This is a genomic window from Streptomyces sp. NPDC033216 (assembly GCF_055577115.1).
The window spans coordinates 220,011-332,524 of the sequence record NZ_JBVIQK010000002.1; the positions used below are offsets into that span (position 1 = coordinate 220,011).

The following is a 112,514-nucleotide window of genomic DNA, read 5'->3' on the forward strand; positions in this document are numbered from 1 at the left end:
CCCGCCGGGTGGGCCCGCGGGGCGCGGGAGGGGAGGTGCGGGAGGGGAGGCGCGGGGGGGGGGGGGGGGGGGGGGGGGGGGGAACCCCCCCCCCCCCCCCCCCCCCCCGCCCCACACCTCTCACCAGGACACGACGACCTTGTCGCCGTTCCGCACCTGAGTGAACAGCTCCGCGATCGCCGCCTTGTCCCGTACGTTGACGCAGCCGTGCGAGGTGCCCGCGTACCCGCGGGCCGCGAAGTCCGACGAGTAGTGCACCGCCTGCCCGCCGCTGAAGAACATCGCGTACGGCATCGACGAGTCGTAGAGCGTGGACACGTGGTGGCGGGACTTCCAGTAGACATGGAACACACCCTCGCGGGTGGGGGTGTAGCGCGAGCCGAACCGGACCGGCACCGTCGACAGGGTCCGCCCGTCGATCATCCAGCGCAGGGTGCGGCTCGTCTTGTCCACGCACAGCACCCGCCCGGTCAGACACCGGGGGTCGGGCTCGGCGGCCGGCTGACCGCCCATCAGATACAGCTCCCACCGGCCGGGTTCGTGCGTCATCCTCAGCAGCCGCTGCCACGTGACGGTGTCCGTCCGACCGGTCCCGGGCAGGCCGCGCTTGCGCTGGAACCCCTTCACGGCCTCCTCGGTGCCGGCGTCGTAGCTCCCGGTGGGCCCCTCGAACAACCAGGACACCTGCCTCAGCCGGGCCTGGAGTTCGCGGATGTCCCGCCCCGAGTCGCCGGGTGACCAGAGGACCGGCGGCGGGGGAGCGGAGGTGGCGGCGGAGGCCGTCGGGGTCGGGGTGCCACCCGCCGGACGCGCGGGCGCCGTACCGGCCGCCTTGTCGTCGGCGGGCCCGCCGACGGCCGTGGGGCCGACGTCGACGCGCACGGGCGGGCGGGCCGCGCCGCCGTCCGCGCCGGCCGTCTCCACCGTGCAGGCGCCCACCGTCACCAGGGTCGCCGCGCCCGCCAGCACGGCGAGTGATCTCCGCGCGATGGGTGATCTGCGTGCGGGGAGCGATCCGCGTCCGACCGTCCCGCTCCCGGTGCCCGTCATACGCATGCGTGACCCCCGTCGTCTCCACCGGCGCGCTGTCCCATCCCGGATGTCTCCCCGCGGATGACGCCGCGTGAACGGTCCGGCAGGGTGGTGACGGGGACCGCAGCGTCTCTGTGAGCAAGGTCCCAGCGTGCTCCACTCCACCGGGTGCAGGCGCACCGCTACAGTCCGTCGAAGGGTCGGACCGTACCAGCTGGTAACTGGCGAGTAACGTTCAGCGGGAGGCAACACACCATGGCGCGCGAGTCTGAGTCCGGACTGCCCATCGAACCGGTCTACGGACCGGACGTCCTCGAGGGCTGGGATCCGGCGGAGAAGCTGGGCGAGCCGGGCGCCTACCCCTACACGCGGGGCGTGTACCCGTCGATGTACACCGGCCGGCCGTGGACGATGCGCCAGTACGCCGGTTTCGGCACGGCGACGGAGTCCAACGCCCGCTACAAGCAGCTCATCGCGAACGGCACGATGGGCCTGTCGGTCGCCTTCGACCTGCCGACCCAGATGGGCCACGACTCGGACGCCCCGATCTCCTCCGGCGAGGTCGGCAAGGTCGGGGTCGCCATCGACTCCATCGACGACATGCGGGTGCTGTTCGGCGGGATCCCGCTGGACAAGGTGTCCACCTCGATGACGATCAACGCGCCCGCCGCCCTGCTGCTGCTCCTGTACCAACTCGTCGCGGAGGAGCAGGGCGTCCCCGCCGACAAGCTCACCGGCACGATCCAGAACGACGTGCTGAAGGAGTACATCGCGCGCGGGACGTACATCTTCCCGCCGAAGCCGTCGCTCCGCCTGATCGCCGACATCTTCAAGTACTGCAAGGCCGAGATCCCGAAGTGGAACACGATCTCGATCTCCGGCTACCACATGGCCGAGGCGGGTGCCTCGCCCGCGCAGGAGATCGCGTTCACCCTCGCCGACGGCATCGAGTACGTGCGTACGGCGGTCGCGGCCGGCATGGATGTCGACGACTTCGCCCCCCGCCTGTCCTTCTTCTTCGTCGCCCGTACGACGATCCTGGAGGAGGTCGCCAAGTTCCGCGCCGCGCGCCGCATCTGGGCACGCGTGATGCGGGACGAGTTCGGCGCCAGGAACCCCAAGTCGCTGATGCTGCGGTTCCACACGCAGACCGCCGGGGTGCAGCTGACCGCCCAGCAGCCCGAGGTGAACCTGGTCCGGGTCGCCGTCCAGGGTCTGGCGGCCGTCCTCGGCGGCACGCAGTCGCTGCACACCAACTCCTTCGACGAGGCGATCGCGCTCCCCACGGACAAGTCGGCCCGGCTGGCGCTGCGCACGCAGCAGGTCCTCGCCTACGAGACGGACGTGACGGCGACGGTCGACCCCTTCGCCGGGTCGTACGTCATCGAGAAGATGACCGATGACGTCGAGGCCGCCGCGCTGGAGCTGATGACCAAGGTCGAGGACCTCGGCGGCGCGGTGTCCGCGATCGAGCACGGCTTCCAGAAGGGCGAGATCGAGCGCAGCGCCTACCGCATCGCCCAGGAGACCGACTCCGGTGAGCGGGTCGTGGTCGGCGTCAACCGCTACCAGCTCGACGCGGAGGAGCCGTACGAGCCGCTCCGCGTGGACCCGGCGATCGAGGCCCAGCAGGCGGCCCGCCTGGCGAAGCTGCGCGCCGAGCGCGACCAGTCGGCGGTCGACGCGGCCCTCGCCGAGCTGAAGAAGGCCGCAGAGGGCGAGGACAACGTCCTCTACCCGATGAAGGACGCGCTGAAGGCCCGCGCGACGGTCGGCGAGGTGTGCAACGCCCTGCGCGAGATCTGGGGCACCTACGTGCCGAGCGACGCGTTCTGACCGTGGAGAAGCGGCCCGGGTGGTCCGTCCTCGAGTCCGGCTGCCTGGCCGCCGCCCCGTCCCACGTGGCCGTCCGGCCGCACGGGGAACAGGGCGCGGCCGTACGACTCCTGCGCGTCGGCCCGGACCTTCCGAGCCCGATCCCGGGGCGTGGATGCCACCAGCGTCCGGCGCGGACCCGGAGGACGTCGAGGAGCCGCACTTCCTCCCGCTCACAGGGGCCTGGACAGCACGCCCCGCAGCCGTGGGGTCAGCGGCTTCTCGACGAAGCGGTTCATCAGCCAGGCCAGTGCCAGCATCGAGGTCACCGTCAGCGCGAAGGTCACCCCGGCCGGCAGGCCCAGGGTGCGGTGCAGGACGCGGATGACCACCCAGCCGAGATGCTCGTGGACCAGATAGAAGGGGTAGGTCAGCGCCCCGGCCACCGTCAGCCAGCGCCAGTTCGCCCGGTTCGGCCGGCCCAGCGCGATCGCCGCCACGGCGACGAAGCCGAAGGCGACCACGCCGACGATGCCGGTGGTGGTGCGGTGGGCGAAGGCGTTCGGGTCCGACGCGTTCCACAGCTCGTTCACGGCGTGGTGCTGGCCGACCAGGAAGCTGATGGCCACGATGCCCCAGGCGTAGGCGTCCCGCCGGTCGCGGTGGAGGAGGTGGAGGCCGATTCCGCCGATGAAGAACGGCGCGTACCGCGGCATCAGGACCAGGTCCAGCAGCGGCTGGTGCGCGGCCTGCGCGATGGCGGCGGCGAGCGTCCAGCCCGCGCAGAACATGATGACCCGGCGGCGGTTCGCCCCCGGCAGGACGACGCACAGCGCGAACAGGGCGTAGAAGCGGATCTCCACCCACAGCGTCCAGCACACGCCGAGCACCCGGTCGGCGCCCAGCGGCTGCTGTAGCAGGGTCAGGTTCAGCAGGGCGTCGCTCGGCGACACGGCCGCGTAGACGACCGGGGGCAGGGCGAACACCGCCGTCACCAGCAGGACGGCCACCCAGTATGCGGGCATCAGCCGGGACGCGCGGGAGGCGAAGAACGACGTGAGGGTCCGGCCCCAGCCACTCATGCAGATCACGAACCCGCTGATGACGAAGAACACCTCGACGCCGAGGCAGCCGTAGGCGGCGAACGAGTGCAGGGTGGGGAACTGGTGCTTCGGTGTGGTGCCCCAGGCCTCGGTGACCTGGCCGCCGCGGCCGGCGTAGTGGTACACGGCCACCATCAGCGCGGCGACCAGCCGGAGCCCGTCCAGCGCGCGGAGTCTGCCGCCGTCCCGGCGGTCCGGTGACGGCGAGGGCGGGAGGGGAGCACTCGGATGCTGGACGGACGCAGCCGCGGCGGGCTGCGACTTCGATGTGCTCACGACCGTTTCGGTCACGCTGGTATCCCTCGCAGTGCCCCGTGGGTTCTTTTTGCGCACACTCCTGACCGGAGGCGATCGGATCATCGGAGAGTCGCCAACGGGGATCCTAGGGCCTGATCCGGGGGCCTTTTGTTCGGCGGAACGGCCTTTGTCCATCCGTCGCCGCGTGTTCACCACGACGTCGGTTCCACTTCAGCGGCCGGGCCGAACGGCTGTGGGGCCGGACGCGGGCCGATGCCCCGCGAGCCGAGCAGGGGATCGGCCCGCAGGGGATCGGCCCCCGTCCCGCACACCGCGCGGACCCGCGATCCGCGCGATCTCCGTCCGGGCCCTGACCAGGTCGGCGGCGGTCGGCGCGGCCGGCCACCGCGATCGCCGCCGCTGACAGCCGCCGGCACGCCTCGCCCGCCTGGCCTCGCCCCGATCTCCGCCATGCCGACGAGGACGTCCACCGGCTGCCGGTGCGCAGGCGTTCACACCCGCCGTACCGGCTCGCTCGAACCGGGCGTTCACACCCGCCGTACCGGCTTGCCCGACGCACTCGTCCGGCGCACCGTCTTGCGGAGCGCTCTGGCCCGCCGCACCACCCGGCGCGCGGTGGAGTTGCGCGGAATGAACGACAGCCGCTCCGGGATACCGCCCGGCAGGCCGAGCGCGGTGAGCCGCCTGCGCTTGAAGTACCGCTTGGTGCGGGGCCCGAGACGGGTGCGAAGGTACTCCTCGGCGACCGGCCGCAGCCCCTGATGGATCTGGGACTGCATCACATAGCCCACCGCCCTGACCAGGTCGGCCAGCGACTCCTGGGGAATGCGCGTCTCGCCCTCGCCGTCCTCCAGGTCCGGCAGCAGCGCGTCCGCCAGCACGACCGGCACCCGGTTGCTGTTCTGGTACGGGGCGAGCCGGTCCATCAGCCGCGCGGTGCCGATCCGGGCGACGGGCAGCTCGTAGAACGTCGACGCCGTGAACAGGGCGGTGGAGAAGCAGCCCACCACCAGCGCCGGCCGTGCCCTGGCGAACAGCACCTCGGCGAGGACCGGTGTGTCCAGCACGGTGAGGTCGACGCCCAGCTTCGCGGCCTCGGCCTCCAGGACCCGGCTGTAGCGGGCCGGCGCGGTCGGGTGCGGCTTGAACACCACGGCCCGGTGCCCGCGGGCGACCGCACCCCGCATCATCCGCACGTGCAGGTCCTCTTCCTCCTCCACGGTGAGGATGTCCAGCGCGGACAGGTACTGGCCCAGCAGCAGCGCGCAGTCGTCGGGCAGCGGGGGCAGTTCCGCCACGGCCTCGCCGATCTCGCCGAGCACCTTCAGGAAGCCGCTCACCGGCACGGTCCGCGCGGGCACCCCGAACTCGGTGAGCAGCAGCGGCACCAGTCCCGGTACCAGGTCGAGGTGGAGCAGCCGGCGCACGCGCGTGCCGATCAGCGGGTCGACCTTGTTGCGGGTCGGCCCGTAACTCATCAGCCCGTCGGCGTACACGTCGACGGGCGCTCCGGGGAACACCTGGGCGATGGCCTGCGCGGGGTTGACCTGGATCGACTCCAGGACGATCTCCACCCGGTCCTCGCCCAGCCCCCACAGCAGTCGCAGCCAGCGCTCCAGGAGCGGCACGTCGTCGGGGCGCGGTGCCCACGCGCCCGGATGGAAGGGACTGATCGCCTCGTTCCAGGACACCACCGCGTCGAAGCGGTCCCGCAGCGGCGCGAAGCCCGGCATCTCGTCGACGGCCGGGGTGGTCTCCGGGGTCGTCGTGTTGTTGCACACCAGCAGCAGCCGCCGGTCCGCCGCGGGGAACGAGTCGGCGTCCAGCGCGGCGGCCAGCGTGGCGACGCCGTACAGGGTGGAGGCGCAGAAGATCTGAGTCGTGCGAGGCATCAGGCGGCCGCCTTCGGGGTGCCGGTCTTCGAAGAGGTGATCCTGCGGCGCAGCCGGCGCAGTGTCGACGAGCGTTCCAGGTCCATCGTGTCCAGGACCTCGGCGAGCAGGTCCTGCGGCAGGCGCTTGACGGCCGCCGCGCTCATCGTGCGCAACTGCCTGGCCACCGGCGGCTCGAACTTCTCGATCTCGCCGAGGTGGTGGGCGATGATCGCGCAGTAGGTGCGCACCGCCTTGGGGAGCAGCCGGTCTGCCTCGCGGTCCCGCGCGGTCTCCTCGACGACCTGGTCGAACGCCCGGATGAAGTCCAGTTGGCGGGCGTCGCCGATCTGGGTGAGGGAGGAGGCGATCCCGCGCCGGTAGAAGACGCCGAGCAGATTCAGCACGGCGAACGACTCCGCCTCCCGGTGCAGCTTCCAGATCCACGGCCGGTCCTCGGCGGTGCGCAGACCGTGGGTGAAGTGCAGCAGCCCGCGGTCGACGAGGCGGCGGTGGTAGGCGCCGGCCCAGGCGTAGGGATAGTCCACCGACGTCGAGCGGTCGGCGGGCAGGATCGCCTCGCGCGGGTCCAGCACCTCACCGCGCAGCCCGTGCGGATGCCGGACCAGACTGCGGGCGCGCGCGGTCGCCTGCACATGGTCGACCCGGACGAAGTCGCAGCCCAGCTCCTCGATCGCGGTGACCAGATCGGTCAGATATCCGCGCGCGAGCCAGTCGTCGCCGTCCAGGAACGTCAGGTACTCGCCCCGCGCGGCGTCCAGTCCGGTATTGCGCGCGGTCGCGAGCCCTCCGTTTTCCTCATGACGGATCAGGCGCACCTGAGCGACCTTCGAGAGATCTTCGGCGGCCCGTTCGAGAATGGCGGGCGTTTCGTCCTTCGAACGGTCGTCGACCAGCACGAACTCGAAGTCGGGGCGGGCGTTCAGATGAAGGCTTCTGAGGGTGTCCGGGGCGTATTGCTGGACGTTGTAGAACGGCACGATCACGGAAAGCTTGGGCACGCCGAAATATTAGGAGTGAGTCCGGCAGTCAAAATTTCCGCCAAGGATACGGGCGATGAACTCGATGTGTCGGATCAGTGCATCCCGTGTATTTCCCCGGAGTTGACGAGCCGGTTCGGAAACCGGTGGCGCGCTGTTAACTTCCCGTTGAGTCGAGGTTGGGCAAAGCCTGGGTTTCGCTTTCTAGCGTCTTCGGCGTGCCACCACGTACTTCGAAATCCCCGCGGATCGCCGTGATCGCGGACTCCGACACCCGCTGGAAATGGGGTGCGGCGACCGCGGGCCGGATCGCGCCGGCCGGGCGGCCGGGCCCGTCCATGGAAGGCGGACCGCAGGACGACGCGCACGTCGCCCCCGTCCTCGACGGCTACCTCCTGCGCGGACGGGCGACCCCCACCCCCCGCCAACTCGCCGAAGTCGGCGTGCGCGCCGACTCCCTGCGCGAGGTGACGGCCGTCGAGTTCCTGCGCTGCATGGCCGTCGAGAAGTACGACATCCTCGTCCTCGCCCTGGTCGGCGGCGGCGTCCAGGCCGTCCTGCACGGCCTCAAGCGGATCTGGGAGGACGGCGGCGAGCGGCCCGTCGTCGTCACCGGTTACGTCGGCATCGTCTACGAGAAACTCGCCGACGGTCTGCTGCTGCGGCACGGCGCCGACCTCGTCCTCGCCAACTCCCGCCAGGACGCGGAGCGTTTCCGCGCCGTGTACGACGGTGTCGGCGCCGATGCCTCCTCGGTGACCGAGGTCGCCCTGCCCTTCCTCGGCGGCGCCCCCTACACCGGTGAGCACGACCGGGCCGGGAAGCCAGGGCGCAGGCCCTACACCGTGGTCTTCGCCGCGCAGCCCTCCGTGCCGGAGAACCGCAAGGACCGCACCTACCTGCTCGAACGGCTCGTCCAGCACGCCCGGTCGCACCCCGAGCGCGAGGTGCTGCTCAAGCTGCGCTCCAAGCCCGGCGAACACACCACCCACATCGAGGAGCTGCCGTACCAGAAGCTGTCGCAGCGGCTCGACGTGCCCGACAACTTCCGTCTGGTGTACGGCAACATGGGCGAGGTCCTCGACCGCACCGACCTCCTGGTCACGGTCAGCTCCACGGCGGCCCTCGAATCCCTGCACCGCCGCATCCCGACCGTGGTCCTCACGGACCTCGGGGTGCGCGAGGCGCTCGGCAACCACCACTTCGTCGGCTCCGGCTGCCTCGCCTCCTGGGACCAGCTCGACGCCGGGCACCGGCCCGCCCCGGAGGAGGAATGGGTGGCCCGGCAGGGTGTCGCCGCCGGGGGAGGCTCGTACGAACGGGCCTTCGACACCGCCCGCGAACGCATCGCCGAGCTGCTCGACCGCCCCGGCGGCCTGCCGCCGCTCACCCCGTACTACACACCCGCCACCGCCCCCGGTTACCTCCCCGGCATCCTCGCCCGCCACCACCTCGGCCCCGACGGCAGCCCGCTGCCCGGCGCCCCGGCCTCGGACAGGGAACCCGGCCCGGTCCGTCAGATCGTCCGCCGCGCCGCCCGCGGCGCCTACCGGCACGGCGTCCAGCGCGTCGCCCCCGTCATCCGCCGGATGGGCGACCTGTGAACGCCGGTCACGCGGCCCGGCGCCGTGCGGTGGCATGCCGCCCGGCGGGGAACCGCGTCCTGCCGCCGGCGACCGCCCGCCTCACCGACGGCGGCGGCCCGGCCCCGGCCCGCCGCCCGACCGCCTCCGGCAGGACGCCCGCCCACCTCCCGGCCGCCCCCGACAGGGCAGTCGCCGCGGCCGTCCGCCGGTCGCGCCCACGACGTGCGGCGGTCGTCCACCGGTCGCGTCCGGTGTGCGCGGCGGTGGTCCGCCCGTCCCGTCCGGTGCGCGCCGCGGTCGTTCGCGGTTCCCGTCCGGTGGGTCGGGCGGTGGTGCGCAGGTCCGGCCCGCTGTGCGCCGTGGCCGTCCGCCGGCACCGCTGCTCGCTGTGCGGCGCGGTCGGCCCGCGACCGGGTGGAGCAGCGCGGTCGGTGCGGTCCGGTGGCATCGCCCCGCGCGGTGCCGTACGCCGTCGGCGCGCCGCGCAGGGGGCGTCGTGAGCGCCCCTCCTCCCCGATCACCCCGTCAAGGAGCCCCACCCATGTCCCCTTCCCAGGCGGGCGTACGCCGCGTCCTCGCCGTGATCCCCGCGCGCGGTGGCTCCAAGGGCGTCCCCGCGAAGAACCTCGCGCCCGTCGGCGGCGTGCCCCTGGTGGCGCGGGCCGTGCGGGAGTGCCGGGCCAGCCGGCTGGTCACCGACGTCGTGGTGTCCACCGACGACCAGACCATCGCCGTGGCCGCCCGCGAGGCCGGTGCCGAGGTCGTGCTGCGCCCGGCCGCCATCGCGGGTGACACCGCCACCTCCGAGGCCGCCGTCCTGCACGCCATGGACACCCACGAGGCCCTGCACGGCACGGCCGTCGACGCGGTGCTCCTGGTGCAGTGCACCAGCCCGTTCATCGTCCGGGAGGACATCGACGGCGTCGCCGCCGCGGTCGTCGAGAACGGCGCCGACACCGCCGTCACCGTCGCCCCCTTCCACGGCTTCGTCTGGCGCGACGGCGACGCCGACAGCGAGGACGGCGGCTTCGGCGTCAACCACGACAAGTCGTACCGCCCACGCCGCCAGGACCGCCCGCAGGACCTCCTGGAGACCGGCGCCGCCTACGCCATGGACGCGGCCGGCTTCCGCGAGCACGGCCACCGCTTCTTCGGCCGCACCGACCTCGTGCGCACCGACCCTGCGCGTGTGCTGGAGGTCGACGACCCGCACGACCTGGCCCGCGCCCGCGCCCTCGCGCCCCTCTTCGACGCCGACCTCCCCGATTCCCGGCCCCACTCGAGCGGGGGGAGCCCCGTCGCCTCGCACCCGGCCGCCGCCGACATCGACGCGGTCGTCCTCGACTTCGACGGCACCCAGACCGACGACCGGGTGCTGATCGACTCCGACGGACGGGAGTTCGTCTCCGTGCACCGCGGCGACGGCCTCGGCATCGCCGCCCTGCGCAGGAGCGGACTGAGGCTGCTGATCCTGTCCACGGAACAGAACCCGGTGGTCGCCGCCCGTGCCCGGAAGCTCAAGCTCCCGGTCCTGCACGGCATCGACCGCAAGGACCTCGCACTGAAGCAGTGGTGCGAGGAACAGGGCATCGCGCCGGAGCGCGTGCTCTACGTCGGCAACGACGTCAACGACCTCCCGTGCTTCGGCCTCGTGGGCTGGCCCGTGGCGGTCGCGAGCGCCCACGACGTCGTACGCGACGCCGCACGCGCGGTCACCACCCTCCCCGGCGGCGACGGCGCGATCCGGGAGATCGCCGGCTGGATCCTCGGACCCTCTCTCGACTCCCCCGCCCCCCTCACCAAGTAAGGAACCTCTCCCATGAGCACCAACTCCCGCCTCCGCCAGTTCGGTTCGCGTACGGCCGGTCCGGGGCAGCCCGTCTACATCTGCGGCGAGATCGGCATCAACCACAACGGCGAGCTGGAGAACGCCTTCAAGCTCATCGACGCCGCCGCCGAGGCCGGCTGCGACGCCGTCAAGTTCCAGAAGCGCACCCCGGAGATCTGCACCCCGCGCGACCAGTGGGACATCGAGCGCGACACCCCCTGGGGCCGGATGACGTACATCGACTACCGCCACCGCGTGGAGTTCGGCGAGGACGAGTACCGCCGGATCGACGAGTACTGCAAGGAGAAGGGCATCGCCTGGTTCGCCTCCCCGTGGGACACCGAGGCCGTCGCCTTCCTGGAGAAGTTCGACGTCCCCGCCCACAAGGTGGCCTCCGCGTCCCTCACCGACGACGAGCTGCTCCGCGCCCTGCGCTCGACGGGCCGCACGGTCATCCTCTCCACCGGCATGTCCACCCCGAAGCAGATCCGCCACGCCGTCGAGGTCCTGGGCAGCGACAACATCCTGCTGTGCCACGCCACTTCGACGTACCCGGCGAAGGCCGAGGAGCTGAACCTCCGCGTCATCAACACCCTCCAGGCCGAGTACCCCAACGTCCCGATCGGCTACTCCGGCCACGAGACGGGTCTGCAGACCACCCTCGCCGCGGTCGCCCTCGGCGCCACGTTCGTGGAGCGCCACATCACTCTCGACCGCGCCATGTGGGGTTCCGACCAGGCCGCCTCCGTGGAACCGCAGGGCCTCTCCCGACTGGTCCGCGACATCCGCACCATCGAGGCCTCCCTCGGCGACGGCGTCAAGAAGGTCTACCAGTCCGAGCTGGGCCCGATGAAGAAGCTGCGCCGCGTCTCCGGGGTCGTCGCCGAGGCGGAGATCGCCGCGGCGGCCGGCGAGCCCGTCGGCGTCTGACCCCGGAACCTCCCCGACCACCGCTACCAGTGCCCTACGGGACGGTCGTACGACGATGAGCCCTCGCGCCGGGAACCCCGGCACCACCCCCCACACCCTCGCGTTCGTCGAGAGTCCGGTGCAGCTCCTGAACGTCCTGGAGTGGGCCCACTCCCAGGGACCCCGTCCCCAGGAGCAGCCCGGCGCGGGGTTCGCCCTCGTCGTCCTGTCCCCGACCGACCCCATGACCCGCGGCCAACTGCGCCGCATGGCCGAACTCGCCCGCCAGGACGGCCACGACGTCCGCTGGGAGGAGGCCCGCGGCGGTCCCTCGGCCCCCTTCCGGACCATCGGCGGCCTGACCCGCGAACTGCGCCGGGCCGACCGGATCGTCATGGGAGACCCCTTCTCCCGGTACGTCCAGCTCCTGCTGACCATCACCCGCGCCGACGACCTGGTCGTCGTCGACGACGGCACGGCCACCATGGAGTTCGTCGGCCAGCTCGCCCGCGGCGAACGCCTGGTGCGCTGGCACCGCAAGGGCGGCCGCCCCGGCCCCCGCGACCTGCTGTTCGCCCCGGTGTCCACCGCGGCCCGCCGCCGCCTCCTCCCCGGCCCGGCCCGCCGCGTGGAGGTCTTCTCCTCCATGCCGATACAGGACGCGCCGGACGGCGTGTCCGTCACGTCCCACACCTTCGCCTGGACCCGCGAGCGCTTCGGCCCGCCCCGCGTGACGAAGGGCGCCGACCTGGTCGGTACGTCGCTCGTGGAGACCGGCGTCGTCGACGGCGACCGCTATCTGCACGCCGTGGACGTCCTCGCCAGGGCCCACGGCGCCGCCCGCTACTTCGCCCACCGCCGCGAGAGCGCCGAGAAGCTGCACCGCCTCGCCGTGCAGACGGGCCTGGAGGTCGTCCGCCCCGACCTTCCCCTCGAACTCATCGCCCGCAGAGGCCCGATCGGCAGAACCGTCCTCAGCTTCCCTTCCACGGTCGTCCACACCCTGCCCCTGGCCCTCGCCGGTACGGAGGTCCGTGTCACGGTCTGCGACATCGACCCTGCCTGGCTCACCCGGAACGCCTCCCCCCGCGCCCAGGCCTTCCTCTCCGGCGTCACGGGAACAGCCCGCGGGGTGGATCGCCTGGCGAGAGTCGCCACGGCCTGACCACCGGGTGGCGGGCCCTCTTGGCCCGCGCCCCGGAGGGAACGCCTTGGGCCGGGGCGCATCACCCGGCCACGGTCACGGCTGTCCGACCCGGCGGTGCGCGGGCGACAGGCCGCCCGGCAGCCCAGCCCGGAGGGAGCCGGGGGAGCGGCGGGGGGCCGGGGAGGGCCGGGAACGAGCCGAAGGGGGGCGGGAAGGGCCGGCGAACGAGCCGGAGAGGGCTGGGGGAGGGTCGGGAGCCGGAGGGGGGCCGGGAAGGGCCGGTGAACGAGCCGGGCCGGGTCGGGAGAGGGCCGGCGCTTGTCCACCGATGGTCCGCTCCGTGGACAGTCGGGCGGGCATCGGGCAGGCCGTGATAACGGTGGAGGAGGAAGATATAGGGATGGGCCGGAAAGCCATGATCCACTCGACTCGAAGCCGGCCGAGTTTACCCAGCCCGAATGCCAGCCATGCGCCGCACGGCCAACTTTTCTGCCCCTAACGGGTTGAAGTTTTGTTGATCGTGGGTCAGCCGACCACCCCGGCGTCCTACCCTTCAAAGGGTGAAGCAACTGATGTCCCGAGAGTCCGAGGCAGATCCTTCAGGGGAAGCCGTGCTCCCCGGCACCTTGTCGGAGGCCCTGCGTGCCGAGCTGGTCGCCTTCCGCCGCGACATGCACATGCACCCCGAGCTGGGCAACCAGGAGTTCCGTACGACGGCGGCGATCAAGGAGCGCCTGGAGCAGGCGGGCCTCAAGCCCCGTGTACTCGCCGCCGGCACCGGGCTCATCTGCGACATCGGCGACTGGGCCGACGGCACGCCGGTCCTCGCGATGCGTGCCGACATCGACGCGCTGCCCATCCCGGACACCAAGACCGACTGCGGCTACCGCTCCACCGTCCCCGACCGAGCCCACGCCTGCGGTCACGACGTGCACACCACCGTCGTCCTCGGCGCCGGCCTCGTCCTCGCCGACCTGCACCGCGAGGGCCGGCTCCCGCGCCCGGTGCGGCTGATCTTCCAGCCCGCCGAGGAGGTGCTGCCCGGTGGCGCCGCCGACGCCATCGAGGACGGCGCCCTGGAGGGCGTCGGCCGGATCATCGCCGTCCACTGCGACCCGCGCGTGGACGCCGGTCTCATCGGTCTGCGCGAGGGTCCCATCACCTCCGCCTGCGACCGCCTGGAGATCTCCCTGGACGGGCCCGGCGGTCACACCGCCCGCCCGCACCTGACCACCGACCTCGTCACCGCCGCCGCCCGCGTCGTCACGGACGTGCCCGCGCTGGTCGGCCGCCGCGTCGACACCCGGGCCGGTCTCGCGGTGACCTGGGGCCGGATCGACTGCGGCCACGCCCCGAACGTCATCCCGCAGCACGCCGAGCTGTCCGGCACCGTGCGCTGCCTGGACATCGAGGCGTGGCGGCAGGCGCCGGACCTCGTCGTCGCCGCGATCGACGAGGTCGCCAACCTGCACCGGGCCAAGTCGGAGATCAACTACGTCCGCGGCGTCCCCCCGGTCGTCAACGACGCCGACGTCACCGGTCTGCTCCGGGACGCCATGGCCGCCAGGCGAGGCGAGGAGGCGGTGGAGGGCACCGAGCAGAGCCTCGGCGGCGAGGACTTCTCCTGGTACCTGGAGCGCGTCCCCGGAGCCATGGCCCGCCTCGGCGTCCGTACGCCGGGCGAGCGCACGGTCCGCGATCTGCACCAGGGCGACTTCGACGCCGACGAGCACGCCATCACCGTAGGGGTGGAACTGTTCACGGCGGCCGCGCTGCTGGACGCGGCGGCCCGGACGGCGTGAGCGCGCGACGCCCGTGACGGCTTCGGCGAAGGGGTGCCCGAAAGGCGCCTCTTCGTCCGCCTGTGTCACCCGGCCGTAACCCGTGGGGCCCGGTCGCGTCCCGGGGGCGGCACGAATCGATAACGGCCACGAGAAACCCCGCCCTCTCCCCGTCTACGCGCGTTACTGTGCGCCGAAATCGCCCCTCGGAACGGCCTGTTGGGGAGCCGCGCCGGAGGCGTCACATTGGGGAATGCGGGCCGGTGACGGCGCCGTGGGGATGAAGGGTGCTCGCTGTGCGTCTCATATCTCGAAGGACCAGGTTCACCCGGGCGGCGGCGGCCGCCGCGGTCGTGGCGCTCGCGGCCGCCGGCTGCGGCGAGTCGAGCACCGGCTCCAAGGCCGGTGAGAAGGAGTCCGGCAAGTACTCCGGGAAGGGCATCGGCCTGGCGTACGACATCGGCGGCAAGGGCGACCAGTCCTTCAACGACGCCGCGTACGCCGGTTTCCAGAAGGCCGACAAGGAGTTCGGCATCGGCGGTCGGGACGTCGAGCCGCAGGACGGGGAGTCGGACGCGGACAAGGTCCAGCGCCTGACCCAGCTCGCCCAGTCGGGCTACAACCCCGTGATCGGCGTCGGCTACATCTACGCGCCGGCCGTCAAGGAGGTCGCCGCGAAGTTCCCGAACATCACGTTCGGCATCATCGACGACGAGACCGTGGCGGCGAAGAACGTCGCCGACCTGGTCTTCCACGAGGAGCAGGCCTCCTACCTGGCCGGCGTCGCCGCGGCGAAGGCCTCCAAGAAGGCGCACATCGGCTTCATCGGCGGCGTGGACATCCCGCTCATCCACAAGTTCGAGGCCGGCTACGTCCAGGGCGCCAAGTCGGTAGACCCGGCCATCAAGATCGAGTCGCAGTACCTGACCGAGACGCCCCAGGAGGGCGGCTTCTCCAGCCCCGACAAGGGCAAGGCGGGGGCGAGCGGCCAGATCGAGGCCGGCGCGGACGTCATCTACCACGCGGCCGGTCTCTCCGGCCAGGGCGTGATCTCCGAGGCCGCCGGCAAGAAGGCGTGGGCCATCGGCGTCGACTCCGACCAGTACTCCCAGACCTCGCTGGCCGCCTACAAGGACCACATCCTCGGCTCGGCCCTGAAGAACGTCGGCGGCGCGGTCTACGACCTGGCCAAGTCCGTCTACGAGGGCAAGCCCCTGTCGGGCGTGGTCCGCGGCAGCCTCTCCAACGACGGCGTCGGTTTCGCCGACACCAACCCGAAGTACAAGGCCATGACGGACGTCGTCGACGCCGTGGACAAGGCCAAGAAGGACATCATCGACGGCAAGGTCACCGTCAGCACGAAGTAAGCCGCCCAGAACCGTCTCCCGGCCGTGGCGACGCCGGCCGGCCCCGGCCCTGACCGGGTGACGTCGCCCCGCCGGCCCGGCCGCGACCGGGGGCGTCGACCGGTGATCCGCCCCTGGACCGCTGACGCCGGCGGGCCGGCCCGCCCCTCGACCGGGGGACGCCGGTCGCCGCCCGGTCCTTGACGGGGGCACGCCGGTCGGCCGGCCCGGTCCTTGGCGGGGACGTCGGCCGGTGGGCCGGCCCGGCCCTGACCGGACGATCCCGGCCGTCGGACACGTCCCTCAGCCGGCCGAACCGCCCGCCCAGCCCTCAGCACCGCCCTGCCCGCAGTACCGGCCCTGCCCGCCCGCCCCTCACTCCAGGGCGAGCGAGCGGGGCCGCCCGCGTCCGCACGGTTCGCAGGGCCTCGCCCGCCGCCCCCGCCGTCCCCACTCCGCTTCCCCCACCCCGACACGGCGCGATCCCGCCCGTCGGCGTGCTCCGCCCCCCCCGCCTACGTCCATTAAGGGCGTCCTCGCAGACCAGCGGCCCTGGCCTCCCGCAAGCGGCGCCCCCGGTCCGTAGGCTGGAGCGCAAACTGTGGCCACAGCTCGATAACGGACCGGACAGAAGGGTTTTTCCGTCTGGTCTACGCGCGTTACGCTGCGGCGGAACCAGCGCCTGGTATGGGCGCTTGCACAAAGGAGTCTCGTTCCATGCGCCGGGTGTCCCGTATCGCGGTTGCTGGTGTTGCTACCGCAGCCTTCGCCGTCACCGTTTCCGCTTGCGGAAGCTCGTCCACGTCCTCCTCCTCCAGCGACGACAAGAACCTGGGCCTCGCGCTCGCGTACGACGTCGGCGGCAAGGGCGACCAGTCCTTCAACGACGCCGCCACCGCGGGCATGGAGAAGGCCGACAAGGAGTTCGGCTACAAGTCGACCGCCGTCGAGCCGCAGGACGGAGAGTCCGACGCCGACAAGGTCCAGCGCCTGGAGAACCTCGCCAAGCAGGGCTACAACCCGGTGATCGGCGTCGGCTTCGCCTACGCGCCCGCCGTCAAGGAGGCCGCGGCCAAGTACCCGAAGACGACCTTCGGCATCGTGGACGACGAGCAGACCAAGGCCGACAACGTGGCCGACCTCGTGTTCTCCGAGGAGCAGGCCTCCTACCTGGCCGGCGTCGCCGCCGCCAAGGCGACCAAGTCCAACGTGGTCGGCTTCATCGGCGGTGTGGACGTCCCTCTGATCCACAAGTTCGAGGCCGGCTACAAGCAGGGCGTCACGGACACCAAGAAGGGCGTCACGGTCAAGTCGCAGTACCTCACCGAGACCGCGGCCGAGGGCGGCTTCTCCAGCCCCGACAAGGGTGAGAGCGCCGCCGAGGGCCAGATCGACGCCCGTGCCGACGTGGTCTACGCCGCGGCCGGCCTCTCCGGCCAGGGCGTCATCAAGGCCGCCAACGCCAACAAGGTGTGGGCGATCGGCGTCGACTCGGACCAGTACAAGCAGGACGCGCTCAAGGCGTACAAGGACTCGATCCTGACCTCGGCCATGAAGAACGTCGAGGGCGCCGTCTACACGCTGGCCAAGTCGGTCGAGGACGGCAAGCCCGCCACCGGTGTGGTCCGTGGTGACCTCGCCAACGGCGGCGTGAGCCTGGCGAACTCCAACCCGACCTTCGCCGGGAACAAGGAGATCCAGGACGCCGTCAAGAAGGCCCAGGAGGGCATCAAGAACGGCACCATCAAGGTGAAGACCTCCTGACCGACCTCCACGACCGTGTCGTAGGCCTGTCGATCCCGGCGAGAACTGTCGAAGGCATGGCCGAAGAAGCGCTGTAATGACAGCGTGACGACCTCGGAACGGGATGCGGGGACGATGACTCCCCGCGTCCCGTTCGCGCGGCAGAATGCTCGGAACGGATTGAGGATCGATCGAGAGATCGATCAAGATCGATCAGGTCCGGGCACTATTTAAAGCAGGGGCGCTACGCGCGTAGAGTGGCCCCTTTCCCGAGGAGAGTGCGCCATCGACGCGTCCAGCAGCCCTCCGCTCACCGCCCCGTCGACCGTCGCGGTAGAGCTCGCGGGCATCACCAAGCGATTCCCCGGTGTCGTCGCCAACCACGACATCCACCTGAGTGTCGGCAAGGGCACCGTGCACGCCCTCGTCGGCGAGAACGGTGCCGGCAAGTCGACCCTGATGAAGATCCTCTACGGCATGCAGAAGCCGGACGAGGGCACCATCGCGGTCGACGGCGAGCAGGTGAGCTTCTCCAGCCCCGCGGACGCCATCGCGCGCGGGATCGGCATGGTCCACCAGCACTTCATGCTCGCGGACAACCTGACCGTCCTGGAGAACGTGGTGCTCGGCAGCGAGAAGCTGCACGGCATCGGCGGCGGCGCCCGCCGGAAGATCAAGGAGATCTCCGACCGCTACGGCCTCGGCGTACGCCCCGACGCCCTGGTCGAGGACCTGGGTGTCGCCGACCGCCAGCGCGTGGAGATCCTCAAGGTCCTCTACCGCGGCGCCCGCACCCTCATCCTCGACGAGCCCACCGCCGTCCTGGTCCCGCAGGAGGTCGACGCCCTCTTCGCCAACCTGCGCGAGCTGAAGTCCGAGGGCCTCTCCGTCATCTTCATCTCCCACAAGCTGGGCGAGGTCCTGTCGGTCGCCGACGAGATCACGGTCATCCGGCGCGGTACGACGGTCGGCACGGCCGTTCCCGCCGAGACCACCCCCCGCCAGCTCGCCGAGATGATGGTCGGCAGCGAACTGCCCACCCCGGAGACCGCCGAGTCCACGGTCACCGACAAGCCCGTCATCCGGGTCGAGAACCTCACCGTCTACGCCGGCGGCGGCGCCTCCCTGGGCGTGGAGTCCGAGCCCGTGGGCCCCGGCTCCCTCGTCGAGGCGTCCGGCGTGGTCAAGAAGGTCCTCGACGACGTCACCTTCACCATCCACGCCGGCGAGGTCATGGGCATCGCCGGCGTCGAGGGCAACGGCCAGACGGAACTCATCGACGCCCTGATCGGCACCAAGGACGCCGACTCCGGCACCATCGCCTTCCTCGGCGAGGACATCACGCCCTGGCCGACCCGTAGGCGCCGCGAGTCCGGCGTCGGCTATATTCCCGAGGACCGCCACCGCCAGGGCCTGCTCCTGGAGGCCCCCCTCTGGGAGAACCGCATCCTCGGCCATGTCACCGAGGCCCCCAACGCCAAGGGCTTCTGGCTCAACCCCAAGGGCGCGCAGGCCGACACCCGCCGGATCGTCGAGGAGTACGACGTCCGCACCCCCGGCATCGACGTCACCGCCGCCTCCCTCTCCGGCGGCAACCAGCAGAAGCTGATCGTCGGCCGTGAGATGAGCCACAACCCCAAGTTCCTGATCGCCGCCCACCCCACCCGCGGTGTGGACGTCGGCGCGCAGGCCCAGATCTGGGACCGCATCCGCGAGGCTCGCCGCGAGGGCCTGGCCGTGCTGCTGATCTCCGCCGACCTGGACGAGCTGATCGGCCTGTCGGACACCCTCCGGGTGATCTACGACGGCAGGCTGGTCGCCGACGCCGACCCGGCGACCGTCACCCCCGAGGAACTCGGCTCGGCCATGACCGGCGCCGCGTCCGGGCACCTCGAGCACGTCGAAGAAGAAGCCGCCCCGGAGGACGAGGCCCGATGAAGAAGTTCGACAAGGAGCGCCTGCTCCTCGCGGTGGCCGGCCCGGTCATCGCGCTGGTCTCGGCGATCCTGCTGACGTCGATCGTGCTGATCGCCTCCGGCAAGAACCCGTTCGAGCCGTACCGGCTGATGCTGGAGCAGGCAGGTTTCTCCGACGTCCAGGTCCTGATCGTCAACCAGGCCTCGCTGTACTACATCGCCGCCCTCGCGGTCGCCCTCGGCTTCCGCATGAACCTGTTCAACATCGGCGTCGACGGCCAGTACCGGCTGGGCGCCATGATGACCGCGGTGGTCGGCGCGCACGTGGCGCTGCCGTCCTTCCTCCAGGTTCCGCTGCTGCTGCTGGTCGGCGCGCTCACCGGCGCCATGTGGGCGGGCATCGCGGGCATCCTCAAGGTCACCCGCGGTGTCAGCGAGGTGGTCGCGACGATCATGCTCAACGCGATCGCCACCAGCCTCATCGGCTACCTCACCCTCCGCGAGAACTTCGGCGTCCTGGTCGGCGACAACGTCACCACCGGCGTCATGAAGGACTCCGGCTGGGTGCCCGGCATCAGCCTCGGCCAGGACGTCGGCGAGATCTACGGCCTGGTCTTCCTCGCCATCGCGCTCGGCGTCGGCTACTGGATCGTCCTCAACCGCACCCGCTTCGGCTTCGACCTGCGTGCCACCGGCGAGTCCGAGACCGCCGCCGCCGCCTCGGGTGTCAACGCCAAGCGCATGGTCCTCACCGCGATGCTGATCTCCGGCGCCGTCGCCGGCATCTCCGGCCTGCCGCTGCTGCTCGGCGACGCCCACACCTACAGCCTGAGCTTCCCGGCAGGCCTCGGCTTCACCGCCATCGGCATCGCCCTGCTCGGCCGCAACAACCCGGGCGGCATCGCGCTGGCGGCCCTCCTGTGGGCCTTCCTCGACAAGACGTCCCCCGCCCTCGACTACGCCACCCCGGTGGCGTACGAGAAGGAGATCGCCACGATCATGCAGGGCCTGATCGTCTTCGCGGTCGTCATCTCCTACGAGGCCGTACGCCAGTGGGGTCTGCGCCGCCAGCAGAAGCTGGTCGGCGCCGAGCTGGCCGCGGCCGCCAACAACAACGCCAAGAAGGAGGTGGCGGCCTGATGTCCACCGCGACCATCGCCAAGCCGCAGGCGAAGCAGCCCGGCAAGGGCGGCCGCCGCATGTCTCTCCCGGTACTCCTGCTGATCATCGCGGGCGTGCTGGTCCTCACCTCGATCGTCCGCCTGATCTCCGGCGCGGACGGCATCACCTCGACCGGCCAGATGTCCACCGCGCTGCGCCTGGCCGTGCCGATCGGTCTCGCCGGCCTCGGCGGCCTGTGGGCCGAGCGGGCGGGCGTCGTCAACATCGGCCTCGAGGGCATGATGATCCTCGGCACCTGGTTCGGCGCTTGGGCCGGCTACCAGTGGGGCCCGTGGACCGGCGTCGCCTTCGGCATCATCGGCGGCGCACTCGGCGCCGTTCTGCACGCCGTCGCCACCGTGACCTTCAACGTCAACCACATCGTCTCCGGCGTGGCGCTGAACATCCTGGCCCTGGGAACGACCCGCTACCTGTCGAAGTTCACCTTCGAGGACGCCCCGCAGGGCTCCTCCAAGCAGTCCCCGCCGATCGAGTCGCTGGGCACCTTCGACATCCCTGGCCTGTCCGGCTGGCTGGAGACCCTCAACGGCAAGCACTGGTTCCTGGTCTCCGACATCGCCGGCCTGGTCGGCGGGCTGGTCACCAACCTCTCCCCGCTGACCGTCGTCGCGGTCGCGCTCGTCCCCGCGACCTGGTGGGTGCTCTGGCGGACCGCCTTCGGCCTGCGCCTGCGCTCCTGCGGTGAGAACCCGGTGGCCGCGGAGTCCCTGGGCGTCAACGTCTACAAGTACAAGTACATCGCCGTGATCATCTCGGGCGGTTTCGCCGGCCTCGGCGGCGCCTTCCTGTCGATCGTCGCCTCCAACGTGTACCTCGACGGCCAGACCGCGGGCCGCGGCTACATCGGCCTCGCCGCGATGATCTTCGGCAACTGGATGCCGGGCGGCCTCGCCCTCGGCGCGGGTCTGTTCGGCTACACCGACAGCCTCAACCTGCGCGGCGGCACCACCAACGTGCACGCCCTGATCCTGCTCCTTGCGATCCTGCTGGTGTTCGGAGCGGCCTACCTGGCCTGGAGGAAGAAGTACGTCCCCGCCGTCGCCACCCTCGTGATCTCGGCCCTGATGTTCTTCTGGTACACCAGCGTGGACGAGGTCCCGCGCCAGGTCGTCTCCGCGGCCCCGTACCTCGTCACCCTGCTGGTGCTGTCGCTCTCCGCGCAACGCCTGCGCATGCCGAAGGCCGACGGTCTGCCCTACCGCAAGGGACAGGGCAAGTGACCCCGGCCGCCGCCACCGTCGACTGGGACGCCCTGCGCGAGCTGGCCCGCGAGGCCATGCGCCACGCGTACGCCCCCTACTCGGGTTACCCCGTCGGCGTGGCGGCCCTGGTCGACGACGGCCGTACCGTCTCGGGCTGCAACGTCGAGAACGCCTCCTACGGCATCGGCCTGTGCGCCGAGTGCGGCCTCGTCTCGGAGCTACAGCGCACCGGCGGCGGCCGTCTCACACACTTCACCTGCGTCGACGGCCGGGGCGAGATCCTCGTCCCGTGCGGCCGCTGCCGCCAGCTGCTGTACGAGTTCGGCGGCCCGGAGCTGCTGCTGGAGACGCCGGCCGGGATCCTGCCGCTGGCGGAGATGCTCCCCCAGGCCTTCGGCCCGGACCACCTCACCAAGTGACTCCCGTGCGGCCCCTCTGACTCGCGTGAACCGGGCAGAGGGGCCGCACACTTTCGCGCACCATCTTCTGCACCTCGGAAGGAAAGCCATGGCCATGGACGCCATCTCCGTCATCCGCACCAAGCGGGACCGCGGCGAACTCAGCGACGGACAGATCGACTGGGTCATCGACGCGTACACCCGTGGCGAGGTCGCCGACGAGCAGATGTCCTCGCTCGCGATGGCGATCCTGCTCAACGGCATGAACCGCCGCGAGATCGCCCGCTGGACGGCCGCGATGATCGCCTCCGGCGAGCGGATGGACTTCTCGTCCCTGTCCCGCCCGACCGCCGACAAGCACTCCACGGGCGGCGTCGGCGACAAGATCACCCTGCCGCTGGCCCCCCTGGTGGCGGCCTGCGGCGCGGCGGTCCCGCAGCTCTCGGGCCGCGGCCTCGGCCACACCGGCGGCACCCTGGACAAGCTGGAGTCCATCCCCGGCTGGCGCGCCCTTCTCTCCAACGAGGAGATGCTGGACGTCCTCGACACCACCGGCGCCGTGATCTGCGCGGCGGGCGACGGTCTGGCCCCCGCCGACAAGAAGCTCTACGCCCTGCGCGACGTCACCGGCACGGTCGAGGCCATCCCCCTGATCGCCTCCTCGATCATGTCGAAGAAGATCGCAGAGGGTACGGGCTCCCTGGTCCTGGACGTGAAGGTCGGCACCGGCGCCTTCATGAAGACCATCGAGGACGCGCGCGAACTGGCCTCGACGATGGTGGGCCTCGGCACCGACCACGGCGTCAGGACCGTCGCCCTGCTCACGGACATGTCCACCCCCCTGGGCCTCACCGCGGGCAACGCCCTGGAGGTCCGCGAGTCGGTGGAGGTCCTCGCGGGCGGCGGCCCGGCGGACGTCGTCGAACTGACCCTCGCCCTGGCCCGCGAAATGCTGGACGCGGCGGGCGTGAAGGACGCCGACCCGGCGAAGGCCCTCGCCGACGGCTCCGCGATGGACGTCTGGCGCCGCATGATCACCGCGCAGGGCGGCGACCCGGACGCCCCCCTCCCCACCGCGCGCGAACAGCACGTCATCAAGGCCCCGGCCACCGGCGTCCTCACCCGCCTCGACGCCTACGGCATCGGAGTCGCCGCCTGGCGCCTGGGCGCAGGCCGCGCCCGCAAGGAGGACCCGGTGCAGGCGGGCGCCGGCATCGAACTCCACGCCAAGCCCGGCGACAGGATCACCGAGGGTCAGCCCCTGCTCACCCTGCACACCGACACCCCGGACCGCTTCCCCTACGCCCTGGAATCGGTGGAGGGCTCCTACGACATCGCGGCCCCGGGCACGAGCTACGAGGCGGCCCCGGTGGTACGGGAGCGCATCGCCTGACGGTCTCCTTTCCCGCCGGCGCCGACTGCGTCCGGCCCGGCCGGCGATCCCCCCTTCCGAGGAGCTGGAGGGCGGGGCCGTGACGGGCGAGCGGGGTCCGGGGGCGGCAGCCCCGCGGGGACGATGGGGGTTCCCCCTCTCGGGCGGAGCCGAGAGGGGGAAGGGAAGAAAGGGGCGGCGGGGGCGGGGAAACGGCGTTCTGCCCGTCCCTCGCGGCGAGGGGGGGCGAGGTGACCACTGATCCCCCACTCCTCACGCGAACGGGCCCCCCTCGCCGAAGGCAACCGCCGCGAACCGCTCACCCATCCGCCGATGAGTCACCGCGTCCGGATGCAACTGATCAGGCAGCGGCAACTCCTCGACGTCCCCCTCCCCGTACAGCTCGCGCCCGTCGAGGTAGTACAGCTCCGGATCATCGGCACTCCGCTCCCCGACGATCCGCGCCAGCTCCTCCCGGATGATCCGCAGGGTCAGCTTCCCGCCCGCCACCTCCGCGGGATCTCCCATGGGCACGAACCGCAGCACCCCCTTCTCCAACCCTTCGAGATCCGGTGCACTGGGCCCGGGCGTCTCCTCGTGCATGGGGCACAGGACGGGCGAGACGACGAGCAGCGGCGTATCGGGGTGGCCTTCCCGGACGGTGTCGAGGAACCCGTGCACGGCGGGCCCGAAGGCCCGCAGCCGCATCAGATCCGCGTTGACGAGGTTGATCCCGATCTTGACGCTGATCAGATCGGCCGGGGTGTCCCGCAGTACGCGCGCGACGAAGGGGTCGAGCAGAGCGCTCCCGCCGAGCCCCAGATTGACCAGCTCCACCCCGCCTGTCCCGGCGGCGACCGCGGGCCAGATGCCGGTCGGGCCGGCCGCGTCCGTCCCGTGACTGATGGAGCTGCCGTGGTGCACCCAGACCCGACGCCCCGGGGCGCCCGCCGGTTCCACGGGCGCGTCGGTACGCAGCGCGACCAGCTCGGTGGTCTCGTTGTGCGGCAGCCAGATCTCGACGTCCTTGGCCCCCTCGGGCAGGTCGGTGAACCGGAGTGTGCCGGGTCGACCGGGCCGGCGTTCGGACGTCCCCGCGACCATGTCGACGGTCAGGACGTGTCCCGCCGCGACGGTGCCCTGCCCGGCCGGCCGGCCGTCGACGAGCAGGTCGTAGAGCCCGTCCGGCCGGGCAGGGGCGCCCACGTAGTGCCGCTTGGTGGGCAGGGTGTCCAGCTCGATGGCGGTGGCCCGGGTACGGAACGCCAACCGGACGCCGGACGGCTGGGACTCGGCCATGGCCAGCTGCTCGTCGGCGCCCTGGGCGCGGGCCCAGGCGGGCAGCCGGTGCGGCAGCAGACCGTGCTCGGTGCGTTCGGTCTCAAGGGCCCCGCGCAGGAGTTCGGCGGTGAGGGGGGTGGTGGTCCAGTGGATCTCGGGAGACATCGCTTCACCCTGCGTTTCGACGGTTCGTGACGGTGGTCGAGCCCTGGTCCCTGCCCGCCCCCGGTGCCGTGACGGGCCAGTTCCGCAGAAGCGCGTCGAGGGCGTCGAGGACGCGGGACCAGGACTCCTGGGAGTCGGGGGCGCTGTGACTGAAGCCGCCGGCCTGTTCGAGGCTGACGTACCCGTGGAAGACGCTGCCGAGCAGCCGCACGGCGTGGGTCTGGTCCGGTTCGGCGAGGTCGTAGCCCCGCAGGATGGCCCGGGTCATCTGGGAGTGGCGTGCCCCGGCGCCGGCCGCGGCCGCTTCCGGGGTGAGCCGGAACTGGGCGGCGGCGTAGCGGCCGGGATGATCGTGGGCATAGTCGCGGTAGACGTCGGCGAGGGCGATGAGGGCGTCCTTGCCGGAGCGGCCGGCCAGCGCGGCGGAGCCCCGGTCGGCCAGCTCCTCCAGGGCGAGCAGCGCGATCCGCGTCTTCAGGTCGTGCGAGTTCTTCACATGCGAGTACAGGCTCGCGACCTTGACGTCGAACCGGCGGGCCAGCGCCGAGACGGTCACCTGGTCGAAGCCGACCTCGTCGGCCATTTCCGCGCCCGCCCGGGTCAGCCGCTCCGGAGTCAGGCCTACGCGCCCCATGACATCGCTCCACGTCCTCTCGCCAGACAGGAAGGGTCAGTCTGCATCTGGCTAAAGGTTTTAGGCAAACGGGTACATGGCATAGCGCAACGGCGACGATGAGTTACCCGGACCCGCCCGGTCTACCCCCCGTGGATGCGACGACACCCCCCGTACTCAGCCTGGCCGCTCCCCTCTCCCGGAGCCGCGTGGCGGGACTCTGCGACGAGGTGCGGACCCTGCTGAAGGGCGCTGGGGGCGCGGTGGTCGTGTGCGACGCGGCCGGGCTCGGGGCGTCGGGGCTGACGGCCGTCGATGTGCTGGCGCGGCTCCAGCTGGCCGCCCGCCGGGCCGGGGGGCGCATACGCCTGCGCGCCCCCGACCCGGCGCTACTCGCCCTGCTCGACCTGGCCGGGCTCCGCTTCGAGGTGGAGGGGAACCCCGAACAGCGGGAACCACCGCTCGGTGTCGAGGAAGAAGTGGAATCCGGTGAGGCGGCCGTCTGAGATCTCCAGCACCTGCACCGCCCAGGGCGTGTAACCGCCCTTCTCCGGATCAGGCTTGTACTGCGCGAAGCCCGGCAGACCGTTGACCTGGACCGGCAGCAGACGTGACCCCTCGCAGGCCGAGCCCATCGTGGTCATGAAGCCCGCGATGTCGTCGTGGCCGGTCAGCCACAGGTCGAACGGCGGCATCGTCATGATGGCGTCCTCGTGGAGGAGCGCCGTCAGCGCCGACATGTCGTACCCCTCGAAGGCCGCCACATAGCGCTCCAGGAGCTTGCGCTGCTCCTCGTCCAGCGGATCGGAGACGGCCGCCTGCGCTCCGGAGTCGGCGCGCTCGGCGAGCGTCGCGCGGGCCCGCTGGAGAGCGCTGTTCACCGAGGCGACCGAGGTCTCCAGCAGTTCGGCGACCTCGCTCGCCCGCCACGCCAGCACCTCGCGAAGAATCAGCACGGCCCGCTGCTTCGGCGGCAGTTGCTGGAGCGCGGCCATGAACGCCAGCCGCACCGACTCCTTGGCGACGGCCGCCTCCGCCGGGTCCTCCACCGTGGGCAGCACGCGCGCGTCGGGCATGGGCTCCAGCCAGGTGTTGTCCGGGCGGGGGGAGAGCGCCGCCCTGGCGAGCGGGGTGGACTCGGAGAGGTCCATCGGGCGGGCCCGCTTGTTGCCCGCGTTCAGCATGTCCAGGCAGACGTTCGTCGCGATGCGGTAGAGCCAGGACCGCAGGCTGGAACGGCCCTCGAACCTGTCGTAGCTCCGCCAGGCACGCACCAGGGTGTCCTGCACCGCGTCCTCGGCCTCGAAGGAGGAACCGAGCATGCGGTAGCAGTAGCCCGTCAGCTCGACCCGGTGCCTCTCCAGCCTGACGTCGAGGTCGTCCACCGTCGCCGTACTGTCACTCATCGTCGTCCACCCACCCCTGTGGCCGTTCTGTCACGCGCCTGTGCGCCCCAGTACTTCGGAAGCTACCGCAGCCCACTGACAATGGCGCTCCGAGACGACAGGGCAGCAGGTCAGGAAGGGTGGTGAGGTGGTGGGTCGCTCCGGGGAGGGGCGTCCGGGACGGGGGAGACCTCAGTGCGCGGCGGCGGCCGGCGGCTGCGGCTTCCGGCGCGCCGCCCGCGTCCCGAACACCGTGACCGTCACGACGCCGAGCACCGCCAGGACGCCCACGCCGACCGTCCCGGCCCAGCCACCCGCGTGGAACGCCGTCGCGCCGACCGTGCTGCCCGCGCTGGAGCCGATGTAGTACGCCGACTGGTAGAGCGCCGAGGCCTGGGCGCGGCCGGTCGTCGCCGTCCTGCCGACCGCCGAGGACGCCACCGCGTGCCCCGCGAAGAAGCCCGCCGTGATCAGCACCAGACCCAGCAGGACCAGAGGCAGCGAGTCGGCGAGGGAGACCAGCAGACCCGTGGCCGTGGTGCCGGCCGCCAGGTACAGGGCCCCGCGCCGGCCCAGACGGCCGACCAGCCGGCCCGCCGTCGACGCGGACACCGTGCCCACCAGGTAGACCAGGAAGATCGAGCCGACGATGCCCTGCGGCAGCGAGAACGGCGCCTCGGTCAGCCGGTAGCCGATGACCGTGTACACCCCGCCGAAGACGGTCATGAACAGCGCGCCGATCGCGTACAGGCGGCACAGCAGCGGGTCGGCCAGGTGATCGCGGACCGTACGGGCCAGCACGCGCGGGCGCAGCGAACCGGGCGTGAAGTGCCGCGGCGTCGGCAGCAGCAGACGGAACGCGATCGCACAGGCCACCGCGACCGCGCCGATCACACCGACCGCCGCCCGCCAGCCCCACTCCTGCGCCACCCAGCCGGTGATGACCCGGCCGCTCATCCCGCCGACGCTGTTGCCCGCCACGAACAGGCCGATCGCGGTGACCAGCGCCCGTGGACGGACCTCCTCCGCGAGATAGGCGGTGGCGGACGCCGGCAGACCGGCCAGCGCCGCCCCTTGCAGGCCCCGCAGCACCACCAGGGTGTCCAGCGACGGCGCGAAGGGGACCAGCAGTCCCACGCCCACCGCGACCGCCAACGAGCCGGTCATCACCGTACGGCGGCCGTAGCGCTCCGACAGGGCGCTCATCGGCAGGACGAACAGGGCCAGCCCACCCGTGGCCGCCGCCACCGTCCAGCTCGCGTCGCTCGCCGCGACCCCGAACTCACCGGAGATCAAGGGCAGGAGCGCCTGCGTGGAGTACAGCAGGGCGAAGGTCGCCACCCCGGCCAGGAACAGGGCGAGACTCATCCGGCGGTAGCCGGGACCGCCCGGAGCCATCCGGGAGTCGGAGAAGGAAGAGGGGGCGGAGGGGGCGGGGGCGGAGGAGGCGGCGGAAGCGGACGGGCCGGCGCCCACGGTGGTGGACGCCCCGGTACTGGCGGGAGACATGCCTCGAACCTAGGGACCGCCCCGCTCATCCGTCCAATGCACGGAATCGCCATAATCGTTCCCATGGCGCATCAGCTGAGGTCACAGGGCCAGCTGTCACCGTCCGGTGACACAGAAGGCATCGTCACACTGCTCGCCCCGCGGCTCGCGTACTTCGCGGGTGTAGCCCGCACCGAGCACGTCACGCGAGCCGCGCAGGAGATGCAGGTCCCACAGTCGACCCTGTCGCGGGCCATGGTCCGCCTCGAACAGGACCTGGGCGTCGACCTCTTCGCCCGCCGCGGCCGCACGGTCTCCCTCACCCCCGCCGGACGCACCTTCCTCACCTCCGTCGAACGCGCCCTCGCCGAGGTCGAGCGCGCGGCCGACGAGGTGCGCGCCGACGCCGACGCGGCCACCGGCAAGGTCGCCTTCGGCTTCCTGCACACCATGGGCGCCGAGACCGTCCCCGGCCTGATCCAGGCCTTCCGCGCCGACCACCCCCGCGTCCGCTTCAGCCTCGTCCAGAACTACGGCGAGGCCATGCTCGAGCGGTTGCGCGCGGGCGAACTGGACCTGTGTCTGACCTCGCCGGTCCCGGACGCCCCCGACCTCGTCGGCCGCCGCCTGGACGAACAGAAACTGCGCCTCGTCGTGCCTGCCGACCACCGCCTGGCCGCCCGCCGGCGCGTCCGCCTCGCCGAGGCCGCCGACGAGACCTTCGTGACCCTGGAACCCGGCTACGGTCTGCGCCGCATCACCGACGACCTCTGCCAGGAGGCCGGCTTCCGCCCGCGGATCGCCTTCGAGGGCGAGGAGGCGGAAACCCTGCGCGGCCTGGTGGCCGCGGGCCTCGGCGTGGCCCTGCTGCCACCCCCCGCCGTCCCCCGTCCCGGCGTGGTCGAACTGACGGTCACGGCCCCGCGAGCGGCCCGCGAGATCGGCGTGGCCTGGCTGGACGGCCACCCGGACACGCCCCCGGTGGCAGCCTTCAAGAAGTTCCTGCTGTCCAGAAGGGGCCACCTGCTGCCGTAGCGGGCGCGCGCTCCCCGCCGGGACAGGAGCCGGCGCCGCGGCGAACCGCGCGACCGGGCACAACGCACCCGCACCCCGCGGCGACGCGGGCAGGCTCCACTGCCTACCGCCGCAACGACCGCCCGAATCCGGAAGCCAACGGCATCCGCAACCCCAGGGGCGGCGGAGCGGCCAACGCGTCCTGGACCGGCCGCGAGAAGCCCTTCCCGAACAACGCGCCCATCACGAAATCCTCGCAGAGACAGAGCACTTCTGCCCGATGCTGGTGCAACCCGTGGCCGTCGGAATGCACTTCGAACCGGCACACGTCCCGATTGGCCTTCTTGGCCCGTGCCGCCAGCCGGAACGACAGCTCCGGATCGGTCCGTTCGTCATTGGTGCCGTGCACCAGCAGCACCCGCCGCCCCACCAGCTGCTTCACCGGTTCGGGTGGCACCGCCACATCCTCCTCCGGCAGCCAGGGAGCCACCGCCAGCACGGAGTTGACGGCCTCGTGACCGCCCGCGCGCAGCGCGGCCCGCCCGCCCATGTCGACGCCGGTCAGACACACGGGGACGTCCCCGTAGCGCCGCACGATCTCGTCGGCGGCCCAGGAGGCGTCGGCGGCCAGGTGGGCCGCGCTGCCGTTCCAGCCGCGGTACCGGTACTGCACGACATGCACGGCCAGGCCCTCCTCCCGCCCCGCGCGCGCGAGCCTGCGCCCGAGAGCACGGACGGAGGCGCTCGGCCACAGGGGGGAGGGTCTGCGGGCGGAGACCTCCTCGCCGCCGGGGAGCAGCAGCACCGCCCCGCCCACCTCCCGCGGCTCCGGACCGATGACCCTCCCCAGCCTGGCCGACCGAAGCGGCGTCGCTTGCTGTCCCATGACAGAACAGTGTCAGAAGCGCCGGTGTACTCCACCCGGCCGTGCGGTCACCGTTGCGTATCGACCGAGATGTCCGCAGGCGATCTACGCGCGTAGGAGTTAGGGTGCGGAGATGACGAGCCAGAGCATCCAGAAAGGCGCCGCCCCGGGCCCGGAGCAGATCCGCCGGGCGCCCAAGGTTCTGCTGCACGACCATCTCGACGGCGGGCTGCGGCCCGGCACGATCGTCGACCTCGCCCGGGACACCGGGTACACCCGTCTCCCCGAGAGCGACCCCGGCAAGCTCGGGCTCTGGTTCCGGGAGGCCGCCGACTCCGGTTCCCTGGAACGGTACTTGGAGACCTTCTCGCACACCGTCGCCGTCATGCAGACCCGCGAGGCGCTGGTGCGGGTCGCCCGTGAGTGCGCCGAGGACCTCGCCGAGGACGGCGTCGTCTACGCCGAGGTGCGGTACGCGCCCGAGCAGCACGTCGACGGCGGTCTCACCCTCGAAGAGGTCGTCGAGGCCGTCGACGAGGGCTTCCGGGACGGCGAGCGGCTCGCCCGCGCGCACGGCCACCGGATCCGCGTAGGCGCCCTGCTCACCGCGATGCGGCACGCCGCCCGCGCGCTGGAGATCGCCGAACTCGCCAACCGCTACCGCGACCTGGGCGTGGTGGGCTTCGACATCGCCGGCGCCGAGGCGGGCTACCCGCCCACCCGGCATCTCGACGCCTTCGAGTATCTGAAGCGCGAGAACAACCACTTCACCATCCACGCCGGCGAGGCCTTCGGGCTGCCGTCCATCTGGCAGGCCCTCCAGTGGTGCGGGGCCGACCGCCTCGGGCACGGCGTCCGCATCATCGACGACATCGAGATCGCCGAGGACGGCTCGGTGAAGCTCGGTCGGCTCGCCTCGTACGTCCGCGACAAGCGCGTCCCGTTGGAACTGTGCCCCAGCTCCAACCTCCAGACGGGGGCCGCCTCGTCGTACGCCGAGCATCCGATCGGGCTGCTGCGGCGGCTGCACTTCCGGGCCACGGTGAACACCGACAACCGGCTGATGTCCGGCACCAGCATGAGCCGGGAATTCGAGCACCTTGTCGACGCGTTCGGTTATACGCTCGACGATCTCCAGTGGTTCTCGGTCAATGCTATGAAGTCAGCATTCATCCCTTTCGATGAAAGACTGGCCATGATCAATGACGTGATCAAGCCTGGTTACGCGGAATTGAAGTCCGAATGGCTGTTCCAGTAAACCGCTTCCATCAGCGGTTCTTTCGGTGAAAAGGGTTGAACTCCCGGTTGTTCGGGGCTCTGGAATCGGACGGCTCTTCACGATCCGTCCGCATTTCGATGTTTGCCGTGAGCGGCATCCCGTGTTTACGGTCGTGGACCGCTCAGTTCCCCGTATTCGAGGACGCATTCATCATGAAGCAGTCTGCTGTCAAGACCCTCGGTGTCGCCGCCCTCGGCGCCGCCTTCGCCGCCGCCGGTGCGGGCGCCGCCAACGCCGCCCCGACCGTCCCGGACGCCACCCAGGCACTCGACGGTGTCACCAGGACGCTGCCGGCGGAGAACGTCGCCCAGGCCCTGCCGGGCGCCGGGGACGCCCTGGCGCAGGCCCAGCCGCCGGTCGGCGCGGATCTGAGCGGCGTCCAGCCCGTCGCCCAGAAGCTGATCGCCGACAGCCCCACCGACTCCGTGGCGGGTCTGCTCGGCGGCCTGCCGCTTCAGGGCCTGCCCACGCACGGGCTGCCGGTGAACGGCGTCCCGCTGGGCTGAACCAAGCCCCCGAACGCCGTTGGGGCGCCCCCGGTTTCTCCGGGGGCGCCCCAACGGCGTTCTCGCTCACCAGGCCGTGCGGGCTTTGTCCTCGGAGGGAAGGAAGATCCACAGCGCTATGTACAGCAGGAACTGCGGGCCCGGCAGGAGGCAGGACAGCAGGAAGATCACGCGCATGGTCGTGGCGGACGTACCGAAGCGGCGGGCCAGCGCGGCGCACACTCCGCCGATCATGCGGCCGTGGGTGGGGCGGGCGAGGCTGCTGGACATCTGCGGCTCCTTCGCGAGCGTCGGTCCGGGACGGGCCCTGGTCGGCCGCCCCCTCTGACAACAACGCTACGAGAACGAAGCGGATGAAACGTCGCTCTACGGGGCGATCCCGACCCTGGGAATCGTCGGGGTCAGACCCTGAGCCGGCTCCTCCAGGCCCCCTGTGCGGCGCTCCCGCCGCACACCGCGGTGGCGCAGCCAGGCCCGTACCGCCGGAACCAGTGCGGTATGGGCGAGGGCCACGCCCGCCGTGTTCAGCAGCACCGAGTCGATGTCGACCACGCGGCCGGGGACGTCCGTCTGGAGCAGGGCGATCGCCAGGGACAGCAGGGCGCCCGCGGTGACCGTGCGGACCAGGGAGGCCAGCGGGGAGACGCGTGATCTGCCGTGGGCCAGGGGGAGGAGGAAGCCCAGCGGGGCCAGCAGGGCGAGGTCCTCGCCGATGCGGCGGGCCGCCTCGGACCAGCCCAGTCTCAGGTCCGCCTGGATGCCTGCGAAGGGGTGCAGGTTGGTGGGCATCACCCACGGCACGTCCAGTGGGCGCAGCGTGAGCCAGGCTACGAACAGGAGATGTGCGACCAGGAGGACACTCCCGGCCGCACGGATGCGGATCACGGCGCTGCCGCCGATGCCTTGACGCTGCACGCTCCCCTAGACGCGGGGGGTGGCGGGATCGGTTCCGGTACGAGGGGGGAGGCGTGCGTCACGCCTCCCGGCGTCAGTTGTCCGTGACTTCCGCCGACGGGGGTTCGGCCGAACCCGGCCGGGAGCGGACCTCGTCGGTGCACTCGTAGCGGCGGGGGCGTTCCGGCGCGGGGCCGCCCAGGACCACCGAGCCGTCACCCTCCGCAGCCGCCGAGTCGGAGAAGGTGCAGACCAGTTGGGCCAGGGCGTACGACGTGAGGTCGCCGGGGGAGGTGCTCAGGCGCAGGGTGTCGTCCGGGTCCTTGGGGGCCGGGCCGCTCACCTGCATGCCGCCGTGCACGTCCGTGGTGTAGCCGGCCTCCTTCTCGGCGACCGACGGGGACTCGGCCAGTTCGTCCAGCAGGCTCTGGGCCACCAGGACGCGGCGTGCGAGGTCGGCCGTACCGTCGGGGACCCGTACGGTGCGGTCCACGGCCACCAGGGACGAGCCGCACAGGAGGAACACCTGGACCGGTACCCCCTTCGCGGTCTGGGTGCTCGCCTCGGGTTCGGCGAGGGAGCAGCGCACGCGGGACGGCGCCGGTCCGAAGTCGGTCGGTACCTCCGTGGCGCGGATTCCGCATCCGGTGAGCAGCCCGGCCAGCAGGGGGAGGACGAGCAGACGGCGTACACGGCCCCTCTTCATGAGGCGCTCCCCTTGTCCTTCTCGGACTGTTCCGCCAGTTCCGACGCGTCCCGTGGCAGGTACAGGGTGAACACCGCACCGCCGTCGGGGGAGTTGGCGGCCGTGATCCTGCCGCCGTGGATGTGGGCGTTCTCCAGGGCGATGGAGAGACCCAGGCCGCTGCCCTCGGAGCGGGGGCGGGAGGCGCTCGCCTTGTAGAAGCGGTCGAAGACGTGCGGGAGGACGTCCTCGGGGATGCCGGGCCCGTGGTCACGGACGGCGATCACCACCTCGTCGGTCGACTCGCGGATCGAGACGCGTACCGGCGAGCCGCCGTGCTTGAGGGCGTTGCCGATCAGGTTGGCCATGATCACGTCCAGGCGGCGTGGGTCGAGGCGGGCGTGGATGCCGCGGTCGGAGTCCAGCTCGACGGCGTCGAGCCAGGCGCGCGCGTCGATGCAGTGGGTGATCTGGTCGGCGACGTCGACGTCGTCCAGCACCAGGCGGGCCGTTCCGGCGTCGAAGCGGGTGACTTCCATCAGGTTCTCGACCAGGTCGCCCAGCCGCCGGGTCTCGCTGACGACGAGGCGGACCGCCGGTTCGATCATCGGGTCGATGCTGCCCGACTCCGCGTCCAGTTCCTCCTCCAGCACCTCCGTGACGGCGGTGATCGCGGTGAGGGGGGTGCGCAGTTCGTGACTCATGTCCGCCACGAAGCGGCGGGACGCGTCGTCGCGGGCCGCCATGTCCGCGACCCGCTTCTCCAGGGCCTCGGCCGTCCTGTTGAACGTGCGGGACAGATCGGCCAGTTCGTCCGTCCCCGACACCCGCAGCCGCGTGTCCAGCTTGCCCTCGCCGAGGCGCCGGGCGGCCACCCCCAGGCGGTGCACCGGCTTCAGTACGGTCGTGGCGGCGGCCTGCGCGAGCAGCGCGGCGCCGATCAGCGCGAGACCGGTGGCGATCCCCAGCGACCAGGCGAGGGAGTTGAGGTCCTTGGCCTCCGGTTCGAGCGACTTGCGCATGTATCCGGTCGGGCCGCCGCCGATCACCTTCGTGCCGGCCACCAGGTACGGCGTGCCGTGGTCGACGACCCGCTGCCAGTACAGGTGGTACGGCGACTTGTTGCCGGAGGTGATGTCCTGCTCCTTGTCGACGGCCGTGCGCAGGGACGTGGGCACGTCGTCCAGGGAGAAGCCGTTGAGGCCACCGGAGTTGCCGTACACGGTCTGGCCGGCGGAGTCCGCGCCGACGAGCAGCACGCTGAAGCGCTGGCTGCTGTTGGCCATCTGACCGGCCGTGTGCTGGAGTTCGTCCTGCGAGGGATGCTCGGGCAGCGAGCCCGCCCGGTTCTGCATCTCCTGCTCGAAGTCCCGCAGCACCGCGCCCTGGGTACGTGTGAGCACGGCTTCGCGGTTGAGCCAGTACGCGATGCCCGACGCGGACACGGCGGCGGTCAGCGCCACCGCCCCGAACACCACGACCAGCCGCAGCCGCAGGCTGGTGAGACGAAGCCGTGAAACGTGTCCCTTGCGCGCCGCGGACCAGCCGCGGAACCCCCCTTCCCCTCTTGTCACTGAGGGGCGTCCAGGCGGTAGCCGACTCCGCGCACGGTACGGATGAGCGTGGGGGAGGACGGGATGTCCTCGACCTTGGCGCGCAGGCGCTGGACACAGGCGTCCACGAGCCGCGAGTCACCCAGGTAGTCGTGCTCCCAGACCAGCCGCAGCAACTGCTGCCGGGACAGCGCCTGACCCGGGCGCCGGCTCAGCTCCAGCAGCAGCCGCAGCTCGGTCGGCGTGAGCTGGAGATCCTCGCCGTTCTTCGTCACGGTCATCGCCGCGCGGTCGATGACGAGGCTGCCGAAGGTCGCGGCGTCGTTCGACTCGCGCTCCCCGCGCCGCAGCACGGCCCTGATCCGGGCGTCCAGCACCCGCCCCTGCACCGGTTTGACGACATAGTCGTCGGCGCCGGACTCCAGCCCGACGACCACGTCGATGTCGTCGTTGCGCGCGGTGAGGAGAATGATCGGCAGCTGGTCGGTGCGCCGGATACGACGGCACACCTCGAATCCGTCGATGCCGGGCAGCATCACGTCCAGCACGATCAGATCCGGCCGCTGCTCGCGCAGCAGCTTCAGACCGTCCTCACCGCTCGCAGCGGTCGCCACACGGTGTCCCTGGCGCGTCAGTGAGAGCTCCAGGGCCGTACGGATGGCGTCGTCGTCCTCGATCAGCAACAGGGAAGGCACGGGCTCATTCTGGCCCATGGAGGGGCTGTCGTTCGACCCGTGGGTCCGGGGCCGGGCACCAGAGGTGTGGGGTTTCCGCGGCGCGCGCGGCGTGCGGAGGGGCGGAGGCGTCCCGTGAGCGCCGGTGCGAAGGCCGGGGCCCGGTGCGGCCGGCACCCCGCGGGGCCGGCTGTTCGATCAGTTCCGGCCGCTCGTCGCGGGTGCACGGACCGAGGTGTTCGGCCAGGTCAGGTCGGAGAGGCACCGGTCCTCACCCCCCGGCCGCGACGGGGGCGGCGAGAACACGATGGACATCACGGAGCATCGCGCTCCCCTCGTCATGGCCGCCCGGTCGCGGGGGCCGCGGGCCGGACGGCCATGGAGTCGCGCGGACGACGAGGCCGGCCCGGCCCGACGGGCGGGGATCCCTCACCTCGAACGCGGGCGGTCTCGGCGGGTTCCTGGCCTCCTTCGGCGCCCAGGTCGCCGGCACGCGCGGCTCCGGCGCCGGCTTCTCCCGCCCTTGGCGGGCGGCCCCGGTCACGGACGCCGGCAAGCTCCACGTCGGTCCGGTCACCGTCCCGGCGCGAGTCGGCAGGCGTCGCCTCGCGCGCCGGGGGGGCGGGGCGGCGTCGCCCTCCCCACGATTCGCCCGACGCCTCCTGGGGGAGCCGGGCGGGCGGCACGGCCGCGTGCACCCCGGTTCCGGCGCGCGGGTCGGCCGCGACGCCCCGACCGGGGTACACGCGGCCGTGCCGTGCGGCGGCGCCCGCGCGACGAGGCCGAGGTACTTCCCCGAGGGTCGGCGCCGACATGCCGTGACGAGGATCGGGGCGGACGAGGGCCCGGGGAGTGGACCCCTCGGCGCCCTTCGGGCGTCGCCGGTGGGTGCCGAGGGTGGACCCCTCGGCGCCCTTCAGGCGTCGCCGGCGGGTGCCGACGGCTTTCCCGCGCCGAGCTGCGCGAAGTCGGACCCCACGGCTACCGGCAACGCCGGCGGACCATCGGAGGTGTCGCCGTGACGGGCCCCTGTGACAGGTCTGTGACAGTCGACGGACACGGCGATGAAGTGGCGTGGGCAAGCTTCTCGGCACGGGCGAGGGAGCAGGACGCCGAGCCGGGAGCGACAGACCGATACACCGCAAGTCCACGACGGGGGGCGCGAGATGAGCACGCTGCACAGCCTGAACACCAGCGCAGTGATCACGCGCCTGCACGATGTGAACCGGGGTTCGGACAAGTCCGGTGCCGACGGGGGCCCTTCCCGGTCGAGCGCATGCGAGCGTGGGGGAGCGCGGGGATGCGCTCGCGGCGCCGGTCGTCAGCACACCGGGTTCATGACGGTGGTCGACGCGAAGACGGGGGAAGTGCCCGCGGCGGCGATCGCCATGGGCGCGGCCGGGGGAGCCGCGTACAGGGAGGACTCGGGGGAGCGCCGCTCGCTGTCGGAGGCGGAGTTCACCGCCTACGTCCAGGAGCGCCGCGCCTCCCTGTACGCCACCGCCTACCACCTCACCGGCGACCGCTTCGAGGCCGAGGACCTGCTGCAGAGCGCGCTGTTCTCGACCTACCGGGCCTGGGACCGGATCAGTGACAAGGCGGCCGTCGGCGGATACCTCCGACGGACCATGACGAACCTGCACATCAGCGCGTGGCGCCGCCGCAAGCTGAACGAGTACCCGACCGAGGAACTGCCGGAGACGGCCGGCGACACGGACGCGATGCGCGGCACCGAACTGCGCACGGTCCTGTGGCAGGCGTTGACCCGGCTGCCCGAACCCCAGCGGACGATGCTGGTCCTGCGGTACTACGAGGGCCGCACCGACCCGGAGATCGCGGACATCCTCGGCATCAGTGTCGGCACGGTGAAGTCCAGCATCTGGCGGACGCTCCGCCGGCTGCGTGAGGACGAGGTCCTCAGCTTCGGCCGTGACGAGGAGGACGCCTTCGGCGAGTTGGTCGCCTGAGGCGAACGGGGGATCCGGCTTCTGTTCAGGGGAGCCGGTGCACGGGGGAACACGGGGGAAGCGGTACCGGGGGGACCCGACGGGGGACGTTGGGGAGCGAGCGGTACCGCGCACGTGCACGGGGGAAGCACCACCGGGGGGCACGGGGGAGCACCAGAAGGACGCGGGGCTGGAGGGCCGGGGGGCCCGTCCAGTCCCGCTTCCGCGTGTGCCCGGGCGAGCGCCGGTGCCCGGCCGCTACGCCGCCGTACGGGCCGTCGGGGCGCCGTGTCCGGCCGCCGCGGACGCCAGGCGGCCCAATGCCTCGTCCCGGTCGCAGGCGTGCGCGCCGAGCCCGGTCTGCCGGGCCACGATGGAACGCTCGGTGCGCATCAGGCGCCAGCCGCGGCGCAGCAGGAACGGCACCGACTTGCGGCCCTCCTTCAGGTCGCGCAGGAAACGGCGGCGGAACGTCTTCACCGGGCCGCGGCTCAGGCACAGGGCGTCGGCCAGGACGCCCAGCTCCCGGCAGCGGCCGACGATCTCGGCGGCGAAGATGCCCTCCGCGATGAACAGCGGGGTCCGCCCGATCTCGACGCCCTCCTCGCCGGTGCGGGCGCTCAGCGAGATGTCGTACACGGGCACCTTGGTACGGCCCGTGCGGCACAGGTCCACGATGGCGGCGACCGCCGTGTCCGCGTCCCAGGATCCGGGGTCGTCCCAGTCGATGTCCGAGCTTCCCGCGACCAGTGGCAGCGTCGGGTCGTCGCCCTCCTTGTAGAAGTCGTCGAGGCGCAGCACCGGAAGGCCGGAGCGGGCCGCGAGGAGGGACTTGCCGGAGCCGGAAGGGCCGCAGAGCAGCACGACTCGCGTGGGGACGGGCGGATGGGGACTCACGGGACACCAGTGTGAGGCATCGGTCGGGCCGGTTACGACCCCGCAGGCCGGCTTTGCAGCGCGTGTCACATCCCGACCACCCTTAGTTCCGACCCGATAACCCTGTGCGACGGAAGGTGGCAGCGACCACGGCCCGACACGGTTCCTCCTCCACCCCGACCGGCCGACGGACGCTGGCGGTCCTCGCGACGGTCGGCGCGGCCCTGGGGGTGGGTGCGTCGGTCGCCGCCGCGGCCGACGCCCGCCCGTCGTCGACGGGGCGCGCACGAGCCCCACGTCCCTCGGCCGGGTCGACCCGGGGTCGGGCGCCCGCGGCGCGCTCGCCTCGCTGCCGTACGTCACGGAGGCCGTCTCCGGCCTCAAGCCCAACCCGCTCGCCGAAACCGGCGTCGATCCGCTCGACAACGGCGTCGGCACCCGGCTCGCCGACTTCCGGCCGCTCGCCTCGCGGGACCTGACGGGCCCGGTGGCGCAGGCGAAGTCGATCGGGTCCGTCCCGGTGGCGGTGCCCCTGCTGGGCGGCCGGTGAGGGGCATGACAGAGGGCCGCGGCCGCCCCGGACGGGGGGAGGCCGCGACCCTCCGGCTCGTCGGGACGGCTCAGTAGGACGAGCCGGACGCGCCCAGCGAACCCGTCGGGTGCCAGACCGTCTTGGTCTCCAGGAACGCCGTCAAGCGGTCGATGCCGGGCATCGCCCGCCAGTCGTCCACAGGCTGTGGACGAAGAACGCGCTTGAGGTTGTCGGCCGCCGCGATCTCCAGTTCCTTCGCCAGCACCTCGTCGGCGCCGGCCAGGTCGATGGCGTTGACGTCCTGGTGGGCGGCCAGGGGCGCCGCGATCTCCGCGGTGCGGCCCGACAGGACGTTCACCACGCCGCCGGGCAGGTCGGAGGTGGCCAGGACCTCACCCAGGGACAGGGCCGGGAGCGGGGACTTCTCGCTCGCGATCACGATCGCCGTGTTGCCCGTGGCGATCACGGGGGCGACCACCGAGACCAGGCCCAGGAACGACGACTCCTGCGGGGCGAGGATCGTGACGACGCCCGTCGGCTCCGGAGAGGACAGGTTGAAGTAAGGGCCCGCCACCGGGTTGCCGCCGCCCACGACCTGGGCGATCTTGTCGGTCCAGCCCGCGTACCAGACCCAGCGGTCGATCGTGGCCTCGACCAGCTCGTTGGCCTTCGACTTCGACAGGCCCTCGGCGTCCGCGACCTCGTGGACGAACTGGCTCCTGCGGCCCTCCAGCATCTCGGCGACGCGGTAGAGGATCTGGCCCCGGTTGTAGGCCGTCGCGCCGGACCACGCGCCGAACGCCTTGCGCGCGGCCACGACCGCGTCACGGGCGTCCTTGCGGGAGGAGAGCGGCGCGTTCGCCAGCCACTTGCCCTTCGAGTCGGTCACCTCGTACACCCGGCCGCTCTCGGAACGCGGGAACTTCCCGCCGACGTACAGCTTGTAGGTCTTGAAGACGCTCAGACGCTGCTGCTCGGACTTCTCAGACATCGAGGTACGCCTCCAGGCCGTGGCGGCCGCCCTCGCGGCCGAAGCCCGACTCCTTGTAACCGCCGAAGGGCGAGGTCGGGTCGAACTTGTTGAACGTGTTGGACCAGACGACACCGGCCCGGAGCTTGTTCGCCACCGCGAGGATGCGGGAGCCCTTCTCCGTCCAGATGCCCGCCGACAGGCCGTACGGCGTGTTGTTGGCCTTGGCGACGGCCTCGTCCGGGGTACGGAAGGTGAGGACCGACAGGACCGGACCGAAGATCTCGTCGCGGGCCACGGTGTGCGCCTGGGTGACGTTGGTGAACAGCGTCGGGGCGAACCAGTAGCCGGAGGCGGGGAGCTCGCACTCCGGGGACCACCGGTCGGCGCCCTCCGCCTCGCCCCGCTCCACCAGTGAGGAGATGCGCGCGAGCTGCTCGGCGGAGTTGATCGCGCCGATGTCGGTGTTCTTGTCCAGCGGATCGCCCAGGCGCAGGGTGGAGAGCCGGCGCTTCAGGGAGTCCAGCAGCTCGTCGTGGATCGACTCCTGCACGAGCAGGCGCGAGCCCGCGCAGCAGACCTGGCCCTGATTGAAGAAGATGCCGTTGACGATGCCCTCGACGGCCTGGTCGATCGGGGCGTCGTCGAAGACGATGTTCGCGCCCTTGCCGCCCAGTTCGAGCGTGAGCTTCTTCCGGGTGCCCGCGACCGTCCTCGCGATCTCCTTGCCGACGGCCGTGGAGCCGGTGAAGGCGACCTTGTTCACGTCCGGGTGCGCGACCAGCGCGGCGCCCGCCTCGCCATAGCCGGGAAGGATGTTGACGACGCCCCTGGGCAGGCCCGCCTGGCGGCAGATGTCCGCGAAGAAGAGAGCCGACAGGGGGGTCGTCTCGGCGGGCTTGAGGACCACCGTGTTGCCCGTCGCCAGTGCCGGGGCGATCTTCCACGCGAGCATCAGCAGGGGGAAGTTCCAGGGGATGACCTGGCCGGCCACGCCGAGAGGCCTGGGGTTCGCGCCGAAGCCGGCGTGGTCGAGCTTGTCGGCCCAGCCCGCGTAGTAGAAGAAGTGCGCGGCGACCAGGGGGAGGTCCGCGTCGCGGGTCTCCCTGATGGGCTTGCCGTTGTCCAGCGTCTCCAGAACGGCCAGCTCGCGGCTGCGCTCCTGGATGATCCGGGCGATGCGGAACAGGTACTTCGCGCGTTCCGAGCCGGGCAGCGCCGACCACTTCTCGAACGCCTTGCGGGCCGCCCGTACGGCGCGGTCGACGTCCTCGACGCCGGCCCGGGCGATCTCCGACAGGACCTCCTCGGTCGACGGGGACACCGTCTTGAAGACCTTGCCCTCGGCGGCCTCGGCGAACTCGCCGTCGATGAACAGGCCGTAGGAGGGCGCGATGTCGACGACCGAGCGGGACTCGGGCGCCGGTGCGTACTCGAACAGAGAAGCCATGGTGATCAGTCCACCGTCACGTAGTCGGGGCCGGAGTAGCGGCCGGTGGCCAGCTTCTGACGCTGCATCAGCAGGTCGTTCAGCAGCGAGGAGGCGCCGAAGCGGAACCAGTGGTTGTCCAGCCAGTCCTCGCCCGCGGTCTCGTTGACCAGGACCAGGAACTTGATGGCGTCCTTCGTCGTGCGGATGCCGCCGGCCGGCTTCACACCGACCTGTACGCCGGTCTGCGCGCGGAAGTCGCGGACGGCCTCCAGCATCAGAAGGGTGTTCGCGGGCGTCGCGTTCACCGCGACCTTGCCGGTGGACGTCTTGATGAAGTCGGCACCGGCGAGCATGCCGAGCCAGCTGGCCCGGCGGATGTTGTCGTACGTCGACAGCTCGCCCGTCTCGAAGATGACCTTCAGGCGGGCGCTCGTGCCGCAGGCCTCCTTCACGGCGGTGATCTCGTCGTACACCTTCAGGTACTTGCCCGCGAGGAACGCCCCGCGGTCGATGACCATGTCGATCTCGTCGGCGCCGGCGGCGACGGCGTCACGCACGTCCGCCAGCTTCACGCCGAGGGCGGCGCGCCCCGCCGGGAACGCGGTGGCGACCGAGGCGACCTTGACGGACGAGCCGGCTACGGCCGCCTTCGCGGTGGCGACCATGTCCGGGTACACGCAGACCGCGGCGGTCGACGGGGTTTCGCGGTCGGTCGGGTCGGGGTGGACCGCCTTCACGCCGAGCGCCCGGACCTTGCCCGGGGTGTCCGCGCCTTCCAGCGTCGTCAGGTCGACCATCGAGATGGCGAGGTCGATGGCGTACGCCTTCGCGGTCGTCTTGATGGAACGGGTGCCGAGGGCTGCGGCGCGCGCCTCCAGGCCGACCGTGTCGACGCCGGGGAGCCCGTGGAGGAAGCGGCGCAGCGTGGTGTCGGACGTGGCGACGTCCGGGAGGGGGGTTGCTGCGGTGGGTGCGTTGGTGGGCATGCTCACCAGACGAGCATATCTACGCGCGTAGCGGGTGTACAGCCCTCGGTCGGGGTTCCGAGGAGGGAGCGGTGGGCCAGAGGCTGTGCGGGGCGGCCGGAGCCGTCCGCGGTCGGCGGCTGGGGCTCGGGGGCACTAGCTGGAGGTTCCCCCTCCGGGCTCCGGTCGGGAGCGGAGGCCCAGCGCCCCCCGGGGCCGCCCCAGGCGGCACACGGGGCTCGCGGACGGCGGCGGGGCAGTGGGGCGAAGGCCGGGCGCACGCCCGCCCGTGGACGGCGGCGGGTGGGGCGTGGCGGCGGACCCGCGGCGGCCGGGCGTGGCCGCAGGTCGGGCGGTACGGGTGCCCGTGGACGGCGGCGGACGGGCGCGAGCGGGGGCGTCGGCGGAGGGGGTCTCGGGGGTCGGGCAGAATCGGGGGTATGACGAGTTCGGATGAGCAGGGGTCTGTGCCGGGGGCCGGGATCAAGGACCGGGTGTACCGGTCGCCCGCGGGGATGGCCGGTGGGGTGCTGCTGCTCGGCCTGGTCGGCTGGCTGGGGATCGACGCCATCGTGGCGGGAGAGGGGCGGACGCCCTGGCTGGCGCTCGCCGCGCTGATCCTGCTGGTGCCGTTGGTCGTCGCCTTCACACTGCGGCCGGCCGTGTTCGCCGGTGACGACCGGCTGCGGGTCCGCAACCCGTTCCGGGTGGTCGTGCTGCCCTGGGGGCAGGTCGCCTCGCTGCGGTCGGCGTACTCCAACGAGGTCGTCGCCGAGTCCGGACAGAAGTTCCAGCTGTGGTCGATCCCGGTCTCGCTGCGAGCGCGCAAGCGGGCCGCCCGGCAGCAGGACCGCCTCGCCGCGGACCAGGCCGCCGAGCGCGACGGGCGGCCGCGCCGCAGGCGCGGTGGCTTCGGGGGGCCCGCCGGTTTCGGGGGCGGCCTGTCCTCGCACGGGGGTGTGGACGTCCCCGGAGGGCCCGCGCGGGCCGAGTCCGACAGGACCATGGACGAGCTGCGGAATCTGTGGGAGGTACGGCAGAAGGAGGAGGCCGCGCAGGGTGAGGTGACCGTGCGGTGGGCCTGGGAGGTCATCGGGCCGGCCGCCGCGGGAGCGCTGCTGCTGGCGATCCTGGTGGCCGTGGGGTGACCTCCGGTACTCCGCGTGGCTGAGGGCGTCGGGCGGGTGGTCCGGTGTCGGGCGGCGGGGGCGGTGCGGTGGCTCACCGTGGCCGGCCTGCGGGGTCGGTGTGTGGTGTTCGGATGGGCCGGGGCCATGCAGGGGGCGAGGGTGTGGCGGCGGTCCGCGTGATCGCCCGAAGGGGTGCCACCGCCCGGTGGCACCCCTTCCGTACGGGTCAGATGCCGGCCGCCGCCGACAGGTCCCGCTTCACGGCCGCGAGCAGTTCGGCCGCGCGGGCGCGGGCCGCCGGGAGACCGTCGGACGAGCCGACCGGCACCACGACCTCCAGGTAGCACTTCAGCTTCGGCTCGGTGCCGCTGGGCCGCACCACCACGCGGGCGCCGTCGAGCGTGTAGCGCAGCCCGTCGGTCGGCGGCAGCTTGTCCGTGCCCAGGGTGAGGTCCTCGGCGCGCGTGATCGCCAGCCCGGCCAGCTCGGTCGGGGGCTTCTCGCGCAGCCGCTGCATCGCACGGGCGATGACCGTCAGGTCCTCCACCCGCACCGACAACTGGTCGGTGGCGTGCAACCCGTGCTCGACGGCGAGGTCGTCGAGCAGGTCGAGGAGCGTGCGGCCCCGCTCCTTCAGCTCCGACGCCAGCTCGGTCACGAGCAGGGCGGCGGTGATGCCGTCCTTGTCGCGCACACCCTCGGGATCGACGCAGTAGCCGAGGGCCTCCTCGTAGCCGTAGCGCAGGCCGTCGACCCGGGCGATCCACTTGAAGCCGGTGAGGGTCTCCTCGTACGGCAGTCCGGCCTTCTCGGCGATCCGGCCGAGGAGGGAGGAGGACACGATCGACTCGGCGAACGTCCCGCGCGCTCCACGGCTGACCAGATGCGCGGCGAGCAGGGCGCCGACCTCGTCGCCGCGCAGCATCCGCCACCCCTCGCCGTCCCTGACGGCCACGGCACACCGGTCGGCGTCCGGGTCGTTGGCGATGACCAGGTCCGGGTCCGTCTCGCGGGCCTTGGCGAACGCGAGGTCCATCGCGCCGGGCTCCTCCGGGTTGGGGAACGCGACGGTCGGGAACTCCGGGTCCGGCTCGGCCTGCTCGGTGACCAGGACCGGCTCGGGGAACCCCGCGCGGGCGAAGGCGGCCAGCAGCACGTCCTTGCCGACGCCGTGCATCGCCGTGTAGACGGTGCGGGCGGTGCGGGGGGAGCCGGCGGCGAGGACCGCGTCCGTACGGGCCAGGTAGGCGTCGAGGACGGAGTCGTCCAGGACCTCCCAGCCGCTGTCCGGGCGGGGCACGTCGGCCAGCGAGCGGATCGCGTCGATCTCGGCGGCGATCTCCGCGTCGGCGGGCGGGACGATCTGCGAACCGTCGCCCAGGTAGACCTTGTAGCCGTTGTCGCGGGGCGGGTTGTGGCTGGCGGTGACCTCCACGCCGGCCACCGCGCCCAGATGCCTTATGGCGTACGCCAGGACCGGCGTCGGCAGGGGGCGGGGGAGGACCGCCGCGCGCAGGCCCGCGCCCGTCATCACAGCCGCCGTGTCACGGGCGAAGGCCTCCGACTTGTGGCGGGCGTCGTAGCCGATGACGACGAGTCCGTCGTGGCTGCCCTGCCCGCGGAGGTACGCGGCGAGACCGGCGGCGGCGCGGATCACGACGGCGCGGTTCATGCGCATCGGGCCGGCGCCGAGTTCGCCTCTCAGGCCGGCGGTGCCGAACTGGAGGGTGCCGGCGAACCGGGCGGTGAGTTCGGTGACGTCCCCGGCGGTGAGGAGCGCCGCGAGTTCCTCGCGGGTCTCGGGGTCGGGGTCCTCGGCGAGCCAGGTGCGGGCGCGAGCGGTCAGGTCGTCGTGCACGGGTGGTCAACCTCTCGAGTCGTACGTGAGTTGTCTCGCCCCCGCCGCCCCTTCCCGACCCGGCCCTGGGGCTGGGCCTCCGGCCCCAGGGCCGGACCTGCACGGGGCTCGTCCTCGCGCTCCCCCGGAGGGCGGGGGAGCGCGAGGACGGGCTGAGACGTCCGCACGGCGCTTCTCGGCTCGCCCGGTCGGGACGGGGCGGGGGCGTAGGAGGGGGGCCAGGGGGCGGACCCCCTGGCGGGGTCCTACAGGCGGTCGAGGACCTGGGTCAGCAGGGCGCCCATGCGGGTCGCGGAGTCGCGGCCGGCCTGGAGGACCTCCTCGTGGTTCAGCGGCTCGCCGGTCATGCCCGCGGCGAGGTTGGTCACGAGGGAGATGCCGAGCACCTCGGCCCCGGCCTCCCGCGCCGCGATGGCCTCCAGCACCGTCGACATGCCGACGAGGTCCGCCCCGATCACCCGGGCCATCCGGATCTCGGCCGGCGTCTCGTAGTGCGGGCCGGGGAACTGGGCGTAGACGCCTTCCTCCAGCGTGGCGTCGATCTCCTTGCACAGCGCCCGCAGGCGCGGCGAGTACAGGTCCGTCAGGTCGACGAAGTTCGCGCCGATGATCGGGGAGGTGGCCGTGAGGTTGATGTGGTCGCTGATCAGTACCGGCTGACCGGGCCGCATACCCTCGCGCAGCCCCCCGCAGCCGTTGGTCAGCACGATCGTCTTGCTGCCGGCCGCCACCGCCGTACGGACGCCGTGGGCGACGGCGGCCACGCCGCGGCCCTCGTAGTAGTGCGTGCGGCCCAGGAACACCAGGGCGCGCTTCTCGCCGACCCGGTACGAGCGGATCTTGCCACCGTGGCCCTCGACCGCCGGCGGCGGGAATCCGGGCAGCTCGGTGACCTCGAACTCGGCGTCGGGAGCGCCCAGGGCGTCCACGGCCGGTGCCCAGCCGGAGCCCATCACGAGGGCGACGTCGTGGGTCTCGGCGCCCGTCAGTTCGCGCAGGCGCGCGGCTGCGGCGTCGGCGGCGGCGTGGGGGTCGCCCTGGATGTCGTCCGGGAGAAGAGATGCGTTCACGCGACGAGGGTATCCGGTCTCGGCCTACGCGCGTAGATGACAGAGCCCACGGGATGGCGATCGTTGTCTTGTCGTTTCCGACAGGGAGGGGACGAAAGGGACCGAGGCCTCAGCAGGGGCGTTTGCGCAGCTCCATCACGTAGTCGTGCGGTGCGCCGGCCGACTCCGCCGCGTCGGCGACCTCGCCCAGGTAACGGGCGGAGGGCAGCCCGCCCTCGTAGCCGTTGAGGATGTACACCCAGCCCTGCTCCTCGCCCTCCAGGGTGTGCACCCGCACCCGCATCCGGCGGTAGATGCCGAGGCCCACGCCCTCCCACCGGTCCAGCGACTCCTCGTCCGGCGGCGCCAGGTCGTACAGCGCGACGAAGACCTGGGAGAGGGGATCCTCCACGAGGGTCGCGAGCGCGCCCTCCCAGCCCAGCTGCTCGCCCCCGAACGTCAGCCGCCACCCGTTCAGCCAGCCGGTGGCGCGCAACGGCGAGTGCGGAGCGCGGCGGGACATCAGCCGCGCGTCGAGGTTGCCGGCGTACGCGGCGTAGAGCGACATGGGACGAGACTACGGCAGCCGGTCCGCACGCCACCGCCGTCGCGCGGCGTCCCTCCCGCAACAGGCGTAGCTTCCGCCCGCCCCCCGGGGAAGTAGCACCCCGGCCCGTGCGGGACAATGGAGTACGTGACTCGGATCGTGATCATCGGTGGCGGACCCGGCGGATACGAGGCGGCCCTGGTGGCCGCCCAGCTCGGCGCGGAGGTGACCGTCGTCGACTGCGACGGTCTGGGCGGGGCGTCGGTGCTGACCGACTGCGTGCCGTCGAAGACCCTGATCGCCACGGCGGAGGTGATGACGACCTTCGACTCCTCCTACGAGGAACTGGGCATCATCGTCGCCGACGACACCCCGCCGCTGGAGCAGTCGGCCCGGGTGGTCGGCGTGGACCTCGACAAGGTCAACCGGCGTGTCAAGCGGCTCGCGCTCGCCCAGTCCCACGACATCACCGCCTCCGTCACCCGGGCCGGCGCCCGCGTCCTGCGCGGCCGAGGCCGGCTCAAGGGCATGCAGGCCCTCGACGGCTCCCGCCAGGTCGTCGTCACCGCCGCCGACGGCACCGAGGAGACCCTCACCGCCGACGCCGTCCTCCTCGCCACCGGCGGACACCCCCGCGAGCTGCCCGACGCCCAGCCCGACGGCGAGCGCATCCTCAACTGGACCCAGGTCTACGACCTGCGCGAACTGCCCGAAGAACTCATCGTGGTCGGCTCGGGTGTCACCGGCGCCGAGTTCGCCGGCGCCTACCAGGCCCTGGGCTCCAAGGTCACCCTCGTCTCCTCCCGCGACCGCGTGCTGCCGGGTGAGGACCCCGACGCCGCCGCCGTCCTGGAGGACGTCTTCCGCCGCCGCGGCATGAACGTGATGGCCCGCTCGCGCGCCCAGTCCGCCAAGCGCGTCGGCGACCGCGTCGAGGTCACCCTCGCCGACGGCCGGGTCATCACCGGCTCGCACTGTCTGATGGCCGTGGGCGCCGTCCCCAACAGCGCGGGACTCGGCCTGGAGGAGGCGGGCGTCAGGGTCCGCGAGTCCGGCCACATCTGGACCGACAGGGTCTCCCGCACCACCGCCCCCGGCGTGTACGCCGCCGGTGACGTGACCGGCGTCTTCGCCCTCGCCTCCGTCGCCGCCATGCAGGGCCGTATCGCCATGTACCACTTCCTCGGCGACGCGGTGGCCCCGCTCAACCTGAAGACCGTCTCCTCCAACGTCTTCACCGACCCCGAGATCGCCACCGTCGGCTACACCCAGGCCGACGTCGACGGCGGCAAGATCGACGCCCGCGTGCTGAAGCTGCCGTTGCTGCGCAACCCGCGCGCCAAGATGCAGGGCATCCGCGACGGCTTCGTCAAGATCTTCTGCCGGCCGGGTACGGAGATCGTCGTCGGCGGTGTCGTCGTGGCGCCGCGCGCCTCGGAACTCATCCACCCCATCTCGATCGCCGTCGACAACAATCTGACGGTCGAACAGATCGCGAACGCCTTCACGGTGTACCCGTCCCTTTCGGGCTCGATCGCCGAAGTGGCACGGCAGTTGCACACCCGGAAGACGGGCGGCGACGCGTAGTCCCGTCCGGGCGGCCGAGGCGAACTCCCCGCTGGTGACGGGGAGTCCCGGCCGTACGGGGGGGCATACGCGGGGTGATGAGGGTCCTATACCACTTCGTGTGCTGCTGTGCGAACAACTTCTGTTATTCGGCGCAAAGAGCTGAAAGCAGACGGTCGCCCGCGTTACTGTCAGTTTCGTGTTCGCTGCAGAACGTCGCCAATTGATCCTCGAAATGGTGCGAGCCAACGGAGCCGTGTCGCTCCGCGAACTCGCCCGCGTCGTCCAGACCTCCGAAGTGACCGTACGACGGGACGTGCGGGCACTGGAGGCAGAAGGACTCCTCGACCGCCGGCACGGCGGTGCGGTACTGCCGGGCGGTTTCACCCGCGAGTCCGGCTTCCCGCAGAAATCCCATCTCGCGACCGCCGAGAAGACCGCCATCGCCGACCTCGCCGCCACCTTCGTCGAAGAGGGTGAGGCCATCGTGGTCGGAGCGGGAACCACCACCCAGGAACTGGCGCGTCGGCTCGCCCGGATCCCCGGCCTCACCGTCGTCACCAACTCCCTGCTGGTGGCCCAGGCGTTGGCGCACGCCAACCGCGTGGAGGTCGTGATGACCGGTGGCACCCTGCGCGGTTCCAACTACGCCCTCGTGGGCAGCGGGGCCGAACAGTCCCTCCAGGGACTGCGGGTCTCCCGCGCCTTCCTGTCCGGAAGCGGACTCACCGCCGAGCGCGGTCTGTCCACGTCCAACATGCTCTCGGCGTCGGTCGACCGGGCCCTCGTCCAGGCCGCCGCCGAGGTCGTCGTCCTCGCCGACCACACCAAACTCGGCACCGACACCATGTTCCAGACCGTGCCGACGGACGTCATCACCCGCCTGGTGACCGACGAGCCGCCGACGCACGACGACCGGGCCGGCACCGAACTCCAGGCCCTCGCCGACCAGGGGGTGCAGATCGCCGTGGCGGGGGCGGCCGGGAGTCCGGGGGGTGAGCCGGTCCCGGCGCGGCGGCAGCAGCGTCGGGACGTTCCCTTGCCGGCACCACGGCGGGGGCAGGTGCCCACGCCCGGCGTGGCGGGGTTGCGGGCGGCCCCGGTCCTCGGTGAGCAGGTGCCGGGGGCGGAGCGGGCGCGGGTCGCGGACATGCGGCGTCGGTAGGACGCCACGTCGGCGCCGGCGGCGACGCCCGTGCCCGCGCCGGAACGACAGGTGCCTGGCCAGGCGCCTTGTCGCAGTCGCCGACAGGCGGTGGGGGTGCGTGCGCGGGTGCCGGTCCGCCGGGGCCGGCCGCGCAGTGCCCCACGCCCCTGGTGGGCAGGGGTGCCGTGGGGCGATCGGCGAGGGCGTCCAGCTGCCGGGCCGGCCCGTGCGGCGGAGCCGCGGATCGATGCACGCTCCGCGCCCCTCGTTCCAGCGGGCTGCGTGCCCCTTTGGGCAGCTCACGAGCCCCGTGCCCGCGCCTGGCGTGCTCCCCCGCTGTCCCGTACGACGACAGAACCCCGCGCCCGTCTCGCGGGCGCGGGGAACCTGAGCGTGCTGTTCGGGTCAGTCCTTGATCTCGCAGATGGGGGCGCCCGAGGTGATCGAGGCGCCGACCTCTGCGGAGAGGCCCTTGATGGTGCCGGAGCGGTGGGCGTTGAGGGGCTGTTCCATCTTCATGGCTTCCAGGACGACGATCAGGTCGCCCTCCTTGACCTCCTGGCCCTCCTCGACCGCGATCTTGACGATCGTGCCCTGCATCGGCGAGGTGAGGGTGTCGCCGGAGGCGACGGGGCCGGACTTCTTGGCGGCGCGGCGCTTGGGCTTGGCGCCGGCCGCGAGGCCGGTTCGGGCCAGGGACATGCCGAGCGAGACCGGGAGGGAGACCTCCAGGCGCTTGCCGCCGACCTCGACGACGACGGTCTCGCGGCCCGCTTCCTCGTCGGCCTCGGTGTCCGCGGGCGCGGCGAAGGGCTTGATGTCGTTGACGAACTCGGTCTCGATCCAGCGGGTGTGGACCGTGAACGGGTCGGTGGAGCCGGTCAGCTCCGGGGCGAACGCCGGGTCCTTCACCACCGCGCGGTGGAAGGGGATGGCGGTGGCCATGCCCTCGACCTGGAACTCCGCCAGGGCGCGGGCGGCCCGCTGGAGGGCCTCCTTGCGGGTGCGGCCGGTGACGATCAGCTTGGCCAGCAGGGAGTCCCAGGCCGGACCGATCACGCTGCCGGACTCCACGCCCGCGTCCAGACGCACACCCGGTCCGGACGGCGCGTCGAACGTGGTGACGGTGCCGGGGGCGGGGAGGAAGTTGCGGCCCGGGTCCTCGCCGTTGATGCGGAACTCGAAGGAGTGACCGCGCAACGGCGGGTCGTCGTAGCCGAGTTCCTCGCCGTCGGCGATGCGGAACATCTCGCGCACCAGGTCGATGCCGGAGACCTCCTCGGTGACCGGGTGCTCGACCTGGAGGCGGGTGTTGACCTCCAGGAAGGAGATCGTGCCGTCGACGCCGACGAGGAACTCGACAGTGCCGGCGCCGACGTAGCCGGCCTCCTTGAGGATGGCCTTCGAGGAGGAGTACAGCTCGGCGACCTGCTCCTCGGAGAGGAACGGCGCCGGGGCCTCCTCGACCAGCTTCTGGTGCCGGCGCTGGAGGGAGCAGTCGCGGGTGGAGACGACGACCACGTTGCCGTGCCGGTCGGCCAGGCACTGGGTCTCGACGTGCCGCGGCTTGTCGAGGTAGCGCTCGACGAAGCACTCGCCGCGGCCGAAGGCGGCGACGGCCTCGCGGACCGCGGAGTCGTACAGCTCGGGCACCTCTTCGAGGGTGCGGGCCACCTTCAGGCCGCGTCCGCCGCCACCGAAGGCGGCCTTGATCGCGATGGGCAGGCCGTGCTCCTCGGCGAAGGCGACGACCTCGTCGGCGCCCGACACCGGGTCCGGCGTGCCCGCCACCAGCGGCGCGCCGGCGCGCTGCGCGATGTGCCGGGCGGCGACCTTGTCGCCGAGGTCGCGGATGGCCTGCGGCGGCGGGCCGATCCAGATGAGGCCCGCGTCCAGGACGGCCTGGGCGAACTCGGCGTTCTCCGAGAGGAAGCCGTATCCGGGATGGATCGCGTCCGCCCCCGACTCGCGGGCGGCGTTCAACACCTTCTCGATGTCGAGGTAGCTGGTGCCCGGAGTGTCACCGCCCAGGGCGAACGCCTCATCCGCGGCGCGGACATGCAGAGCGTCCCGGTCCGGTTCGGCGTACACGGCGACGCTTGCGATACCGGCATCCCGGCAGGCCCGGGCCACGCGGACTGCGATTTCGCCACGGTTGGCGATGAGCACCTTGCGCACGATTGAGGCTCCCTCCTTGAAACAAGCCGAGTTTAGGGACTGCCGACACGACTCATCGACCCGTCCCCAGAGGTGAGCTTGCCCACACACAGCGTGATGCCAGGCTCACTCGACAGCGAAATTCCCTTGCAGTACCGCCGTACGCAGCACTCCTCCGCGAAACCCTAGTCCTCCACTGTGGCCAAGGTCTCTGTGAGCACGTGCTGCGGCCCACTCCGTTTCTTTGTGGAGTCCCTACGAATGGCCCAATGATTCTTTGCCCTCGACAGAACCCTTGTCCCCGGGTTTACCCGTTAGTAGCGTTCGTGGCGTCTCGAACGTACTTGGGGTAACAGTGGTCCCGTGCGGGCCGGGTCGAAAGTGGGTGGACCGGTGGTGCGCAGACCGGTGGCAGTGGTCGTGGCGGTCGTGCTGCTCCTCGAGGCGCTCGGTGTCGCCGCGCTGAACTGGTTCCTCGGGATCGTCGTCGACCGACAGGACATGTCCCTCGCGGGTCTGGACCCCGACATGATGTCGACGTCGTCGAAGGTCGGCGGGATCGTCTTCGGCCTCTACTTCGCCTTCTGCGGGCTGGTCGCCGTGCTGGTGGCGGTCCGCGACCGACCGCCGGCCGGCGTCGGCCGCGTCCTGCTGATCAGCGCCGCCGTCGTGCACGGGCTGCTGGGTGCCGCCGCGTGGGGGCTGGTGGGCTGGCCCGCGTTCCTGTTCATGGTCGTCGTGCTCGCGCTCATCGTGCTGCTGCTGATGACGTACGACCGTCACGAGGGGCCCGCCGCCGAACCCGGCGACCCGGGGCCCAGGGGCGAGGGGCCCGCCCCGGTCAGCGGTCCGCCGGCGCCCACAACTGGGTGATACCCACGCCCAGTCGGGCCAGCAGGCGGCGTACGAGCGGCAGGCTGAGGCCGATCACGTTGCCATGGTCGCCGTCGATGCCGTCGATGAACGGCGCCGAGCGGCCGTCCAGGGTGAACGCCCCGGCGACGTGGAGCGGTTCGCCGGAGGCGACGTACACCGCGATCTCCTCGTCGGTGGGCTCGCCGAAGCGGACCACGGTGGAGCCCACGCCGGAGGTGTAGCGCCCCGTGGCGGTGTCGTAGACGCAGTGCCCGGTCTGGAGGGTGCCCGCGCGGCCGCGCATCGACTTCCAGCGGGCGGTGGCCTCCTCGGCGTCCGCGGGCTTTCCGAGGGCCTGGCCGTCCAGGTCGAGGACGGAGTCGCAGCCGATCACCAGCGCGCCCTTGACCTCGGGTTTCGCGGCCACGACGGAGGCCTTGGCCTCGGCCAGGGCGAGCGCCAGTTCGGCGGGGGTGGGGGCGGTCACGGCGTCCTCGTCGACTCCGCTGACGATCACCTCCGGGTCGAGTCCTGCCTGGCGCAGCAGGCCCAGCCGGGCGGGGGACTGGGAGGCGAGCACGAGACGACGGCGCGGCTGATCGGTCATGCGGTCAGCGTATCGGCGTGCCGCGCCGCGTTCATCCGGGTCGCCCCGGGGTCACTTCACCTCACGCCGATGACGATCATCGCGAGCACCATGGCCAGCGCCATGAGGAGCCCGAGCCGCCGCAACATCTCCTGCGTGTCCCGCATTTCCTCGGGCGGCTCGTTCTCGGGGTCGGACCACAGCATGCGATCCAGCCTGCGGCGAGGCGGTGGCGGCCGCCTGAGTACGCGTACTCAACTTGCATAAACGGGACTGTGGTTTCATTAAGGTGTTCGCTGTGTCGGCCGCCGAAAGGACCTGTCCGTGTTCACCCCGCACGTCTTCACCACCGCCTGGACCGCCCCGCCCCAGTCGCCCAGCGAGGGCTTCACCCCCAACTGGTCCCGCGAAGGCTTCTGGCGCCAGTCCGTGCGCCAGACCGTCCGGCTGACGGCCGGCGGTGGCCGGGTGCGGATCCGGCTGTCGAACGCCTACGGCACCTCCCCGGTCCGTATCGCCGCCGCCACCCTGGCCCGCCCGGCCGGGGGCCCCGCCGTCGAGGCGGACTCCGTCACCCGCCTCACCTTCGGGGGCTCGGGGCGCACGGCGATCCCGGCCCGCGGCCACCTGCTCAGCGACCCGGCCCCGCTCGACGTGGCCGCTGGACAGGCGCTGACGCTGACCCTGCACTTCGACACCGTCACCGGCCCCGCCACCTTCCACGCGCAGGCCTTCACGACCAGCTACCGAGGGGAGGGCGACCTCTCGGTGGACGTGGACGGGGAGGCCTTCGACGCGAGCAGCCAGTCCTGGTACTTCCTCACCGCCGTCGAGACCGACGACGGCCGGGCGGACGGCATCGCCCTCATCGGCGACTCCCTCACCGACGGCTTCGGCTCGACACCCGGCGCCGACCGGCGCTGGTCCGACCAACTGGCCCGGCGCACCGGACGCCCCGTCCTCAACGCGGGGATCGGCGGGAACCTGCTGCTCAACGACTCCGCCTGGTACGGAGAGAAGGCCCTGCACCGGCTGCGCCGCGACGTGCTGGAGCAGTCGGGCGTGGACACCCTCGTGGTGCTCCTCGGCCTCAACGACATCGGCTTCGGCGAGACGGACGAGCAGCCGACGTACAAGCCCGCACCGGTGGTGGAGGCGGACGAGCTGATCGCCGGGCACCGGGAGCTGATACGGCAGGCACGCGGGCGGGGCCTGCGGGTGATCGGGGCGACCCTGCTGCCGTTCGGGGGCTCGGACCACTGGGGCGGGCACGCGGCCGAGGTGAGCCACGAGGTGGACGAATGGGTGCGCTGCTCCGGCGCGTACGACGCGGTCGTGGACCTGCGCCGAGCGCTGGCCGATCCGGCGGACCCGGACCGGCTGCACCCCGCGTACGACTCCGGCGACCACCTGCACCCCGACGACGCGGGGTACGCGGTGATGGCCGAAGCCGTGGCCGCCCTTCTGTGACGGGCGGGTGGCCGGGCTAGCCCGGCCAGTACGTGCGGCTCCAGGTCGCCGGGCCCGGTGAGGGCAGCCGACGGTCGGCGATGCGGGACGGGTCCGACCAGGAGTCCCTGGCGCCCTGCGCGCCGGGCGGCTCGGCTGTCGCCGTCGCGGCGCGGGCGCGAACCACCGCCAGTGCGGCGGCCAGCTCCTCCGGGGTCGGGTTGCCCCGTACGACCTTGATCACAGCGGCTCCTTACAGGGGGATATTGCCGTGCTTCTTCGGGGGCAGGGATTCCCGCTTCGTCCGCAGTTGACGCAGGCCCCGCACGATGTGCCGACGGGTGTCCGACGGCATGATCACCGCGTCGACGTAACCCCGCTCGGCGGCGATGTAGGGGTTGAGGAGGGCGTCCTCGTACTCCCGGATCAGCCGGGCGCGGGTCGCCTCCAGGTCCCCGGCGGACTCCGCCTCGGCGATCGTGCGGCGGTGCAGGATGTTGACCGCGCCCTGCGCGCCCATCACCGCGATCTGCGCCGTCGGCCACGCCAGGTTGAGGTCGGCGCCCAGGTGCTTTGAGCCCATGACGTCGTACGCCCCGCCGAAGGCCTTGCGGGTGATGACCGTGATCAGCGGGACGGTCGCCTCCGCGTAGGCGTAGATCAGCTTGGCGCCGCGGCGGATGATGCCGTCGTGCTCCTGGTCGACGCCGGGCAGGAAGCCGGGGACGTCCACGAAGGTGACGACCGGGATGTTGAACGCGTCGCAGGTCCGCACGAAGCGGGCCGCCTTCTCGGAGGCCTTGATGTCCAGACAGCCCGCGAACTGCATCGGCTGGTTGGCGACGATGCCGACCGGATGGCCCTCCACCCGGCCGAAGCCGGTCAGGATGTTCGGCGCGTACAGCGGCTGGGTCTCGAAGAACTCGGCGTCGTCCAGCACGTGCTCGATCACCGTGTGCATGTCGTACGGCTGGTTCGCGCTGTCCGGGACGAGCGTGTCCAGCTCCAGGTCCTCGTCGGTGACGGCGAGGTCCGCCTCCTCCGGGAACGCCGGCGCCTCCGAGAGGTTGTTCGACGGCAGGTACGACAGCAGCTGCTTGACGTACTCGATGGCATCCTTCTCGTCGCCCGCCATGTGGTGCGCCACGCCCGAGGTGGAGTTGTGGGTGCGCGCGCCGCCGAGTTCCTCGAAGCCGACGTCCTCGCCGGTGACCGTCTTGATGACGTCCGGGCCGGTGATGAACATGTGCGAGGTCTGGTCGACCATGACGGTGAAGTCGGTGATCGCGGGCGAGTACACCGCGCCACCCGCGCACGGTCCGACGACCAGGCTGATCTGCGGGATCACGCCGGACGCGTGGGTGTTGCGGCGGAAGATCTCGCCGTACGCCCCCAGCGAGGCCACGCCTTCCTGGATGCGGGCGCCGCCGGAGTCGTTGATGCCGATGACCGGGCAGCCGGTCTTCAGCGCGAAGTCCATGACCTTGACGATCTTCTGGCCGTACACCTCGCCGAGAGCACCGCCGAAAACCGTGAAGTCCTGCGAGAACACGGCGACGGGCCGGCCGTCGACGGTCCCGTACCCGGTCACGACGCCGTCACCGTACGGGCGGTTCTGGTCGAGGCCGAAGTTGGTGGAGCGGTGGCGGGCGAACTCGTCCAGCTCGACGAACGAACCCTCGTCGAGGAGGAGTTCGATGCGTTCACGGGCCGTCAGCTTGCCCTTCGCGTGCTGCTTCTCGACGGCGCGTTCGGAGCCGGCGTGCGTCGCCTCCGTGACACGACGCTGGAGATCCGCGAGCTTTCCCGCGGTCGTGTGGATGTCGATCTCTTCCGACTCGGACATCGGGATGCGGCTCCCTGCCTGCTCAAAGGGGGGGACGGTTACTCATCCGTAGAGTAGTGGCGGGCCTACCGATCGGCAGTGCGGCGTTTACCACACCTAGGGTGGCTTGCATGACGCCGCGAGATGCAGCAGGAAACCCCGGAGACAGCAGCCGGTGGTCCGATCTGGACCGTCCGCCCCTCAACGCCGTCGCGCTGCGGCGCGGGCTCGTCCGGGAGGGCGGGCTGTGGACGGGGGTCGACATCGTGCCCCGCACCGGGTCCACCAACTCCGACCTGGTCGCCCTCGCCGCCGCCGGGAAGGCCGACGAGGGGGCCGTCCTGGTCGCGGAGGAGCAGACCTCCGGGCGGGGGCGGCTCGACCGGCGGTGGACGGCGCCCCCGCGGTCCGGGCTGTTCTTCTCCGTGCTGCTGCGGCCGGCCGAGGTGCCCGTGGCGCGGTGGGGGTGGCTGCCGCTGCTGACCGGCGTCGCGGTCGCGACCGGCCTGTCGCGGGCCGCGGGCGTCGATACGGCGCTGAAGTGGCCCAACGACCTGCTGGTGACCGTCGGCGGGGAGGAACGCAAGGCCGGGGGGATCCTGGCCGAGCGGGCGGGGGCGGACGGGGTTGTGGTGGGCGTCGGCATCAACGTCACCCTGCGGGCCGAGGAGCTGCCGGTGCCGCAGGCGGGGTCGCTGGCGCTGGCCGGGGCGGTCAGCACGGACCGGGATCCGCTGCTGCGAGGGGTGCTGCGTTCGCTGGAGGAGTGGTACGGGCGGTGGCGGCGGGCCGGGGGCGATCCCTCGCTCTCGGGGCTCCAGGAGGCCTATGCGGCGGGGTGCGCGACGCTGGGGCGGACCGTGCGGGCGGAATTGCCGGGCGAGCGGTCGGTGGTGGGGGAGGCCGTGGCCGTGGACGGGGACGGGCGGCTGGTGATCGCCACGGCCGAGGGGGTGCGCGAGCCGGTGGGCGCGGGTGACATCGTGCATCTGCGGCCGGCGTGAGTCGCCCGGGCCCGGACCTTCCCGCCCCGGACCCGAGGGCCGCGCTCCCGGACCCCCGCTGTCGGCCGGAACGGCGGCCTCGCCCTCAGGCTCTCCCGGCCGGGGTCAGGACGGGCTGACGGGCCGGACACAGCCGACCGGGCCGGCACCGGTGCCCCCGCACCGGCGCAGCCGGGCGTGGTGCGGGTGGGGGCGAGGACGGACGTGGGTCCGGGCGGTCCGGTAGGGCGGACCCCCCGGCGACGCTGACACCAGCGCCGGGTGACCCACCCGCCCCGCCGCTCCGTCGTCCCTGCTTTCCCGAACGGAGTGAGCTGGCGCACACCTGCCGTAGAGTTGAGGCCGGTCGAAACCTGACCGCGATAGATCGGAAGGGCAGCAGGCGTGACCGTCGACGACACGGGCTCCGACGAGGGCGCGGACGGCCGGGTTGACGTGCCGGCCGCCGACCCCGGTGACGACCCTCTCGCCCTGCGCCTCGAGCAGCTCATCCTCGGCGCCGAGCGCCGCTACACCCCGTTCCAGGCGGCCCGCAGCGCCGGTGTCTCCATGGAACTGGCCTCCCGCTTCTGGCGGGCCATGGGCTTCGCCGACATCGGGCAGGCCAGGGCGCTCACCGAGGCCGACGTACTGGCCCTGCGCCGCCTGGCCGGTCTCGTCGAGGCGGGGCTGCTCAGCGAGGCCATGGCGGTGCAGGTCGCGCGGTCCACCGGGCAGACCACCGCCCGGTTGGCGGAGTGGCAGATCGATTCCTTCCTGGAGGGCCTGACCGAGCCGCCCGAACCGGGGATGACCCGCACCGAGGTGACGTATCCGATCGTCGAGCTGCTGCTGCCCGAGTTGGAGGAGTTCCTCGTCTACGTGTGGCGACGGCAGCTCGCCGCCTCGGCGGGGCGGGTCGTGCAGGCCGCGGACGACGAGGAGATGGTCGACCGCCGGCTCGCGGTCGGCTTCGCCGACCTCGTCGGCTTCACGCGGCTGACCCGCCGTATGGAGGAGGAGGAGCTGGGCGAGCTGGTCGAGGCCTTCGAGACCACCGCGGCCGACCTGGTGGCGGCCCGCGGCGGACGCCTGATCAAGACCCTCGGTGACGAGGTGCTGTACGCGGCCGACGACGCCGGCACCGCCGCCGAGATCGCGCTGCTGCTCGTCGAGACGATGAGCCATGACGCCACGATGCCCGCGCTGCGCGTCGGCATGGCCTTCGGCACCGTGACCACCCGGATGGGCGATGTCTTCGGCACCACGGTCAACCTGGCCTCCCGGCTGACGTCGATAGCGCCTCGGGACGCCGTGCTCGTGGACAGTGCCTTCGCCGAGGAGCTGATCCGCACCGGCGACGCGCCCGCCTCGGAGGCGGAGGCCGCCGAGGCCGCGGCTGCCGCCGAGAAGGAGGGCGAGGAGCCGCCCGTGTACCGCTTCGCGCTCCAGCCGATGTGGCAGCGGTCCGTGCGCGGGCTCGGTGTGGTCGAGCCCTGGCTGCTCACGCGGCGGAACGCCGCCGACGCCGAATAGCTCCCGCCTCTCAGTCGGCCGGGCCGGGCAGCACGTCCACGCAGAGGCCGACGACCGGCAGGCAGAGTCCTCCGGGACGGCTCGTCGGCCCGGAAGCGGGCGGGACGGTGGTCGGGCCGGGTGCCGGGCTCGCGGTCGGCCCCGCGGGCCCGGACGTCCGGGGAGGCCGGGGAGTCGTCCTCCGGGAGGGTGTGGCCGCCCGTGTGCGCGGCCCTTCGTCGGCCGGTGGCGTCGTGCGCGGGCCGTAGGAACCGCCGGGCGTACGGACCGCCAAGGTCGGGGAGGCGCCGGCGACCGCACCGGAGGTGCCCGTGCCACCCATCGGGGCGGGGGCGGTGGACGTCGGTTCGGGCGCCGCGGCCGCCGCGTCGGTCGCGGTTTCCGCGGCGGCCTCCGGCCGGGTGTCCGCGGTGGGCCGGAGCCGGGGTTCGGCCTGGGCGGCGCCCACGCCCGAGTCGGAGGCCGGCCGCAGCAGGCTCAGCGCCCCCACCGCCAGTGCGAACCCGCCCACGGCGAACAGCGCCTTCCGGCGCCGGGGCCGGCGATGCCGACCCCGCGCGCGGCCGGCCGGCCCCGGGTGGTCGCCCACCGCCCCGGTGACCTTCTCCGCCCGGCCCGCATTCGCCCGGCCCGCATTCGCCCGGCCCGTTCTCGCGCTTCCGGTCCGGCTCCTCACCGGTGTGGTCGTCATCGCGTTCCCCTCCCCGATGTCGTCGCGCCCCCTCTGCCCCGTGGCGGACGCACGTTATGCGCTCCCCTGGGCGGTGCGGGCGGAGTCGGGCGGGATGTCACTCGAACGGGTGGGCGGGGGTCGAGCGGGATGCGGGCGGGCCTTTTCCCGGCGGGGCGCGGCTGCGATGATCGGGTGAACCAGGTCTGTTAACCCGCGTTAACCCGGAGGGTGTCATGAGCGAGGAACGGTTCGGGGAGTTCGTGCTGGTGCGGCGGCAGGGGGCCGGGCACGTCGCGGAGCTGGCCCTCGACCGGCCCAAGGCGATGAACGCCGTGTCGACGGAGATGGCCCGGTCCGTCGCGGCCGCCTGTACGGCGCTCGGGAACGACCGGGAGGTACGCGTCGTCGTGCTCACCTCGACGCACGAGCGTGCCTTCTGCGTCGGGGCCGATCTCAAGGAGCGCAACTCGCTGTCCGATGCCGAGCTGATGCGGCAGCGGCCGGTCGCGCGGGGGGCGTACACGGGTGTGCTGGAGCTGCCGGTGCCGACGGTGGCGGCGGTGCACGGGTTCGCGCTGGGCGGCGGCTTCGAGTTGGCGCTGGCCTGCGATGTGATCGTGGCCGACCGGACGGCCGTGGTGGGACTGCCGGAGGTGTCGGTCGGGGTGATCCCGGGCGGCGGGGGGACCCAGCTGCTGCCCCGGCGGGTCGGCGCGGCCCGCGCGGCCGAGCTGATCTTCTCCGCGCGGCGGGTCGAGGCCGCCGAGGCGCGGGAACTGGGCCTGGTGGACGTGCTGGTGGACGAGGGGCGGGACCGGGAGGAGGCGCTGGCACTGGGGGAGCGCATCGGGGCGAACTCGCCGGTGGGGCTGCGTGCGGCCAAGCGGGCCCTGCGGCTTGGCCAGGGGCTGGACCTGCGGGCCGGCCTGGAGGTCGAGGACGCCGCCTGGCGGACGGTGGCCTTCTCCGGGGACCGGGTCGAGGGCGTCGCGGCCTTCAACGAGAAGCGCGAGCCGCGATGGCCGGGTGAGTGAACCGGTCCGGCGAAGGGGCGTCGCTCCGGGCCCGTCACTCCGCGTCGTGACGTCAGGCACCGCCAGCGGTCCCCTTTGTGGGCAAATGTCCCTAGCCTGGGGAGATGGGTGAGGACAGACGCCTCGTGGCGGTGGTGGCGCTGGCGCAGGGGATGGCGGCGGCGCGCACGCCTCGGGAGTCGTGGCGCGCGGCGGCTCTCGGCGCCTGTCGGGCGCTGGCCGGCGGTTTCGCCGCGCTGTCGGTCTGGGAGCGGGACCTCGGGCGGCTGCGCGTCCTCGTGAACGTGGGGGACCGGGCGCCGGACGAGGAGGAGTTCCCGGAAGGGGAGGCGTATCCGGTGCACCAGTTCCCGGAGATCACCGAGTTCCTGCACGAGCGCTGGGTGGCGGGCGGTGAGCCCAACGCCTGGGTGGAGACGGCCCGGGGCCCGGCCGCAGGGCGCCCCGGATACTGCCACCAGCGGGTCGCCGCCCTGCGCCGGCGCGGGCGGGGCTCCTGCGTGGTCGCGCCGATCGTGCTGCACGGCCGGGCCTGGGGCGAGCTGTATGTGGCCCGCTCCTCCGGTACGCCCGTCTTCGACCGGGGCGACGCCGACTTCGCGACCGTGCTGGCGGCCGTCGTCGCGGCCGGGCTCGCGCAGACCGAGCGGTTGGAGGAGGCCCGCCGGCTCGCCTTCACGGACGCCCTGACCGGCCTGGCCAACCGCCGCGCCGTCGACGTACGCCTGGAGGAGGCGGTGGAGCGGCACCGGACGCGCGGGGACGTGGTGAGTCTCGTCGTGTGCGACCTCAACGGACTCAAGAGGGTGAACGACACCTGCGGGCATGCCGTCGGCGACCGGCTGCTGGAGCGGTTCGGGTCCGTGCTGTCGCTGTGCGGGGCGATGCTGCCCGGCGCGCTGGCGGCCCGGCTCGGCGGGGACGAGTTCTGTCTGCTCGCCGTCGGGCCGGCCGCCGACGACGTGGTGGGGGTCGCCCACGAACTGTGCCGCCGCGCCGCCGATCTGGAGCTGGGCGAGGGCGTGGCCTGCGGGGTCGCCTCCACCGAGGACCCCATCGGGCCGGTGCGTTCGGCCCGCCGCCTGTTCCGGCTCGCGGACGCCGCCCAGTACCGTGCCAAGGCGGTCCGGGCCGCCCTGCCGGTCGTCGCGGGGCGTGAGGGGCCCGACGATCCGGTGGTCCGGCTCGCCGACGAGCCGCCGCACGGGCCGGCCGGGGAGCGGCGGCGCTTCCGCGGGCGGCACTGAGCCGCTGTGACGCATCGGTAAGGGGTGGACCCCGCCCCCACTGGTGACATCTCCATCTTCACTGCGTACGCTCCTGAATATGGATATGCACACTGTGGTGGTGGGGACGTCCGGGGTGACCGCGTCCGACGTGCTCGCCGTGGCGCGCGACGGCGCCCGGGTCGAGCTCTCCGGTGAGGCGGTGGCGGCCCTCGCCGCCGCCCGCGAGATCGTCGAAGCGCTGGCGGCCAAGCCCGAGCCCGTCTACGGCGTCTCCACCGGGTTCGGCGCCCTCGCCACCCGGCACATCAGCCCGGAACTCCGCGCCCAGCTCCAGCGCAACATCGTCCGCTCGCACGCCGCCGGCATGGGGCCGCGCGTCGAGCGGGAGGTCGTCCGCGCCCTGGTGTTCCTGCGCCTGAAGACCGTCTGCTCCGGGCACACCGGCGTACGGCCCGAGGTCGCGCAGACGATGGCCGACCTCCTCAACGCCGGCATCACCCCGGTCGTCCACGAGTACGGCTCCCTCGGCTGCTCGGGCGACCTCGCCCCGCTCTCCCACTGCGCCCTCACCCTCATGGGCGAGGGGGACGCCGAGGGCCCGGACGGGGTCGTACGGCCCGCCGGCGCGCTGCTCGCGGAGCACGGCATCGCCCCCGTCGAACTGCGGGAGAAGGAGGGCCTGGCCCTCCTCAACGGTACCGACGGCATGCTCGGCATGCTGATCATGGCGCTCGCCGACCTGGACCGCCTGTACAAGTCCGCCGACGTCACGGCCGCCCTGTCGCTGGAGGCCCTGCTCGGCACCGACAAGGTCCTCGCGCCCGAGCTGCACGCCATCCGCCCGCACCCGGGTCAGGGCGACTCCGCGGCCAACATGCTGGCCGTGCTGGCCGGTTCGGAGCTGACCGGGCATCACCAGGACGACGCGCCCCGCGTCCAGGACGCCTACTCGGTGCGCTGCGCCCCGCAGGTCGCGGGCGCCGGGCGGGACACCATGGCCCACGCGCGCCTCGTCGCCGAGCGGGAGCTGGCCTCGGCCGTCGACAACCCCGTCGTGCTGCCCGACGGGCGCGTGGAGTCCAACGGCAACTTCCACGGCGCCCCGGTGGCCTACGTCCTCGACTTCCTCGCCATCGCCGCCGCCGACCTCGCCTCGATCGCCGAGCGCCGCACCGACCGGTTGCTGGACAAGAACCGCAGCCACGGCCTGCCGCCGTTCCTCGCCGACGACGCCGGCGTCGACTCCGGCCTGATGATCGCCCAGTACACGCAGGCCGCGCTGGTCAGCGAGTTGAAGCGGCTGGCCGTACCGGCCTCCGCCGACTCCATCCCGTCCTCCGCGATGCAGGAGGACCACGTCTCCATGGGCTGGTCGGCGGCCCGCAAGCTGCGCACCGCCGTCGACAACCTCACGCGCGTCATCGCCGTCGAGCTGTACGCCGCCACCCGCGCCGTGGAGCTGCGCGAGGGGCTGGCGCCCGCCCCCGCGACCCGCGCGGTCCTGGACGCCGTACGCGAGGCCGGGGTCCAGGGTCCGGGACCGGACCGCTTCCTCGCGCCCGACCTCGCCGCGGCCGACGCCTTCGTGCGCGACGGACGGCTCGTCGCGGCCGTGGAGACGGTGACGGGGCCGCTCCGCTAGGACGCCGAAGGGGCCCTGCCGCACCCGGCGTGCGACAGGGCCGCTTCGTGCCTACTTGAGCTTGGCGGCCTGCGCCTGGACCAGGGCGGCCGGAACCTTGGACTCCCCGCCCTTGGCCAGCGCGCCGAGGTTGATCCCGTAGAACGTGGCGACCGTGCTGCCGCTGCGCACCACCTCGACCTGGAACGTGGCCGTGCCGTCCCCGTCGGTGTCGGCGACGACGGTGAACGCCGCGGACTCCTCGCCGGCCCCCGAGCCCTTCGCCGAAGTGACCTTGGTGACCTTCTGGGTCTCGCCGTCGGCGGTCATGCCGAAACCGCCGGCACATGCCGTGACGCCGTCGGTGACGGCCTTCATCGTCTTCTCGGCGCCGTCGCCCTCGTAGGAGGAGAGGCCGATGAGCGTCGCGGTGACGTTGAAGGCGTCGGCGATGTCCGCCTCGCTGATGTCCTCCGGCGACTTGGTGCCCGCCTGAGCCGACTTGTCCTCCGTGACGGTGTTCCGCGCACCCGCGTCCGTGTCACCCGGCGGGAGGGCGGACATGGCGTAGACGAGCGGCTCGCACGCGGACTTGTCGACCTTCGCCGCGCTCTTGGAGGCCGGCAGGCTGGCGTCGGCCGCGTCGACCTTGTAGCCCTTGACCTCGCCCTGGGCGAGCAGCAGCTTCTCCAGCTCGGCCGCGGTCAGCGCTTTCGCGGCCGGGGCCGAGGACGCGGAACCCTCCGAGGATCCCTTGGAGTCCTTCTTCGACCCCTCGTCCGAGCAGCCCGTGATGAGGACGAGCGACAGTGCGCCGACAGTGGCCGTGGCGCACAGCCGCGCCCCCGATGATCTCTTCATGAGCGGACTATGAAGGTCGGGTCAAGTAAGCGTCAAATCAATTCAGAAACCCAGGCGTTCCCGGCGAACGGAATACACCACGAAACCGGCGCCGAGCGCGAGCAGGCTGGTCCCGCCCACGATGTACGGCGTGGTGTCGAAGCTTCCGGTGTCGGCGAGGCGGGTGTCGGCGGACGTGTCGCCGGTGAGAGCGGTGCCGGCGCTGTCCGTGGAGGCGGCCCGCGCCTGGGTGGTGACCTGCGTCGTCACGGCCGCTCTCGTCGGCTCGTCCGGGGTCGCCTGGGCGTTCGGGACGAACCACAGGGCACCCAGCAGGGTTCCCGCGGCGGTGGCGGTGAGCAACGGACGGCGAGCGGATGACACGGAATATCGATCCCCTTGTGGCGCTGGCGAATTGGCCGTGTGGGCCGATGCTAATGAAAGTCGCGGGTCGCGGGAAAGTTGCGGGAGCCGACAGTCGTACGCTCCGGGCATGACCATGGAAAACACGTCCCGATATGTCCGCCTTCGCGTTGAACTCGTCCTGGAGATCGACGACGAGGACGCCCTCACCGAGGCCGCGCTGCGGCGGCTCGCGGACGAGGCCGCGGAGCCTGGGGTGCCGGAGGGTGAGCACGCGCACGCGGAGAGCGCTGTGACGGAAGACACCGCGGAGGCCCTCGCCTGTCTCGTTGATCCGTTCGACCTGGTCAGCGAGATCCCCGGCGTGGAACTCCAGCAGGCGTCCTGGTCCACCGAGCCCGTCGAGTACGACCCCGATTCGCCCGACTGGGATCTCGACGACGATGATGACGACGAGAACGGCGGGGCGGACGCCGAAGAGGACGGCCGCGCGGGCGGAATCGGCTGAGCGTCTTGGGGAATTCGTGACCCCGGGCGGCAACCGCCGCCCGGGGTCTCGTCGTCTCAGGGAACGCACTGACCGGCACCCGCACCACCGGCCCGGGGGGACCGAGGGTCCGCGGACGTGGTGTGGCCCACACAGCGGGCTTGTGTGGAACGGGGCGAACCGGTCGTAGCGTTGAAGGTCTTGACGGGGACTCCCGGTACCGGGAATCGGCGACGATGGAGAAGCGTGTGATGACGGACAGTAGGCGGCGCAAGGGTCTCATGGCCGCGTCCGCACTGCTCGGTGGTGTTCTGGTGCTCTCTGCGTGCTCCGGCGGCGACAGCGACGCGGCCGACGGCGGAGGGGGTTCCTCGCAGGCCAAGGCCGACGAGGCGGCGGCCCAGAAGTCGTCCGAGGCCCAGATCAAGATCACACCTGCGGACGGGTCGAACAACGCCTCCATCAACAACTCCGCGACCGTCACCGTGAGCAAGGGCACGCTCACCCAGGTGACGATGACCGCGGCCGACGGCAGTGCGGTGGCCGGCGAGCTGTCCGCCGACAAGACGAGCTGGAAGCCCAGCGTCCAGCTGGAGCGCTCGACGACGTACAAGCTGGCGGCGACCGCTGAGGACACCAAGGGCCTGGTGGCCCACGAGAACGCCTCCTTCACCACGGTCTCCCCGGACAACAGCTTCATAGGCAACTTCACGCCGGAGAACGGTTCGACCGTCGGCGTGGGCATGCCGGTCTCCATCAACTTCAACAAGGAGATCACCAACAAGGCCGCCGTCCAGAAGGGCGTCACGGTCAACACCACCAGCGGCCAGGAAGTCGTCTGCCACTGGTTCAGCGCCTCCCGCATGGACTGCCGCCCCGAGAACTACTGGCAGGAGAACTCCACCGTCACGCTGAAGCTCGCGCTCGACGGTGTCGAGGGTGCCGACGGGGTCTTCGGAGTCCAGCAGAAGACCGTCACCTTCAAGATCGGCCGCAACCAGGTCACCTACGTCGACGCGAAGACCAAGCAGATGAAGGTCACGCAGGACGGCAAGACCGTGCGGACCATCCCGATCTCGGCCGGCTCGCCCGACAACAAGACGTACGAGGGCCAGATGGTGATCTCCGAGAAGTTCAAGGAGACCCGGATGAACGGCGCGACGGTCGGCTTCACCGACGACGACGGCAAGGGCGAGTACGACATCAAGGACGTGCCGCACGCCATGCGGCTGACCAACTCCGGCACCTTCGTGCACGGCAACTACTGGGGCGCGAAGTCCATCTTCGGCTCGGTGAACACCAGCCACGGCTGCGTCGGCCTGTCCGACACCAAGGGCGCCAACGACCCGAGCACGCCGGGCGCCTGGTTCTACAACAGCTCGATCGTGGGTGACGTGATCGTCGTCCAGAACACCGGTGACAAGACCGTCTCGCCGGACAACGGCCTCAACGGCTGGAACATGGACTGGGCGCAGTGGAAGGCCGGCTCCGCCGCCTGACGCACAGCCCGTTCACAGCGTCCCGATGCCGCCCCCAGGGGCGGCATCGGTGTTTCCCGGCCGGGCACGCCTGAGAGGGTTCCTCGCCGTCCGCCGTCCGCCGTCCGCCGTCCGCCGTCCGCCGTCCGCCCCCCGCCGCCGCACGGCTCGCTGCCGCGACGCAGCGCGTGGACCACGAACCCGACCGCCGCGAGCCGCCCGCCGCGCCGCGGACTTCGCGCGTCCGTCCCGCGTCCGTCCCGCGCGTCACCTCGACCTGCAACCACCCCGACGGCTTCCGCGCCTCGAGCCTGTGCCGGGGACCGGCCTCGACGGCTTCCGCGCCTCGGGCCCGCTTCCCGTCCTCTTCTTCATGGAGACCCGCCCGTACCTCGCGGAACACCGAGGAGACGCGCCACCACAGGGCCACGTCGGTGTGCGGCCGAGGCTCCGCCGCGCCCACCCTCCGGGCCTGGGCGGGCGGCGCCGAGACCTCCTCCCGGGCCGCGGCGCGGCACCGGCGACCAGGGCTGGACGGACCCGCTCGGTACGCTTCAGGCCGACAGCGGCGGCCTCGGCGCGGCGGACATCGGGCGGCCCGCGTCGGCCCCCCAGCTCGCCAGCAGGCGCAGCGCCTCCGCCGAGGGCGAACCGGGCGCCGCGTGATACGTCACCATCACCTGCTCACTCTCGCCGAGGAGCCCGAACCCCTCGAAGTTCAGCGACAGCTCACCCACGAGCGGATGGTGCAGCAGCTTCGCGCCGTAGGTCTTCTCCTTGACGTCATGGGTCGCCCACAGCCGCCGGAAGTCCTCACTCTTCACCGACAGCTCGCCCACCAGCGCGGACAGCCGCGGGTCGTCCGGACAGCAGCCGGCGTCCATCCGCAGCACGCACACGATGTCGATCGCCTTCTGCTCCCAGTTCACGAACAGATTCCGGTAGTCGGGCCGCAGGAACACCAGCCGCGCCCAGTTCCGCTCGGCGGCAGGCAGCTCGCCCCAGTCCCCGAACACGGCCGCCGCCATCGCGTTCCAGGCGAGGATCTCCGTCCGCCGCCCGACGATGTACGCCGGCACCCCGTCCATCAGGTCCAGCAGTTGCCGCAGCGCCGGCCGCACCTGCGGGGCCCGCGTCGCCGGCTGCTTCTTGTGCTGCTTCGGCTTGGCGAGATGGGTCAGGTGGGCGTACTCGGCGTCGGTGAGCCGCAGCGCGCGGGCGATGGAGTCCAGCACCTCCGCCGACACGTTGCGTCCGTTGCCCTGTTCCAGGCGCGTGTAGTACGCCACCGACACCCCGGCCAGCAGCGCCAGCTCCTCGCGCCGCAGTCCCGGCACCCGGCGGTGCCGCCCGAAGTCGGGCAGCCCCACGTCCTCCGGCTTCAGCCGGGCGCGCCGGGTGCGCAGGAACTCGCTGAGTTCGGCACGTCGGTCCAGACGCCCGCCGGGCTGCGGTACGGCTTCGGCCTGTTCGTCCATGCCTCCAGTATTCACGGTCGTACGCGGGCGATCCTGCCCCCGCCAGTGGTAGGCACAGCGGACGTAGGCACAGGTGAGGCCTGGGTGAGCGCCGCGACAGGGGGCAGGCTGGACCCCGTGCCCGGTCCGAGGCCGACCGGGCGTACGACCCGCGCAAGATTCGCTAGGAGATCCCCCGGCATGACCACTGTTGCCGCGTACGCCGTTCCCTCCGCCAAGGCTCCGCTGGAGCGCACGACCATCGAGCGACGCGAGGTCCGTGAGTTCGACGTCCTGATCGACATCAAGTTCGCCGGCATCTGCCACTCCGACATCCACCAGGCACACGAAGGCTGGGGCGAGGCCCTCTTCCCGATGGTCCCCGGCCACGAGATCGCGGGCGTCGTGTCCGAGGTCGGCCCCGGTGTGACCAGGTTCGCCGTCGGCGACCGCGTGGGCGTCGGCTGCATGGTCGACTCCTGCGGCGACTGCGAGAACTGCCGGACCGGCCGCGAGCAGTTCTGCACCGGCTCCGGCATGGTCGGCACGTACAACGCCGTCGGCAAGGACGGCGAGCCCACCTACGGCGGCTACTCCGAGAGCATCGTCGTCGACGAGAAGTACGTCGTCCGCATCCCCGACGGCCTGTCCCTGGACGTCGCCGCGCCGCTGCTGTGCGCGGGCATCACCACGTACTCGCCGCTCAAGCAGTGGGGCGCCGGCCCTGGCAAGAAGGTCGCCGTCATCGGTCTGGGCGGCCTCGGCCACATGGGCGTCAAGATCGCGCACGCGCTCGGCGCCGAGGTGACGGTCCTGTCGCAGTCCCTGCGCAAGAAGGAGGACGGGCTGAAGCTGGGCGCGGACCACTACTACGCCACCAGCGACCCCAGGACCTTCGAGGAACTTGCGGGCACCTTCGACCTGATCGTCTCCACCGTGTCGGCCCCGCTCGACTTCGGCGCGTACCTGGGCCTGCTCAGGACCGGCGGCGCCCTGGTGAACGTCGGCGCGCCCGAGGAGCCCATCGCGCTCAACCTCTTCTCCCTGATCGGCGGCAACAAGACGCTCGCCGGCTCCATGATCGGCGGCATAGCCGAGACCCAGGAGATGCTGGACTTCTGCGCCGAACACGGCCTCGGTGCCGAGATCGAGCTGATCAGCGCCTCCGAGATCAACGAGGCGTACGAGCGGGTGCTGGCCAGCGACGTCCGCTACCGCTTCGTGATCGACACGGCGACCATCTGACCTGGGACGTCACGTCCCGACGGGCCCCCGGCGGCAGCATGCCGGGGGCCGGTCGCCGTACGTCGTCCGCCGGGCCGCCGGCCGCGGGTGCATCCCGTGTCCCCGCGCGGGGAACGTCGCTCCCGCACGGGGGGCTGCGTGGTCGGTCGCGCCCGGCGAGAGCCGATCGGCGGGTTCAGGGGACGTGGACGGTGGGGCGGGGCGCGGTGGGCATGTTGGCGCCGATGAAGAAGCTCGGGTGCGGGGGCTGGTTGTAGGCCGTGTTCTGCCACGCCAGCGCCGTGCGGTACTGGGTGTCGTGCAGCAGGGTGGTGATACGGGTACCGGTCTGGTGCGACGTGCTGTAGATGCGCAGATTTCGGTTGTCGGTGGTGGGCCAGACGACTTCCTCGCGCCAGTCGCCGAGGATGTCGCCGGACAAGGTGGGCGTCGACTTGGTGCCGTTGTTGGAGCGGACCCCGGACCCGGTCAGCAGACGGGCCTCGCCCGAGGTGCCGTACTTGTCGACACGGGTGCCGTCCAGGAGTTCGCGGACCGTGTCGCCGTCCCACCATGACAGGAAGTTGACGCTGGACGGCTCCCGGCCGAGGGAGGCACCGGTCGCCGAGCGCAGGGTGGTGTCCGTGGCGGACCAGGCCTCGGCGCCCGCGCTGCCGGCGTAGATGTCGGCGGCGACACCACGGCCGTTGTCGGAGCCGGATGCCGTCCGCCACAGGATCTGGCCGGTGCGCGCGTCGGCCATCCAGGAACCGGGCTGGCTGGAGCTCTCGGAGACCTTGAAGTACTCCAGCCCCGCACGCGAGGGGTTGAGGTCGCCGACGTGGCCCGCGTCGCCGTGGCCGGTCCTGGTCGTCCAGAGCCCGGATCCGTTGTCGTCGACGGTCATGGCGCCGTAGACGACCTCGTCCTTTCCGTCGGCGTCCACGTCGGCGATCGACAGGCTGTGGTTGCCCTGGCCGTCGTAGCCCCTGCCGGAGTTGACGGAGGAGTTGGTGTCGAAGGTCCAGCGGCGGGTGAACCGGCCGTCCCGCCAGTCCCAGGCGGCGATGACCGAGCGGGTGTAGTAACCGCGGGCCATGATCAGGGAGGGGCGGGCGCCGTCGAGGTAGGCGGTGCCGGCGAGGAAGCGGTCGACCCGGTTGCCGTAGTTGTCGCCCCACGAGGAGACGTTGCCGCGGGCCGGGACGTAGTCGACGCTCTGCATCGCCCTGCCCGTCTGACCGTTGAACATGGTCAGGTACTCGGGTCCGGCCAGGACGTAGCCGCTGGAGTTGCGGTGGTCGGCCGACCCGTTGCCGATGACCGCGCCGGTGCCGTCCCTGGTGCCGTCGGCGGTCTTCATGGCGACCTCGGCCTTGCCGTCACCGTCGTAGTCGTACACCTGGAACTGCGTGTAGTGCGCACCGGAGCGGATGTTGCGGCCCAGGTCGATGCGCCACAGGCGGGTGCCGTCGAGCTTGATGCCGTCGATGACGGTGTTGCCGGTGTAGCCGGACTGGGAGTTGTCCTTGGCGTTGGTCGGCTGCCACTTCAGCACCAGGTCCAGGGCGCCGTCGCCGTCGAGGTCGCCCACGGAGGCGTCGTTGGCCTCGTAGGTGTACGCCGAGTCGCCCGGTGCGGTGCCGCCGGCGGGCGGGGAGATGGGGACGTCCTTGTAACCGGTGCGGAATTGCAGCGCGCGCTCGGACGCGGCCTGCTCGGTCCCGTCGACCACCGCGCGGACCGTGTATTCGGCCGAGTCCGCGGCGCCCGCGTCGAAGTAGTTCGTCGAGGCGGTGAGGGGGGAGGGGTTGAGTCTGGTGCTGCCGCGATAGACGTTGAACGCCACGTCGTTCGGGTCCGTGGCCAGCCACCGCCAGGACACCAGGTTCCCGCCGCTGGTGTGGGTGCTGGTCAGTCCGCGGTCGAGGCGTTCCACCTGCCGGGCGGTCGCGGCGTGCGCGGCCTGGGGCAGTCCGGTGAGGGTGACGGCGGTCAGTGCGACGGCCGCGGTCATGCCGCGCACGAGCCGTCCGCTCGGGCGGCGCCGTAACCTCCATGGCCGCGAAGCGGGCCGAGGACGCGGATGTGAGTCGGTCACGATGACCTCCGGGGCGTGGGGGGGGCAGCGGGGATCCGTGCGGGAGGACACGAGGTGGGCGGTGGCCCAACAGTGTGGGAACGCTCCCACGTTCTGGGAGCGTAAGAAGGGCATGATGCCTCGTCAAGGATTCTGTCCGACTTACTGTTCACCCCTGTTCGGATCCGTGACTTTCCGCCGCCGACTGATTGACAGTCACGTGCCCGGCCGAGAAGCTGCGTGATGCGCCCTGTGGCTACCGGGCATCGATCACAGCCGGCTGACCCCCGAACTGCCAGGCACGCACACCGCTCCGAAGCACTTGCCGGCTGGCTCTCCACGCCGACTGGGAGCGTTCACACGTCGGCGAGGCGTGCTGGCGGGCGGCTCCCCCTTCGTCTACGCGTCACTCACCAGGCAGTCCCGCACGGGGCGTTGTCGCACGAGCTACCAGCGGTCAGCAACCGGCCGGCCCCGACGGGTGGCTGACCCGACCCCAGCACGTCCAACTCCAGAACTTCCCCGACCACCTTTCCGCCGACCGCGCCGTCGCACACGCGACCGTCGGGCAGAGAGGAGTGACCATGTCCCCGACCCAGGCCTCCGCCTCCGGGCGGATCAGTCGCCGGACCCTGCTCAAGGCCACCACCGCGACCGCCGGTGACGTACGCCGCCAGAACCTGCCGCCCACCGCCTACCTGAGGTAGCGCCGGGGACCCACCTGCCGGAAACCGCAACCGGTACGAGGCTGGCCCTCGGCCTTGGCGACACCGATCGGGCACGACGACCCCGGTCCCGCCAAGGCCGTCCCGCCAGGGGACCCTTGGCTCACCGCTGGTCGGGGTCATGGACGTACGTGGGCCAGCAGTTCGTCCGCGGCGGGGTAGGGATGCTCCTGGGGCAGGAGCCGTGCCGCCGAGTCGAGATCGCCGTTGCCGACCAGCGTGTGGATCTCACGTGCGAGGGGGGTCACATCGCGGATGGAGACCGTCCATTCGTCCGCGTAACGTCGTACGGCCTCTCCGGCCAGGCCGAGTTGCAGGGAGCGGTACGGCAGGGCGTGCAGACGCAGGTCGCGCTCCGGGTCCCACTGGATGCGAGTGGGTGCACGCTTCAGCTGCCGCTGCCAGGCCGCACGGTCGGGGTGCACCCCGCGTACGTAGCTGGACAGGCAGGCCTGACGCAGCGCCCACTCGAAGCCGTCGCGCTCGATCTCGACGGCCAGGACGGTTTCCTGTCCCGTCTTCGTGCCCCAGCCGCAGCGGTACATCATCCACAGGAACGACGGCTTGATCCACGTCATCCGGTCCCGTTTCCACCCGGTGGGGAACCGGCCCTCCCGGACGGCGGGCAGACCGATCTCCGGGGAGTACGCCTGGTAGACGGTGATCGTGGATGCCGTGTGGGCCGCGCGGATCCTGCGTTGCGGTTCTTCCATGGGGTACAGCGTGGCGCCCGCCGGGTACCGGCAGCCATCGAATTTCGACGCTTCCACGACGAGAGGGAGCGGGCCGCACAGCACGCGCCGGTCGCCAGCGCCGCGAACGTGATGACCGGCCGGTCCGGTCCGCGTGTTCGACCAGCCCCTCGGCACGGCGAACTCGCTCGGTGTCGGCGAACGGTTCGTCCAGGACGGTGTGGTGCCGCTCATGGACGATCGCGTACTCGTCCTCGGACTCCGGGTGGCGCTTCGAACCGCGGGCTCACTTGTCGGCCGGAGCGACACCGATCGGGCAGGAGACTCCCGTGCCACCGATCCCGCAGTATCCCGCGGGGTTCTTGTCGAGGTACTGCTGGTGGTAGCCCTCGGCCGGGTAGAACCTCCGGTCCGCCGCCGGGAGGATCTCCGTCGTGATCGTGCCGTGGCCCGCTGCCGTGAGGACCCGCTGGTAGGAGGAACGGGAGGTTGCGGCCGTGACGGACTGGGCGGGGGTGTGGGTGTAGATCGCGGAGCGGTACTGGGTGCCCACGTCGTTGCCCTGGCGGAAGCCCTGGGTGGGGTCGTGGGACTCCCAGAACGTCTTCAGGAGGCTCTCGTATGAGACGACCTTCGGGTCGAAGACCACACGGACCGCCTCCGTGTGGCCGGTCAGGCCCGAGCAGACCTCTTCGTACGTGGGGTTCTCGGTGTGGCCGCCCTGGTAGCCGACCAGCGTCGTCCACACGCCCGCCGGGAGCTGCCAGAACGTGCGCTCCGCCCCCCAGAAGCACCCCAGGCCGAAGTCGGCGATCTCCAGGCCCTCGGGGTAGGGGCCGAGCAGCGGGTTACCGAGGACGGTGTGGCGGTCGGGGACGGAGAACGCCGGCTCCGGGCGGCCGGGCAGGGCCTGCTCGGGGGCGGGGAGCTGTGGCTTACGGCTGTGCAGGAACATGCGGTCTCCAATCGGGTCCGGGCATGTCAACACCCCCGGACCCGCTCGCATTCCGGCCCCGGCCCGGTTCCGGGCTCAGTGCGGGAGCGACGCCGGGCTGCCGCCGTTGGCCTCGTATCCCGCCACGGCCAGGGCGCGGTACGTCGCGAACTCGCCCGCCGGGTCGGCCGACAGGGTCCAGGGCAGGGCGCCCACGTGGCCGTCGACGTGGATCAGCTGGTTCACCGCCTCCGCCCAGCGTTCGGCACGCACCAGGAAGAAGACGAGCAGGTGGCGCACGTGCGCCAGCATGGGGTCGTCGGGGCGGGCCGCGTGGACGGCGAAGAGGGCGCCGTGGATCGCCTTGGCCACGACTTCGCTCTGGTAGAAGCCGGAGACCAGGTTCACCTCGGGGAGGTGCTCGAAGACCGCGAAGAGGGGCATCGCGGCGAGGAGGGAGCCCCGGGGTGCGCGAGCCGCCGCGGCCTCCGCGAACGACATCGCCGTCTCGCGCGAGCCGTGCCACTTCTCGCACCAGTAGTGCAGGGCCGCCAGATGTGCGCCCATGTGCGCGGGCGCGCGGTCGAGGATCTTCAGCCAGAGCTGCTCGAACTCCTGCTGCGAGTAGGCCAGGCCGCGGGCCACCGACAGTTCGACGATGTAGGGGATGGGGTCGCCGGGGGCGAGCAGCGCCGCCTGCCCGCAGGCGTCCCTGGCCTCCTCCATGATGATCCGGAAGTCGTCCGTGCCGGGCGTCGAGGTGCGCCACGCCTGCTGCACGAGGAACTCCGCGTGCACCGCCGCCCCGCCCGGGTCCTTGGGCGCCTCGGCGCGCCACACCCGCAGCCACTGCCCGCCCGGTATGTCACCGACCCCGCCGGGCCGCTGCTGGAGCTCCAGCGCGGCGGCGCCGGCGAAGGCCTGCACGCGCTGCCAGCGCCACTCGCCCTCGGCCTCGGTGCCCGCCAGCAGTTGCCGGCCTGCCCGGTAGTCCTGGGTGCTCTGCACCACGGTCAGTACGTCGAGCAGGTCCTGGTCGGGGCCGGGCGTGCGGATGTCCAGCTCCTCCTCGCGGACGAAGCCGTACTCCGCGGGGTCCGCCGCGTCGGGGTGGCCGGCCGGGACCTGCTCGATCATGCCGCGCCTGCGCCGGAGGACCGGCAGCAGCACGAAGCTGAGCATGACCAGCCCGATCAGGACCCAGAGAATTTCCATGCCTCAAGGGTTCCAGACGCCACCGGCAATTGGCCAACCTGCCCGCCGGCCTGTGGAAAACCTCGCTGAGCCGGGCGGCGGACACCCCGCCGTCCCGCACCTTCGCCTCGGGCGCACTACGCTCGGTGCTCATGAGCGACAGGCACATCAGTCAGCATTTCGAGACCCTCGCGATCCACGCGGGCAACACCGCCGATCCCCTCACCGGCGCGGTCGTCCCGCCGATCTACCAGGTGTCGACCTACAAGCAGGACGGCGTCGGCGGCCTGCGGGGCGGCTACGAGTACAGCCGTAGCGCCAACCCGACCAGGACCGCGCTGGAGGAGAACCTGGCCGCCCTGGAGGGCGGCGTCCGGGGCCTCGCGTTCGCTTCCGGACTGGCGGCCGAGGACTGCCTGTTGCGTACGCTGCTCAGCCCCGGCGACCACGTGGTCATCCCCAATGACGCGTACGGCGGCACGTTCCGGCTGTTCGCCAGGGTCGTCTCCCGGTGGGGCGTGGAGTGGTCGGTGGCCGACACCAGCGACCCGGCCGCCGTGCGGGCCGCGATCACCCCGAAGACGAAGGCGGTGTGGGTGGAGACCCCCTCCAACCCGCTGCTCGGTATCACCGACATCGCGGCCGTCGCCCAGGTCGCGCGGGACGCCGGCGCCCGGCTGGTCGTCGACAACACGTTCGCCACGCCGTACCTCCAGCAGCCGCTGGCGCTCGGGGCGGACGTCGTCGTGCACTCGCTGACCAAGTACATGGGCGGGCACTCGGACGTCGTCGGCGGTGCGCTGATCGTGGCCGACCGGGCACTGGGTGAGGAGCTGGCCTACCACCAGAACGCGATGGGCGCGGTCGCCGGCCCGTTCGACTCCTGGCTGGTCCTCCGGGGCACGAAGACGCTGTCGGTTCGCATGGACCGGCACAGCGAGAACGCGACCAAGGTCGCCGACATGCTGACCCGGCACGCGCGTGTGACGAACGTCCTGTACCCGGGTCTGCCGGAGCACCCCGGTCACGAGGTCGCCGCCAAGCAGATGCGGGCGTTCGGCGGCATGGTGTCGTTCCAGGTGGCGGGCGGCGAGGAGGCGGCGGTGGAGGTCTGCAACCGCGCCGAGGTGTTCACGCTGGGCGAGTCCCTCGGCGGCGTGGAGTCGCTGATCGAGCACCCCGGGCGCATGACGCACGCGTCCGCGGCCGGTTCGGCCCTGGAGGTACCGGCCGACCTGGTGCGGATCTCGGTCGGCATCGAGAACGTCGACGACCTGCTGGCGGACCTCCAGCAGGCGCTCGGCTAGAGCACGGCCGGCTTCACCAGCCGGTCAAGGGTGGAGTCGTCTCCGACGGCGGCTCCACCCACGGTTCGGCCACCATCGCCCAGACGGCGAACGCGACGGCCGCCGCCCACAGCAGCAGCCACAGCAGGCGCCGGGCGAGGGTGCGGCGGCGCAGCACGCGGATGCCGCGGCGCACGGCGTCCGCGTGCAGCTCGGGCGGCGGCCGGGGCACCGTCCGCTCCATGATCCGCCGCACGGCGGCCTCCCGCTGTGCCCGGTTCACCTCGCCGCCTCGGCCTCGGGGATCGGGGGCGAGGCCGCGCGGGGCGGGTGCAGGACGGTCGCCGTCGCCCGGTCGCAGATCGTGTGGACGCGTTCCGTCGGCAGTCCGAGGAGAGCCGCGACCTGTTCCTCGCCGACGCCCTCGTAGAGCCTGAGGACCAGGATCAGTCGTGCGCGCGGGGTGAGGCCGGCCAGCGGGCCGGTGACGTGCCGGCGGGCCCGGCCCAGGGGGGCGTACTGGTGCCAGGCGGTGGCGGCGGAGCGGATGGCGAGGCGCCGGCGGGCGTGGTCGTAGGGGTCCTCGCCGTGCAGCCGGTCCCAGCACGCGTACGTGTGCGCGAGGGCGTGCGTCAGCAGCCGTCGCGCGCGCGGGTTGTCTTCGTGCGGTTCCGCGGTGAGCAGGGTGGCGGTCTGTGTCAGCCGCCCGCCCGCGCCCGCCACGAACGCCTCGAACTCCTTGGCCCGGCGGATGTCCCGGGCCGCATGCCGTGCTCGCACCGCGCGCCTCCCGCCCGCCGGCGACCGCTGGGAACGGATCCCGGCCGACCGCGGCGAAGGGGGGACCCGGTCTCATATGAGGACAGGGGCGGGCCGTCGGTCAAGAGCCGCGCACGCGCGGGATGCGCCTCCTCGCGTCGGAACGGACCGCCGCGCGCGGGACGTCAGGAAGCCGGTGCGGGCTCCGTGCCGGGGAGGCCGTGGGCGGCCATCCGGTCGGACAGCGCGGTGTTGAAGCGCGTGAGGAGCGCGCAGAACGCCTCGCGCTCCTCAGGGCTCCAGTCGTGGGTCAGTTCGGCCATCAACTGGCGCCTGGAAGAGCGCACTTCGTCCAGCCTGGACAGCCCGCGCGGGGACAGCTGGAGCACCACGGCCCGCCCGTCCTCGGGGTGCGAGGTGCGCTTGACCAGACCGGTGTCGACCAGCGGCGCCACCTGCCGGGTGACGGTCGACGAGTCGATGCCCATGCTCGCGGCGAGCGCCTTGACGCCCATCGGGCCTTCCTTGTCGAGGCGGTTGAGCAGCAGGTACGCGGCGCGGTCCATGGAGTTGCGTACGTGCCCGACCCCGCCGAGCCGGGTCTGTTCGGCACGGCGCGCGAAGACCGCGACCTCGTGCTGCAGCGTGTCGAGAAGACCGGTGTCACCGACGGTCGTCATGTCCATCGACATTTCAGGTGTTGTGGGCATGGCCGGGGGCTCACTTCATGAAAAGGGGTGCTGGGTTGGGGGACAGGGTACGCGGCCCGGAGGCGGGTCGTACCGGCGCTGCGGAAACCGGTCTCGGTGGTTGGTCACAGCGGTCGTCTCCGCCTGTGAACTGCGATGCTGGCGTCATGAGCTATGGCACGGCTGACTCCTTGCGGGCCGTCACTCTCGACGATGTGCGCGGCGCCCAGAAGATGCTTTCGGGGGTGGCGCGGGTGACCGCGATGGAGGGCAGCAGGCACCTGTCCCAGCTCGTGGGGGCACCGGTGCATCTCAAGTGCGAGAACCTCCAGCGGACGGGTTCGTTCAAGCTGCGCGGCGCGTACGTGCGGATCGCCGGGCTGCTGCCGGAGGAGCGGGCGGCCGGGGTCGTCGCGGCGAGTGCGGGCAACCACGCGCAGGGGGTCGCGCTGGCGTCCACCCTGCTGGGCGTGCGGTCCACGGTGTTCATGCCGAAGGGTGCCCCGCTGCCGAAGATCAGTGCGACCCGGGAGTACGGCGCGCAGGTGTGCCTGCACGGGCAGGTGGTCGACGAGACACTGGCGGCGGCGCAGGAGCACGCGGCGCAGACCGGCGCGGTGTTCATCCATCCCTTCGACCACCCGGACGTGATCGCGGGGCAGGGCACGGTGGGCCTGGAGATTCTTGAGCAGTGCCCGGAGGTGCGGACGATCGTCGTCGGGATCGGCGGCGGGGGCCTGGCGGCCGGCGTCGCCGTCGCGGTGAAGGCGCTGCGGCCGGACGTGCGCATCGTGGGTGTGCAGGCGGAGGGCGCGGCGGCGTATCCGCCCTCGCTGGCGGCGGGGCGGCCGGTGTCGTTGCGCAGCCCGGTCACGATGGCGGACGGCATCAAGGTGGGCAGGCCCGGTGATGTGCCGTTCGGGATCGTCGGCGACCTGGTGGACGAGGTGCGCACGGTGTCGGAGGACGCGCTGGCCACAGCGCTGCTGCTGTGTCTGGAACGGGCCAAGCTGCTGGTCGAGCCGGCCGGGGCGAGTCCGGTGGCGGCGCTGCTGAGTGAGCCGGACGCCTTCGAGGGGCCGGTGGTCGCGGTGCTCTCCGGCGGCAATGTCGATCCGCTGCTGATGCAGCGCGTGCTGCGGCACGGCATGTCCGCGCAGGGCCGCTACCTGGCGGTGCGGCTGCGGCTCACGGACCGTCCGGGTGCGCTGGCGACGCTCCTCGGGGTGTTGTCGGTGATGGACGCCAACGTGCTCGACGTGAGTCACGTACGGACCGACCCACGGCTCGGGCTCACGGAGGCGGAGGTGGAGTTGCACCTGGAGACGAAGGGGCCCGTGCACTGCGCCGAGGTCGGCCACGCCCTGCGCGAAGCCGGCTACACGGTCATCGACTGACGGCCGTCCGCTCACCGACTGACGGCTGGGGTGGTGACGACCGACGGTCGGTGCCGGTCGCCGATCGACCGTCGGCGCACGTCGAGCGGGGTGGCTGCCCCTGGCTCACCACGCTCGCTGTCACTCTTTCGGGTAAGTCCATTGAGGGACGCGATACATCGCGTTATGGTGTGTCATCTCGCCGGTGTGCCCGCGTATTTCCGATCGAGCGGGCGGAACGAAACCCGGAAACCTAGGCTTTCCGAAGAATCCCCAACGACGTGGAGAAGCACATGCCAGGCGCCATCTATGCCGAAGGTCTGGTGAAGACCTTCGGCGACGTCAAGGCTCTGGACGGCGTCGACCTCGACGTCCCGGAGGGCACCGTCCTCGGCCTCCTCGGGCCGAACGGCGCGGGCAAGACCACCGCGGTCCGCTGCCTGACCACCCTCCTGCGTCCGGACAGCGGCCGGGCCGTGGTCGCCGGACTCGACGTGCTCAAGAACCCCAACGAGGTCCGGCGCTCCATAGGACTCTCCGGCCAGTTCGCCGCCGTCGACGAGTACCTGACCGGCCGCGAGAACCTCCAGATGGTCGGGCAGCTCTACCAGATGAGGGCGAAGGCCGCGAAGATCCGGGCCGCCGAACTGCTCGACCAGTTCGACCTCGCGGACGCCGCCGACCGCACCGCGAAGACCTACTCCGGCGGCATGCGCCGCCGCCTCGACCTGGCCGCCGCGCTGGTGGTCTCGCCACCCGTGATGTTCATGGACGAGCCGACGACCGGCCTCGACCCGCGCAACCGCCAACTGCTGTGGGAGGTGATCAAGCGCCTCGTCTCCGGCGGCACGACACTGCTGCTGACCACGCAGTACCTGGAGGAAGCCGACCACCTCGCGCACGACATCGCGGTCGTCGACCACGGCCGGGTCATCGCCCGCGGCACCTCCGACCAGCTCAAGGCCCGCACCGGCGGAGAGCGCGTGGAGGTCGTGGTGCACGAGCGCGAGCACATGCCGACCGCGCTCGAGATCCTGGCCGGTTTCGGCAAGGGCGACACCACCGTCGAGGAGCACACCCGCAAGCTCACCGTGCCCGTCACCGGCGGCGCGAAGCTCCTCGCCGAGGTCATCCGCGAGCTGGACCTCCGCGGCATCGAGATCGACGACATCGGCCTGCGCCGCCCCACCCTCGACGACGTCTTCCTGTCCCTCACCGGACACGTCGCCGAGGACGGAACCGAAGGCAACGGCAAGGAGGCCGTGAAATGAGCGCCGTCACCGACGCCGTCCGGGGCGCGGCCCCGGGCAGCCCGCTCGGCCAGAGCGTCCGGGACTCCCTGGTCGTCGCGAGACGCAACCTGATCCGGATGTCCAGGATCCCCGAGATGGTCATCTTCGGGCTGATCCAGCCCATCATGTTCGTGGTGCTGTTCACCTACGTCTTCGGCGGCTCCATGCGGATCGGCGGCAGCACCAGCGCGACCGACTACAAGAACTTCCTCATGGCGGGCATCTTCGCCCAGACCGTCACCTTCGCCACCGCCGGAGCCGGCGCGGGCATCGCCGACGACATGCACAAGGGCCTCATCGACCGCTTCCGCTCCCTGCCCATGGCCCGCGGCGCGGTCCTCACCGGCCGCACCCTCGCCGACCTCGTGCAGACCGCGCTGACCCTCCTCGTCCTCGCCGTCGTCGCGCTCCTGGTCGGCTGGCGGGTCGGTTCCGACGGCAGCACCAACGCCGCACGGGTCCTGGCCGCCTTCGGCCTGCTGCTCCTCCTCGGTTACGCGTTCACCTGGATCGGCGCCCTGATCGGCCTGTCCGTCCGCACCCCCGAGGCGGCCACCTCCGGCGGACTGATCTGGCTCTTCCCGGTCACCTTCATCTCGAACGCGTTCGTGGACACCAGCAACATGACGCCCTGGCTGCGCCATGTCGCCGAATGGAACCCCTTCAGCGCCACCGTCCAGGCCTGCCGCGTCCTGTTCGCCAACCCGGGACAGTCGACCTCCGACGCCTGGCCCATGCAGCACCCGGTCTGGGCCTCGCTGATCTACTCGATACTGATCATCCTCGTCTTCCGCACGCTGGCGGTCCGCAAGTACCGCTCGGCCACCGCATGACCGCGCCACGCCCCGGGGCACGACGAGACCCCCGGCGCCACGGGGCGCCGGGGGTCCGGTCGGGGATGCGGGGACTGGGGACCGGTGGGGTCCGTCAGCCGTTGTAGGGCTCGGCCTTGAGGATGCGCACGGAGGCCTTCTTGCCGTTCGGCAGCTCGTACTCCGCGTCCTCGCCGACCTTCTGGCCGACTACGGCGGAGCCCAGCGGCGACTGCGGCGAGTAGGTCTCGATGTCGGCGCTCGCGTACTCACGCGAGGCCAGCAGGAAGGACAGCGTGTCGTCCTCGTCACCGTCGAAGGCGATCGTGACGACCATGCCGGGCGCCACCGTGCCGTCCGAGGACACCGGGGCAGCGCCGACCTTGGCGTTGTCCAGGAGCTGGGTCAGCTGGCGGATCCGGAGTTCCTGCTTGCCCTGCTCCTCCTTGGCCGCGTGGTACCCGCCGTTCTCACGCAGGTCGCCCTCCTCGCGCGCGGCCGCGATCTTGGCGGCGATCTCGGTGCGCGCAGGACCAGTAAGGTACTCAAGCTCATCCTTGAGCTTGTTGTACGCCTCCTGGGTCAGCCAGGTGACGTTCTCGCTGGTCTGGGTCACAGGGTGCTCCTCGTCGGTACTGGGATAGCAAAGCGTCGCCCTACCCGGAAGCATGTTCCTCCAGGGATGGGCGAAACCACGAGCCTAACAATTCAGCGCGCCAAGGGGGAGGACATAAGCCATGAGAATTGCGTCGAAGCAGGTCAGTGCCTACGCAATCCGGAGTGCGGTCAGTCCGCGTGACAACCGAGCAACTCCGCCGACGTCCCCGGGGACGTCGTACGGAGCGTGACCACCTTGTCGATGCGCGTGTCCGGCCCGGAGAAACGGAAGTCGGCGCGGCCGACCTCGGTGCCGTTCTCGGCCTGTGAACGGACCGTGCAGTAGCCGCTCGCACCGGCGTCCTTGCGGACCTCGAGGTGCACCCGCACCGAGTCGTCCGAGACCTGGAAAGTGATCAGCTCACCGCTGATCTTGTTCTGGCCGACATAGTGGTAGGCGAAATAGCCCATCAACGCGAGCAGCAGCGCGCCCAGCACGACGCCGACGACCTTGAGCGTGCGGTCCGCGCGCTCGTCCGAGGAACGGCCGTAACGGCCCTCGGGCGGTCGCGTGCTCGCGGTACTCATGATCGTCCTCTCGGCAAGGCCCCCGGCCGCTTGGGCGAAGGTCCGAAAGTGGGCCGCCGGGGCAGGTCCACGGAATTATTGGCGCCCCGATTCGGTCACTATAGAAGCCGCCGATCGCACCCCTTCCCACGGGGGCGCCGACCTACTGAGGATTTGAGTCTTGACTGACCAGCTGCGACTGATGGCCGTGCACGCCCACCCCGACGACGAGTCGAGCAAGGGCGCGGCCACCATGGCGAAGTACGTGTCCGAGGGGGTGGACGTGCTGGTCGTGACCTGCACGGGCGGGGAGCGCGGCTCCATCCTCAATCCCAAGCTCCAGGGCGACAAGTACATCGAGGAACACATCCACGAGGTACGCAAGAAGGAGATGGACGAGGCCCGCGAGATTCTCGGGGTCAAGCAGGAGTGGCTCGGCTTCGTCGACAGCGGGCTGCCCGAGGGCGACCCGCTGCCGCCGCTGCCCGAGGGCTGTTTCGCCCTCGAGGACGTCGACAAGGCGGCCGGGGAGCTGGTGAGGCAGATCCGCTCCTTCCGCCCCCAGGTGATCACCACCTACGACGAGAACGGCGGCTACCCGCACCCCGACCACATCATGACCCACAAGATCTCCATGGTGGCCTTCGAGGGCGCGGACGACACCGCGAAGTACCCGGAGAGCGAGTTCGGTCCGGCGTACCGGCCGCTGAAGCTCTACTACAACCAGGGCTTCAACCGTCCGCGCACCGAGGCGCTGCACCAGGCGATGCTCGACCGGGGCCTGGAGTCACCCTACGGGGACTGGCTCAAGCGCTGGAGCGAGTTCGAGAGGGTCGAGCGCACGCTGACCACGCACGTCCCGTGCGCCGACTTCTTCGAGATCCGCGACAAGGCGCTGATCGCGCACGCCACGCAGATCGACCCCGACGGGGGCTGGTTCCGGGTGCCGATGGAACTCCAGAAGGAGGTCTGGCCGACGGAGGAGTACGAGCTGGCGAAGTCGCTCGTCCCTACCTCCCTCCCCGAGGACGACCTCTTTGCGGGCATCCGCGACAATGCCTGACATGAGCGCAAGCGTGAGCCTGGCAATGACGCACCTCGCCCCCCTCGCCAAGGAGGTCGACGAGAACAAGGTCACCCCCGGCGTCCTCGGCTTCATCGTCTTCGCGGCGATGGCGATCGCGGTGTGGGGCCTGATGAAGTCGATGAACCGCCGCATGGGCAAGGTCGACTTCGTGGAGACGCCGGAGGACGCCTCCGGCGAGACCGTCACGGAGAAGACCACGTCCGCCAAGGGCTGAGCCGGCCGCACCACCCGGCCGTCGCCGCCGCTGTCCGCCCCTGCCGGGCGGCGGTGTCGACGGCCCCCGCCGCCGCGAGCCGTCCCGCTCGCCCTCGTGCCCTTCTCACAGGTCTCACCGGCACCTCCACCACCTCCCGCGCATGCCTCTGCCCGTACCAGGCGGAGCGCCACGCCTGCCGGCCCGACTCCACACGCGCCCCGCCCGCTCCGGCAGCAGCGCGTACACCTCGCGGTGCCGGGCCGCCGCGTGCCGCAGGGCGTCCCCCTCCCGCGGCCGGGACGTCGCACGGTCGGACCGCGCTGCGGGTGGTCGCGGGTACGAGGTGCGGACCGTGCCGCGGGTGAGGGCAGGCGGCGCGCAGACCACGGGCCGGGAGACGTCCGACGCGTTTCCGGGCGGGTCCTGCGGCAGGATGGACCTCATGGCGAACCGACTGGCCCATGAGACGTCCCCGTACCTGCTCCAGCACGCCGACAACCCGGTCGACTGGTGGCCCTGGTCGGCCGAGGCGTTCGACGAGGCACGCCGACGGGGGGTGCCGGTGCTGCTCAGCGTCGGCTACTCGAGCTGCCACTGGTGTCACGTCATGGCGCACGAGTCCTTCGACGACGAGGTCACGGCCGACTACCTCAACGAGCACTTCGTCAGCGTCAAGGTCGACCGGGAGGAGCGGCCCGACGTCGACGCCGTGTACATGGAGGCCGTACAGGCCGCCACCGGGCAGGGCGGCTGGCCCATGACCGTCTTCCTCACGCCGGACGCCGAGCCGTTCTACTTCGGCACGTACTTCCCGCCCGTGGCCCGGCAGGGCATGCCGTCCTTCCGGCAGGTGCTGGAGGGTGTGCGGCAGGCCTGGGGGGAGCGGCGGGACGAGGTCGCCGAGGTCGCCGGGAAGATCGTGCGCGACCTCGCCGGGCGCGAGATCTCCTACGGCGACAGCCTGGCGCCGGGCGAGCAGCAGCTGGCGCAGGCGCTGCTGGGGCTGACCCGGGAGTACGACCCGCAGCGCGGCGGGTTCGGCGGGGCGCCGAAGTTCCCGCCGTCCATGGTGATCGAGTTCCTGCTGCGCCACCACGCCCGCACCGGGGCCGACGGCGCACTCCAGATGGCGCGGGACACCTGCGAGCGGATGGCCCGCGGCGGGATCTACGACCAGCTCGGCGGCGGTTTCGCGCGCTACTCCGTCGACCGCGACTGGACCGTGCCGCACTTCGAGAAGATGCTGTACGACAACGCGCTGCTGTGCCGGGTGTACGCCCACCTGTGGCGGTCCACCGGCTCCGAGCAGGCCCGGCGGGTCGCGCTGGAGACCGCCGACTTCATGGTGCGGGAACTGGGCACCGCCGAGGGCGGGTTCGCCTCCGCGCTGGACGCCGACAGCGACGACGGCACCGGCCGGCACGTCGAGGGGGCGTACTACGTCTGGACGCCCGAGCAGCTCACCGAGGTCCTCGGCGCCGAGGACGCGGCCCTCGCCGCCGCCTACTTCGGGGTGACCGAGGAGGGCACCTTCGAGGAGGGCGCGTCCGTCCTCCAGCTTCCGCAGCAGGAGACCGTGTTCGACGCCGAGAAGATCGCGTCGGTGAAGGAGCGGCTGCTGGCCGCGCGGGCGGAGCGGCCCGCGCCCGGCCGGGACGACAAGGTCGTCGCCGCCTGGAACGGCCTCGCCGTCGCCGCGCTCGCCGAGACCGGCGCCTACTTCGACCGGCCGGACCTGGTGGAGGCGGCCGTCGCCGCGGCCGACCTCCTGGTCCGGCTGCACCTCGACGACCAGGCGCGGCTCACCCGGACCAGCAAGGACGGCAAGGCCGGCGCCAACGCGGGCGTCCTGGAGGACTACGCCGACGTCGCCGAGGGCTTTCTCGCGCTGGCCGGGGTGACGGGCGAGGGCGTGTGGCTGGACTTCGCCGGGTTCCTGCTCGACCACGTGCTCGCACGGTTCACCGACCCCGAGTCCGGGTCGCTGTTCGACACCGCGTCGGACGCCGAGCGGCTCATCCGGCGCCCGCAGGACCCGACCGACAACGCGGTGCCCTCCGGGTGGTCGGCGGCCGCCGGGGCGCTGCTGTCGTATGCCGCGCACACCGGTTCGCAGGCGCACCGCTCCGCCGCGGAGAAGGCGTTGGGCGTCGTGAAGGCGCTCGGGCCGCGGGTGCCGCGGTTCATCGGGTGGGGGCTGGCCGCCGCCGAGGCGCTGCTCGACGGACCGCGTGAGGTGGCCGTCGTCGGGCCGTCGCTCGACGATCCCGCCACGCGCGAGTTGCAACGCGCGGCGCTGCTGGCGACCGCGCCGGGAGCGGTGGTCGCCTGCGGGACGCCGGATAGCGAGGAGTTTCCGCTGCTCGCCGACCGGGTGCTGGTGGGTGGGGCGCCGACGGCGTACGTCTGCCGGGGATTCGTGTGCGATCTGCCGGTGACGGAGGTGGACGCGCTGCGGGCGAAGGTCACTCCGTGAGGTGAGGGGCGGGGGGGGGGGGGGGGGGGTGGGGGGGGGGGGGGGGGGGGGGGGGGGGGTGGGGGGGGGGGGGGGGGGGGGGGGGGGGGGGGGGGGGGGGGGGGGGGTGTTTGTTGAGGGGTGGGCCTTTTCTTTTTCTCCCTCCCCCTCCCCCCCCCCCCCCCCCCCCCCCCCCCCCCCCCCCCCCCGCCCGGTCTTCGGCGTGGCCGGTCGTCACTGCGCTCAGAAGTCGAACGGCTTGGCGCTGTTCCAGTTGGTGACGGCGAGGTCGGGGCCCGAGGTGACGCTGCCCTTCAGCTTCTGCGTCACCAGGTTCCCGGAGTCCGACTCGGTGTCGCCGGTGTCCATGGAGATGCGGACCAGGTCCCAGGAGTCGCCGCCCTGCTTCGTCGGGTCGAGGACGATCGCCGAGTAGGCCTTCTTGCCGCTGCCCAGGACGATCCGCTCGGCGGCGGTGTCGTCGCCGGAGTGCGGGACGTTGCCGTTCATCCCGCCCGGCGTGACGATCGGGATGCCCTTGAGGACGCACGCGGGGCCCGCGGTGGTGGCCGTGATCAGCAGATGCGCGGACTCGGTGCCCTGCTGCCGTTCCTGGAACGTGAAGTCCAGGTCGTTTGCCTTGCACATGGCGGTCGTGGCGGTCGTGCCGGCGCCTTCCGACTCCTTGCCGGCGTTCGTGCCGGCGGAGCCACCGGAGCCGGAGACCTTCTGGTCGCTGGTCGTCGCGGCGTTCGCGTCGTGCGCGGCACCCGCGTCGCCGGAGGCGGCACCGGTCGAACCGGACGAGGAGCCCTCGGTGGACGCGGCGCTCGAGGAGGTGCCGGTCGTCCGGGTGCCCGAGGCGGCGCCGTCGGCGGAGTCGCCGTCGCACGCGGTCAGCGCGAGCGACAGGGCCGCGGTGGCGGCGAGGGCGAGGACGGTGTTCTTGCGGAGTGCGATACGCATGATGGTGATTTCCCCGTGGTGGCGGGCTGCTCCCGCTCTGTGGCGGGCTGCCCGTGGAGTGGCTTGTGCGGTCTGGAGACCACATTGCCCTTCGGGGTCGCCGTTTCGTCGCCCTCGCGCTATCGCCCCGTCGCCGTTCCGTCGCCGTACCCTTCGAGCTGGGCGTTCGCCTCTCGTACGCCCTTGTCGAAGCCGCGCGCCGCGGCCTCGTCGCGGGCCTGGAGAAGGGCGGCTCGGGCCCGCTCCGGTTCACCGAGCGCGGACAGCGCGGTGCCCCGTGCGATGCGCAGGGTGATCTGCCGCAGCACGGCCAGGCCCTCACCGCCGGCGCCGGTCAGGGACAGCCCGCGTTCCGCGCAGGCGAGGACGCCCTGGTGGTCGTCGCGGGCGAGGAGCTGGCCGGCCCGCTGCTCCAGGGCGAGCAGCTCGGTGAGGATGTCGCCCTCGGCGCGGGCGAGGTCGAGCGCGCGCTCGACGTGGCCGAGGGAGGCGTCGCCCACCCCGCTGCGGTCGAGGGCGATGGCGAGGTTCACCAGGGCGGTTGCCTCGCTGCACGGGTCGCCCGCGCGGGCCGCGAGACCGGGCGCCAGCTCCAGGTGGGTCAGTGCCTCCGGCAGGCGTCCCTCCTCGGTGAGCACCCAGCCGTACAGGGCCCGCACCTTGGACTCGGCGTCCGGATCGCCGACCGCGACGGCGGCGGCCAGGCCCTGTTCGAGCAGCGGCGCCCATTCGTCGCGGACGTAACCGCAGATGTACGGCCACTGGAGCACCACCAGCCGCCACGCCCGATCGTCGAGTCCGGCGGTCCGTGCGGCGGCGGTGGCGGCGGCGAGGTTCTCGCGCTGGGCGGCGTACCAGGCGAACGCGTCGGCACGGCCGGTGAAACGGGGGGTGCCGTGGTCGGGGCGCGGGTCGTCCGGGAGTGCGCAGCAGGGGCGGTCGTCGGGCTCGGCGGCGGCCGCGGCGGCGAGTGCGGCGCGCACGTAGTGGTCGAGGAGGCGGGGGAGCAGGTCGGGGTCCGCGCCGTCCTGCCGGGCCTCTTCGGCGAGCCGGCGCGCGTAGAGGCGTACGAGGTCGTGCATCGCGTAGCGGCCGGGGGCGCGCTCGGTGAGCAGGTGGGCGTCGGCGAGCCGGGCCAGGGACTCGGCCGCGGCGGCGGGCGTGGTGGCGGCGATCGCGGCCGCCGCGTACCGGTCCACCTCCGGGCCGGGCAGCGCGCCGAGCCCGCTGAACAGGTCGGTCGCATGCGGGGGCAGGGTGTGCAGGGTGAGGCGGAGAGCGGCGGCGACTCCGGTGTCGTCGACCTCCAGGAGGGCCAGCCTGCGCTGTTCGTCGGCGAGTTCGGCGGCCAGGTCGGCGATCGGCAGTCCGGGCCGGGCGGCGAGCCGGGCCGCCGTGACGCGCAGGGCGAGCGGCAGGCCCGCGCAGAGGGCGGCGAGGCGGGCGGCGGCCTGGGGTTCGGCGGCGAGCCGGGCGGCGGTGTCGGCGCCGGTCGCGGCGGCGAGCAGGGCGGCGGAGGCGTGGGGGCCGAGGACGTCGAGGCCGACGGTGCGGGCCAGGTCGCTGACGGCGAGTCCGTCGAGGCGCAGGCGCGAGGTGACGAGGGCGGCGCAGTCGGGACCGGCCGGCAGCAGGGGCCGGACGTGGGAGGTGGCCGGGGCGTTGTCGAGGACGACGAGGACGCGGCGCTGCTCGGTGAGGGTGCGGTAACGGGCGGTGAGCGCGCCGGGGGTCTCGGGCAGGTCGCGCGGGGGGACGCCGAGGGCGATGAGGAACTCGCGCAGGACGTCCCCGGTCTCCGGCGGAGCGCTCTCACCGCTGAAGCCGCGCAGGTCGGCGAAGAGGACACCGTCGTAGCGGGCGGCGTTGCGGTGGGCCCAGTGCAGCGCCAGGGAGGTCTTGCCGACGCCCGCTGGGCCGGTGATGACGACCACGGCTTCGGGGTGGGCGGTGGCCCGGGTGAGCGCGTCGAGTTCGTCGGCCCGGCCGGTGAAGCCGCGCGGGGGACGTGGGAGCAGATCGGGGGCGGTGCCGTGGGCCCGTGCGGAAGGCGTGGTGGCGTCGACCGGCGGCCGAGTGGCTTCCGGCGTCTCCGGCGGGCCGGCGGTCGCGGAGGCCGGCGTGGGCCGGGTCTGCCCGCCGTCACCGGTCAGGATCTCCGTGTACGCCTCCCGCAGTGCCCGGCCGGGATCCACGCCCAGTTCGTCGGCGAGCAGGGTGCGGGTGCGGTGGTAGTGGTCGAGGGCGTCGGACTGACGGCCCGCCCGGTACAGCGCGCGCATCAGGGCGGCGGCCAGGGACTCCCGCATCGGGTGCGCCTCCGACTCCGCGTGCAGGACCGCCGCCGCCTTCGGATGGTCGCCGGTCTCCCCGTAGCGCAGGGCGAGTTGCTCCACGGCGGAGAGGCGGGCCTCCTCCAGTCCGTGCGCGGCCACCCGCAGCGGGCCGTTCGTGGCGACCCCGACGAGTGCGGGACCACGCCACAGCGACAGAGCCTCACGCAGCATCGCGGCGGCGTCCGACGCGTCGCGCTGGTCGCGGGCCAGCCGGACGAGTTCCTCGAAGCGGTGCGCGTCCAGCAGCGACTCCGGCATCTCCAGCACGTAGGCGTGGCCGCGCGTCAGCAGGTGTACGCCGTAGTCCTCGGCCCCTCCCTGCGCGAGCAGGGCACGCAGCCGTGAGATGTGGCCCTGGGCGACGGTACGGGCACGTGCGGGCGGGTCCTCCGGCCAGACCGCGTCGATCAGCTGCACCAGCGGTACGGCGGTGTTGGGGCGCAGCAGCAGTGCCGCGAGCAGGCTGCGCCGTTTGGTCGGGCCGAGCGGCAGCTCGCCGCTCCCGGTGGCCACCGCGACTGTTCCGAGCAGCCGGAACTCCACGAACGCGCTCCTCTTCCCCCCGTGCAGTGAACGGTTCAGGATACGTGCCGGGTGCAGGCGTCAGGGAACCAGTGCGCCGTGATGCGTTGGTCGGTGCCGTAGGTCCAGTGCGTACTGGCCACCGAGGTGATCCGCGGGCGGTCGCCCCTGTGAACAGGTACGGCGGCTGGTAGAGGGACACCCGCTGGTCGAAGGAGCCGTCGCCCGGGTTGTCGCCGACGCTCAGGACCCGGCCCACTCCTCCGACCCCAACCAGCGCTACGTCGACCTGCCGATGACGGTCGACGGTGACACCGTCGACCTCAGCCTCACCAGCAACCCCGACCTGGCCCCGCCCGGCTGGTACATGCTGTCGGTCGTCGACGCGGACGGCGTGCCGTCGGTGTCGAAGTGGGTGCGGATCGGAGCGGCCGGCCAGGTCGCGGCGCCCCGGGTGCAGGACTTCGCGGAGGACCTCCGGGCCGCCCCCGCGAGCGGGACGGACACCGCGGTACCGGAGAGCACCGACCACCGTGACCACCGGAACCACCTGGGCCACGAAGGCGTCGAGATGCCCGCCGGCTCCGACGGCTGCGACCACTCCTACGGCACCATCAGCCATTGCGTGCCATGGACCTTCCCGAAGAAGGTGCCCACCGTCGCCGAACGCTGCGACTGGCTCAGGGAGAAGGGCTACGGCACCGGGCTGAGGGTCTCCGGCGGCGACCGCCACGGCCTGGACCGTGACAGGGACGGCATCGCTTGCGCGAAAGGTGGCGTGAGGAAGAAGCGCTAACCCGCGAATTCCCGAAGGGCGCGTTCCACGATGCCCTCCAGCTGCTCGTGGTGCGCGCCCTTCCAGTAGGCCCGTCCGCAGTCCGCACACCGCGCGAACACGTCGTACGACTTCCTCGTGCCGCCCCGCAACTGGTCGGCGACCTCTTCCTTGGTGGCCTCGCGCAGCAGCCCGTTGCACGCGGTGCAGCGTGTCCAGGGGCGCAGCTCGGGGGCGAACCGGCCGAGGGTGTCGCGGAGTTGCTCCTCGGGGCTGGTGCTGTAGACGAAGGCGCCGGCCCACAGCTCACGTCGGCGCAGCAGGCCGCGGTCGCGGCTCAGCATGACCCGCCGCTCGGCCGCCGAACGGGCCGCGAGCGCCGGGTCGCCGATGTCGGCCGACTCGTACGCCGTGTCCACGCCGAGCAGCCGCAGCCGGCGGGCGAGCGTGCCGAGGTGGACGTCGAGGAGGAAGCGCAGGGGGGCGCCCGGCACCCGCTGGGGGCGGGCGACGGGGCGTACGCTCACCGACTCGCCGTCGGCCGGGACGTGCGAGACCGGCACCTCGCGGCCGTCGACGTGCAGGGTGCCGACCTCGGTGAGGGGCACCCCGAGGGACTCGACGACATGGCCGAGGGTCGAGACGCCGTCGACGGCGAGGGCGGTGGCGCCGGTGCGACGGGCGGGCGGAACGAACAGGGCCAGCTCGGGAGCGACTTCGACGCGGATCTCGGGTGCGTTCACCTGGTCAGGATGGCACGGGGACCCGACGTCACCTCAGGGGTTTTCCTTACGGAGGCGGTGTTCCAGGACGTCCGGCGCACGGGCTACGAGGGCGGCGAGACCGCACGATCTCCTCCTGTCGACCACGTGACCGTCCCGGCGCACGAAGAAGGGCCACGGCTCGGCTGCCGTGGCCCCTGGGGGAAGAGGTCGGGATCTACCCGTGCCGGTACGCCACCAGTGAGATGCCGACGTAGTGCGCGATGAACGCGGCCAGCGTGAGGGAGTGGAACACCTCGTGGAAGCCGAACCAGCGCGGTGACGGGTTGGGACGCTTGATGCCGTAGATCACGCCGCCCGCGCTGTAGAGGAGGCCGCCGACGACCACCAGCACCAGCACGGCGACGCCGCCGGCGCGCATGAAGTCGGGCAGGAAGAAGACGGCCGCCCAGCCCATCGCGATGTAGCAGGGTGTGTAGAGCCAGCGCGGGGCGCCGACCCAGAACACGCGGAAGACGATCCCCGCCGCGGCGGCCGCCCAGATGCCCCAGAGCAGTGCCTCGCCCTTGCCGCCGGGCAGGAGCAGCATCGTCAGCGGCGTGTAGGTGCCCGCGATGATCAGGAAGATGTTGGCGTGATCCAGGCGGCGCAGGACGCCGTCCGCGCGGGGACTCCAGTTGCCCCGGTGGTACAGCGCGCTCACGCCGAACAGCAGGCAGGCGGTCAGGGCGAAGATGCCGCAGGCGACGCGCCCACGCGTGGACTCGGCGAGGGCGGTGAGCACGAGGCCTGCGACCAGGGCTGCCGGGAACATGCCGAGATGCAGCCAGCCGCGCAGCCTGGGTTTGACGGGATGCGGCAGGGAGAGCGCGACGGGACCGCGGCCGGCGGCCGGCGTGTCCGTAGGCGCGTCGGGGGCGGACGCAGTCATGCGGCCCATCGTACCTACGGGACCGTAAGTTACCGGTCGGTCGGACGAGATGGGGGTCGCGAATGGTCATCGTCTCACGCGCCCGGCGGACGTGGCAGGGGTGGCCGAGGGGCACGTGGCGAGCCTCACGCCGCTCATCTGTGACGCCCTCTGGACAGATGCACCCATGCGTCGGATGATCAAATGAGTGCGGTCGGCACCGGATGAGCGCTCAGCAGCTCGCTGCGAAGCATCCGGGCCGCGGCCCCCACGGGGCAGACAAGGACAAAATCCCTCACCTAGGAGCGATCGTGGCGCGCGACATCGCGGCTCCCCCCGTCATCCCCACCCAGCACCAGGAACTGATCTCGTGGGTCAACGAGATCGCCGAACTGACCCAGCCGGACAACGTGGTCTGGTGTGACGGATCCGAGGCCGAGTACCGGCGGCTGTGCGAGGAGCTGGTCGCCAAGGGAACCTTCAGGAAACTCGACCCGGTCAAGCGCCCCGACTCCTACTACGCGGCATCCGACCCGACCGATGTCGCCCGGGTCGAGGACCGCACCTTCATCTGCTCCGAGAAGGAGGAGGACGCGGGCCCGACCAACCACTGGAAGGCCCCCGCCGAGATGCGGGAGATCTTCCAGGGCGAGAAGGGCGTCTTCCGCGGCTCGATGAGGGGCCGGACGATGTACGTCGTCCCGTTCTGCATGGGCCCCCTGGGCTCGGACCTGTCCGCGATCGGCGTCGAGATCACCGACTCCGCCTACGTCGCCGTGTCCATGCGCACCATGACCCGCATGGGGCAGCCCGTCCTCGACGAACTCGGCTCCGACGGCTTCTTCGTGCGTGCCGTGCACACGCTCGGGGCGCCGCTGGCCGAGGGCGAGGACGACGTGCCGTGGCCGTGCAACACCACCAAGTACATCTCGCACTTCCCCGAGACCCGCGAGATCTGGTCCTACGGCTCCGGCTACGGCGGCAACGCCCTGCTCGGCAAGAAGTGCTACGCCCTGCGCATCGCCTCCGTCATGGCCCGCGACGAGGGCTGGCTCGCCGAGCACATGCTGATCCTCAAGCTCACGCCCCCGCAGGGCGAGTCGAAGTACGTCGCCGCCGCCTTCCCGAGCGCCTGCGGCAAGACGAACCTCGCCATGCTGGAGCCGACCACCCGCGGCTGGACCGTCGAGACCATCGGCGACGACATCGCGTGGATGCGGTTCGGCGAGGACGGCCGCCTGTACGCCATCAACCCCGAGGCCGGCTTCTTCGGCGTCGCGCCCGGCACCGGTGAGCACACCAACGCCAACGCGATGAAGACGCTGTGGGGCAACGCGGTCTTCACCAACGTCGCCCTCACCGACGACGGCGACGTCTGGTGGGAGGGCATGACCGAGGAGCCGCCCGCCCACCTCACGGACTGGAAGGGCAACGACTGGACACCGGAGTCGCAGACCCCGGCCGCCCACCCCAACGCCCGCTTCACCGTCCCCGCCTCGCAGTGCCCGATCATCGCGCCCGAGTGGGAGGACCCCAAGGGCGTGCCGATCTCGGCGATCCTCTTCGGCGGCCGGCGCGCCACCGCCGTACCGCTGGTGACCGAGTCCTTCGACTGGAACCACGGCGTCTTCCTCGGCGCCAACGTGGCGTCCGAGAAGACCGCCGCCGCCGAGGGCAAGGTCGGCGAGCTGCGCCGCGACCCCTTCGCCATGCTGCCGTTCTGCGGCTACAACATGGGCGACTACATGGGCCACTGGGTCGACGTCGCCAAGGACAAGGACCCGGCGAAGCTGCCCAAGATCTACTACGTCAACTGGTTCCGCAAGGACGACGACGGCACGTTCGTCTGGCCCGGGTTCGGCGAGAACTCCCGCGTCCTGAAGTGGATCGTCGAGCGGCTGGACGGCAAGGCCGAAGGTGTCGAGACCCCGATCGGCATCCTGCCGGCTCCGGGCGCCCTCGACACCGAGGGCCTCGACCTCGCGGAGAAGGACCTCGACCTCCTCCTCACCGTCGACAAGGAGATCTGGCGCGAGGAGGCCGCCCTCATCCCCGAGCACCTCGACACCTTCGGCGACCACACGCCCGAGGAGCTGTGGGACGAGTACCGCGCTCTGGTGCAGCGCCTGGGCTGACCAGCCCCCCAAAGCGCCGCGGCCGGTTCCGATCGTGCCCTGACCAGCAACATCGTCACGGCCGGCCGCGGTGACAGCACCACAGACCGGCGAGGCCCCGCACAACGGCGTGGGGGGCCCGGGCCTGTCGTCGCCCACCCGTCAGCCCCGACGGAACGGGCGGCGGCAGGCCTTCGCCATGGTGTGCTCCTTCTCCTGGCGCGGCCCACGGCCCGGTCGGGGCGCCGACCGCCCGTCGCGGGCCGAGGCTCCGCAACGGTCCGGCGGTCCGCCGTCGCCGGCCCGGCCCTCAGCGCGCGCCGGTCCCGGCCGTGCCGTGGCGGCGGAGGCCGGCGGTCTCCACGGCCCGGGGGCCGAACGGGACGTCGCCGTAGATGGACGGTTCCGGCGCGTGTGGCGGGCCTTGCACGGCTCGGAGTGCGCCTCGACGGTGCCGCTGCGCGGATCGACGAGCAGGTGGGGAGCCGGTATCGGAGCGGACGGGTCGGACCCGGCGCTCCAGGCTCTTTCGAGCCGTAGCCGCTCGGCCTGTGCGCCGACTCTTCGGCGAGCGCACGCGTCTTCGCCTGCTCCATGCCCATGCGGCCGGAGCGCCGAGACCGTGGCGCCCGGTCCGCGCGTCGCTTCGGGTGCACGCGGACCGGGGCCGTGTGGGGGACCCGGTGGGGTCAGGCGGTGACGGCCAGGGTGTCGGTCGCCAGGGCCGCGGTGTGGGCGTCCATGCGTTCCGCCGCGAGGATCGCCGCCGCCGTGTCGGCACGGGACGCCGCGACGACCAGGGCGCGTCCCGCGAGGGTGTGGGCCCGTCGGTGCAGGGCCGCGGAGCGGGTCGTGCCGGGGGTCGTGGTGCGGGCCGGCGGCCCGCCTCCCCGGAGCCGGGCGACCTGTTGCGCGAGCCGTTCGGCCGCGGTGTCCAGGTCGGCGGACGGGGTCTGGGCACGCAGGTCGTCGGTGACGGCGAGCAGCGCCGCGAGATGGCCCGCGAGCTGGATGTCCAGCTCCTCCTCGCGCGTCCGGTGGGGGAAGTCGGAGGTGCCGGCCATCGTGCTGTGGACCGACTTGGTGCGGATCGGTTCATACATGAGATGGCCTCCCGTGTGCTGACAGGAAACCATCCTAGCTTGGAATTCGTCTAAAGTTGAGTCGATCTCAGGATCGGGTCCGGACGCACGCGGAGCGTGACGTCAGGGTTGGCCGTAGCCGTCCAGGAAGCGTCCGATCCGCCCGACCGCGTCCCGCAGGTCCGTCACCGTGGGCAGCGTGACCACCCGGAAGTGGTCGGGTTCCGGCCAGTTGAAGCCGGTGCCCTGGACGACCATGATCTTCTCCTGGCGCAGCAGGTCGAGAACCATCCGGCGGTCGTCCTTGATCTTGAAGACCGTCGGGTCCAGGCGCGGGAAGAGATACAGCGCCCCCTTCGGGCGGACGCACGTCACGCCCGGGATCCGCGTCAGCAGCTCGTACGCCGTGTCCATCTGCTCCTTGAGCCGCCCGCCCGGCAGCACCAGCTCGTTGATCGTCTGCCGCCCGCTGAGCGCGGCCACGACCCCGTGCTGACCCGGCATGTTCGCGCACAGGCGCATGTTCGCCAGGATCGTCAGACCCTCGATGTAGGAGTCGGCGTGGGCGCGCGGCCCCGAGATCGACATCCAGCCGACCCGGTATCCGGCCACCCGGTACGCCTTCGACATGCCGTTGAAGGTGAGGGTGAGCAGGTCCGGCGCGACCCTGGCGGTCGGGGTGTGCGTGGCACCGTCGTAGAGGATCTTGTCGTAGATCTCGTCCGAACAGACCAGCAGGTTGTGCCGGCGGGCGATGTCGGTCAGACCCCGCACCATCGCCTCGTCGTACACCGCGCCCGTCGGGTTGTTCGGGTTGATGATGACGATGGCCTTGGTGCGGTCGGTGACCTTGCGCTCGACGTCCGCGAGGTCCGGCATCCAGTCGGACTGCTCGTCGCAGCGGTAGTGGACGGCGGTGCCGCCGGAGAGGGACACGGCGGCGGTCCACAGGGGGTAGTCGGGCGCCGGGACGAGGACCTCGTCGCCGTCGTCCAGCAGGCCCTGCATCGCCATCACGATCAGCTCGGAGACGCCGTTGCCGATGAAGACGTGTTCGACGTCCGTCTCGATGCCCAGCGTCTGGTTGTGCATGACCACGGCGCGGCGCGCGGCCAGCAGGCCCTTGGCGTCGCCGTAACCGTGGGCCGAGGAGACGTTGCGGAGGATGTCCTCCAGGATCTCCGGCGGGCAGTCGAAGCCGAACGCGGCCGGATTGCCGGTGTTCAGCTTGAGGATGCGGTGTCCCGCCGCCTCCAGGCGCATCGCCTCTTCGAGAACCGGGCCCCGGATCTCGTAACAGACGTTGCTGAGCTTGGTCGACTGGATCACCTGCATGAAGGGAGCTTACGGCCCGGTAACGCCCCTCGGGGCGTGTTTTCCGCCACGTGAGACGCCGGGTTTGCGGCGATATCGCCGTTCGCTGTCCTGCGGGGCCCCGCATCCCTACAATCCCCGGCCATGCCCAGGCCAGGTGAGAGCGCGAACCCCCCGGTTCAGCCGAACGTGTACCTCCCGTACGCCGAGACCGACCCGCCGCCGTACGAGGCGTACCGGGATCCGGCCGCGGCGCACGGGTGGGAGAGCGCCTACGACGAGACCGGCGAGCTGCCCCGTGCGGCGCTGGCGCCGGGCCCGCAGGGGTACGACCCACAGGTGCCCGGCGGACGCGCGGACCGGCGGCGGGCCGATCGTGGGCGTCGTCGCGCCGTCGCCGCCGTCGGCGCGGTGGGCGTCGTGACCGTGGCCGCGCTGGTCGCGGGCTTCGCCTTCTCCGGCTCGCCGGACGAGCCGGAGAAGGGGCGTCCGGAGGGCACCCGGTCGGCGGCGGAGACGGCCGGGGCCGGCGAACCGGAGGCCCCGTCCCTGCCTCCGGAGACGGATGCCGGGCCGAACACCGGGTCGGGTGCCGGGTCGGCGACCGGACCGGCCGCCGGGAGCGGGGCGTCCCCCGTCGGCGAGGAAGGCACTCCTTCGTCGGGTGCCACGGCCTCCAAGGCGCCGGAGGTGTCCCCTTCGGCCGGTCCCGGCACGAGTTCCGTGCCGACGGACGCCGCCTCCACCCCCGTCGCCGACTCCGGCAGAGGGAACGCCAAAGGGCGGGGCAAGGGGCGGCGGTAGGGCGCCGGAGAGCGTCGGGCCGCGCTGAAGCGACGTGGCCCCCCGGCACGACCGTCCAGCGGCCCACCGTCGGCCGGCTGCCCGCCCGCCCGGTCGCGCCCGCGGCTGAAAAGTGATCCTTGTCCTCCCCCTCCCGTGCACTAACAATGCGCATGACAAAGGCGCGCGTGATCCATGGCGCGTGACACAGCAGCGGCGACCGGAAGATCTCCGGTCGCCTTGTCGTCGGAGGGGACCCCCACATGAGAAAGCCTCTCGTCGCCGCGCTCATCGCCCTGGCCATCGCCGGGGCCGGCGCGGCACCCGCGGTCGCGGCGCCCGTGCACCCCGTGAACCCTGTGAACCCTGTGAACCCTGTGAACCCGGTGCACAAGGCACTGTCGGTCGCGGACGCGGCGGGGACGAAGGCGGCCGCGTCGCCGGCCCTCCGGGCCGTCACCCTGGCCGGGACCGTCGCGCTGAGCAACTGTTCCGGCTCCCTGGTCCGCTTCCCGAACTCGCTCGACACCGACCCGGCACTGGTCCTCACCAACGGCCACTGCCTGGAGACCGGATTCCCGGCGCCGGGTCAGGTCATCGTCAACCGGACCTCCAGCCGCACCTTCGGGCTGCTCAACTCCGCCGGCACCCGGGTGGCGACCCTGCGGGCCAGCAAGATCGCCTACTCGACGATGACCGACACGGACGCCACCGTCTACCAGCTCACCAGCACCTACGCGACGATCCGCGGCTCGTACGGCATCAGCGCGCTCACCGTGCAGGACACGCACCCCACCGCCGGCACCGCGATCACCGTCGCTTCCGGCTACTGGAAGCGGCTCTACAGCTGCAACATCGACGGGTTCGTGTACCGCATCAAGGAGGGCGACTGGACCTGGAAGGACTCGGTCCGCTACACCTCCGCCTGCCAGACCATCGGCGGCACCTCGGGCTCGCCGGTGATCGACCAGTCCACCGGCAAGGTCGTCGCCGTCAACAACACCGGCAACGAGGACGGCGAGTCCTGCACGGTGAACAACCCCTGCGAGGTCGACGCGAGCGGCAACGTCACCGTCCGTCAGGGCATCAACTACGCCCAGCAGACCTACCAGTTCCCCGCCTGCTTCACGACCCGCAACCAGCTGAACCTGAGCGCGGCCGGGTGCGCCCTGCCCAAGCCGTAGGAGACGCGCGGGGGCGGTCCGTCACCCGGACACGGGGGTGCGACGGACCGCCCGCCCGGCCAGGACGTCCGTCCGCCGGCCGTCCTCGATGACGAACCGGCCGTCGATCAGCACGTACGGGATGCCGGTGGGCGGCGTGCGCGGCGCGTCGTAGGTGGAGCCCGCCGCCACCGTCCGCGGGTCGAACAGGACCAGGTCCGCCCGGTGGCCCTCGCGGACCAGACCCCGGTCCGGCAGCCGCAGGCGGGCCGCCGGACGGCCGGTGAGGCGGGCGACGCACTCCTCCAGCGACAGCACGCCCAACTCCCGCACGTACCGCCCGAGATACTGCGGGAAGGTGCCGTACGCGCGAGGGTGGGGCTTGGTGCCCTGGAGGATGCCGTCCGAGCCGCCGGTGTGGACGCGGTGGCGCATGATGGCGCGGACGTTCTCCTCGTGGCCGACGTGCTGGAGGATCGCCGTGGCGAGCCGGTCCTCGACCAGCAGCCGGCGGGCCGTCGTCCAGGGTGCCTCGCCGCGCAGCGCCGCCGACTCCCGGACCGTGCGGCCGACGTACTCACCGAGTGCGGCACCGCCGACACCCGAGATCTCGATGGTGTCCCAGTCGACCGGCACGCCGTGGCAGCCGTCCGAGCCCACCGTCTCCAGGTCGTGGCGGATCCGCTCGGCGGTCCCGTCGTCCGTCAGCCGGCGCAGGATCTCCGGCGGACCGCCCTCGCTCGCCCAGCTCGGCAGCAGCGCCGCGAGGGTGGTGCAGCCGGCGGTGTAGGGATACGTGTCGAGGGTGATGTCGGCTCCGTCGGCCAGCGCGTCGTCCAGCAGGGCCAGCAGTTCGGGCGCCCGGCCCTCGTTCACCCCGAAGTTCATGGTGGCGTGGGCGAGGTGGAGCGGGCAGCCGGCTTGCCGGGCCAGCTGGACCATCTCCGCGTACGCCTCCAGGGCCCCGGCGCCGTAGGAACGGTGGTGCGGGCAGTAGTAGCCGCCGTACGAGGCCACCACCCGGCCCAGCTCGGTGAGTTCGGTGTTCTCGGCGTACATGCCGGGCGTGTAGGTCAGCCCGGAGGACATGCCGACCGCGCCCTGTTCCAGGCCCTCGGCGACCAGGCGCCGCATCCGGTCCAGCTCGCGGGGGGTCGCCTCGCGGTCGTCCCAGCCGACGGCGAGCGCGCGGACGGTGCCCTGGGGGACGAGATAGGCGGCGTTGACGGCGATGCCACGGTCCAGCCGGTCGAGGTACTCGCCCACCGACCGCCAGTCGAAGTCGATGTCGTCGCCGGGACCGTTCCAGCCGGCGATGGCCCGGCGCACCCCGTCGAGCGTGCGGTCGTCGACCGGCGCGTACGACAGGCCGTCCTGGCCCAGTACTTCCAGGGTCACGCCCTGCGCGGCCTTCGCGCTGTGGTCGGGGTCGCGCAGCAGGGCGAGATCGCTGTGGGCGTGCATGTCGATGAAGCCGGGGGAGAGGACCAGTCCCTCGGCGTCCAGTTCGCGGACCGCCTTCGGACGCTGGCAGCCCGCGGCCGCCGCCTCCCTGACGATGGAGACGATCCTGCCGCCGTCGACCACCACGTCGGCGCGGTAGGAGTCCGCGCCCGTGCCGTCGACGACGTCCGCGTCCCGGATGACCAGAGCTTCCATGACCGAACCTCCCTCACGAACGTACGGGTTAGAAGAACGTACGGATGTAGTCGACGACCGTGCCGTCCGCCTCGGCCAGCGGGATCAGCTGCCACTTGTCGAAGGACGTGCACGGGTGGGAGAGGCCGAGGCCGACCCAGTCGCCCACCTCCAGTTCCGCGTCGGGGGCGGTCCGCAGCCAGGCGTGCTGGTCGGACAGGGCGCTGACCTCGACGCCGGCCGCCGGGCGTTCGCCGCCGTCCCGGCGTACGACCTGGACGGAGGGCAGATCGAGGTCGTACGCCGCGTCCCGCTTGCCGGCGTTCACGAAGGCCTGCTCGGCGGACGGCCGGGACACCACCTGCGCCCAGAGTCGCAACGCCGGTTCCAGGGCGCCCTCTTCGGGGACGCGGTTGAAGGGCGTGATCTTCCGGTAGTGGCCGTCGTCGTGCGAGACGTAGGCGCCGGAGCGCAGCAGCTTGAGTACCGGCGAGGAGAGTTCGGGAATGCCGGCGAAGACGTCGGCGACCGCGTCGAACCAGGCGCTGCCGCCCGCGCTGACCACGATCTCCGCCGCGTCAGCGAACCGGCCCGCCCTGTCGAAGTCCACGGCCAGCGCCACCAGTCGGCTCAGCCAGGCCCGCACGCGCTGCGGATCGGCCCGCGGGACCTCGCCCTCGTAGCCCGCCACGCCCACCAGCCGCAGGGTCGGCGCGGCGGCCACCGCGTCCGCCACCGCCGCGCACTCCGCCTCCGTGCGGACCCCGGTGCGGGCGCCCTCGCCGGCGGCCAGTTCCACGACCACGTCCAGCGGGCGGGCCGCCCCGCGCAGGGCCGCGTCCATCAGCTCCACCCCGCGCACGGAGTCGACGTAACAGACCAAGGAGAAGCCGGGGTCGGCGGCCAGTTCCGAGGCGATCCAGCGCAGGGCCGCCGGGTCCACCAGTTCGTTGGCGAGGAAGATCCGCTGGACGCCGTAGGCCCGCGCCACGCGGACCTGGTGGGGGACGGCGAGGGTGATGCCCCAGGCGCCGTGCTCGATCTGCCGCTGGAACAGCCGCGGCGCCATGGAGGTCTTGCCGTGCGGGGCGAAGGCGAGGCCGTGCCGGGCCGCGTACGTCTCCATGAGCCGCAGGTTGTGCTCCAGGCGCTCGGCGGACAGCGCGAGGACGGGCGTGGTGAAACCGCCGGTGAAGAGGTTGCGGCGCTGGGCGGCCAGCTCGCCGACCGTCAGACCGTCGGCGTCCGGCGGGAGGCCCTTGAAACGGTGGTCGACGCGCTCCTCCGCGAGCCGTGCGAGCGCTTCGGCTCCGGGGTCGAGGGCCATACGAGCCTCCAGAAGTGGTGTGTTGCGTCTTGTGCAACGCTCATTGCGTATGTCGCTGACCGCTGTCTAACATCTCGGCCAGCGCGGGGTCAACGGAGCCGACCCGCACACCGACCAGGGAGCTACGACGATCGTGACCACCACCGGACCCCGCAACGCCCCCGACGTCGTGGACGTCGTCGCGCTCGGCGAGTCCATGGTCACCTTCCTGCCCTCCCGCCCCGGCCGCCTCGCCGACGTCCCCTCCTTCGACCGCGCCATCGGCGGCGCCGAGTCCAACGTGGTCTGCGTGCTGGCCGCCGCCGGCCACTCGGCGCGCTGGGTCAGCAGGGTCGGCGCCGACGGGTTCGGCGACCACCTGGTCGAGACGATCGGGGCGTACGGAGTCGACGTCACGGCCGTCCGACGGGACCCGGCGCGGCCTACGGGCGTGTACTTCCGCACCGCCGGGGACCGGGCGACCGACGCCCACGAGGTGGCGTACTACCGGGCCGGGTCGGCCGCCTCCGCGATGACGGTGGGGAACGTGGACCTCACCGCCGCGCGGGCCGGCCGCGTCCTGCACCTGTCGGGGATCACCCCGGCCCTGTCCGATGGCTGCCTCGGCCTGATGGAGGAACTGACCGGGCCCCGGCCGGACCGGCCCCTCGTCTCCTTCGACGTCAACTTCCGGGCCGGACTGTGGTCCGACGCCGACGGCCCGCGCGTCCTGCTCGAGCTGGCCCGCCGTGCCGACATCGTCTTCGTCGGGGCCGACGAGGCACGGGACGCCTGGGGCCTGCGCGGGACCCGCGCCATCGCCGGCGCGCTGCCCGAGCCGGACCTCCTGGTCGTCAAACAGGGACCGGGCGATGCCCTCGCCTTCGACAAGGGCGCCGAGGGGCCGTCGGACCGCACGGCCACCCGGGTCCGCGCCCCCGGTGTCGACGTCGTCGCCGCCGTCGGTGCCGGGGACGCCTTCGCCGCCGGGTTCCTCTCCGCCACCCTGCGCCACCTGCCCGTACGGCAGCGGCTGCGGCACGGCCACCTCTGGGCCGCCGCCGCCCTCACCGTCCCCGGCGACCTCGCCATCCCCCCCTCTCGCGACCACGCCGACCGCCTCGCCGCCCTCGACGACGGCGCGTGGGGGAGACTTCGACTCGGCCCCGGCTGGACGCAAGCCGCGGCGGCCACCGAGGAGGTACGCACCCCATGAGCCAGACCGTCGACCGCGCCCTGAGCATCCTGCCGCTGCTCGCCGAGGGCCCCGCCGACCTCGGACAGGTCGCCGACCGCCTCGGCGTCCACAAGTCCACCGCCCTGCGGCTGCTGCGGACCCTGCACGAGCACGGGCTCGTCTACCGGCAGTCCGACCAGCGCTACCGTCTCGGCGCCCGCCTCTTCGCCCTCGCCCAGGAGGCGATGGAGAACCTCGACATCCGCGAGATCGCCCACCCCCACCTGGCCCGGCTCAACGAACGGTGCGGACACACCGTGCACCTCGCCGTGTACCAGGAGGGGGAGGTCCTCTACATCGACAAGGTGGAGAGCCGCTACCCGGTGCGGATGTACTCCCGGATCGGCAAGCCGGTCGCCATCACCGTCGCCGCCGTCGCCAAGCTGCTCCTGGCCGACCTGCCCGAACCCGAGCGGCGCACGGTCGCCGAGCGGCTCGACTACCCCCTCTACACAGCCCGCTCCACCCCCAACGCCCCTTCCTTCCTACGGGAGTTGGCGAAGGTACGCGAGCAGGGCTGGGCCACCGACCTCGGCGGCCACGAGGAGTCCATCAACTGCGTCGCCGCACCGATCCGCGGCGCCGACGGCCGGGTGGTCGCCGCGATGTCGGTCTCCGCGCCGAACGTCGTCGTCACCGCCGACGAACTCCTCACCCTGCTCCCGCAGGTGCGCCGCACGGCGGACGACATCAGCGGCGAGTACTCCGGCAGGACCCCAGTGAAGGACACCGTATGACCAGCAACGACAAGATCGCGCTCACGCCGAGGACCCACACCACGCCGCCCGCGAGGTTCTCGCACGGCGTGCGCAAGGGCAACATCCTCCAGGTCGCCGGCCAGGTCGGCTTCCTGCCCGCCGAGGAGGGCAAGCCCCCCACCCCGGCCGGCCCCACCCTGCGCGAGCAGACTCTCCAGACCCTCGCCAACGTCAAGGCGATCCTGGAGGAGGGCGGCGCGAGCTGGGACGACGTGATGATGATCCGCGTCTATCTGACGGACGTGGACCACTTCGCCGAGATGAACGACATCTACAACGCCTACTTCGAGGAGCAGGCGCTCACCGCCCCGCCCGCCGCGCGCACGACGGTGTACGTCGGCCTCCCCGCCGGGCTCCTCATCGAGATCGACGCGCTCGCCGTCCTCGGCTGAGTCGCCGCCCCGGGCGATCTCCCTCGCCCCCTACGCCCCCACCCCCGCACGCCTCAGCCTCACACGCCTCAGCCTCACACGCCGTACGACGGCACGGCGCCCACCCCGACCGAGGGGGCGCGCCGTGCCGCGATCCGCCCTGCCCGAAAGCTCCATGTACTTACGCAGAGGACCCCCGAATGCCCCACCCCCTGGCGGCCGCCGCCGAAGCCCCACCCCACACCGGCGGACTGCTCCTGCTCATCGACGGCACGGCCGGACTGCTCACGGTCGCCGCCCTCGGCATCGCCCTCCTCCTCGTCCTGATCATCAAGGTCAGGCTCCAGCCGTTCGTCGCCCTGCTCGCCGTCTCCATAGCCGTCGGCCTGTCGGCCGGACTGTCCGTCACCGAACTCTTCGGCACCGTCCAGCGCTCGGACGCCGTCTCCACCATCGAGTCCGGCATGGGCGGCATCCTCGGCCATGTCGCGATCATCATCGGTCTCGGCACCATGCTCGGCGCGGTCCTCGAAGTCAGCGGCGGCGCCGAGGTACTGGCCTCCCGGCTCCTCACCCTCTTCGGCGAGAAGCGGGCCCCTCTCGCCATGGGCATGACCGGTTTGATCTTCGGCGTGCCCGTCTTCTTCGACGTCGGCATCTTCGTCCTCGCGCCGATCGTCTACGCCGCCGCCAAACGCAGCGGCAGGTCGATCCTGCTGTACTGCCTGCCCCTGCTCGCCGGCCTGTCGATGACCCACGCCTTCCTGCCCCCGCACCCGGGCCCGGTGGCGGCCGCCGGACTTCTCCACGTGGACCTCGGCTGGGTCATCCTCATGGGCGTCGTCTGCGGCATCCCCGCGGTACTGGCCGCCTGGGCGTACTCCGCGTGGATCGGGCGCCGCCTCTTCGTCGCGGTACCGCAGGACATGGTCGAGGCGGCGGCGGAGGCCCGGTCGGCCGTCGTCGAGGAGCAGCGGACGCAGGGCGTCGTCCCGCGCGAGGACCCGGTCCCCCTGGGCACGGTCCTCGGCATCATCGGTACGCCGCTGGTGCTGATCCTGGCGGCCACCTTCTCCTCCATCGCGCTGGACCCCTCCACCACGCGCTCGGTGATCGAGTTCTTCGGCAGCCCCTTCGTCGCCCTCACGATCGCCCTGCTCCTCGCCTACTACCTGCTGGGCATCCGACGCGGCTGGTCCCGAAAGTCCCTGGAAACCGTGTCCACGGCCTCGCTGAAGCCGGTCGGCAACATCCTGCTGGTCGTCGGCGCGGGCGGCGTCTTCGGTGCCGTGCTCAAGGCGAGCGGGGTCGCGCAGGCCCTCTCGGACACCTTCAACGACGTCGGTCTGCCGGTGCTGGTGCTGTCGTACCTGATCTCGGTCGTGCTGCGGGTCGCGCAGGGCTCGGCCACGGTCGCGATCGTGACGACGGCGGGCATCGTGGCGCCGCTGCTCGCGGAGGGCGACCACTCGCAGGCCTTCGTCGCCCTGGTCATCATGGCCATCTCGGCCGGCTCGATCTTCGCCTCGCACGTCAACGACGGCGGCTTCTGGATGGTCGCCAAGTACTTCGGGATCAGCGAGCGGGACACCCTGCGGACGTGGACCGTGCTGGAGACGGTGCTGTCGGTCGTCGGGTTCGCCGTGGCGGCCGTATTGAGCGTGTTCGTCTAGCCGCGGTCGCTCTTTCGCGTGTAGGCGTCTCATAACGAAGTTGGGCCCGGCTGTGTGCGGCACAGGATCGTCGACCATACTGCCCGCTGTGGAGCAGCGCATAGGTTCGAGCAGCCAGCCCCTGGAGGGCGCCGGATTCGATCCGGCATTCATCCCCGGGCTCACGTCGCCCGTGACCGCGGAGCCGAAGGACGCGAAGCCGAAGGACGACCCGGAGGCGGGCGAGGCGGTCACCGCCGAGGACGCCCTGGGGGGCGCACCGGCCGAAGCGACCGCGTCGGCCGGGGAGTCGGAGGACTCGGAGCCGGAGGCCTCGGTGTCCGGGGCGGGGCCGGAGGCGACGTCGGACGGCCCCGTCTTCGAGGCCGCCGACCGCCGGGCGCGGATCGTCGCCGACGCCCGCGGCGTCCGCCTCCGACTCGACGCGGAGGAGTGCGAGTTCCGCTGGGACGAGATCGGCGCGATCGAGACGGAGGCCCCGCGGTTCGGGAAGCGGTTCACCATCACGGTGCACACCCCTGACCGCCGCTGGTACCCGATCGAGATCGAGGCGACGGCCAGGGGCCGCTTCAAGGAGTGGGACGAGCAGCTGGACGCGGTCCTGGACGCCTACTTCGACGACGAAGCCGACGGCAAGGGCCCCGACGCCGAGGCCCGCTCCGAGTCCGACTAGAGGTCGCGGCTAGCCGCAGTACTGGGCCTGCTTGCCGATGGACCGGTACATGCAGTCCGAGTTCTCCAGCAGTTGCAGCACGGCGTCCTTGTTGCGCGCGGTCTCCCGCTCGATGACCTCGTCGGGCGGGTAGAAACCGCCGCCCCCCGACGAGCCCGGGTACATCTCGAAGGTGTACGCGAAGATCTTGTGCGTGCCCCAGAGGTAGTCGTCGATCGACCCGTCCGTGATGTACAGGTCGCTCGACTGCTCCGGGGTGTACCCGTTGCTCGCGGCCATCGACCGGCCCACCGTGGCGAAGGCGTTGCGGTCGTCCGCGGTCATCCCGGTGGTGGTGTCGGCCGTGGTGTACCCGAAGGGCCACAACACCAGTTCGCTGTACGTGTGGAAGTCGATGCCCGACTTGATCTGCTGGACGCCGCCCACCACCCGGCTGCGCACGAAGTTCGCGACGACCTTCACCTCGGGCGCGGACTCGGCCGCCGCACCCCGGTACGTCTCGGAGGACGTCGACCCCGAGGAGCCGCCGCAGCAGCCCCACCGGTAGGCCCAGTTGCGGTTCAGGTCCGTACCGACGGACGAGGAACCGGAGTTGGGCTGGCGGTTCTTGCGCCATGACCGGTAGGAGCCGGTGGCGACGTCGTACTCGCCGCCGTCCGGGTTGAGGTCGGGCACGATCCAGATCTCGCGGTTGTTGACCATGTTGGTGATGCGGGAGTCGGTGCCGTACCCGGCGCCCAACTCGCGGATCAGGTACAGGGCCATCTCCACGGTCAGGTGCTCACGGGCGTGCTGGTGGTGGGTGAACAGCACCTCCGGCTCGGCCTCGTCGGTGCCGACGTTGTCGCTGATCTTGACGGCGACGATGTTGCGGCCCTGGTAGGACGTGCCGATGACCCGCTTGCTGATGATGTTCGGGTGGGCCGCGATGCGCTGGTCGATCTCCGCGGTCATCTCGGCGTAGTTGTGGTAGCGCGCGTCGGCGGACGGGAAGTCGTAGAGCCGGGTCTCGCCTTCGGCGGTGCGGTCCGGGGCGGCGCCCAACGCGGCGACCTCGTAGCCCTGCGCGCGCAGCTTCCTGATCTGCTCGGCGCGGCCGGAGACGACGACGGTCTCCTCGTCGGCCTCGTCGACGCTCACCCCGGAACCGGCGATCGCGGTGCGCGTCTCGGGGGTGCTGTGGTGGAGGTGGATCTCGTACTGCCGGATGTCGTCGGCGGAGGGGGCCGCCTGCACGGCGCCGTCGGCCGCCGCGTTCGTGGCCGTCGCCGAGATCGGCGCGGCCAGGGCGAGGGCCATCAGGGCGGCCAGCGCGGCGGTTCGTCTGCCGCTGCGGCCGCCGGCGATGCCTGCGCCGCGGGTGCGGAGTCGCATGGGTTCTCCTCGGTTCTCCAGAAGTCCGGGATCGCCGGACATGTGGGGGATGGAGCGGTGTGGAGCTGCGTGCCGTGTGCGGTGGAGAGGCGCTGTGTGCTCGTGGTGCCACGCGGTCGTGGTGCCGTGCGCTCGTGGTGCCGTGCGCTCGCCGTGCACGGGTGCGGGGTGCGCTCATCGTCCGGTCGTGACATGGTCAGGTCAAGGGTGGGGGTGGCGCCGGATGGCCGGAAACGTACGGAACGACGCGATACGGCAAGGAGGTTGCCGCGCCCGGCGGCGGCCGCGAAGTGTACGCGTGACCCGCGGCTGAGAGGCGGTCCCCGGAAAAGTGCACCCGCGGGCGTGAGTGGCGCGTGCATATATGTACGGCCGGGGGAAGGCTGAGGGTCCGCGTACAAGAGGAGCCCGACCCTGCGGCTCCTTCGAGGAACCCACCGCAGAGGACTGGCTGATCATGGGCGGATCAGCGCCAGGACGGGACGGCCACCTGCCGCTGGAGACCACCAGCTTCGTCGACCGCCGGGGCGAACTGGCCGAAGGACGCGAGCTGTTGGCCCGCGCCCGGCTGGTGACCCTGACCGGACCCGGCGGCGTCGGCAAGACCCGGCTGGCCGGGCGGATCGCGTCGCGCGTCGCTCGCGCCTTCCCCGACGGCGTGCGCTTCGTCCCTCTCTCGGGCGTGCACGACCCCGAACTCGTGCCGCTCGCCGTCGCCGACGCGCTCGGCCTGCACGACCATTCCGCCCGCCCCGCGCTGGACACCCTCGTGGAACGCCTCCGGGACCGCCGGCTGCTGCTCGTCGTCGACAACTGCGAGCACCTGCTGCCCGCCTGCGCCGCACTCGCCGGCGCGCTGCTGCACGGCACCACCGGCGTGCGGATCCTCGCCACCAGCCGGCACCGCCTCGGCCTCACCGAGGAACACCTCATGGACGTACGGCCGTTGCCCGTCCCCGACCCGGAGGGCGACCTCTCAGCCGCCGACGGCTGTCCGGCCCTCGCCCTGTTCGCCGACCGGGCCGCCGCGGTCGTTCCCGGCTTCCGCCTCACCGCCGCGAACCGGGCGTCCGTGGCCCGCCTCTGCCACCGCCTCGACGGCCTCCCGCTCGCCATCGAACTGGCCGCCGTCCGGATGCGTGTCCTCGACGTCGACCAGCTCCTGGCCCGCCTCGACGACCGCTACCGCCTCCTCACCGCGGGCAGCCCCACGGCCGCTCCCCGCCACCAGACCCTCCGCGCGGCGGTCGCCTGGTCCCACGAACTGTGCGAGGAGGCGGAACGCAGGGTGTGGGCCCGCCTGTCGGTGCTGCCGGGAAGCTTCGACCTGGAGACGGCTGAGGCGGTGTGCGCGGACGCGGCGCAGTGGTCCACGAGGGCCTCCGTCCGCGCGGACCCCGCCTCCGGACCCCCCGCCTCCTCCTCCCGGAACCCGGGTCACCGGAGCGAGGCCCCCTTCTGGTCCCACCGGGTCGGGCGGGGGGCGGGCGAAGACCCAGGGGGCCGGGGGGCGGCGCCGTCTGACGGGACCGTGGGGGCGCGGGCCCCGGGGGCGGGACGGGAAGGGGCGGCGGGGGCGGAAGACACCCCTCCCCTCCCGCCGTACGACATCCTCGACGCCGTCGCCGGCCTGCTCGACAAGTCCGTACTCTGCCGGGAGACCGACCCGGCCGGCGGGGTCAGATACCGCCTCCTGGACACCCTCCGGGAGTACGGCCTGGAGCGACTGCGCGAACACCCCGGCGGGGAACACGCCGCCCGCACCCGTCTCCGCGACTGGATGCAGCGACGGGCGGCCACCTGTGAGCGCGACTGGTTCGGCCCCGACCAGCCCGCGATCGTCACCCGCCTCCGTGCCGACCAGGACACCCTCCGCGCCGCCCTGGACTTCAGCCTCACCACCCCCGGCGAGGCCCTCGCGGGCCTGCGCCTGGCCGGCACCCTGTGGTTCCACTGGCACGCCTGCGGCGCCCCCCGCGAGGGCCGCTACTGGCTCGACCGCGCCTTGGCCGCCAACCCGGAGCCCACCCGGGAACGTGCCCGCGCCCTGTGGACGGCCGGCCTCCTCGCCGGCTGCCCCGAGGACCTCACCCGAGGCCGCCGCCGCGCGGAACAGGCCCGCGACCTGGCCCGCCGCCTCGGCGACGCGGCGGAGGCTGCCCACGCCGACTACGTCATCGGCGTCATCCGCCTCTTCAGCGACGACCTGGAGGGCGCCCTCGACCACTTCCGGGCCGGCGTCGACCGCGGCCGGGTCCCCGGCCAGCACCTCAGCCTCGTCGGGCTCGACCGCGTCGAACTCGCCTGCGCCCTGGGTTTCCTGGGCCGCGCCGACGAGGCCATCGCCGTCTGCGAGGGGACCCGCAGGCTGTGCGCGGGGCACGGCGAGCAGTGGGTGCTGTCGTACGTGGAGCGGATACTGGCCCTCGCGCACACCGTCAAGGGCGACTGGGAGCGGGCGGAGCGGCACGGCCGCGAGGCGTTGCGCCTCAAGCTGGCGGTGCACGACGTGGTCGGCATGGGACTCACCCTCGACCTGCTCGCCCGTATCGCCGCCGAACCCGGGGCCGCCGGACGCGAGGCGGCCGACCGCGAGAACGTCGACCGCGAGAACGCCGACCGCGCGGACCGCGGTGCCCATGACCGCGGCGGCCATGAACGCGCGGCCGTCCTGCTCGGCGGCGCCGACCGGGCCTGGGCGGACGTCGACCCCAGCCGCTGGGGCTCGGCCGCCCTGGACGCCACCCGCCGCGCCGCCGAGGAACGCGCCCGGCGGGCCCTTGGCCGCACCGCCTTCCGCCGCGCCTACGACCGCGGCGCCGCCCTCGCCCTCACCGACGTCGTCCGCCACGCCCTCGGCGCGCCCGACCCCGAGCCCCGGCGCCGCCCCACGCCTCCACCGTCCGGCCCCGCCCGCGCCACCGGCCCGGCCCTCCACGCCTCGGCCCCGAGACCCGGACCGCCCGGCGGACCGGCGGGCCCGACGCACGCCCCCCACGCCCCGCACACCTCACCCCCGAGCCCGGCCGCCCCGCCCCGCGCTCCCGTCGTCGACGCCCCGCCGGACGCCGTCCGTCTCACCCGCCGCGAGGCACAGGTGGCCGAACTGGTGGCCGAGGGCCTCGCCAACCAGCAGATCGCCGACCGTCTGGTGATCGCCCGCCGCACGGCCGAGGGCCATGTGGAGCGCATCCTCAGCAAGCTCGGTTTCAGCAACCGCAGTCAGATCGCCGCCTGGGTGACGGCCCAGCGGTGAGGCCGGCGCACGCAGTGCGCCGGCCCGAACTCCACAGAGAGGACCGCCCGATGACCGTCCGCACCAGCGCTCATGACCGGAAGGCGTTCGACCACCGTATGACCGCCCCCGGCACGGACGAGGCCTTCCTCGCCGCCGCGCTGCCCTTCCTCGCCGAAGGCCTCGCCGCCCCGGCCGAGCCCCCGCCGGTGGCCATCGCCGCCCCAGGCAAACTGGACGCCCTGCGCGACACCCTCGGCGGCGACGCCACCGAGGTCACCCTCGTCCCGCACACCGACTGGTACACCGGTTCCGCCGCCAACGCGGTCGCCCGCGCCGCCGGCCACCTCGCCGCGCACGCCGGCCCGGCCGGGCGTGTCCACCTCCTCATGGAACCGGTGTGGGACGGCCGGGCCGGCCGCTCCCCGCGCGAGAGCGCCGAGTGGCTCCGCTACGAGGCCCTCGCCAACCTCCTCTTCGCCCCCGCCTCCGCCACCGCCCTGTGCGTCTACGACACCCGCACCACCCCTCCCGCCTTCGTCGCCGCCGCCCGCCGCGCCCACCCGGACAGCGGCGCGTACCAGGACCCGCTCCGGCTGACGGCCGAACTGGACGCCACCCCCCTGCCCCGCCCCCCGGCCGACGCCCGGCACCTCGCGCAGCCCGCCGCGGACGAGGTCCGTTCCTGGGCCGCCGGGCGGGGACTGGGCGCCGCCGACGCGGAACTGTTCACGACGGCTGTCCTCGAAGCGGCTTCCCTGGCCCCGGTCACCACCACCCTCCTGTGGGGCGCGGCCCCCGCCTGCATCTGCGAACTACACCTGTCCCACCGCGTGGACGACCCTCTGGCCGGCTTCGTCCCCCCACCCACGACCACCCCCGCCCCGGGGCAGGGTCTGTGGTTCACCCGCCAGGTCTGCGCCTACGTCGACCTGCGGCCGGCCCCGGCCGGTACGGCGGTACGCCTCCAGTACGGGTGATCCCCGACATTCGGGGTCTTCGCCACCCATCCGCAGGTATCCCCAGGTATTCGGAGGTATCCACAGGTACGGAAACAGGTAGTCCTCCCCGTGTACGGGTCGCCGGGGAAGGTCATTCTTGAACGCATGCTGCA

Annotated in this window: 99 protein-coding genes and 1 pseudogene (1 of these 100 only partly in view); 52 read left to right on the plus strand and 48 right to left on the minus strand. The window is 72.1% G+C overall.

Going from position 1 to position 112,514, the window contains the following annotated elements:
• Positions 1-120: 120 nt before the first annotated feature.
• Positions 121-1,056, minus strand: coding sequence for a L,D-transpeptidase family protein (locus ACZ5Y0_RS04470; RefSeq protein WP_469127113.1), 936 nt, complete (start codon positions 1,054-1,056; stop codon positions 121-123).
• Between the two features lie 231 nt (positions 1,057-1,287).
• On the opposite strand from ACZ5Y0_RS04470, the gene ACZ5Y0_RS04475 reads away from it, so the two are divergent.
• Positions 1,288-2,868 (plus strand): acyl-CoA mutase large subunit family protein, encoded by a 1,581-nt coding sequence (locus tag ACZ5Y0_RS04475; protein ID WP_469127114.1) that lies wholly within the window; start codon positions 1,288-1,290, stop codon positions 2,866-2,868.
• A 212-nt stretch (positions 2,869-3,080) separates the two neighbouring features.
• Here the strand turns inward: ACZ5Y0_RS04475 and ACZ5Y0_RS04480 are convergent, their stop codons facing one another.
• From ACZ5Y0_RS04480 to ACZ5Y0_RS04490, 3 genes are all read right to left on the minus strand, one after another.
• A complete protein-coding gene (locus ACZ5Y0_RS04480) occupies positions 3,081-4,241 on the minus strand; it encodes an acyltransferase family protein (protein ID WP_469127115.1) in 1,161 nt (386 codons plus the stop codon).
• Between the two features lie 494 nt (positions 4,242-4,735).
• Entirely contained in the window at positions 4,736-6,100 is a 1,365-nt protein-coding gene (locus ACZ5Y0_RS04485) for a polysialyltransferase family glycosyltransferase (protein WP_469127116.1), read from the minus strand.
• Positions 6,100-7,101: a glycosyltransferase family 2 protein gene (locus ACZ5Y0_RS04490; protein WP_469127117.1), complete on the minus strand. Its 1,002-nt coding sequence runs from the start codon at positions 7,099-7,101 to the stop codon at positions 6,100-6,102. Before ACZ5Y0_RS04490 ends, ACZ5Y0_RS04485 begins: the two co-directional genes overlap by 1 nt.
• 197 nt (positions 7,102-7,298) lie before the next feature.
• On the opposite strand from ACZ5Y0_RS04490, the gene ACZ5Y0_RS04495 reads away from it, so the two are divergent.
• The 12 genes from ACZ5Y0_RS04495 to ACZ5Y0_RS04550 all read left to right on the plus strand — a co-directional run bounded on the left by ACZ5Y0_RS04495 (position 7,299) and on the right by ACZ5Y0_RS04550 (position 23,511).
• Complete coding sequence (locus ACZ5Y0_RS04495) at positions 7,299-8,684, plus strand: DUF6716 putative glycosyltransferase (protein WP_469127118.1); 1,386 nt, start codon at positions 7,299-7,301, stop codon at positions 8,682-8,684.
• Positions 8,685-9,207: 523 nt separating this feature from the next.
• Positions 9,208-10,473 (plus strand): cytidylyltransferase domain-containing protein, encoded by a 1,266-nt coding sequence (locus tag ACZ5Y0_RS04500; protein WP_469127119.1) that lies wholly within the window; start codon positions 9,208-9,210, stop codon positions 10,471-10,473.
• A 12-nt stretch (positions 10,474-10,485) separates the two neighbouring features.
• Positions 10,486-11,424 (plus strand): N-acetylneuraminate synthase family protein, encoded by a 939-nt coding sequence (locus ACZ5Y0_RS04505; RefSeq protein ID WP_469127120.1) that lies wholly within the window; start codon positions 10,486-10,488, stop codon positions 11,422-11,424.
• Between the two features lie 55 nt (positions 11,425-11,479).
• Positions 11,480-12,568 carry a hypothetical protein gene (locus ACZ5Y0_RS04510; RefSeq protein WP_469127121.1) on the plus strand — a complete coding sequence of 363 codons (1,089 nt, stop codon included), beginning with the start codon at positions 11,480-11,482 and terminating at the stop codon, positions 12,566-12,568.
• A gap of 554 nt (positions 12,569-13,122) precedes the next feature.
• Complete coding sequence (locus ACZ5Y0_RS04515; protein WP_469127503.1) at positions 13,123-14,352, plus strand: amidohydrolase; 1,230 nt, start codon at positions 13,123-13,125, stop codon at positions 14,350-14,352.
• A gap of 284 nt (positions 14,353-14,636) precedes the next feature.
• Positions 14,637-15,698: a BMP family lipoprotein gene (locus tag ACZ5Y0_RS04520; protein ID WP_469127504.1), complete on the plus strand. Its 1,062-nt coding sequence runs from the start codon at positions 14,637-14,639 to the stop codon at positions 15,696-15,698.
• A gap of 696 nt (positions 15,699-16,394) precedes the next feature.
• Positions 16,395-17,441, plus strand: a complete 1,047-nt coding sequence (locus ACZ5Y0_RS04525) for a BMP family lipoprotein (protein ID WP_469127122.1) — start codon at positions 16,395-16,397, stop codon at positions 17,439-17,441.
• Between the two features lie 264 nt (positions 17,442-17,705).
• Positions 17,706-19,358, plus strand: a complete 1,653-nt coding sequence (locus ACZ5Y0_RS04530) for an ABC transporter ATP-binding protein (RefSeq protein WP_469127505.1) — start codon at positions 17,706-17,708, stop codon at positions 19,356-19,358.
• Complete coding sequence (locus tag ACZ5Y0_RS04535) at positions 19,355-20,476, plus strand: ABC transporter permease (RefSeq protein ID WP_469127123.1); 1,122 nt, start codon at positions 19,355-19,357, stop codon at positions 20,474-20,476. Before ACZ5Y0_RS04530 ends, ACZ5Y0_RS04535 begins: the two co-directional genes overlap by 4 nt.
• Positions 20,476-21,738 (plus strand): ABC transporter permease, encoded by a 1,263-nt coding sequence (locus tag ACZ5Y0_RS04540; RefSeq protein WP_469127124.1) that lies wholly within the window; start codon positions 20,476-20,478, stop codon positions 21,736-21,738. Before ACZ5Y0_RS04535 ends, ACZ5Y0_RS04540 begins: the two co-directional genes overlap by 1 nt.
• Positions 21,735-22,139, plus strand: a complete 405-nt coding sequence (locus ACZ5Y0_RS04545) for a cytidine deaminase (RefSeq protein ID WP_469127125.1) — start codon at positions 21,735-21,737, stop codon at positions 22,137-22,139. Before ACZ5Y0_RS04540 ends, ACZ5Y0_RS04545 begins: the two co-directional genes overlap by 4 nt.
• 94 nt (positions 22,140-22,233) lie before the next feature.
• A complete protein-coding gene (locus ACZ5Y0_RS04550) occupies positions 22,234-23,511 on the plus strand; it encodes a thymidine phosphorylase (protein WP_469127126.1) in 1,278 nt (425 codons plus the stop codon).
• Positions 23,512-23,763: 252 nt separating this feature from the next.
• On the opposite strand, the gene ACZ5Y0_RS04555 is transcribed toward ACZ5Y0_RS04550, so the two are convergent.
• Both ACZ5Y0_RS04555 and ACZ5Y0_RS04560 read right to left on the minus strand, forming a co-directional pair.
• A complete protein-coding gene (locus tag ACZ5Y0_RS04555; protein ID WP_469127127.1) occupies positions 23,764-24,936 on the minus strand; it encodes an SGNH/GDSL hydrolase family protein in 1,173 nt (390 codons plus the stop codon).
• A gap of 4 nt (positions 24,937-24,940) precedes the next feature.
• Entirely contained in the window at positions 24,941-25,570 is a 630-nt protein-coding gene (locus tag ACZ5Y0_RS04560) for a TetR/AcrR family transcriptional regulator (RefSeq protein ID WP_469127128.1), read from the minus strand.
• 98 nt (positions 25,571-25,668) lie between these two features.
• On the opposite strand from ACZ5Y0_RS04560, the gene ACZ5Y0_RS04565 reads away from it, so the two are divergent.
• On the plus strand, positions 25,669-26,055 hold the full coding sequence (locus tag ACZ5Y0_RS04565; RefSeq protein WP_469127129.1) for an STAS domain-containing protein: 387 nt from the start codon (positions 25,669-25,671) through the stop codon (positions 26,053-26,055).
• Here the strand turns inward: ACZ5Y0_RS04565 and ACZ5Y0_RS04570 are convergent.
• Both ACZ5Y0_RS04570 and ACZ5Y0_RS04575 read right to left on the minus strand, forming a co-directional pair.
• Positions 25,939-26,955 carry a sigma-70 family RNA polymerase sigma factor gene (locus tag ACZ5Y0_RS04570; RefSeq protein WP_469127130.1) on the minus strand — a complete coding sequence of 339 codons (1,017 nt, stop codon included), beginning with the start codon at positions 26,953-26,955 and terminating at the stop codon, positions 25,939-25,941. The genes ACZ5Y0_RS04565 and ACZ5Y0_RS04570 overlap by 117 nt on opposite strands.
• Positions 26,956-27,126: 171 nt before the next feature.
• Entirely contained in the window at positions 27,127-28,443 is a 1,317-nt protein-coding gene (locus ACZ5Y0_RS04575; RefSeq protein ID WP_469127131.1) for an MFS transporter, read from the minus strand.
• A 63-nt stretch (positions 28,444-28,506) separates the two neighbouring features.
• Between ACZ5Y0_RS04575 and ACZ5Y0_RS04580 the strand changes: the two genes are divergently transcribed.
• Complete coding sequence (locus ACZ5Y0_RS04580) at positions 28,507-29,457, plus strand: LysR family transcriptional regulator (RefSeq protein WP_469127132.1); 951 nt, start codon at positions 28,507-28,509, stop codon at positions 29,455-29,457.
• Positions 29,458-29,560: 103 nt separating this feature from the next.
• Here the strand turns inward: ACZ5Y0_RS04580 and ACZ5Y0_RS04585 are convergent, their stop codons facing one another.
• The gene (locus ACZ5Y0_RS04585; RefSeq protein WP_469127133.1) at positions 29,561-30,322 is read right to left on the minus strand and encodes an alpha/beta hydrolase family protein; all 762 of its coding nucleotides are present in this window, start codon (positions 30,320-30,322) and stop codon (positions 29,561-29,563) included.
• A 112-nt stretch (positions 30,323-30,434) separates the two neighbouring features.
• Here ACZ5Y0_RS04585 and ACZ5Y0_RS04590 point away from each other — a divergent pair, with 112 nt between their 5' ends.
• Positions 30,435-31,559 carry an adenosine deaminase gene (locus tag ACZ5Y0_RS04590; protein ID WP_469127134.1) on the plus strand — a complete coding sequence of 375 codons (1,125 nt, stop codon included), beginning with the start codon at positions 30,435-30,437 and terminating at the stop codon, positions 31,557-31,559.
• Positions 31,560-31,732: 173 nt separating this feature from the next.
• Positions 31,733-32,086 (plus strand): ATP-binding protein, encoded by a 354-nt coding sequence (locus ACZ5Y0_RS04595; RefSeq protein ID WP_469127135.1) that lies wholly within the window; start codon positions 31,733-31,735, stop codon positions 32,084-32,086.
• Positions 32,087-32,152: 66 nt separating this feature from the next.
• Here the strand turns inward: ACZ5Y0_RS04595 and ACZ5Y0_RS04600 are convergent, their stop codons facing one another.
• The 5 genes from ACZ5Y0_RS04600 to afsQ1 all read right to left on the minus strand — a co-directional run bounded on the left by ACZ5Y0_RS04600 (position 32,153) and on the right by afsQ1 (position 35,913).
• Positions 32,153-32,356, minus strand: coding sequence for a PspC domain-containing protein (locus tag ACZ5Y0_RS04600; protein WP_365470621.1), 204 nt, complete (start codon positions 32,354-32,356; stop codon positions 32,153-32,155).
• Positions 32,357-32,452: 96 nt separating this feature from the next.
• A complete protein-coding gene (locus tag ACZ5Y0_RS04605) occupies positions 32,453-33,001 on the minus strand; it encodes a VanZ family protein (protein ID WP_469127136.1) in 549 nt (182 codons plus the stop codon).
• A gap of 73 nt (positions 33,002-33,074) precedes the next feature.
• Positions 33,075-33,686 (minus strand): hypothetical protein, encoded by a 612-nt coding sequence (locus ACZ5Y0_RS04610; RefSeq protein ID WP_469127137.1) that lies wholly within the window; start codon positions 33,684-33,686, stop codon positions 33,075-33,077.
• The gene (locus ACZ5Y0_RS04615; protein ID WP_469127138.1) at positions 33,683-35,239 is read right to left on the minus strand and encodes a sensor histidine kinase; all 1,557 of its coding nucleotides are present in this window, start codon (positions 35,237-35,239) and stop codon (positions 33,683-33,685) included. The genes ACZ5Y0_RS04610 and ACZ5Y0_RS04615 overlap by 4 nt, the downstream gene beginning before the upstream one ends.
• Entirely contained in the window at positions 35,236-35,913 is a 678-nt protein-coding gene (gene afsQ1, locus ACZ5Y0_RS04620) for a two-component system response regulator AfsQ1 (RefSeq protein WP_467514642.1), read from the minus strand. Before afsQ1 ends, ACZ5Y0_RS04615 begins: the two co-directional genes overlap by 4 nt.
• A gap of 1,145 nt (positions 35,914-37,058) precedes the next feature.
• Between afsQ1 and ACZ5Y0_RS04625 the strand changes: the two genes are divergently transcribed.
• Entirely contained in the window at positions 37,059-37,859 is an 801-nt protein-coding gene (locus tag ACZ5Y0_RS04625; protein WP_469127139.1) for a SigE family RNA polymerase sigma factor, read from the plus strand.
• Between the two features lie 237 nt (positions 37,860-38,096).
• On the opposite strand, the gene ACZ5Y0_RS04630 is transcribed toward ACZ5Y0_RS04625, so the two are convergent.
• A complete protein-coding gene (locus ACZ5Y0_RS04630; RefSeq protein ID WP_469127140.1) occupies positions 38,097-38,804 on the minus strand; it encodes a uridine kinase family protein in 708 nt (235 codons plus the stop codon).
• A gap of 47 nt (positions 38,805-38,851) precedes the next feature.
• Between ACZ5Y0_RS04630 and ACZ5Y0_RS04635 the strand changes: the two are divergent.
• Positions 38,852-39,264: pseudogene (locus tag ACZ5Y0_RS04635) on the plus strand (hypothetical protein).
• Between the two features lie 70 nt (positions 39,265-39,334).
• On the opposite strand, the gene ACZ5Y0_RS04640 reads toward ACZ5Y0_RS04635, so the two are convergent.
• Genes ACZ5Y0_RS04640 through deoC form a run of 3 tightly spaced genes read right to left on the minus strand, consistent with a single transcriptional unit; the run spans position 39,335 to position 42,634 of the window.
• Complete coding sequence (locus ACZ5Y0_RS04640) at positions 39,335-40,237, minus strand: aldehyde dehydrogenase family protein (protein WP_469127141.1); 903 nt, start codon at positions 40,235-40,237, stop codon at positions 39,335-39,337.
• Entirely contained in the window at positions 40,230-41,666 is a 1,437-nt protein-coding gene (locus ACZ5Y0_RS04645; RefSeq protein WP_469127142.1) for an aldehyde dehydrogenase family protein, read from the minus strand. Before ACZ5Y0_RS04645 ends, ACZ5Y0_RS04640 begins: the two co-directional genes overlap by 8 nt.
• Positions 41,667-41,671: 5 nt before the next feature.
• Positions 41,672-42,634, minus strand: coding sequence for a deoxyribose-phosphate aldolase (gene deoC / locus ACZ5Y0_RS04650; protein WP_469127506.1), 963 nt, complete (start codon positions 42,632-42,634; stop codon positions 41,672-41,674).
• 419 nt (positions 42,635-43,053) lie between these two features.
• Between deoC and ACZ5Y0_RS04655 the strand changes: the two genes are divergently transcribed.
• Positions 43,054-43,761 (plus strand): PH domain-containing protein, encoded by a 708-nt coding sequence (locus ACZ5Y0_RS04655; RefSeq protein ID WP_469127143.1) that lies wholly within the window; start codon positions 43,054-43,056, stop codon positions 43,759-43,761.
• Positions 43,762-43,969: 208 nt separating this feature from the next.
• On the opposite strand, the gene ACZ5Y0_RS04660 is transcribed toward ACZ5Y0_RS04655, so the two are convergent.
• From ACZ5Y0_RS04660 to ACZ5Y0_RS04670, 3 genes are all read right to left on the minus strand, one after another.
• Positions 43,970-45,601 (minus strand): phospho-sugar mutase, encoded by a 1,632-nt coding sequence (locus tag ACZ5Y0_RS04660; protein ID WP_469127144.1) that lies wholly within the window; start codon positions 45,599-45,601, stop codon positions 43,970-43,972.
• Positions 45,602-45,846: 245 nt separating this feature from the next.
• Positions 45,847-46,671, minus strand: coding sequence for a purine-nucleoside phosphorylase (locus ACZ5Y0_RS04665; protein WP_469127145.1), 825 nt, complete (start codon positions 46,669-46,671; stop codon positions 45,847-45,849).
• 109 nt (positions 46,672-46,780) lie between these two features.
• The gene (locus tag ACZ5Y0_RS04670) at positions 46,781-47,218 is read right to left on the minus strand and encodes a gamma-glutamylcyclotransferase family protein (RefSeq protein WP_469127146.1); all 438 of its coding nucleotides are present in this window, start codon (positions 47,216-47,218) and stop codon (positions 46,781-46,783) included.
• A 117-nt stretch (positions 47,219-47,335) separates the two neighbouring features.
• Between ACZ5Y0_RS04670 and ACZ5Y0_RS04675 the strand changes: the two genes are divergently transcribed.
• Together ACZ5Y0_RS04675 and ACZ5Y0_RS04680 are read left to right on the plus strand one after the other, a co-directional pair.
• Entirely contained in the window at positions 47,336-48,784 is a 1,449-nt protein-coding gene (locus ACZ5Y0_RS04675; protein WP_469127147.1) for an NAD(P)H-quinone dehydrogenase, read from the plus strand.
• 178 nt (positions 48,785-48,962) lie between these two features.
• Positions 48,963-49,928 (plus strand): DeoR/GlpR family DNA-binding transcription regulator, encoded by a 966-nt coding sequence (locus ACZ5Y0_RS04680; RefSeq protein WP_469127148.1) that lies wholly within the window; start codon positions 48,963-48,965, stop codon positions 49,926-49,928.
• A gap of 387 nt (positions 49,929-50,315) precedes the next feature.
• On the opposite strand, the gene ACZ5Y0_RS04685 is transcribed toward ACZ5Y0_RS04680, so the two are convergent.
• The gene (locus ACZ5Y0_RS04685; RefSeq protein WP_469127149.1) at positions 50,316-52,088 is read right to left on the minus strand and encodes an acetyl/propionyl/methylcrotonyl-CoA carboxylase subunit alpha; all 1,773 of its coding nucleotides are present in this window, start codon (positions 52,086-52,088) and stop codon (positions 50,316-50,318) included.
• Positions 52,089-52,460: 372 nt separating this feature from the next.
• Between ACZ5Y0_RS04685 and ACZ5Y0_RS04690 the strand changes: the two genes are divergently transcribed.
• Positions 52,461-52,940: a hypothetical protein gene (locus ACZ5Y0_RS04690; RefSeq protein ID WP_469127150.1), complete on the plus strand. Its 480-nt coding sequence runs from the start codon at positions 52,461-52,463 to the stop codon at positions 52,938-52,940.
• Here the strand turns inward: ACZ5Y0_RS04690 and ACZ5Y0_RS04695 are convergent.
• The gene (locus ACZ5Y0_RS04695) at positions 52,909-53,529 is read right to left on the minus strand and encodes a Maf family protein (RefSeq protein ID WP_469127151.1); all 621 of its coding nucleotides are present in this window, start codon (positions 53,527-53,529) and stop codon (positions 52,909-52,911) included. The genes ACZ5Y0_RS04690 and ACZ5Y0_RS04695 overlap by 32 nt on opposite strands.
• A 56-nt stretch (positions 53,530-53,585) precedes the next feature.
• On the minus strand, positions 53,586-53,714 hold the full coding sequence (mmpB, locus tag ACZ5Y0_RS04700; RefSeq protein WP_469127152.1) for a morphogenic membrane protein MmpB: 129 nt from the start codon (positions 53,712-53,714) through the stop codon (positions 53,586-53,588).
• A 118-nt stretch (positions 53,715-53,832) separates the two neighbouring features.
• Between mmpB and ACZ5Y0_RS04705 the strand changes: the two genes are divergently transcribed.
• Positions 53,833-54,978, plus strand: a complete 1,146-nt coding sequence (locus ACZ5Y0_RS04705; protein WP_469127153.1) for an SGNH/GDSL hydrolase family protein — start codon at positions 53,833-53,835, stop codon at positions 54,976-54,978.
• A 16-nt stretch (positions 54,979-54,994) separates the two neighbouring features.
• Here the strand turns inward: ACZ5Y0_RS04705 and ACZ5Y0_RS04710 are convergent, their stop codons facing one another.
• Positions 54,995-55,201 (minus strand): acyl-CoA carboxylase epsilon subunit, encoded by a 207-nt coding sequence (locus tag ACZ5Y0_RS04710; protein ID WP_469127154.1) that lies wholly within the window; start codon positions 55,199-55,201, stop codon positions 54,995-54,997.
• A gap of 9 nt (positions 55,202-55,210) precedes the next feature.
• Complete coding sequence (locus tag ACZ5Y0_RS04715) at positions 55,211-56,803, minus strand: acyl-CoA carboxylase subunit beta (protein WP_469127155.1); 1,593 nt, start codon at positions 56,801-56,803, stop codon at positions 55,211-55,213.
• A 110-nt stretch (positions 56,804-56,913) separates the two neighbouring features.
• Here ACZ5Y0_RS04715 and ACZ5Y0_RS04720 point away from each other — a divergent pair, with 110 nt between their 5' ends.
• Together ACZ5Y0_RS04720 and ACZ5Y0_RS04725 are read left to right on the plus strand one after the other, a co-directional pair.
• A complete protein-coding gene (locus ACZ5Y0_RS04720; RefSeq protein WP_469127156.1) occupies positions 56,914-57,786 on the plus strand; it encodes a biotin--[acetyl-CoA-carboxylase] ligase in 873 nt (290 codons plus the stop codon).
• A gap of 384 nt (positions 57,787-58,170) precedes the next feature.
• A complete protein-coding gene (locus ACZ5Y0_RS04725) occupies positions 58,171-59,301 on the plus strand; it encodes an adenylate/guanylate cyclase domain-containing protein (protein ID WP_469127157.1) in 1,131 nt (376 codons plus the stop codon).
• Positions 59,302-59,311: 10 nt separating this feature from the next.
• Here ACZ5Y0_RS04725 and ACZ5Y0_RS04730 read toward each other — a convergent pair whose 3' ends face one another.
• Positions 59,312-59,812, minus strand: coding sequence for a hypothetical protein (locus ACZ5Y0_RS04730; protein WP_469127158.1), 501 nt, complete (start codon positions 59,810-59,812; stop codon positions 59,312-59,314).
• 395 nt (positions 59,813-60,207) lie between these two features.
• On the opposite strand from ACZ5Y0_RS04730, the gene ACZ5Y0_RS04735 reads away from it, so the two are divergent.
• The 3 genes from ACZ5Y0_RS04735 (at position 60,208) to hutH (ending at position 63,879) form a co-directional block, all read left to right on the plus strand.
• Positions 60,208-61,008: an enoyl-CoA hydratase/isomerase family protein gene (locus ACZ5Y0_RS04735; protein ID WP_469127159.1), complete on the plus strand. Its 801-nt coding sequence runs from the start codon at positions 60,208-60,210 to the stop codon at positions 61,006-61,008.
• A gap of 104 nt (positions 61,009-61,112) precedes the next feature.
• The gene (locus ACZ5Y0_RS04740; protein ID WP_469127160.1) at positions 61,113-62,255 is read left to right on the plus strand and encodes a GGDEF domain-containing protein; all 1,143 of its coding nucleotides are present in this window, start codon (positions 61,113-61,115) and stop codon (positions 62,253-62,255) included.
• 85 nt (positions 62,256-62,340) lie between these two features.
• On the plus strand, positions 62,341-63,879 hold the full coding sequence (hutH, locus tag ACZ5Y0_RS04745) for a histidine ammonia-lyase (RefSeq protein WP_469127507.1): 1,539 nt from the start codon (positions 62,341-62,343) through the stop codon (positions 63,877-63,879).
• A gap of 51 nt (positions 63,880-63,930) precedes the next feature.
• Here hutH and ACZ5Y0_RS04750 read toward each other — a convergent pair whose 3' ends face one another.
• Together ACZ5Y0_RS04750 and ACZ5Y0_RS04755 are read right to left on the minus strand one after the other, a co-directional pair.
• Positions 63,931-64,719 carry a hypothetical protein gene (locus ACZ5Y0_RS04750; RefSeq protein WP_469127161.1) on the minus strand — a complete coding sequence of 263 codons (789 nt, stop codon included), beginning with the start codon at positions 64,717-64,719 and terminating at the stop codon, positions 63,931-63,933.
• Positions 64,720-64,761: 42 nt separating this feature from the next.
• Positions 64,762-65,082: an LAETG motif-containing sortase-dependent surface protein gene (locus ACZ5Y0_RS04755; protein WP_469127162.1), complete on the minus strand. Its 321-nt coding sequence runs from the start codon at positions 65,080-65,082 to the stop codon at positions 64,762-64,764.
• A 109-nt stretch (positions 65,083-65,191) separates the two neighbouring features.
• Here ACZ5Y0_RS04755 and ACZ5Y0_RS04760 point away from each other — a divergent pair, with 109 nt between their 5' ends.
• Complete coding sequence (locus tag ACZ5Y0_RS04760; protein ID WP_469127163.1) at positions 65,192-65,569, plus strand: hypothetical protein; 378 nt, start codon at positions 65,192-65,194, stop codon at positions 65,567-65,569.
• 230 nt (positions 65,570-65,799) lie between these two features.
• The gene (locus ACZ5Y0_RS04765) at positions 65,800-67,047 is read left to right on the plus strand and encodes a L,D-transpeptidase (RefSeq protein WP_469127164.1); all 1,248 of its coding nucleotides are present in this window, start codon (positions 65,800-65,802) and stop codon (positions 67,045-67,047) included.
• Between the two features lie 533 nt (positions 67,048-67,580).
• On the opposite strand, the gene ACZ5Y0_RS04770 is transcribed toward ACZ5Y0_RS04765, so the two are convergent.
• Entirely contained in the window at positions 67,581-68,504 is a 924-nt protein-coding gene (locus ACZ5Y0_RS04770) for a helix-turn-helix domain-containing protein (RefSeq protein ID WP_469127165.1), read from the minus strand.
• Between the two features lie 180 nt (positions 68,505-68,684).
• On the opposite strand from ACZ5Y0_RS04770, the gene ACZ5Y0_RS04775 reads away from it, so the two are divergent.
• Positions 68,685-69,728, plus strand: coding sequence for an NAD(P)-dependent alcohol dehydrogenase (locus ACZ5Y0_RS04775; protein WP_469127166.1), 1,044 nt, complete (start codon positions 68,685-68,687; stop codon positions 69,726-69,728).
• Positions 69,729-69,903: 175 nt separating this feature from the next.
• On the opposite strand, the gene ACZ5Y0_RS04780 is transcribed toward ACZ5Y0_RS04775, so the two are convergent.
• Positions 69,904-71,724, minus strand: a complete 1,821-nt coding sequence (locus ACZ5Y0_RS04780; protein ID WP_469127167.1) for a rhamnogalacturonan lyase — start codon at positions 71,722-71,724, stop codon at positions 69,904-69,906.
• Positions 71,725-72,371: 647 nt separating this feature from the next.
• On the opposite strand from ACZ5Y0_RS04780, the gene ACZ5Y0_RS04785 reads away from it, so the two are divergent.
• A complete protein-coding gene (locus tag ACZ5Y0_RS04785) occupies positions 72,372-72,494 on the plus strand; it encodes a hypothetical protein (RefSeq protein WP_469127168.1) in 123 nt (40 codons plus the stop codon).
• A gap of 137 nt (positions 72,495-72,631) precedes the next feature.
• On the opposite strand, the gene ACZ5Y0_RS04790 is transcribed toward ACZ5Y0_RS04785, so the two are convergent.
• The 3 genes from ACZ5Y0_RS04790 to ACZ5Y0_RS04800 form a co-directional block, all read right to left on the minus strand.
• Positions 72,632-73,225 carry a DUF4291 domain-containing protein gene (locus tag ACZ5Y0_RS04790; RefSeq protein ID WP_469127169.1) on the minus strand — a complete coding sequence of 198 codons (594 nt, stop codon included), beginning with the start codon at positions 73,223-73,225 and terminating at the stop codon, positions 72,632-72,634.
• A 265-nt stretch (positions 73,226-73,490) separates the two neighbouring features.
• Positions 73,491-74,159 carry a peptide-methionine (S)-S-oxide reductase MsrA gene (gene msrA / locus ACZ5Y0_RS04795; protein WP_469127170.1) on the minus strand — a complete coding sequence of 223 codons (669 nt, stop codon included), beginning with the start codon at positions 74,157-74,159 and terminating at the stop codon, positions 73,491-73,493.
• A gap of 75 nt (positions 74,160-74,234) precedes the next feature.
• Positions 74,235-75,353 carry a hypothetical protein gene (locus ACZ5Y0_RS04800; RefSeq protein ID WP_469127171.1) on the minus strand — a complete coding sequence of 373 codons (1,119 nt, stop codon included), beginning with the start codon at positions 75,351-75,353 and terminating at the stop codon, positions 74,235-74,237.
• 131 nt (positions 75,354-75,484) lie between these two features.
• On the opposite strand from ACZ5Y0_RS04800, the gene ACZ5Y0_RS04805 reads away from it, so the two are divergent.
• Positions 75,485-76,639 (plus strand): cystathionine gamma-synthase, encoded by a 1,155-nt coding sequence (locus ACZ5Y0_RS04805; RefSeq protein ID WP_469127172.1) that lies wholly within the window; start codon positions 75,485-75,487, stop codon positions 76,637-76,639.
• A 13-nt stretch (positions 76,640-76,652) separates the two neighbouring features.
• Here ACZ5Y0_RS04805 and ACZ5Y0_RS04810 read toward each other — a convergent pair whose 3' ends face one another.
• From ACZ5Y0_RS04810 to ACZ5Y0_RS04820, 3 genes are all read right to left on the minus strand, one after another.
• A complete protein-coding gene (locus ACZ5Y0_RS04810) occupies positions 76,653-76,901 on the minus strand; it encodes a hypothetical protein (protein ID WP_469127173.1) in 249 nt (82 codons plus the stop codon).
• Positions 76,898-77,398: a sigma factor-like helix-turn-helix DNA-binding protein gene (locus ACZ5Y0_RS04815; protein WP_469127174.1), complete on the minus strand. Its 501-nt coding sequence runs from the start codon at positions 77,396-77,398 to the stop codon at positions 76,898-76,900. The genes ACZ5Y0_RS04810 and ACZ5Y0_RS04815 overlap by 4 nt, the downstream gene beginning before the upstream one ends.
• Positions 77,399-77,562: 164 nt before the next feature.
• Positions 77,563-78,069, minus strand: a complete 507-nt coding sequence (locus ACZ5Y0_RS04820) for a MarR family winged helix-turn-helix transcriptional regulator (RefSeq protein ID WP_469127175.1) — start codon at positions 78,067-78,069, stop codon at positions 77,563-77,565.
• Between the two features lie 164 nt (positions 78,070-78,233).
• On the opposite strand from ACZ5Y0_RS04820, the gene ilvA reads away from it, so the two are divergent.
• From ilvA to ACZ5Y0_RS04835, 3 genes are all read left to right on the plus strand, one after another.
• On the plus strand, positions 78,234-79,463 hold the full coding sequence (ilvA, locus tag ACZ5Y0_RS04825; protein ID WP_469127176.1) for a threonine ammonia-lyase: 1,230 nt from the start codon (positions 78,234-78,236) through the stop codon (positions 79,461-79,463).
• A 272-nt stretch (positions 79,464-79,735) separates the two neighbouring features.
• The gene (locus ACZ5Y0_RS04830; RefSeq protein ID WP_469127177.1) at positions 79,736-80,713 is read left to right on the plus strand and encodes an ATP-binding cassette domain-containing protein; all 978 of its coding nucleotides are present in this window, start codon (positions 79,736-79,738) and stop codon (positions 80,711-80,713) included.
• Positions 80,710-81,567 (plus strand): ABC transporter permease, encoded by an 858-nt coding sequence (locus ACZ5Y0_RS04835; RefSeq protein WP_469127178.1) that lies wholly within the window; start codon positions 80,710-80,712, stop codon positions 81,565-81,567. Before ACZ5Y0_RS04830 ends, ACZ5Y0_RS04835 begins: the two co-directional genes overlap by 4 nt.
• Positions 81,568-81,661: 94 nt before the next feature.
• On the opposite strand, the gene greA is transcribed toward ACZ5Y0_RS04835, so the two are convergent.
• Both greA and ACZ5Y0_RS04845 read right to left on the minus strand, forming a co-directional pair.
• Positions 81,662-82,162, minus strand: coding sequence for a transcription elongation factor GreA (gene greA / locus ACZ5Y0_RS04840; RefSeq protein WP_469127179.1), 501 nt, complete (start codon positions 82,160-82,162; stop codon positions 81,662-81,664).
• Between the two features lie 170 nt (positions 82,163-82,332).
• Positions 82,333-82,731 carry a DUF4307 domain-containing protein gene (locus ACZ5Y0_RS04845; RefSeq protein ID WP_469127180.1) on the minus strand — a complete coding sequence of 133 codons (399 nt, stop codon included), beginning with the start codon at positions 82,729-82,731 and terminating at the stop codon, positions 82,333-82,335.
• Positions 82,732-82,912: 181 nt separating this feature from the next.
• Here ACZ5Y0_RS04845 and mca point away from each other — a divergent pair, with 181 nt between their 5' ends.
• The 3 genes from mca (at position 82,913) to ACZ5Y0_RS04860 (ending at position 86,469) form a co-directional block, all read left to right on the plus strand.
• Positions 82,913-83,773, plus strand: coding sequence for a mycothiol conjugate amidase Mca (mca, locus tag ACZ5Y0_RS04850; RefSeq protein ID WP_469127508.1), 861 nt, complete (start codon positions 82,913-82,915; stop codon positions 83,771-83,773).
• Positions 83,766-84,011 (plus strand): hypothetical protein, encoded by a 246-nt coding sequence (locus tag ACZ5Y0_RS04855; RefSeq protein WP_469127181.1) that lies wholly within the window; start codon positions 83,766-83,768, stop codon positions 84,009-84,011. The genes mca and ACZ5Y0_RS04855 overlap by 8 nt, the downstream gene beginning before the upstream one ends.
• Before the next feature lie 424 nt (positions 84,012-84,435).
• Positions 84,436-86,469, plus strand: a complete 2,034-nt coding sequence (locus tag ACZ5Y0_RS04860; RefSeq protein WP_469127182.1) for a thioredoxin domain-containing protein — start codon at positions 84,436-84,438, stop codon at positions 86,467-86,469.
• A 222-nt stretch (positions 86,470-86,691) separates the two neighbouring features.
• Here the strand turns inward: ACZ5Y0_RS04860 and ACZ5Y0_RS04865 are convergent, their stop codons facing one another.
• Complete coding sequence (locus ACZ5Y0_RS04865; protein ID WP_469127183.1) at positions 86,692-87,414, minus strand: DUF4232 domain-containing protein; 723 nt, start codon at positions 87,412-87,414, stop codon at positions 86,692-86,694.
• A gap of 119 nt (positions 87,415-87,533) precedes the next feature.
• Positions 87,534-90,293 carry an AfsR/SARP family transcriptional regulator gene (locus ACZ5Y0_RS04870; RefSeq protein ID WP_469127184.1) on the minus strand — a complete coding sequence of 920 codons (2,760 nt, stop codon included), beginning with the start codon at positions 90,291-90,293 and terminating at the stop codon, positions 87,534-87,536.
• 274 nt (positions 90,294-90,567) lie between these two features.
• Here ACZ5Y0_RS04870 and ACZ5Y0_RS04875 point away from each other — a divergent pair, with 274 nt between their 5' ends.
• Positions 90,568-91,068, plus strand: coding sequence for a galactose oxidase-like domain-containing protein (locus ACZ5Y0_RS04875; RefSeq protein WP_469127185.1), 501 nt, complete (start codon positions 90,568-90,570; stop codon positions 91,066-91,068).
• Here ACZ5Y0_RS04875 and ACZ5Y0_RS04880 read toward each other — a convergent pair.
• The gene (locus ACZ5Y0_RS04880) at positions 91,065-91,790 is read right to left on the minus strand and encodes a Mut7-C RNAse domain-containing protein (protein ID WP_469127186.1); all 726 of its coding nucleotides are present in this window, start codon (positions 91,788-91,790) and stop codon (positions 91,065-91,067) included. The genes ACZ5Y0_RS04875 and ACZ5Y0_RS04880 overlap by 4 nt on opposite strands.
• A gap of 196 nt (positions 91,791-91,986) precedes the next feature.
• Complete coding sequence (trhA, locus tag ACZ5Y0_RS04885; protein ID WP_469127187.1) at positions 91,987-92,700, minus strand: PAQR family membrane homeostasis protein TrhA; 714 nt, start codon at positions 92,698-92,700, stop codon at positions 91,987-91,989.
• Positions 92,701-92,990: 290 nt separating this feature from the next.
• On the opposite strand from trhA, the gene ACZ5Y0_RS04890 reads away from it, so the two are divergent.
• A complete protein-coding gene (locus ACZ5Y0_RS04890; RefSeq protein WP_469127188.1) occupies positions 92,991-94,814 on the plus strand; it encodes a phosphoenolpyruvate carboxykinase (GTP) in 1,824 nt (607 codons plus the stop codon).
• A 668-nt stretch (positions 94,815-95,482) separates the two neighbouring features.
• Here ACZ5Y0_RS04890 and ACZ5Y0_RS04895 read toward each other — a convergent pair.
• Together ACZ5Y0_RS04895 and ACZ5Y0_RS04900 are read right to left on the minus strand one after the other, a co-directional pair.
• A complete protein-coding gene (locus tag ACZ5Y0_RS04895) occupies positions 95,483-95,896 on the minus strand; it encodes an SCO4983 family protein (protein WP_469127189.1) in 414 nt (137 codons plus the stop codon).
• 102 nt (positions 95,897-95,998) lie between these two features.
• Positions 95,999-97,210 carry a pyridoxal phosphate-dependent aminotransferase gene (locus tag ACZ5Y0_RS04900; RefSeq protein WP_469127190.1) on the minus strand — a complete coding sequence of 404 codons (1,212 nt, stop codon included), beginning with the start codon at positions 97,208-97,210 and terminating at the stop codon, positions 95,999-96,001.
• A 123-nt stretch (positions 97,211-97,333) separates the two neighbouring features.
• On the opposite strand from ACZ5Y0_RS04900, the gene ACZ5Y0_RS04905 reads away from it, so the two are divergent.
• Positions 97,334-97,993, plus strand: a complete 660-nt coding sequence (locus ACZ5Y0_RS04905) for a hypothetical protein (protein ID WP_469127191.1) — start codon at positions 97,334-97,336, stop codon at positions 97,991-97,993.
• Positions 97,994-98,235: 242 nt separating this feature from the next.
• Positions 98,236-99,156, plus strand: a complete 921-nt coding sequence (locus ACZ5Y0_RS04910; RefSeq protein WP_469127192.1) for a trypsin-like serine peptidase — start codon at positions 98,236-98,238, stop codon at positions 99,154-99,156.
• A 21-nt stretch (positions 99,157-99,177) separates the two neighbouring features.
• Here ACZ5Y0_RS04910 and ACZ5Y0_RS04915 read toward each other — a convergent pair whose 3' ends face one another.
• Together ACZ5Y0_RS04915 and ACZ5Y0_RS04920 are read right to left on the minus strand one after the other, a co-directional pair.
• The gene (locus ACZ5Y0_RS04915) at positions 99,178-100,794 is read right to left on the minus strand and encodes an N-acyl-D-amino-acid deacylase family protein (protein WP_469127193.1); all 1,617 of its coding nucleotides are present in this window, start codon (positions 100,792-100,794) and stop codon (positions 99,178-99,180) included.
• A 28-nt stretch (positions 100,795-100,822) separates the two neighbouring features.
• The gene (locus ACZ5Y0_RS04920) at positions 100,823-102,100 is read right to left on the minus strand and encodes an amino acid deaminase (protein ID WP_469127194.1); all 1,278 of its coding nucleotides are present in this window, start codon (positions 102,098-102,100) and stop codon (positions 100,823-100,825) included.
• 133 nt (positions 102,101-102,233) lie between these two features.
• Here ACZ5Y0_RS04920 and ACZ5Y0_RS04925 point away from each other — a divergent pair, with 133 nt between their 5' ends.
• The 5 genes from ACZ5Y0_RS04925 to ACZ5Y0_RS04945 all read left to right on the plus strand — a co-directional run bounded on the left by ACZ5Y0_RS04925 (position 102,234) and on the right by ACZ5Y0_RS04945 (position 106,791).
• Complete coding sequence (locus ACZ5Y0_RS04925; RefSeq protein ID WP_469127195.1) at positions 102,234-103,295, plus strand: sugar kinase; 1,062 nt, start codon at positions 102,234-102,236, stop codon at positions 103,293-103,295.
• Entirely contained in the window at positions 103,292-104,053 is a 762-nt protein-coding gene (locus ACZ5Y0_RS04930; RefSeq protein ID WP_469127196.1) for an IclR family transcriptional regulator, read from the plus strand. Before ACZ5Y0_RS04925 ends, ACZ5Y0_RS04930 begins: the two co-directional genes overlap by 4 nt.
• A complete protein-coding gene (locus ACZ5Y0_RS04935; protein WP_469127197.1) occupies positions 104,050-104,466 on the plus strand; it encodes a RidA family protein in 417 nt (138 codons plus the stop codon). The genes ACZ5Y0_RS04930 and ACZ5Y0_RS04935 overlap by 4 nt, the downstream gene beginning before the upstream one ends.
• Positions 104,467-104,645: 179 nt before the next feature.
• Positions 104,646-106,118: a GntP family permease gene (locus ACZ5Y0_RS04940; protein WP_469127198.1), complete on the plus strand. Its 1,473-nt coding sequence runs from the start codon at positions 104,646-104,648 to the stop codon at positions 106,116-106,118.
• Between the two features lie 88 nt (positions 106,119-106,206).
• Positions 106,207-106,791: a hypothetical protein gene (locus ACZ5Y0_RS04945; protein WP_469127199.1), complete on the plus strand. Its 585-nt coding sequence runs from the start codon at positions 106,207-106,209 to the stop codon at positions 106,789-106,791.
• 9 nt (positions 106,792-106,800) lie between these two features.
• On the opposite strand, the gene ACZ5Y0_RS04950 is transcribed toward ACZ5Y0_RS04945, so the two are convergent.
• Positions 106,801-108,165, minus strand: a complete 1,365-nt coding sequence (locus ACZ5Y0_RS04950) for a M14 family metallopeptidase (RefSeq protein WP_469127200.1) — start codon at positions 108,163-108,165, stop codon at positions 106,801-106,803.
• Between the two features lie 457 nt (positions 108,166-108,622).
• On the opposite strand from ACZ5Y0_RS04950, the gene ACZ5Y0_RS04955 reads away from it, so the two are divergent.
• From ACZ5Y0_RS04955 to ACZ5Y0_RS04965, 3 genes are all read left to right on the plus strand, one after another.
• Positions 108,623-111,421, plus strand: coding sequence for a LuxR C-terminal-related transcriptional regulator (locus tag ACZ5Y0_RS04955; protein WP_469127201.1), 2,799 nt, complete (start codon positions 108,623-108,625; stop codon positions 111,419-111,421).
• Between the two features lie 50 nt (positions 111,422-111,471).
• Positions 111,472-112,380, plus strand: a complete 909-nt coding sequence (locus ACZ5Y0_RS04960; RefSeq protein WP_469127202.1) for an anti-sigma factor RsbA family regulatory protein — start codon at positions 111,472-111,474, stop codon at positions 112,378-112,380.
• Positions 112,381-112,506: 126 nt separating this feature from the next.
• On the plus strand, positions 112,507-112,514 hold the start of the coding sequence (locus tag ACZ5Y0_RS04965; RefSeq protein WP_469127203.1) for an ATP-binding protein. 454 nt of this gene lie beyond the right edge of the window; only the first 8 of its 462 coding nucleotides appear in the window; it begins with the start codon at positions 112,507-112,509; its stop codon lies off the right edge, out of view.

Bases quoted from the DNA above. Each gene is read 5' to 3' on its own strand.
- ACZ5Y0_RS04720 (WP_469127156.1), top strand. From the start codon at position 56,914: ATGACGCCGCGAGATGCAGCAGGAAACCCCGGAGACAGCAGCCGGTGG.
- ACZ5Y0_RS04535 (WP_469127123.1), top strand. From the start codon at position 19,355: ATGAAGAAGTTCGACAAGGAGCGCCTGCTCCTCGCGGTGGCCGGCCCG.
- ACZ5Y0_RS04955 (WP_469127201.1), top strand. From the start codon at position 108,623: ATGGGCGGATCAGCGCCAGGACGGGACGGCCACCTGCCGCTGGAGACC.
- ACZ5Y0_RS04780 (WP_469127167.1), bottom strand. From the start codon at position 71,724: ATGACCGCGGCCGTCGCACTGACCGCCGTCACCCTCACCGGACTGCCC.
- ACZ5Y0_RS04515 (WP_469127503.1), top strand. From the start codon at position 13,123: ATGTCCCGAGAGTCCGAGGCAGATCCTTCAGGGGAAGCCGTGCTCCCC.
- ACZ5Y0_RS04645 (WP_469127142.1), bottom strand. From the start codon at position 41,666: ATGGCTTCTCTGTTCGAGTACGCACCGGCGCCCGAGTCCCGCTCGGTC.
- ACZ5Y0_RS04835 (WP_469127178.1), top strand. From the start codon at position 80,710: ATGAGCGCCGTCACCGACGCCGTCCGGGGCGCGGCCCCGGGCAGCCCG.
- ACZ5Y0_RS04610 (WP_469127137.1), bottom strand. From the start codon at position 33,686: ATGAAGAGGGGCCGTGTACGCCGTCTGCTCGTCCTCCCCCTGCTGGCC.
- ACZ5Y0_RS04935 (WP_469127197.1), top strand. From the start codon at position 104,050: ATGACCAGCAACGACAAGATCGCGCTCACGCCGAGGACCCACACCACG.
- ACZ5Y0_RS04525 (WP_469127122.1), top strand. From the start codon at position 16,395: ATGCGCCGGGTGTCCCGTATCGCGGTTGCTGGTGTTGCTACCGCAGCC.
- ACZ5Y0_RS04580 (WP_469127132.1), top strand. From the start codon at position 28,507: ATGGCGCATCAGCTGAGGTCACAGGGCCAGCTGTCACCGTCCGGTGAC.
- ACZ5Y0_RS04575 (WP_469127131.1), bottom strand. From the start codon at position 28,443: ATGTCTCCCGCCAGTACCGGGGCGTCCACCACCGTGGGCGCCGGCCCG.
- ACZ5Y0_RS04695 (WP_469127151.1), bottom strand. From the start codon at position 53,529: ATGACCGATCAGCCGCGCCGTCGTCTCGTGCTCGCCTCCCAGTCCCCC.
- ACZ5Y0_RS04760 (WP_469127163.1), top strand. From the start codon at position 65,192: ATGACCATGGAAAACACGTCCCGATATGTCCGCCTTCGCGTTGAACTC.
- ACZ5Y0_RS04655 (WP_469127143.1), top strand. From the start codon at position 43,054: ATGACGAGTTCGGATGAGCAGGGGTCTGTGCCGGGGGCCGGGATCAAG.
- ACZ5Y0_RS04565 (WP_469127129.1), top strand. From the start codon at position 25,669: ATGAGTTACCCGGACCCGCCCGGTCTACCCCCCGTGGATGCGACGACA.
- ACZ5Y0_RS04855 (WP_469127181.1), top strand. From the start codon at position 83,766: ATGCCTGACATGAGCGCAAGCGTGAGCCTGGCAATGACGCACCTCGCC.
- ACZ5Y0_RS04805 (WP_469127172.1), top strand. From the start codon at position 75,485: ATGAGCGACAGGCACATCAGTCAGCATTTCGAGACCCTCGCGATCCAC.
- ACZ5Y0_RS04765 (WP_469127164.1), top strand. From the start codon at position 65,800: ATGACGGACAGTAGGCGGCGCAAGGGTCTCATGGCCGCGTCCGCACTG.
- ACZ5Y0_RS04675 (WP_469127147.1), top strand. From the start codon at position 47,336: ATGGAGTACGTGACTCGGATCGTGATCATCGGTGGCGGACCCGGCGGA.
- ACZ5Y0_RS04775 (WP_469127166.1), top strand. From the start codon at position 68,685: ATGACCACTGTTGCCGCGTACGCCGTTCCCTCCGCCAAGGCTCCGCTG.
- ACZ5Y0_RS04475 (WP_469127114.1), top strand. From the start codon at position 1,288: ATGGCGCGCGAGTCTGAGTCCGGACTGCCCATCGAACCGGTCTACGGA.
- ACZ5Y0_RS04800 (WP_469127171.1), bottom strand. From the start codon at position 75,353: ATGGAAATTCTCTGGGTCCTGATCGGGCTGGTCATGCTCAGCTTCGTG.
- ACZ5Y0_RS04875 (WP_469127185.1), top strand. From the start codon at position 90,568: ATGACGGTCGACGGTGACACCGTCGACCTCAGCCTCACCAGCAACCCC.
- ACZ5Y0_RS04590 (WP_469127134.1), top strand. From the start codon at position 30,435: ATGACGAGCCAGAGCATCCAGAAAGGCGCCGCCCCGGGCCCGGAGCAG.
- ilvA (WP_469127176.1), top strand. From the start codon at position 78,234: ATGAGCTATGGCACGGCTGACTCCTTGCGGGCCGTCACTCTCGACGAT.
- ACZ5Y0_RS04625 (WP_469127139.1), top strand. From the start codon at position 37,059: ATGAGCACGCTGCACAGCCTGAACACCAGCGCAGTGATCACGCGCCTG.
- ACZ5Y0_RS04845 (WP_469127180.1), bottom strand. From the start codon at position 82,731: ATGAGTACCGCGAGCACGCGACCGCCCGAGGGCCGTTACGGCCGTTCC.
- ACZ5Y0_RS04790 (WP_469127169.1), bottom strand. From the start codon at position 73,225: ATGGAAGAACCGCAACGCAGGATCCGCGCGGCCCACACGGCATCCACG.
- ACZ5Y0_RS04735 (WP_469127159.1), top strand. From the start codon at position 60,208: ATGAGCGAGGAACGGTTCGGGGAGTTCGTGCTGGTGCGGCGGCAGGGG.
- ACZ5Y0_RS04895 (WP_469127189.1), bottom strand. From the start codon at position 95,896: ATGTATGAACCGATCCGCACCAAGTCGGTCCACAGCACGATGGCCGGC.
- ACZ5Y0_RS04920 (WP_469127194.1), bottom strand. From the start codon at position 102,100: ATGGCCCTCGACCCCGGAGCCGAAGCGCTCGCACGGCTCGCGGAGGAG.
- ACZ5Y0_RS04670 (WP_469127146.1), bottom strand. From the start codon at position 47,218: ATGTCGCTCTACGCCGCGTACGCCGGCAACCTCGACGCGCGGCTGATG.
- ACZ5Y0_RS04510 (WP_469127121.1), top strand. From the start codon at position 11,480: ATGAGCCCTCGCGCCGGGAACCCCGGCACCACCCCCCACACCCTCGCG.
- ACZ5Y0_RS04950 (WP_469127200.1), bottom strand. From the start codon at position 108,165: ATGCGACTCCGCACCCGCGGCGCAGGCATCGCCGGCGGCCGCAGCGGC.
- ACZ5Y0_RS04910 (WP_469127192.1), top strand. From the start codon at position 98,236: ATGAGAAAGCCTCTCGTCGCCGCGCTCATCGCCCTGGCCATCGCCGGG.
- deoC (WP_469127506.1), bottom strand. From the start codon at position 42,634: ATGCCCACCAACGCACCCACCGCAGCAACCCCCCTCCCGGACGTCGCC.
- ACZ5Y0_RS04740 (WP_469127160.1), top strand. From the start codon at position 61,113: ATGGGTGAGGACAGACGCCTCGTGGCGGTGGTGGCGCTGGCGCAGGGG.
- ACZ5Y0_RS04715 (WP_469127155.1), bottom strand. From the start codon at position 56,803: ATGTCCGAGTCGGAAGAGATCGACATCCACACGACCGCGGGAAAGCTC.
- ACZ5Y0_RS04500 (WP_469127119.1), top strand. From the start codon at position 9,208: ATGTCCCCTTCCCAGGCGGGCGTACGCCGCGTCCTCGCCGTGATCCCC.
- ACZ5Y0_RS04915 (WP_469127193.1), bottom strand. From the start codon at position 100,794: ATGGAAGCTCTGGTCATCCGGGACGCGGACGTCGTCGACGGCACGGGC.
- ACZ5Y0_RS04640 (WP_469127141.1), bottom strand. From the start codon at position 40,237: ATGTCTGAGAAGTCCGAGCAGCAGCGTCTGAGCGTCTTCAAGACCTAC.
- ACZ5Y0_RS04960 (WP_469127202.1), top strand. From the start codon at position 111,472: ATGACCGTCCGCACCAGCGCTCATGACCGGAAGGCGTTCGACCACCGT.
- ACZ5Y0_RS04785 (WP_469127168.1), top strand. From the start codon at position 72,372: ATGTCCCCGACCCAGGCCTCCGCCTCCGGGCGGATCAGTCGCCGGACC.
- ACZ5Y0_RS04540 (WP_469127124.1), top strand. From the start codon at position 20,476: ATGTCCACCGCGACCATCGCCAAGCCGCAGGCGAAGCAGCCCGGCAAG.
- trhA (WP_469127187.1), bottom strand. From the start codon at position 92,700: ATGACTGCGTCCGCCCCCGACGCGCCTACGGACACGCCGGCCGCCGGC.
- ACZ5Y0_RS04860 (WP_469127182.1), top strand. From the start codon at position 84,436: ATGGCGAACCGACTGGCCCATGAGACGTCCCCGTACCTGCTCCAGCAC.
- ACZ5Y0_RS04505 (WP_469127120.1), top strand. From the start codon at position 10,486: ATGAGCACCAACTCCCGCCTCCGCCAGTTCGGTTCGCGTACGGCCGGT.
- ACZ5Y0_RS04560 (WP_469127128.1), bottom strand. From the start codon at position 25,570: ATGGGGCGCGTAGGCCTGACTCCGGAGCGGCTGACCCGGGCGGGCGCG.
- ACZ5Y0_RS04750 (WP_469127161.1), bottom strand. From the start codon at position 64,719: ATGAAGAGATCATCGGGGGCGCGGCTGTGCGCCACGGCCACTGTCGGC.
- ACZ5Y0_RS04555 (WP_469127127.1), bottom strand. From the start codon at position 24,936: ATGTCTCCCGAGATCCACTGGACCACCACCCCCCTCACCGCCGAACTC.
- ACZ5Y0_RS04600 (WP_365470621.1), bottom strand. From the start codon at position 32,356: ATGTCCAGCAGCCTCGCCCGCCCCACCCACGGCCGCATGATCGGCGGA.
- ACZ5Y0_RS04930 (WP_469127196.1), top strand. From the start codon at position 103,292: ATGAGCCAGACCGTCGACCGCGCCCTGAGCATCCTGCCGCTGCTCGCC.
- ACZ5Y0_RS04900 (WP_469127190.1), bottom strand. From the start codon at position 97,210: ATGCAGGTGATCCAGTCGACCAAGCTCAGCAACGTCTGTTACGAGATC.
- ACZ5Y0_RS04570 (WP_469127130.1), bottom strand. From the start codon at position 26,955: ATGAGTGACAGTACGGCGACGGTGGACGACCTCGACGTCAGGCTGGAG.
- ACZ5Y0_RS04830 (WP_469127177.1), top strand. From the start codon at position 79,736: ATGCCAGGCGCCATCTATGCCGAAGGTCTGGTGAAGACCTTCGGCGAC.
- ACZ5Y0_RS04550 (WP_469127126.1), top strand. From the start codon at position 22,234: ATGGACGCCATCTCCGTCATCCGCACCAAGCGGGACCGCGGCGAACTC.
- msrA (WP_469127170.1), bottom strand. From the start codon at position 74,159: ATGTTCCTGCACAGCCGTAAGCCACAGCTCCCCGCCCCCGAGCAGGCC.
- mca (WP_469127508.1), top strand. From the start codon at position 82,913: ATGGCCGTGCACGCCCACCCCGACGACGAGTCGAGCAAGGGCGCGGCC.
- ACZ5Y0_RS04865 (WP_469127183.1), bottom strand. From the start codon at position 87,414: ATGCGTATCGCACTCCGCAAGAACACCGTCCTCGCCCTCGCCGCCACC.
- mmpB (WP_469127152.1), bottom strand. From the start codon at position 53,714: ATGCTGTGGTCCGACCCCGAGAACGAGCCGCCCGAGGAAATGCGGGAC.
- ACZ5Y0_RS04485 (WP_469127116.1), bottom strand. From the start codon at position 6,100: ATGCCTCGCACGACTCAGATCTTCTGCGCCTCCACCCTGTACGGCGTC.
- ACZ5Y0_RS04585 (WP_469127133.1), bottom strand. From the start codon at position 30,322: ATGGGACAGCAAGCGACGCCGCTTCGGTCGGCCAGGCTGGGGAGGGTC.
- ACZ5Y0_RS04940 (WP_469127198.1), top strand. From the start codon at position 104,646: ATGCCCCACCCCCTGGCGGCCGCCGCCGAAGCCCCACCCCACACCGGC.
- ACZ5Y0_RS04595 (WP_469127135.1), top strand. From the start codon at position 31,733: ATGAAGCAGTCTGCTGTCAAGACCCTCGGTGTCGCCGCCCTCGGCGCC.
- ACZ5Y0_RS04820 (WP_469127175.1), bottom strand. From the start codon at position 78,069: ATGTCGATGGACATGACGACCGTCGGTGACACCGGTCTTCTCGACACG.
- ACZ5Y0_RS04470 (WP_469127113.1), bottom strand. From the start codon at position 1,056: ATGCGTATGACGGGCACCGGGAGCGGGACGGTCGGACGCGGATCGCTC.
- ACZ5Y0_RS04770 (WP_469127165.1), bottom strand. From the start codon at position 68,504: ATGGACGAACAGGCCGAAGCCGTACCGCAGCCCGGCGGGCGTCTGGAC.
- hutH (WP_469127507.1), top strand. From the start codon at position 62,341: ATGCACACTGTGGTGGTGGGGACGTCCGGGGTGACCGCGTCCGACGTG.
- ACZ5Y0_RS04905 (WP_469127191.1), top strand. From the start codon at position 97,334: ATGCCCAGGCCAGGTGAGAGCGCGAACCCCCCGGTTCAGCCGAACGTG.